General features: G+C 54.5%; 112 protein-coding genes and 1 riboswitch (2 of these 113 cut by a window edge). Of the genes, 44 read left to right on the forward strand and 68 right to left on the reverse strand.

All coding sequences use genetic code 11. The features are described 5' to 3' along the window. The 3 genes in view from hydA to PUR_RS24775 are tightly spaced (at most 27 nt apart) and all read right to left on the reverse strand, a layout consistent with a single transcriptional unit that may run on beyond the window. On the reverse strand, nucleotides 1-345 hold the 5' end (the start) of the coding sequence (gene hydA / locus PUR_RS24765; protein ID WP_179037506.1) for a dihydropyrimidinase. It extends 1083 nt beyond the left edge of the window; only the first 345 of its 1428 coding nucleotides appear in the window; its start codon is at nucleotides 343-345; the stop codon falls past the left edge of the window. A 3-nt stretch (nucleotides 346-348) separates the two neighbouring features. Beyond that, nucleotides 349-1638 (reverse strand): NAD-dependent dihydropyrimidine dehydrogenase subunit PreA, encoded by a 1290-nt coding sequence (gene preA, locus PUR_RS24770; RefSeq protein WP_179037507.1) that lies wholly within the window; start codon nucleotides 1636-1638, stop codon nucleotides 349-351. Between the two features lie 27 nt (nucleotides 1639-1665). Next, nucleotides 1666-3057, reverse strand: a complete 1392-nt coding sequence (locus PUR_RS24775) for an NAD(P)-dependent oxidoreductase (protein ID WP_179037508.1) — start codon at nucleotides 3055-3057, stop codon at nucleotides 1666-1668. A 304-nt stretch (nucleotides 3058-3361) separates the two neighbouring features. Here PUR_RS24775 and PUR_RS24780 point away from each other — a divergent pair, with 304 nt between their 5' ends. Beyond that, nucleotides 3362-5053 (forward strand): PucR family transcriptional regulator, encoded by a 1692-nt coding sequence (locus tag PUR_RS24780; protein WP_179037509.1) that lies wholly within the window; start codon nucleotides 3362-3364, stop codon nucleotides 5051-5053. Here the strand turns inward: PUR_RS24780 and PUR_RS24785 are convergent. From PUR_RS24785 to PUR_RS24810, 6 genes are all read right to left on the reverse strand, one after another. Next, entirely contained in the window at nucleotides 5019-6386 is a 1368-nt protein-coding gene (locus tag PUR_RS24785) for an aspartate aminotransferase family protein (protein ID WP_179037510.1), read from the reverse strand. The genes PUR_RS24780 and PUR_RS24785 overlap by 35 nt on opposite strands. Before the next feature lie 43 nt (nucleotides 6387-6429). Beyond that, complete coding sequence (locus tag PUR_RS24790; protein WP_179037511.1) at nucleotides 6430-7893, reverse strand: CoA-acylating methylmalonate-semialdehyde dehydrogenase; 1464 nt, start codon at nucleotides 7891-7893, stop codon at nucleotides 6430-6432. Between the two features lie 216 nt (nucleotides 7894-8109). Continuing rightward, a complete protein-coding gene (locus PUR_RS24795; protein ID WP_179037512.1) occupies nucleotides 8110-9207 on the reverse strand; it encodes an ABC transporter substrate-binding protein in 1098 nt (365 codons plus the stop codon). Nucleotides 9208-9359: 152 nt separating this feature from the next. After that, nucleotides 9360-10277, reverse strand: a complete 918-nt coding sequence (locus PUR_RS24800; protein ID WP_179037513.1) for an ABC transporter permease — start codon at nucleotides 10275-10277, stop codon at nucleotides 9360-9362. Further along, nucleotides 10277-11089 (reverse strand): ABC transporter permease, encoded by an 813-nt coding sequence (locus PUR_RS24805; RefSeq protein WP_179037514.1) that lies wholly within the window; start codon nucleotides 11087-11089, stop codon nucleotides 10277-10279. Before PUR_RS24805 ends, PUR_RS24800 begins: the two co-directional genes overlap by 1 nt. A gap of 2 nt (nucleotides 11090-11091) precedes the next feature. Further along, the gene (locus PUR_RS24810; RefSeq protein WP_179037515.1) at nucleotides 11092-11874 is read right to left on the reverse strand and encodes an ABC transporter ATP-binding protein; all 783 of its coding nucleotides are present in this window, start codon (nucleotides 11872-11874) and stop codon (nucleotides 11092-11094) included. 262 nt (nucleotides 11875-12136) lie between these two features. Between PUR_RS24810 and PUR_RS24815 the strand changes: the two genes are divergently transcribed. From PUR_RS24815 to PUR_RS24825, 3 genes are all read left to right on the forward strand, one after another. After that, the gene (locus PUR_RS24815; RefSeq protein ID WP_179037516.1) at nucleotides 12137-13759 is read left to right on the forward strand and encodes a histidine kinase N-terminal 7TM domain-containing diguanylate cyclase; all 1623 of its coding nucleotides are present in this window, start codon (nucleotides 12137-12139) and stop codon (nucleotides 13757-13759) included. A 195-nt stretch (nucleotides 13760-13954) separates the two neighbouring features. Further along, the gene (locus PUR_RS24820) at nucleotides 13955-14812 is read left to right on the forward strand and encodes a DUF72 domain-containing protein (RefSeq protein WP_179037517.1); all 858 of its coding nucleotides are present in this window, start codon (nucleotides 13955-13957) and stop codon (nucleotides 14810-14812) included. A 66-nt stretch (nucleotides 14813-14878) separates the two neighbouring features. Beyond that, nucleotides 14879-16417: an alpha-amylase gene (locus tag PUR_RS24825; protein WP_179038066.1), complete on the forward strand. Its 1539-nt coding sequence runs from the start codon at nucleotides 14879-14881 to the stop codon at nucleotides 16415-16417. 145 nt (nucleotides 16418-16562) lie between these two features. Here PUR_RS24825 and PUR_RS24830 read toward each other — a convergent pair whose 3' ends face one another. Then, nucleotides 16563-17174: a biotin transporter BioY gene (locus tag PUR_RS24830; RefSeq protein ID WP_179037518.1), complete on the reverse strand. Its 612-nt coding sequence runs from the start codon at nucleotides 17172-17174 to the stop codon at nucleotides 16563-16565. Nucleotides 17175-17300: 126 nt separating this feature from the next. Between PUR_RS24830 and PUR_RS24835 the strand changes: the two genes are divergently transcribed. From PUR_RS24835 to PUR_RS24845, 3 genes are read left to right on the forward strand one after another with little or no spacing between them, the layout of a single operon-like run. After that, nucleotides 17301-18125: an ATP-binding cassette domain-containing protein gene (locus PUR_RS24835; protein WP_179037519.1), complete on the forward strand. Its 825-nt coding sequence runs from the start codon at nucleotides 17301-17303 to the stop codon at nucleotides 18123-18125. Continuing rightward, entirely contained in the window at nucleotides 18110-18634 is a 525-nt protein-coding gene (locus PUR_RS24840; protein WP_179037520.1) for an energy-coupling factor ABC transporter ATP-binding protein, read from the forward strand. Before PUR_RS24835 ends, PUR_RS24840 begins: the two co-directional genes overlap by 16 nt. Then, the gene (locus PUR_RS24845; RefSeq protein WP_179037521.1) at nucleotides 18562-19818 is read left to right on the forward strand and encodes a CbiQ family ECF transporter T component; all 1257 of its coding nucleotides are present in this window, start codon (nucleotides 18562-18564) and stop codon (nucleotides 19816-19818) included. Before PUR_RS24840 ends, PUR_RS24845 begins: the two co-directional genes overlap by 73 nt. A gap of 167 nt (nucleotides 19819-19985) precedes the next feature. Here PUR_RS24845 and PUR_RS24850 read toward each other — a convergent pair whose 3' ends face one another. From PUR_RS24850 to PUR_RS26345, 4 genes are all read right to left on the reverse strand, one after another. Beyond that, nucleotides 19986-20885 carry an FMN-binding protein gene (locus PUR_RS24850; RefSeq protein ID WP_179037522.1) on the reverse strand — a complete coding sequence of 300 codons (900 nt, stop codon included), beginning with the start codon at nucleotides 20883-20885 and terminating at the stop codon, nucleotides 19986-19988. A 206-nt stretch (nucleotides 20886-21091) separates the two neighbouring features. Beyond that, nucleotides 21092-23737: a bifunctional lysylphosphatidylglycerol flippase/synthetase MprF gene (gene mprF, locus PUR_RS24855; RefSeq protein WP_179037523.1), complete on the reverse strand. Its 2646-nt coding sequence runs from the start codon at nucleotides 23735-23737 to the stop codon at nucleotides 21092-21094. Between the two features lie 214 nt (nucleotides 23738-23951). Then, nucleotides 23952-24500 (reverse strand): DJ-1/PfpI family protein, encoded by a 549-nt coding sequence (locus PUR_RS24860; protein WP_179037524.1) that lies wholly within the window; start codon nucleotides 24498-24500, stop codon nucleotides 23952-23954. Nucleotides 24501-24705: 205 nt separating this feature from the next. Then, nucleotides 24706-24837 (reverse strand): hypothetical protein, encoded by a 132-nt coding sequence (locus tag PUR_RS26345; RefSeq protein ID WP_269474687.1) that lies wholly within the window; start codon nucleotides 24835-24837, stop codon nucleotides 24706-24708. A 140-nt stretch (nucleotides 24838-24977) separates the two neighbouring features. Between PUR_RS26345 and PUR_RS24865 the strand changes: the two genes are divergently transcribed. Next, a complete protein-coding gene (locus PUR_RS24865; RefSeq protein WP_179037525.1) occupies nucleotides 24978-26021 on the forward strand; it encodes a WG repeat-containing protein in 1044 nt (347 codons plus the stop codon). Between the two features lie 97 nt (nucleotides 26022-26118). Here PUR_RS24865 and PUR_RS24870 read toward each other — a convergent pair whose 3' ends face one another. Together PUR_RS24870 and PUR_RS24875 are read right to left on the reverse strand one after the other, a co-directional pair. Then, on the reverse strand, nucleotides 26119-27048 hold the full coding sequence (locus tag PUR_RS24870) for a DMT family transporter (RefSeq protein ID WP_179037526.1): 930 nt from the start codon (nucleotides 27046-27048) through the stop codon (nucleotides 26119-26121). Continuing rightward, a complete protein-coding gene (locus PUR_RS24875; protein ID WP_179037527.1) occupies nucleotides 27045-28283 on the reverse strand; it encodes a multidrug effflux MFS transporter in 1239 nt (412 codons plus the stop codon). The genes PUR_RS24870 and PUR_RS24875 overlap by 4 nt, the downstream gene beginning before the upstream one ends. 203 nt (nucleotides 28284-28486) lie before the next feature. On the opposite strand from PUR_RS24875, the gene PUR_RS24880 reads away from it, so the two are divergent. Further along, the gene (locus tag PUR_RS24880; protein ID WP_179037528.1) at nucleotides 28487-30328 is read left to right on the forward strand and encodes a glycosyltransferase family 39 protein; all 1842 of its coding nucleotides are present in this window, start codon (nucleotides 28487-28489) and stop codon (nucleotides 30326-30328) included. A gap of 139 nt (nucleotides 30329-30467) precedes the next feature. Here the strand turns inward: PUR_RS24880 and PUR_RS24885 are convergent, their stop codons facing one another. From PUR_RS24885 to PUR_RS24915, 7 genes are all read right to left on the reverse strand, one after another. Beyond that, entirely contained in the window at nucleotides 30468-31211 is a 744-nt protein-coding gene (locus PUR_RS24885) for an SDR family oxidoreductase (RefSeq protein WP_179037529.1), read from the reverse strand. A gap of 63 nt (nucleotides 31212-31274) precedes the next feature. Next, nucleotides 31275-32180, reverse strand: coding sequence for an SDR family oxidoreductase (locus PUR_RS24890; RefSeq protein ID WP_179037530.1), 906 nt, complete (start codon nucleotides 32178-32180; stop codon nucleotides 31275-31277). Between the two features lie 337 nt (nucleotides 32181-32517). Next, on the reverse strand, nucleotides 32518-33087 hold the full coding sequence (locus tag PUR_RS24895; RefSeq protein WP_232101637.1) for a TetR/AcrR family transcriptional regulator: 570 nt from the start codon (nucleotides 33085-33087) through the stop codon (nucleotides 32518-32520). A 276-nt stretch (nucleotides 33088-33363) separates the two neighbouring features. Further along, nucleotides 33364-33972, reverse strand: coding sequence for an alpha/beta hydrolase (locus PUR_RS24900; protein WP_179037532.1), 609 nt, complete (start codon nucleotides 33970-33972; stop codon nucleotides 33364-33366). After that, the gene (locus PUR_RS24905) at nucleotides 33969-34919 is read right to left on the reverse strand and encodes a ring-cleaving dioxygenase (RefSeq protein ID WP_179037533.1); all 951 of its coding nucleotides are present in this window, start codon (nucleotides 34917-34919) and stop codon (nucleotides 33969-33971) included. The genes PUR_RS24900 and PUR_RS24905 overlap by 4 nt, the downstream gene beginning before the upstream one ends. Nucleotides 34920-34965: 46 nt before the next feature. Further along, the gene (locus PUR_RS24910) at nucleotides 34966-35361 is read right to left on the reverse strand and encodes a DoxX family protein (protein ID WP_025700743.1); all 396 of its coding nucleotides are present in this window, start codon (nucleotides 35359-35361) and stop codon (nucleotides 34966-34968) included. Nucleotides 35362-35445: 84 nt separating this feature from the next. Beyond that, a complete protein-coding gene (locus tag PUR_RS24915) occupies nucleotides 35446-35922 on the reverse strand; it encodes a MarR family winged helix-turn-helix transcriptional regulator (RefSeq protein ID WP_179037534.1) in 477 nt (158 codons plus the stop codon). Between the two features lie 289 nt (nucleotides 35923-36211). On the opposite strand from PUR_RS24915, the gene PUR_RS24920 reads away from it, so the two are divergent. From PUR_RS24920 to PUR_RS24935, 4 genes are all read left to right on the forward strand, one after another. Further along, nucleotides 36212-36919, forward strand: coding sequence for a futalosine hydrolase (locus PUR_RS24920; RefSeq protein ID WP_179037535.1), 708 nt, complete (start codon nucleotides 36212-36214; stop codon nucleotides 36917-36919). Between the two features lie 8 nt (nucleotides 36920-36927). Beyond that, on the forward strand, nucleotides 36928-37770 hold the full coding sequence (locus PUR_RS24925; RefSeq protein ID WP_179038067.1) for a 1,4-dihydroxy-6-naphtoate synthase: 843 nt from the start codon (nucleotides 36928-36930) through the stop codon (nucleotides 37768-37770). Between the two features lie 274 nt (nucleotides 37771-38044). Then, entirely contained in the window at nucleotides 38045-38866 is an 822-nt protein-coding gene (locus PUR_RS24930) for a class I SAM-dependent methyltransferase (RefSeq protein WP_179037536.1), read from the forward strand. Nucleotides 38867-39074: 208 nt separating this feature from the next. Next, nucleotides 39075-40172, forward strand: coding sequence for an FUSC family protein (locus PUR_RS24935; protein ID WP_179037537.1), 1098 nt, complete (start codon nucleotides 39075-39077; stop codon nucleotides 40170-40172). Between the two features lie 45 nt (nucleotides 40173-40217). On the opposite strand, the gene PUR_RS24940 is transcribed toward PUR_RS24935, so the two are convergent. Then, nucleotides 40218-40820: a flavin reductase family protein gene (locus tag PUR_RS24940; protein WP_179037538.1), complete on the reverse strand. Its 603-nt coding sequence runs from the start codon at nucleotides 40818-40820 to the stop codon at nucleotides 40218-40220. After that, nucleotides 40810-41736, reverse strand: coding sequence for a DMT family transporter (locus PUR_RS24945; protein ID WP_179037539.1), 927 nt, complete (start codon nucleotides 41734-41736; stop codon nucleotides 40810-40812). Before PUR_RS24945 ends, PUR_RS24940 begins: the two co-directional genes overlap by 11 nt. Nucleotides 41737-41833: 97 nt before the next feature. Between PUR_RS24945 and PUR_RS24950 the strand changes: the two genes are divergently transcribed. The 4 genes from PUR_RS24950 (at nucleotide 41834) to PUR_RS24965 (ending at nucleotide 46069) form a co-directional block, all read left to right on the forward strand. Beyond that, complete coding sequence (locus PUR_RS24950; RefSeq protein ID WP_179037540.1) at nucleotides 41834-42742, forward strand: LysR family transcriptional regulator; 909 nt, start codon at nucleotides 41834-41836, stop codon at nucleotides 42740-42742. 85 nt (nucleotides 42743-42827) lie between these two features. After that, nucleotides 42828-43805 carry an aldo/keto reductase gene (locus tag PUR_RS24955; protein ID WP_179037541.1) on the forward strand — a complete coding sequence of 326 codons (978 nt, stop codon included), beginning with the start codon at nucleotides 42828-42830 and terminating at the stop codon, nucleotides 43803-43805. A gap of 186 nt (nucleotides 43806-43991) precedes the next feature. Further along, entirely contained in the window at nucleotides 43992-45458 is a 1467-nt protein-coding gene (locus tag PUR_RS24960; RefSeq protein WP_179037542.1) for a S8 family serine peptidase, read from the forward strand. A gap of 215 nt (nucleotides 45459-45673) precedes the next feature. Further along, nucleotides 45674-46069, forward strand: coding sequence for a GNAT family N-acetyltransferase (locus PUR_RS24965; RefSeq protein ID WP_442953855.1), 396 nt, complete (start codon nucleotides 45674-45676; stop codon nucleotides 46067-46069). A gap of 116 nt (nucleotides 46070-46185) precedes the next feature. On the opposite strand, the gene hcp is transcribed toward PUR_RS24965, so the two are convergent. Further along, entirely contained in the window at nucleotides 46186-47841 is a 1656-nt protein-coding gene (gene hcp, locus PUR_RS24970; protein ID WP_179037543.1) for a hydroxylamine reductase, read from the reverse strand. Nucleotides 47842-47987: 146 nt separating this feature from the next. Between hcp and PUR_RS24975 the strand changes: the two genes are divergently transcribed. Next, nucleotides 47988-48674 carry a Crp/Fnr family transcriptional regulator gene (locus PUR_RS24975; protein ID WP_179037544.1) on the forward strand — a complete coding sequence of 229 codons (687 nt, stop codon included), beginning with the start codon at nucleotides 47988-47990 and terminating at the stop codon, nucleotides 48672-48674. Between the two features lie 58 nt (nucleotides 48675-48732). Here PUR_RS24975 and PUR_RS24980 read toward each other — a convergent pair whose 3' ends face one another. The 3 genes from PUR_RS24980 to PUR_RS24990 all read right to left on the reverse strand — a co-directional run bounded on the left by PUR_RS24980 (nucleotide 48733) and on the right by PUR_RS24990 (nucleotide 53389). Continuing rightward, nucleotides 48733-49665: an HD domain-containing phosphohydrolase gene (locus tag PUR_RS24980; protein ID WP_232101638.1), complete on the reverse strand. Its 933-nt coding sequence runs from the start codon at nucleotides 49663-49665 to the stop codon at nucleotides 48733-48735. A 15-nt stretch (nucleotides 49666-49680) separates the two neighbouring features. After that, nucleotides 49681-50286 (reverse strand): hypothetical protein, encoded by a 606-nt coding sequence (locus tag PUR_RS24985; protein WP_179037546.1) that lies wholly within the window; start codon nucleotides 50284-50286, stop codon nucleotides 49681-49683. Nucleotides 50287-50404: 118 nt separating this feature from the next. After that, nucleotides 50405-53389, reverse strand: a complete 2985-nt coding sequence (locus PUR_RS24990) for an ABC transporter substrate binding protein (RefSeq protein WP_232101639.1) — start codon at nucleotides 53387-53389, stop codon at nucleotides 50405-50407. A 298-nt stretch (nucleotides 53390-53687) separates the two neighbouring features. On the opposite strand from PUR_RS24990, the gene gtfA reads away from it, so the two are divergent. Together gtfA and PUR_RS25000 are read left to right on the forward strand one after the other, a co-directional pair. Further along, nucleotides 53688-55142, forward strand: coding sequence for a sucrose phosphorylase (gtfA, locus tag PUR_RS24995; RefSeq protein ID WP_179037548.1), 1455 nt, complete (start codon nucleotides 53688-53690; stop codon nucleotides 55140-55142). A gap of 99 nt (nucleotides 55143-55241) precedes the next feature. Further along, entirely contained in the window at nucleotides 55242-56219 is a 978-nt protein-coding gene (locus PUR_RS25000; RefSeq protein WP_179037549.1) for a LacI family DNA-binding transcriptional regulator, read from the forward strand. A gap of 888 nt (nucleotides 56220-57107) precedes the next feature. On the opposite strand, the gene PUR_RS25005 is transcribed toward PUR_RS25000, so the two are convergent. After that, a complete protein-coding gene (locus tag PUR_RS25005) occupies nucleotides 57108-58232 on the reverse strand; it encodes a DUF4179 domain-containing protein (protein WP_179037550.1) in 1125 nt (374 codons plus the stop codon). Then, nucleotides 58204-58773, reverse strand: a complete 570-nt coding sequence (locus tag PUR_RS25010; RefSeq protein ID WP_179037551.1) for an RNA polymerase sigma factor — start codon at nucleotides 58771-58773, stop codon at nucleotides 58204-58206. The genes PUR_RS25005 and PUR_RS25010 overlap by 29 nt, the downstream gene beginning before the upstream one ends. A 269-nt stretch (nucleotides 58774-59042) precedes the next feature. Here PUR_RS25010 and PUR_RS25015 point away from each other — a divergent pair, with 269 nt between their 5' ends. From PUR_RS25015 to pepT, 3 genes are all read left to right on the forward strand, one after another. Next, a complete protein-coding gene (locus tag PUR_RS25015; protein ID WP_179037552.1) occupies nucleotides 59043-60077 on the forward strand; it encodes an IS630 family transposase in 1035 nt (344 codons plus the stop codon). A 167-nt stretch (nucleotides 60078-60244) separates the two neighbouring features. After that, nucleotides 60245-61255 (forward strand): LLM class flavin-dependent oxidoreductase, encoded by a 1011-nt coding sequence (locus PUR_RS25020; RefSeq protein WP_179037553.1) that lies wholly within the window; start codon nucleotides 60245-60247, stop codon nucleotides 61253-61255. A gap of 90 nt (nucleotides 61256-61345) precedes the next feature. Further along, the gene (pepT, locus tag PUR_RS25025) at nucleotides 61346-62578 is read left to right on the forward strand and encodes a peptidase T (RefSeq protein ID WP_179037554.1); all 1233 of its coding nucleotides are present in this window, start codon (nucleotides 61346-61348) and stop codon (nucleotides 62576-62578) included. A 111-nt stretch (nucleotides 62579-62689) separates the two neighbouring features. Here pepT and PUR_RS25030 read toward each other — a convergent pair whose 3' ends face one another. The 3 genes from PUR_RS25030 to hxlA all read right to left on the reverse strand — a co-directional run bounded on the left by PUR_RS25030 (nucleotide 62690) and on the right by hxlA (nucleotide 64494). Continuing rightward, nucleotides 62690-63055: a winged helix-turn-helix transcriptional regulator gene (locus tag PUR_RS25030; RefSeq protein WP_179037555.1), complete on the reverse strand. Its 366-nt coding sequence runs from the start codon at nucleotides 63053-63055 to the stop codon at nucleotides 62690-62692. Between the two features lie 241 nt (nucleotides 63056-63296). After that, nucleotides 63297-63854 (reverse strand): 6-phospho-3-hexuloisomerase, encoded by a 558-nt coding sequence (gene hxlB / locus PUR_RS25035; protein ID WP_179037556.1) that lies wholly within the window; start codon nucleotides 63852-63854, stop codon nucleotides 63297-63299. A gap of 7 nt (nucleotides 63855-63861) precedes the next feature. Beyond that, a complete protein-coding gene (hxlA, locus tag PUR_RS25040) occupies nucleotides 63862-64494 on the reverse strand; it encodes a 3-hexulose-6-phosphate synthase (protein WP_179037557.1) in 633 nt (210 codons plus the stop codon). 253 nt (nucleotides 64495-64747) lie between these two features. Between hxlA and PUR_RS25045 the strand changes: the two genes are divergently transcribed. Next, complete coding sequence (locus PUR_RS25045; RefSeq protein ID WP_179037558.1) at nucleotides 64748-66160, forward strand: MATE family efflux transporter; 1413 nt, start codon at nucleotides 64748-64750, stop codon at nucleotides 66158-66160. 193 nt (nucleotides 66161-66353) lie between these two features. Here the strand turns inward: PUR_RS25045 and PUR_RS25050 are convergent, their stop codons facing one another. Further along, nucleotides 66354-66632 (reverse strand): hypothetical protein, encoded by a 279-nt coding sequence (locus tag PUR_RS25050; RefSeq protein WP_179037559.1) that lies wholly within the window; start codon nucleotides 66630-66632, stop codon nucleotides 66354-66356. A gap of 536 nt (nucleotides 66633-67168) precedes the next feature. Here PUR_RS25050 and PUR_RS25055 point away from each other — a divergent pair. Together PUR_RS25055 and PUR_RS25060 are read left to right on the forward strand one after the other, a co-directional pair. Continuing rightward, the gene (locus tag PUR_RS25055) at nucleotides 67169-68125 is read left to right on the forward strand and encodes an ATP-binding protein (protein ID WP_179038069.1); all 957 of its coding nucleotides are present in this window, start codon (nucleotides 67169-67171) and stop codon (nucleotides 68123-68125) included. A 16-nt stretch (nucleotides 68126-68141) separates the two neighbouring features. After that, complete coding sequence (locus tag PUR_RS25060; RefSeq protein WP_179037560.1) at nucleotides 68142-69023, forward strand: tetratricopeptide repeat protein; 882 nt, start codon at nucleotides 68142-68144, stop codon at nucleotides 69021-69023. A 190-nt stretch (nucleotides 69024-69213) separates the two neighbouring features. On the opposite strand, the gene PUR_RS25065 is transcribed toward PUR_RS25060, so the two are convergent. From PUR_RS25065 to PUR_RS25100, 8 genes are all read right to left on the reverse strand, one after another. After that, complete coding sequence (locus tag PUR_RS25065; protein ID WP_179037561.1) at nucleotides 69214-69462, reverse strand: type B 50S ribosomal protein L31; 249 nt, start codon at nucleotides 69460-69462, stop codon at nucleotides 69214-69216. A gap of 119 nt (nucleotides 69463-69581) precedes the next feature. Continuing rightward, nucleotides 69582-69791, reverse strand: a complete 210-nt coding sequence (locus PUR_RS25070; protein ID WP_179037562.1) for a hypothetical protein — start codon at nucleotides 69789-69791, stop codon at nucleotides 69582-69584. Between the two features lie 42 nt (nucleotides 69792-69833). Beyond that, a complete protein-coding gene (locus PUR_RS25075) occupies nucleotides 69834-70865 on the reverse strand; it encodes a potassium channel family protein (RefSeq protein ID WP_332107923.1) in 1032 nt (343 codons plus the stop codon). Between the two features lie 74 nt (nucleotides 70866-70939). Further along, nucleotides 70940-71332, reverse strand: a complete 393-nt coding sequence (locus tag PUR_RS25080; protein ID WP_179037563.1) for a DUF350 domain-containing protein — start codon at nucleotides 71330-71332, stop codon at nucleotides 70940-70942. After that, the gene (locus tag PUR_RS25085; RefSeq protein WP_442953739.1) at nucleotides 71329-72009 is read right to left on the reverse strand and encodes a signal peptide protein; all 681 of its coding nucleotides are present in this window, start codon (nucleotides 72007-72009) and stop codon (nucleotides 71329-71331) included. Before PUR_RS25085 ends, PUR_RS25080 begins: the two co-directional genes overlap by 4 nt. Nucleotide 72010: 1 nt before the next feature. Next, complete coding sequence (locus tag PUR_RS25090; protein WP_179037564.1) at nucleotides 72011-73207, reverse strand: glutathionylspermidine synthase family protein; 1197 nt, start codon at nucleotides 73205-73207, stop codon at nucleotides 72011-72013. After that, nucleotides 73204-73923: a hypothetical protein gene (locus tag PUR_RS25095; RefSeq protein WP_179037565.1), complete on the reverse strand. Its 720-nt coding sequence runs from the start codon at nucleotides 73921-73923 to the stop codon at nucleotides 73204-73206. Before PUR_RS25095 ends, PUR_RS25090 begins: the two co-directional genes overlap by 4 nt. A gap of 31 nt (nucleotides 73924-73954) precedes the next feature. Further along, on the reverse strand, nucleotides 73955-74170 hold the full coding sequence (locus tag PUR_RS25100) for a hypothetical protein (protein WP_179037566.1): 216 nt from the start codon (nucleotides 74168-74170) through the stop codon (nucleotides 73955-73957). A 261-nt stretch (nucleotides 74171-74431) separates the two neighbouring features. Here PUR_RS25100 and PUR_RS25105 point away from each other — a divergent pair, with 261 nt between their 5' ends. The 3 genes from PUR_RS25105 to PUR_RS25115 are packed head-to-tail and all read left to right on the forward strand — an operon-like array spanning nucleotide 74432 to nucleotide 76071. Further along, a complete protein-coding gene (locus PUR_RS25105; RefSeq protein WP_179037567.1) occupies nucleotides 74432-74986 on the forward strand; it encodes a TetR/AcrR family transcriptional regulator in 555 nt (184 codons plus the stop codon). Between the two features lie 4 nt (nucleotides 74987-74990). Then, a complete protein-coding gene (locus PUR_RS25110) occupies nucleotides 74991-75377 on the forward strand; it encodes a DMT family transporter (protein ID WP_179037568.1) in 387 nt (128 codons plus the stop codon). Between the two features lie 52 nt (nucleotides 75378-75429). Then, nucleotides 75430-76071 carry an NAD(P)-dependent oxidoreductase gene (locus tag PUR_RS25115; protein ID WP_332107924.1) on the forward strand — a complete coding sequence of 214 codons (642 nt, stop codon included), beginning with the start codon at nucleotides 75430-75432 and terminating at the stop codon, nucleotides 76069-76071. A gap of 150 nt (nucleotides 76072-76221) precedes the next feature. On the opposite strand, the gene PUR_RS25120 is transcribed toward PUR_RS25115, so the two are convergent. From PUR_RS25120 to PUR_RS25130, 3 genes are all read right to left on the reverse strand, one after another. Continuing rightward, nucleotides 76222-77361 (reverse strand): copper amine oxidase N-terminal domain-containing protein, encoded by a 1140-nt coding sequence (locus tag PUR_RS25120; RefSeq protein ID WP_232101640.1) that lies wholly within the window; start codon nucleotides 77359-77361, stop codon nucleotides 76222-76224. Between the two features lie 199 nt (nucleotides 77362-77560). Next, complete coding sequence (locus PUR_RS25125) at nucleotides 77561-78874, reverse strand: nucleobase:cation symporter-2 family protein (protein ID WP_179037571.1); 1314 nt, start codon at nucleotides 78872-78874, stop codon at nucleotides 77561-77563. Further along, complete coding sequence (locus tag PUR_RS25130) at nucleotides 78868-79473, reverse strand: xanthine phosphoribosyltransferase (RefSeq protein ID WP_179037572.1); 606 nt, start codon at nucleotides 79471-79473, stop codon at nucleotides 78868-78870. The genes PUR_RS25125 and PUR_RS25130 overlap by 7 nt, the downstream gene beginning before the upstream one ends. 311 nt (nucleotides 79474-79784) lie before the next feature. After that, nucleotides 79785-79888: riboswitch (purine riboswitch) on the reverse strand. A 344-nt stretch (nucleotides 79889-80232) separates the two neighbouring features. On the opposite strand from PUR_RS25130, the gene PUR_RS25135 reads away from it, so the two are divergent. Continuing rightward, entirely contained in the window at nucleotides 80233-81219 is a 987-nt protein-coding gene (locus PUR_RS25135) for a Gfo/Idh/MocA family protein (protein ID WP_197970114.1), read from the forward strand. 77 nt (nucleotides 81220-81296) lie between these two features. Here the strand turns inward: PUR_RS25135 and PUR_RS25140 are convergent, their stop codons facing one another. The 13 genes from PUR_RS25140 to PUR_RS25200 all read right to left on the reverse strand — a co-directional run bounded on the left by PUR_RS25140 (nucleotide 81297) and on the right by PUR_RS25200 (nucleotide 93494). Further along, nucleotides 81297-81617, reverse strand: coding sequence for an ArsR/SmtB family transcription factor (locus tag PUR_RS25140; protein ID WP_179037574.1), 321 nt, complete (start codon nucleotides 81615-81617; stop codon nucleotides 81297-81299). Between the two features lies 1 nt (nucleotide 81618). Continuing rightward, complete coding sequence (locus PUR_RS25145) at nucleotides 81619-82053, reverse strand: SRPBCC family protein (RefSeq protein ID WP_179037575.1); 435 nt, start codon at nucleotides 82051-82053, stop codon at nucleotides 81619-81621. Between the two features lie 161 nt (nucleotides 82054-82214). Further along, on the reverse strand, nucleotides 82215-83141 hold the full coding sequence (locus PUR_RS25150) for an AEC family transporter (RefSeq protein WP_179037576.1): 927 nt from the start codon (nucleotides 83139-83141) through the stop codon (nucleotides 82215-82217). Between the two features lie 145 nt (nucleotides 83142-83286). Next, nucleotides 83287-83577 carry a DUF6509 family protein gene (locus tag PUR_RS25155; RefSeq protein ID WP_179037577.1) on the reverse strand — a complete coding sequence of 97 codons (291 nt, stop codon included), beginning with the start codon at nucleotides 83575-83577 and terminating at the stop codon, nucleotides 83287-83289. A 331-nt stretch (nucleotides 83578-83908) separates the two neighbouring features. Further along, complete coding sequence (locus PUR_RS25160; RefSeq protein WP_179037578.1) at nucleotides 83909-85324, reverse strand: hypothetical protein; 1416 nt, start codon at nucleotides 85322-85324, stop codon at nucleotides 83909-83911. Nucleotides 85325-85400: 76 nt separating this feature from the next. Continuing rightward, nucleotides 85401-86258 (reverse strand): EcsC family protein, encoded by an 858-nt coding sequence (locus PUR_RS25165; protein WP_179037579.1) that lies wholly within the window; start codon nucleotides 86256-86258, stop codon nucleotides 85401-85403. Between the two features lie 269 nt (nucleotides 86259-86527). Next, a complete protein-coding gene (locus tag PUR_RS25170; RefSeq protein WP_179033663.1) occupies nucleotides 86528-87979 on the reverse strand; it encodes an IS1182 family transposase in 1452 nt (483 codons plus the stop codon). Nucleotides 87980-88155: 176 nt separating this feature from the next. After that, on the reverse strand, nucleotides 88156-88425 hold the full coding sequence (locus PUR_RS25175; protein ID WP_179037580.1) for a hypothetical protein: 270 nt from the start codon (nucleotides 88423-88425) through the stop codon (nucleotides 88156-88158). Nucleotides 88426-88880: 455 nt separating this feature from the next. Beyond that, nucleotides 88881-89399, reverse strand: coding sequence for a DJ-1/PfpI family protein (locus PUR_RS25180; protein ID WP_124697287.1), 519 nt, complete (start codon nucleotides 89397-89399; stop codon nucleotides 88881-88883). A gap of 144 nt (nucleotides 89400-89543) precedes the next feature. Then, nucleotides 89544-89972, reverse strand: coding sequence for a winged helix-turn-helix transcriptional regulator (locus PUR_RS25185; RefSeq protein ID WP_179037581.1), 429 nt, complete (start codon nucleotides 89970-89972; stop codon nucleotides 89544-89546). 906 nt (nucleotides 89973-90878) lie between these two features. Further along, entirely contained in the window at nucleotides 90879-92306 is a 1428-nt protein-coding gene (locus PUR_RS25190; RefSeq protein WP_179037582.1) for a radical SAM protein, read from the reverse strand. An 85-nt stretch (nucleotides 92307-92391) separates the two neighbouring features. Then, nucleotides 92392-93195, reverse strand: coding sequence for a prolipoprotein diacylglyceryl transferase (locus tag PUR_RS25195; RefSeq protein ID WP_179037583.1), 804 nt, complete (start codon nucleotides 93193-93195; stop codon nucleotides 92392-92394). A 23-nt stretch (nucleotides 93196-93218) separates the two neighbouring features. Further along, nucleotides 93219-93494, reverse strand: a complete 276-nt coding sequence (locus tag PUR_RS25200; protein ID WP_232101641.1) for a hypothetical protein — start codon at nucleotides 93492-93494, stop codon at nucleotides 93219-93221. A 97-nt stretch (nucleotides 93495-93591) separates the two neighbouring features. On the opposite strand from PUR_RS25200, the gene PUR_RS25205 reads away from it, so the two are divergent. Beyond that, complete coding sequence (locus PUR_RS25205; RefSeq protein ID WP_179037584.1) at nucleotides 93592-95646, forward strand: glycoside hydrolase family 97 protein; 2055 nt, start codon at nucleotides 93592-93594, stop codon at nucleotides 95644-95646. A gap of 122 nt (nucleotides 95647-95768) precedes the next feature. Here the strand turns inward: PUR_RS25205 and PUR_RS25210 are convergent, their stop codons facing one another. Then, entirely contained in the window at nucleotides 95769-96353 is a 585-nt protein-coding gene (locus PUR_RS25210) for an NAD(P)H-dependent oxidoreductase (RefSeq protein WP_179037585.1), read from the reverse strand. Nucleotides 96354-96498: 145 nt separating this feature from the next. Here PUR_RS25210 and PUR_RS25215 point away from each other — a divergent pair, with 145 nt between their 5' ends. Together PUR_RS25215 and PUR_RS25220 are read left to right on the forward strand one after the other, a co-directional pair. Continuing rightward, nucleotides 96499-96930 (forward strand): MarR family winged helix-turn-helix transcriptional regulator, encoded by a 432-nt coding sequence (locus PUR_RS25215; protein WP_179037586.1) that lies wholly within the window; start codon nucleotides 96499-96501, stop codon nucleotides 96928-96930. 181 nt (nucleotides 96931-97111) lie between these two features. Beyond that, entirely contained in the window at nucleotides 97112-98185 is a 1074-nt protein-coding gene (locus PUR_RS25220; protein WP_442953740.1) for an SDR family oxidoreductase, read from the forward strand. A gap of 33 nt (nucleotides 98186-98218) precedes the next feature. Here PUR_RS25220 and PUR_RS25225 read toward each other — a convergent pair whose 3' ends face one another. Continuing rightward, nucleotides 98219-98599 carry a winged helix-turn-helix transcriptional regulator gene (locus PUR_RS25225; RefSeq protein WP_179037587.1) on the reverse strand — a complete coding sequence of 127 codons (381 nt, stop codon included), beginning with the start codon at nucleotides 98597-98599 and terminating at the stop codon, nucleotides 98219-98221. A gap of 26 nt (nucleotides 98600-98625) precedes the next feature. Beyond that, nucleotides 98626-99324, reverse strand: a complete 699-nt coding sequence (locus tag PUR_RS25230) for a FadR/GntR family transcriptional regulator (protein ID WP_179037588.1) — start codon at nucleotides 99322-99324, stop codon at nucleotides 98626-98628. 315 nt (nucleotides 99325-99639) lie between these two features. Here PUR_RS25230 and dgoD point away from each other — a divergent pair, with 315 nt between their 5' ends. The 8 genes from dgoD to PUR_RS25275 all read left to right on the forward strand — a co-directional run bounded on the left by dgoD (nucleotide 99640) and on the right by PUR_RS25275 (nucleotide 107370). After that, nucleotides 99640-100788, forward strand: a complete 1149-nt coding sequence (gene dgoD, locus PUR_RS25235; protein ID WP_179038074.1) for a galactonate dehydratase — start codon at nucleotides 99640-99642, stop codon at nucleotides 100786-100788. 34 nt (nucleotides 100789-100822) lie between these two features. Continuing rightward, nucleotides 100823-101413, forward strand: a complete 591-nt coding sequence (locus PUR_RS25240) for a fumarylacetoacetate hydrolase family protein (protein ID WP_179037589.1) — start codon at nucleotides 100823-100825, stop codon at nucleotides 101411-101413. Between the two features lie 35 nt (nucleotides 101414-101448). After that, nucleotides 101449-102453: a 2-hydroxyacid dehydrogenase gene (locus PUR_RS25245; RefSeq protein WP_179037590.1), complete on the forward strand. Its 1005-nt coding sequence runs from the start codon at nucleotides 101449-101451 to the stop codon at nucleotides 102451-102453. A 165-nt stretch (nucleotides 102454-102618) separates the two neighbouring features. Continuing rightward, nucleotides 102619-103629, forward strand: coding sequence for a 2-dehydro-3-deoxygalactonokinase (locus PUR_RS25255; RefSeq protein ID WP_179037592.1), 1011 nt, complete (start codon nucleotides 102619-102621; stop codon nucleotides 103627-103629). Between the two features lie 33 nt (nucleotides 103630-103662). Continuing rightward, complete coding sequence (locus PUR_RS25260; RefSeq protein ID WP_232101642.1) at nucleotides 103663-104964, forward strand: MFS transporter; 1302 nt, start codon at nucleotides 103663-103665, stop codon at nucleotides 104962-104964. A gap of 28 nt (nucleotides 104965-104992) precedes the next feature. Further along, nucleotides 104993-105637 carry a bifunctional 4-hydroxy-2-oxoglutarate aldolase/2-dehydro-3-deoxy-phosphogluconate aldolase gene (locus tag PUR_RS25265; protein ID WP_179037594.1) on the forward strand — a complete coding sequence of 215 codons (645 nt, stop codon included), beginning with the start codon at nucleotides 104993-104995 and terminating at the stop codon, nucleotides 105635-105637. 145 nt (nucleotides 105638-105782) lie between these two features. Continuing rightward, nucleotides 105783-106625, forward strand: a complete 843-nt coding sequence (gene nudC, locus PUR_RS25270; protein ID WP_179037595.1) for an NAD(+) diphosphatase — start codon at nucleotides 105783-105785, stop codon at nucleotides 106623-106625. Nucleotides 106626-106692: 67 nt separating this feature from the next. After that, a complete protein-coding gene (locus PUR_RS25275; protein ID WP_179037596.1) occupies nucleotides 106693-107370 on the forward strand; it encodes a cupin domain-containing protein in 678 nt (225 codons plus the stop codon). Nucleotides 107371-107423: 53 nt separating this feature from the next. On the opposite strand, the gene PUR_RS25280 is transcribed toward PUR_RS25275, so the two are convergent. After that, nucleotides 107424-108425, reverse strand: coding sequence for a DUF1835 domain-containing protein (locus PUR_RS25280; protein ID WP_232101643.1), 1002 nt, complete (start codon nucleotides 108423-108425; stop codon nucleotides 107424-107426). Nucleotides 108426-108665: 240 nt separating this feature from the next. Between PUR_RS25280 and PUR_RS25285 the strand changes: the two genes are divergently transcribed. Both PUR_RS25285 and PUR_RS25290 read left to right on the forward strand, forming a co-directional pair. Next, on the forward strand, nucleotides 108666-109187 hold the full coding sequence (locus PUR_RS25285; RefSeq protein WP_179037597.1) for a TetR/AcrR family transcriptional regulator: 522 nt from the start codon (nucleotides 108666-108668) through the stop codon (nucleotides 109185-109187). A gap of 159 nt (nucleotides 109188-109346) precedes the next feature. Continuing rightward, complete coding sequence (locus PUR_RS25290; protein WP_179037598.1) at nucleotides 109347-110303, forward strand: NAD-dependent epimerase/dehydratase family protein; 957 nt, start codon at nucleotides 109347-109349, stop codon at nucleotides 110301-110303. 212 nt (nucleotides 110304-110515) lie between these two features. Here the strand turns inward: PUR_RS25290 and PUR_RS25295 are convergent, their stop codons facing one another. The 4 genes from PUR_RS25295 to PUR_RS25310 form a co-directional block, all read right to left on the reverse strand. Further along, nucleotides 110516-111025, reverse strand: coding sequence for an SRPBCC domain-containing protein (locus tag PUR_RS25295; protein ID WP_179037599.1), 510 nt, complete (start codon nucleotides 111023-111025; stop codon nucleotides 110516-110518). Nucleotides 111026-111044: 19 nt separating this feature from the next. Beyond that, the gene (locus PUR_RS25300; protein ID WP_179037600.1) at nucleotides 111045-111401 is read right to left on the reverse strand and encodes an ArsR/SmtB family transcription factor; all 357 of its coding nucleotides are present in this window, start codon (nucleotides 111399-111401) and stop codon (nucleotides 111045-111047) included. A 161-nt stretch (nucleotides 111402-111562) separates the two neighbouring features. Beyond that, on the reverse strand, nucleotides 111563-112624 hold the full coding sequence (locus PUR_RS25305; protein WP_179037601.1) for an LLM class flavin-dependent oxidoreductase: 1062 nt from the start codon (nucleotides 112622-112624) through the stop codon (nucleotides 111563-111565). A gap of 51 nt (nucleotides 112625-112675) precedes the next feature. Continuing rightward, the gene (locus tag PUR_RS25310; RefSeq protein WP_179037602.1) at nucleotides 112676-113734 is read right to left on the reverse strand and encodes an AraC family transcriptional regulator; all 1059 of its coding nucleotides are present in this window, start codon (nucleotides 113732-113734) and stop codon (nucleotides 112676-112678) included. A 144-nt stretch (nucleotides 113735-113878) separates the two neighbouring features. Here PUR_RS25310 and PUR_RS25315 point away from each other — a divergent pair, with 144 nt between their 5' ends. Continuing rightward, nucleotides 113879-114661, forward strand: a complete 783-nt coding sequence (locus PUR_RS25315) for an SDR family NAD(P)-dependent oxidoreductase (RefSeq protein ID WP_179037603.1) — start codon at nucleotides 113879-113881, stop codon at nucleotides 114659-114661. 6 nt (nucleotides 114662-114667) lie between these two features. Here the strand turns inward: PUR_RS25315 and PUR_RS25320 are convergent, their stop codons facing one another. After that, nucleotides 114668-114961, reverse strand: the 3' portion of a protein-coding gene (locus PUR_RS25320) for a dihydrofolate reductase family protein (protein WP_179037604.1). It continues 282 nt past the right edge of the window; the window shows 294 of its 576 coding nt (coding positions 283-576); the start codon falls outside the window, past its right edge; the stop codon is at nucleotides 114668-114670.

Genomic DNA, 114961 nt, shown 5'->3' on the forward strand with positions numbered 1-114961 from the left:
TTTGTCCTGCGACTTCTCATGCCAGGTGTTCACCGCCTGCTGGAGAGGCAGCCCCTTGCTCGTCAGGCAGAAGTCGATCACCGTCGTCGTGCCGCCATAGGCAGCGGCGATGGTGCCCGTCTCGAAGTCGTCAGCCGTCACGGTGCCCCCAAACGGCATATCCAGATGCGTATGCGGATCGACCCCGCCCGGGAAGACATAACAGCCGGAAGCGTCAACGATCTCGGCGCCTTCCCCTTGAAGGTTAAGCCCGATTTCCGTAATGATGCCGTTCTCGATGGCGACATCCCCGGCAAACGTGTCCGCCGCCGTCACAATCGTTCCGTTCTTGATGATCTTCTTCATCCCTCAAACCACCTCCGCTTTGGAATACGAACCGCTTAAGCTGCCGACGACGCGCTGACGCTCGTTCCACGTCATCGGCGGCAGGCCGCTGTCCACCTCCACCATGTCGATAGCGCCCTCCGCCGGGCAGACGATGGAGCACAGGTTGCAGCCGACACAATCCTCCTCGCGCACCTTCAGAATCGCCTTGCCTTCCGCATTGGTCAGCATGTCGATGCATTGATGCGAAGTGTCTTCGCAGGCAATATGGCATTTGTTGCAGTTGATGCAGTTGTCCTCGTTGATCCGGGCCACTACTTTATAGTTGAGGTTAAGGTCGCCCCAGTTCGAATATTTGGACACCGACTTACCGGTCAGCTCGGTCACGGATGCGAGGCCCTTCTCATCCAGGTAGTTGTTCAATCCGTCGATCATTTCCTCGACGATGCGGAAGCCGTGATGCATGGCCGCCGTACACACCTGGATCGCGGTGGAACCCATCAGCATGAACTCGACAACGTCCTGCCAGGTGGAAATGCCGCCGATGCCCGAGATCGGAACGGTGACCTCGGGATGCCGGGCGCATTCGGCAACCATGTTCAGCGCGATCGGCTTGACGGCCGGGCCGCAGTAACCGCCATGAGCTCCCTTACCGCCGATATGGGGGATCGTGTTCCACGAATGAATGTCCACTCCCGCGAGACTGTTAATCGTATTGATCAGGCTGATCGCGTCGGCGCCTCCCTTGACGGCATGGCGGGCCGTCACCGTAATATCGGTAATGTTCGGCGTCAGCTTGACGATGACGGGTGTTGTCGCCACTTCTTTTACCCAATACGTCTGCGCCTCCACCAGATCGGGCTGCTGGCCGGAAGCGGCGCCCATGCCGCGCTCGGCCATCCCGTGCGGACAGCCAAAGTTCAGCTCCAGGCCGTCCACGCCGACATCCTCGACTCTTTTGACGATTTCATGCCACTTCTCCTGCGTGGGTTCTACCATCAGGGAGGCGACCACGGCGTGATTCGGGAATCGCTTCTTGGTCTCGTAGATTTCCTTCAGATTGACATCAAGCGGACGGTCCGTAATCAGCTCGATATTGTTGAAGCCCGCCACGCGCTGCCCGTTAAAATTAACGGCGGCAAAGCGCGAGGACGTGTTGATGATCGGATCGCCAAGCGTCTTCCATACGGCTCCTCCCCAGCCCGCTTCGAAAGCGCGCTGCACCTGATAGCCTGTATTGGTAGGCGGGGCCGAGGCCAGCCAGAACGGATTGGGGGACTTGATTCCTGCGAGATCGATGCTCAAATCTGCCATTGATAATTCCCTCCCTGGAAAAATATTTTATACTGCAGAGCCGACAACGCTGTCCTGCTGCGGCGAGAACTGCTTAATGATGGCGTGGGCGGCTGTTTTGCCCTGCTGGGCCGCGGATACCACCATGGCTTCGCCTTTGCCGAAGCCGAAGACGATATCGCCCGCCGCATAAATTTGCGGATCGGAGGTCCGGTGGGTCGCCTCGTCGATTGTGACGACGCCCCACTCGTGCTCAAGACCGAGATGCTCGATCAGGCCGGTATGGCGCATCTGGCCAATCGCCAGCACGACGGCATCCACCGGCATGATGAATTCGGAGCCTTCCACCGGCATCGGTTTCAGCCTGCCGTCGCCGCCGGTCTCGCCGGTCAGCTTCATGCTGACGCATTCCAGGCCAGTCACCTTGCCTAGCCCGTCGCCGATAATGCGCTTCGGCAGCGTCAGCCAGCTGAACTCAACGCCTTCCTGCTTGGCGAATTCGTATTCGAAATCATAGGCGGTCATCTCCTCCCGGGTACGGCGGTAGACCATCTTCACATTGGCGGCTCCGAGCCGCACGGAGCAGGTTGCGGCGTCGATTGCCGTGTTTCCGGCGCCGATTACAGCAACGCGCTGACCGGTCAGCTGCAGGTTGGAGACGCCCGTCTTGGTCGATTCCACCAGCTTGATGGCGTCATATACGCCGTCCAGCTCCTCGCCCGGGATGCCGAGCCCAGGAACGTAGCCCATACCGGCGGCAAGCACGATGGCGTCGTATTCGGCTTTCAGCTCATCCACCGTTACATCCGTCCCTACCTTGACGCCCGTGCGGATCTCCACGCCGAGCTTCTCGACCTGCTCCACTTCCCACAGGGAGACGGACTGCGGCAGACGGAAGGAAACGATGCCGTGCGTGTCGAGGCCTCCGGCCAGTTCTCTCGCTTCATAAATCACGACGGAGAAGCCTTCGCGAGCCAGTTCTCTGGCGGCCGACAGTCCGGCCGGACCGCCGCCGATCACGGCAACCTTCTTCCCGCTCAGAGAACCGGCCTTGAACAGCGTCACATCATTATTCATCGCCCAATCCGTCGCATAACGCTGGAGCAGACCGATCTGAATCGGCTCGGAAGCGTCGTTCAGCACGCAGGCTCCTTCGCACAGCTCTTCGGTAGGGCAGACGCGAGCGCAGCTTGCGCCTACCGGGTTGGACTCCATAATCGTGTGCGCGGCGCCTTTCAGGTTGTCCGTGGCGATGCGTTTAATGAAAGAAGGAATGTTGATTCCCGTCGGGCAGGCCTTGATACAAGGAGCGTCGTAGCAGTAGAGACATCGGTTGGACTCTTCGGCGGCACCTTTGCGGGTAAGCCCCGGCTCGGACTCGGCGAAATTCCGCATGAACATGTCGGGTGAAAAAGCGGTCAACGGAGAAGTGGGTTCCATCGGTTATCCCTCCCAGGTTTATGTTATATAATATAACACAATTACGATTTTTGCCTTAAAATTCTACTTACTTTGGCAGATTTATATAGTAAAATAAGCTGTATCACTAAAAAAACGGGCTTATTTCTGCCTAGTTAGGTTAGTTATCCTAACATTCTATATTCAAACTATAGTCAATTCATTTTTTCGATACATTAGACATAATGTCTAATTTCAAAAGTGTTTTTTTTACGCGTGAGAAACGTCTGAAAATGGCTGCGGGAATACAAGCAATGCGGCATCGTCATAGAGAAGGAGGATGAGTATGGACTGGGAACTAGTATTTACCATTCGGGAAGCGCTGAAAAGACCGCTGTTCGCCGATGCGATCGTCGTCGGAGGAGCCACGGGGCTGGACCGGGCGATCCGCTGGGTGCATGTGCTGGAAAGCTCCAGCTTCGAGAGCCTGATTCACGGCCAGGAAATGATACTTACAACGGGCATCGGGATGAGTGTCGATCTCCCTTCCTCCCTGGAATTTCTGGAATACCTGATCCAAAAGAACGCCGCCTGTCTGTGCATCGAGCTGGGCACGTACTTCAGCTCCGTACCGGAGGAACTGATCGCGCTGGCGGACCAGCATGATTTTCCGCTCATCGTCTTTAAACGCACGGTACGGTTCGTCGATATTACGCTCGACCTGCATTCGCTGATCATCAACCGCCACCACCGCATGCTGGAGGAACTGGAGAGAATCTCCCGCGAATTCCACCGGCTGACGCTGACCTCGCAGGGGACGGTTAAGGTGCTTCAATTGCTGACCAAAAGCACGCGCACGCAAATTCTCTACATGCAGCTGCAAGGCAAGCCGCAATTCTTCCCCGCGCTGTCGCCGGAGGAGCAGGGGCCGCTGCTGCGCTTCTTCTCGGCCTTTTACGAGGAGATGGAGGGAGTGCACCAGCCGGACGCGGCCCCCATCTTCCGTGAACTCAGCGGCAAGACGGTCGTGCTCAAGCCGGTCGGCGCTCTCGACCAGACCTGGGCCTACCTGCTGATGGTCTGCCCCCACAAGCCGCAGGAGTTCGACTGTCTGCTGCTCGACTCCGCCTCGCTGTCCATCGCGCAGGAGCTGCTGCGCACGCGCTACATGGAGGAGCGCAAGCTTTTTTCCGAAAATCTGTGGGTCGACGAATTGATCAACGGGCGCATCGACGACGATAACAGGCTTAAGAGCCTGATCGGACCGGATTTCGGCGTCGTCAACGAGCTGCCTTACCGCGTGTGCCTGATCGAGATCGAGAATCCCCGAAACGTAAAATGGAACAGCTCGGAGAACGAATGGGAATCAATTACGTTTCACCTTTCGCTCGTCCTGCGTTCCATTTTTGAAAAATATTCGTTCCGGCCGCTGATTACGCTGAAAAACAACCGTCTGACCGTCATCGCATTGGACATTCAGTCCAAACTGCCCGGCCGGACCCGGCTGCAGCAGGCGCTGGAAGCCCTGCAGAACATCCGCTCCGACGAGAAGCTGAAGGATCTTAAGTTAATGATCGGCGTCGGCAAATCACACACCCAGCTGAAGAAGGCCCCTACGGGCTACCGCGAAGCAGTGCAGGCGCTCTCCCTCTATCCCTGTCACCAGAAGCCGATTCTGTTCTACGAAGAGCTTGGCGTCTTCCAGCTTCTGCTGAACTTGAACGACGGCACGACGCTGCAGAACTTTATCCGCACCTATCTCGGCCCGCTGATCGACCACGACCAGCAGAAGGGCAGCGAGCTGCTGCTGACGCTCCGGGTCTACCTGGATCATGACGGGTCCAAGCAGATCGCGGCGCGCAAGCTGTTCATCGTCAGACAATCACTGTACTACCGGCTCGACAAAATAACCGAACTGCTCGGCGAGGACTTCATGTCGCCGGAGAACCGCATATCGATTCAGGTCGCGCTGCGGGCCTATCAGTTCCTGTACCCGGAGAAACTTACTCCGCCCAGCTCCCGTTCATTACCTCTTTAAATGTATCCAGGATAAACTGGATATCGTCATCGGTCGAGGCGAGCGGAGGGGCGAAAGTCAGCACGTTATTGAATCCCGCGACCGTATCGCCGTTCTTGCCGATAATCAGGCCTTTGGCCTTGCATTCGGCAATAATGCCCTTCACCGTATCAAGCGGAGCCGGCTCTTTCGTATTCTTATCCGCCACCAGTTCAATGCCGGTGATCAGGCCGAAGCTGCGGACGTCGCCGACCAACTTGTGATCCAGCAGCTCGGACAGCCCGGCGCTCAGCCGCTTGCCGAGAAGATCGCCGCGTTCGACGAGATTTTCCTGCTCCATGATTTCCAGGTTGCGGAGTCCCAGCGCGCAGGCGGCGGGATTGCCGCCGAACGTATTGATATGGCGGAAATAGCCGTAGTCGTCGCTGTTATCCTTGAAGACTTCGTAAATCTCTTTGCGGACGGCGGTCGCCGACAGCGGAAGATAGGCGCTGGTCAGCCCTTTGGCCATCGTCACGATATCCGGCTTCACGCCGAAGTTATGATGCCCGAACCGGCGCCCCGACCGTCCGAAGCCGCAGATGACTTCGTCGATAATGAGCAGCACGCCGTGTTTCTTGCAGATTTCCTGCACACGGTCCATGTAGACCTGATGAGGCACAAGGACGCCGCCGCCGGTAATGACCGGCTCCATGATGACCGCCCCTACCGTCTCAGCGCCTTCCCAGACGATGGTATCCTCGATCTGCTGGGCCATCTGCAGATTGAATTCCTCCACGGACTGCCCTGCGGGACGGCGGTAGCTGTCCGGCGGAGCTACGTGCAGGAAGCCGCCGCTTAGCGGCTCGTATTTGTATTTGCGCTGGGCCTGCCCCGTCGCGGACAGGGCGCCGAATGAATTGCCGTGATACCCCCGGTAGCGGGCAATGAACTTGTGCCGGTAATGCTGGCCGATCTGCTGCTGGTACTGCCGCACCATTTTAAAGGCCGCTTCATTCGCTTCCGAGCCGCTGTTGGAGAAGAAGATGACATATTCGTCTCCCAGCCATTCATTCAGCTTCTCCGCCAGCAGAATAGCCGGCATATGGCTCTGCGTCAGCGGAAAATAAGGCAGGCTGAGGAGCTGGTTATACGCGGCTTCGGCCAACTCCTTGCGGCCGTAGCCTACATTGACGCACCAAAGGCCTGACATGCCGTCCAGATATTTTTTTCCATCAATATCGGTAATCCACGAACCGCTCGCGGAAGCGGCGATCATCGGCGGATTGGCCTCGCTGTAAGGCGAAATGTGATGCCACAGGTATTTCCGGTCTTTGCTGATTGCAAGCTCGCTCTCTATCCCCGTGTTGAGCATTGGCGTTTATCCCCTCTCAAGCCCCGCGGCCGTTTTCTTGCGGTCAGTAGCGGGCTGTGATCATTTTTTTGCGTGTATAAAACTCTACGCCGTCGCGTCCGTTGGCATGCAGGTCCCCGTAGAACGACTTCTTGTAGCCCGAGAATGGGAAGAAAGCCATCGGTGCGGGCACGCCTAGATTGACTCCCAGCATGCCGGCGTCGATCTCTTCCCGGAACTCGCGGATCGCCTTGGCGCTGTCGGTGTAGATGCAGGCGCCGTTGGCGAACGGCGAACGATTGGTGACTCCAATCGCTTCCGCCAGATCCTTGACGCGAATAACGGCCAGCACCGGGGCGAAAATCTCGTCCTGCCAGATCGTCATTCCCGGCTTCACATGATCGAATATCGTCGGGCCGATGAAGTATCCGGCTCCTTCGGCGGCGGCGTCCTTCCTGCCGTCCCGGACAAGCGACGCCTGCTCGCGCACTCCAGCTTCGATATACGAGACTGTCCGTTCCTTATTCGACTGGCGGATGACCGGTCCGAGGAACACCCCGGCTTCCAGGCCGCTGCCGATTTTGAGATTGTCGGCGGCAGCCTGGAGGCGCGCGACCAGATCGTCGGCTATCGCCTCATGAGCAACCACGACCGAGCAGGCCATGCAGCGCTCGCCCGCGGAGCCGAAGGCAGCGGCGATAATGTTCTTGACCGCGTTATCCATATCCGCGTCGGGCAGTACGATGGAATGGTTCTTGGCGCCGGCCAGCGCCTGGACCCGTTTGCCGTGCGCGGTTCCGTTCTTGTAGACGTACTCCGCGACCGGCTGGGAACCGACGAAGGATATGGCCTTGATGTCCTCATGCTCCAGCATTCCGTTCACGACCTCATGCGCACCGTGCACCACATTCAGCACGCCCGGCGGAAAGCCCGCCTCCGCGAACAGTTCGGCCAGCCGGCCGACGAGAAGCGGCGTCCGCTCCGACGGCTTCAGCACAAAGGTGTTGCCGCAGGCAATCGCCAGCGGGAACATCCAGCACGGCACCATCATCGGGAAGTTGAACGGCGCGATCCCGCCGACGACGCCGAGCGGATAGCGGTACATCCCCGATTCGATGCCCGTGGCGATGTCCGGCAGCTGGCTGCCCATCATCAGGGTAGGAGCGCCTGCGGCAAACTCCACGCATTCGACGCCGCGCTGCACCTCGCCGCGCGCTTCTTCCAGGCTTTTACCGTTCTCCAGCGTAATCAGCTCCGCCAGCTCCTCCGCATGCTTCAGCAGCAGCCGCTGATATTCGAAGAAATAGCGGGCGCGGCGGGGGACGGCCACCTTTTTCCAGCTTGCAAAAGACGATTTCGCCGCAGCAACCGCCGCATCTAGTTCTTCACGGCTGGACAGCGGCACGTAAGCGATCACTTCGCCCGTTGCGGGATCGAACACCTCCTCCTCCCGTCCGGAAGTCGACTCTACCCATTGCCCGTTGATAAAATTTCTCACTTTTTCGGTCCGTTTGACCAATAAAGACATGCAAGTCACCTCTTCTCCTGTAAAGTACCCCTCGCAAAGCGGAGTATCTGTCTCTAAGCTGCCTGGAATGAACGAAAACTTATAAATTCTTCCATTCTTTTGAGAAAAAGCCGCCCCCGCAAAATCAGATCCGCACAGGTTAGGGTGGGTTGTCAGGGATTTCGCGGAGGCCGCAGGATTCGCAAATACGTTAATACATTGACCGGATCGGTCGGATTATTTAGAAGCCATGTCCATAATTTCGTTCGTGTACGCCTCGGACAGATTGGCCTCTTTCTTGATTACGCCGAACTTAAAGGCAATGTCTGCGGTTTGCTTGAATGCGGCTTCGTCCGTGTAGCCCAGCTTGGAGATGTCGAAGCCTTCCGGCTGAATCAATTTGGCGACTTCTTCCATCATTTTCAGCTGATGCTCTTTCGTCGTGCTGCCCGCTTCCGCCTGCTCCATCACAATGTCCACTGCCGCCGCCGGATCGGCGATGGCGTCCTTCCAGCCTTTAAGCGAAGCGCGGACGAATTTCGCCGCCGTCTCTTTATTAGCTTCCAGCCATTCCTTGTTGGCGAACAGATTGTCTTCCAGCATAGCGACGCCTTCGTCGTTCATGTCGATGACATTCAGGTCTTCGGCTTTGACGCCCGACTCCAGCACAACTTGGTACTCGTTGTAAGTCATAGCAGATGCCGCATCCAGCTCGCCGCCGAGGAATTGGTCCATCGTAAAGCCTTGTTTCGTAAATTTGACATCTTTATTCGAATCGATCTTGTACTTATCGAACAGCGCCAGCAGCTCGAACTCGTTGCCGCCCATCCAGTTGCCGACACGTTTGCCTTTCAAATCAGCCGGACTGTTGATGTTCGCCGATTTCTTGGAGACCAGCACGAGACCGCTCTTTTGGTAAATTTGGGCGATTTGCACCAGCGGCATTTCCTGCTCTTGGCTCGTCAGCAGACTCGCTACCCAATCGACGCCGATATCGGCCGATCCGCCCGCCACCTGCTGCTCGGGCACGATATCCGGTCCGCCGGGCAGGATTTGAACGTCCAGACCTTCATCCTTGAAGTATCCTTTGCTGAGCGCGACATAGTACCCGGCAAATTGAGCCTGTGGCACCCATTTCAGCTGAAGCTTGACTGGAATCGGATCTGCCGCCGGCGCCATGCTTGCTTCCGGAGCTGCCGAGCTTCCCGTTGAAGCGGCCGGCGCGTTTCCGGAAGAAGCATTATTGTTCCCTCCGCAACCTGCAAGCATCGACAGCACCAACGCCATTACCGCCATTAACAGCACACCGCGAAATTTTCTGTTTTTTACGCTCATCAATCCAATTCCCCCCACCGAAAATTTTTAAAAATCAATAAGAAAACGACTCCTGAAACAGTATGGTTACCGTCATGATGACCTGTATGCAAACGGCCTGGCCTGATTCCTCAGGGGTAGCCTACCGGCCGGTTGTACCGAAACCTTAATTGCTATGAAGCCCGGCGCGAAGGATGCCAGCGGATAAACACCTTCTCCAGCCTTTCCACCACCAGGTAAAAAATCACGCCGGCGATCGCCGCAAGCACGATGCACGACCAGCCCAGAGGCATTTTAGCGACCTTGATGGAATTGGACAGCAGGTAGCCCAGCCCTCTCGACGAGAAGAAAAATTCACCGACGATCGCCCCGATCATGCTTGCCGTCGCGTTGATTTTCAGCGCGGTGAAGACGTAGGGCAGGCTGTTCTTGATCCGCAGATGGCGGAACACCGCCGATTTGGGCGCGGCGTAGGAATGCATAAGGTCCAGCGCCAGCGGATCGATGGCGGCCATCCCTTTATAGGCGTTGATCGCCATCGCCGCCATCGTCGTCGCCGTCACAATGGCGATGCGGGAGCCCAGCCCGTCGCCGAACCACAGGTTCATGATCGGCGCTAGCGCCACGATCGGAACGGCGTTGAGCGCGGCGACCAGCGTCAAGCTTCCGCCGCCCCATCTCGGCCAAGCCGTGGCGGCCAGGGCAATGATAAAGCCGATCAGCGAACCGGCGAGCATGCCCAGCACCGCTTCAGCGAGGGTGTAGCCCGTATAGGACAGCAGCAGGCTCATGTTTTCGCCCATCGCCTTCGCAATGGCCGACGGCAGCGGAAGCTGGTATTTCTTCAGATCGAAAATCTTATGAATCACCTGCAGCTCCCACAGCGCCAGAAACAGAACGCCTGCAAGTACAGGAAGTATGACGCGAAAGATGCCAGTCTTGCGCGAACGCCTCCGCGGCTTGCGCTCTTGCCCAGGAGCTGCGGCAGGCTCAGAAGCCGGCGCGGCTTCCGAAGCGGCTTGCGGACGGCTTCCGCCCTCCTGGCCGTGGGGTGATACGAACGATGCTTCGCGAACCGTATTGCCTTCCATCAGCGGCCACCTCCTTTCGGACGGAATTCAGGCTGCCAGGGAGCCACAAGGCGCTCAATGAGGCTCATAAGCCCATAGCTGGCCATGCCGAGCAACGCGCCGACGATAATGGTCGACCAGAACATATAAGTGTGGGAAGGGCCGTAATACAGGTTGCGCAGCATGATAACGCCGATGCCGTGCTGCGCGCCCATAAGCTCGACCAGAATCGCGCCGGTAACCGCAAGCGGAGCGGCGATCTTCAGGCCGCTGAACAAGCCGGGAAGAGCGGCGGGAAGCCGCAGCTTCCAGTAAACGGCCCAAGGTTTGGCCGCGTAGGAATGCATCAGCTCCAGCGCCGAGAGATCGACGCTCCGCAGCCCCCGCAGCATGTTGAGCGATACGGGAAAGAACGTAATATAACCCGAGATAATAATCCGCGAAATCTGTTCATCGCGGACAATGCCGTAAATGATTGGGGCGAGGCCCAGAATCGGAATCATCTGTGAGGCGACGGCATAAGGGAAGGTTAGCTGCTCGATCGTCTTCGACACGCTCATCAGCACCGCGAGCAGCACGCCCGCAGCGGCGCCGAGCAGAAAGCCGACAGCGGCGTTTCCGAAGGTCGCGGCCCCCTCTTTAAGCAGCGTCCCTCCGTACTTAAAGAGCGTCGAGATCAGTTCATGCACATAGGGCAGCTTCGATTGGGCCAGCGGCGTATGCGCCACATTCAGCAGCACCCACGAAAGAGCCTCCCAGACAATCAGCAGCCCCGCCACCCAGACGAGCAGAGGCAGAAACCGCCCCTTGACCAGCATGCTGTTTCCTTTCATGGTTACACTCCCTCGAAGCTGTCGCGGATGCCTGCGATCAGATCAAAAAATTCCGGGCTGTTGCGCATTTCCGCCGTCCGCGGGCGCGGCAGAGGAATATCGACTACAGCAGACAGACGTCCCGGATGCGGAGACAGCACGAAGACCCGGTCGGACAGGAAGATCGATTCGGGGATGCTGTGGGTAACGAACACGACCGTGTTGCCCACCTTGCTCCATACGGACAGCAGTTCTTCATTCAGACGCTCGCGCGTGAACTCGTCAAGGGCCGAGAACGGCTCATCCATCAGCAGGATTTCCGGTTCCATGGACAGCGCCCGGGCAATGGCCACCCGCTGCTGCATCCCCCCGCTCAACTGCCAAGGATACTTGTCGGCAAAGCCCTGCAGACCTACAAGCTCCAGCAGCTCAAGCGCCTTCTCGTCGCGGCGGGCCTTCTTGACGCCCATCAGCTCGAGCGGCAGCGTGATGTTGTCCTTCACCTTGCGCCAGTCGTACAGCACGGGGCTTTGAAACACGATGCCGTATTTCTGGGCGAGACGCGCCTCCTTGGCGCTTTTGCCCGCTACCGTTACCCGGCCTCTCGTCGGCTCGATCAAATCGGCCATGAGCCGAAGCAGCGTCGTTTTTCCGCACCCGGACGGCCCAAGAAGCGAGACGAACTCCCCCTTGGCAATATCCAGGCTCACTTGATGCAGCGCCAACACATCCGCCGTGTCCGTCTGATAGCGCATCTCCACATTTTCCAATTGAATTTCAGGAACTTTTGTCGCAATAAGTGACATCGATATTCCCCCTATCCCTGAATTATTTATTAAATGTGATGTTTGTTAACACCAATATTAACATTTTAAGCAAAATTGCATGACTGATGTAGCTTTAACTAACATGTTACACCGCTCCCTTCCCATCGACACTAGACAAAAAGTAAAATAGCTTTGGTGAAATTCCGTCATTTTGTCCAGCCTGCCGGTTTGATTGTCAAAAATCCGCCCATTTACCGATATATTCGAATAAGGATTTTATCTTTTGAAAGGAGACGCTTGAGTGGGGTCATTTATCTCGAATTATATAGTCATCGTCGCGTTATCCGGCGTACTGAGCGTACTGCTCGCCCTCTTCGCCTATTTCAAGGATACCAATTTCGCGGGAGTCAACGCGTTTATCGTCAGCTCATGCGCTTCCGCCATATATACCTTCGGATTCGCTCTGGAACTGTCGGGCCATTCGATGCGGGAAATCAATCTGTGGCTCAAAATCGAATACCTGGGCATGCCGTTCATTGCGCCCGCCAGCCTGCTTATGGTCATCCATTTTCTGGGGATGGAACGCCTGATTACGAGAGCCCGGCTGATCGGTTTCGGCTTCATTCCCTGCCTGACAACGGTAATGGTCTGGACCAATGACTATCACCATTTGTTCTACCGCTCGCTGTATTTAAGACCGTTTTCGCCTGCGCCGCTCGTTGATTTCGTCATGGGCCCCGGCTATATCGTTCACGGCAGCTTTACCTTCGGCTGTCTGCTGGCCGCCACTTGCCTCATGCTGTCGCAGTGGAACAAGATGAAGCGGGTATACCGCCGGCAGTTCCTGACCATCCTGCTTGGGCTCGCGCTGCCTACGATAGGCTCCTTTATATACTTGATGGGCAAGACGCCTTACGGCATGGACCCGGTGCCGGTCATTATGAGTCTGACCTCCGCGCTGTACATCTGGGCCATCCTCTCCAGAGGCATGCTGACCGCCGCGCCAATCGCACGAAGCAATCTGTTTGAAAGCATGCGCGACGGCGTGCTCGTGATGGACTTTTCCGACCGGCTCATCGACTTCAACCGGGCCGCGGCGGGAATGATACAGGGGCTGGATGCCGCCTCCATCGGCCATCCATTGGCCCGGATCTTTCTCCCTGGAGGCAAGGAAGCGGTCGCCTATGTTATGGAAGCCGATCCCCTGCATCAGGAAGAGCGGGAATTGCAATGGTCGAACGGGGACGACATTTGCTATTACGAAATCCGCTCTTCGCCCGTTATCAAGCGCGGCGGGCAAGTGGCGGGGCGGATGATCATGCTGATCGATGTGACCGAGCGGAAGCTGCTCCAGGACAAGCTGCGGCAGCTTGCCACCATTGACAGCCTGACGGGAATTTGCAACCGTACCTACTTTATGGAGCAAAGCAGCGAGGTGCTGAAGAACTGCTCGCCGGAGAACGGCAGCATGTCAATCGCGCTGTTTGACGTCGATCACTTCAAGAACATTAACGACCGTTACGGCCATGGGTTCGGCGATTCGGCGCTGTGTCATATTACGGATATTTGCCGCAGCCATCTTCGTCAAGGCGATGTGTTCGGACGCTACGGGGGCGAGGAATTCGTGCTGTGCCTGCCGGACACTTCGCTGGATCAGGCGGCGCGGCTGGCCGACCGTATCCGCAGGGCGATCGAGGCCGAAAGCCTGCAGACGCCTAACGGCCGCATCAGCGTCACCGTCAGCTTCGGCGTGACGGAGGCTGTGCCCGGCTGTACGCTGGAGGAGCTGCTTACGGAAGCCGACCATGCCCTGTACGCCTCCAAACGCGGCGGGCGCAATGCCGTGCATCTGTCGGACGGCTCCGGAATTACCCGCTTTTCGGAGGGTTCGCCTTCTTACATCCGGGCCTCCTGCAATGGATAGGCATCGGCAAAAGGGACCGTCTTCCTGTTATGGGAATCGGTTCCTTTTTCTGTATTTCGCATTAATTATAAGGTCCGGCGGTACTTTAATCTTTCTTTCTTGTTTTTCATCAGTCCTTTTCAGTTTAAATAGAAGATATCCGGTACTGGCCGGACAGATTTATGCTAAGAATGGGAAGAATAGGAGGAGATCCTTGTGATCAAGATCGGTTTGACGGGATTCGGCGACCATGAAGAACTGTACGGCAAAATCAAGCCCGCCGACCGGTTGCCCGCGTACAGCGCGCATTTTTCCATCGTGGAAATCGACAGCTCCTTCTATGCCGTTCAGCCGGTTAAAAATTACGTCAAATGGGTGAGCCAGACGCCGGGCGATTTCGGTTTCATTGTCAAAGCCTATCAGGGAATGACTGGACATCTGCGGGGCAAAAAAAATTATTTCGATACCGCCGAAGAAATGTTTCAGGCGTTTCATACTTCCATAGAGCCCGTCATTGAGGCGGGCAAGCTGACCATGACGCTCTTTCAGTTCCCCCCGTGGTTCGACTGTACGAAGGAGAACGTGGATGTGCTGCGCGAAACCAGGGAGCGGATGAAGGATGTGCCCTGCGCGCTTGAATTCCGCAACTCCACCTGGTACAGCCCTGAATACCGGGAACGGACGCTGGCGTTTATGAAAAAAGAAGGCTGGATTCACACGGTGGTCGATGAGCCGCAGGCCGGAATCGGATCTATTCCGATCGTGTCCGTGGCGACTTCGCCGGAGGCAACTTATGTGCGGATGCATGGACGAAACGCCAAGGGCTGGCATCAGAGCAGTCATCCCGATTGGCGCAAGCTGCGGTATCTGTACCGTTACAGTACGGAAGAGCTGGCGGAATGGCAGCTCCGGCTGAAAGAACTGGAGAAGGACTCACGGAACGCGTATGTGGTCTTTAACAATAATTCGGCGGGTGACGCCACCCCTAATGCCAAGGAGCTGCAGGTTCTTCTCGGCGGAGACGACAGCGGCCTTGCACCGCTGCAATTGGATTTGTTCAACAACCCATCATGATTTACATATAATGGATTTGTTCTGTGCGCCGCTGGATATGAAGCAATAATAGGGAGGCAAATCATGATGAAGCGCAATCATACAATGATGCAGTTCTTCGAGTGGCATGTGGCTGCCGACGGCGAGCATTGGAAGCGACTGGCGAAGCTTGCGCCGGAGCTGAAAGCAGCGGGAATCGACGCCGTCTGGATTCCTCCGGTGACGAAAGGCCAATCCCCCGAAGATACCGGGTACGGCGTATATGATCTGTACGATCTTGGGGAGTTCGATCAAAAGGGCAGCGTCCGGACAAAATACGGGACGAAGCAGGATCTGATCGACGCGATTGCGGAATGTGTAAGGAACGGGATTGCGGTCTATGTCGATCTGGTCATGAACCACAAAGCCGGCGCGGATGAAACGGAGGCGTTCCAGGTCGTCGAAGTCGATCCGGAGAACCGCCTGGAGGTCATATCCGAGCCGTTCGAAATTGAAGGCTGGACGAAATTCACGTTTCCCGGACGCGGCGACCAGTACTCTTCCTTCAAATGGAACTTCCAGCATTTCAACGGCACGGACTATGACGCCAAGGAAGAGCGGACCGGCATCTTTAAGATCATCGGGGAAAACAAGGACTGGAGCCGCAATGTCGACGACGAGTTCGGAAACTACGACTACCTGATGTTCGCCAATATTGATTACGGCAATCCCGTCGTACGCGCCGAAATGCTGGAGTGGGGAAAATGGCTCGTCGATACGCTCCAATGCAGCGGCTACCGGCTGGACGCCATCAAGCATATCAATTATGAATTTATCGGCGAATTCGCGGCGGAAATGACCCGCAAGCGCGGGGAGGATTTCTATATTGTCGGCGAATTCTGGAATCCGGATGTTGAAGCCTGCCGCCAGTTTCTGGACACGGTTGACTATCAGATCGACCTGTTCGATGTGGCGCTCCACTATAAATTCCATGCCGCTTCGCTGAGCGGCCGGGACTTCGATCTGACCACCCTTTTCGATGATACGCTGGTGCAGACGCACCCCACCCATGCTGTCACTTTTATCGACAATCACGATTCTCAGCCCCATGAGTCGCTGGAATCTTGGGTCGGCGACTGGTTCAAGCTGAGCGCGTATGCGCTGATCCTGCTTCGCCAAGATGGGTATCCCGTTGTATTTTACGGCGATTATTACGGCATCGGCGGACCGACGAAGGTTGAAGGCAAGCGCGAAGACATCGACCGTCTGCTGTGCGCCCGCTACCATAAATCCTACGGCGAACAGAATGATTACTTCGATCATCCGAATACGATCGGCTGGGTGCGACGGGGAGTCGAGGAAATTCCAGAGTCGGGCTGCGCGGTCGTGGTATCGAACGGAGACGACGGCGAGAAGAGCATGTTCATCGGTGAGGAGCGCGCCGGGGAGGTCTGGGTCGATCTGACGCTGAGCCGGGAAGATACGGTAGAGATTGGTGAAGACGGATGGGCCGTCTTTCCCGTAAACGGCGGCGACGTGTCCGTGTGGGCGCTGCCGCTCGAGCAGCCGGACGGCGAAGAGGACAGCTCTAAAGCCGCCATTGAAACAGAAGATGCCGCGAAGGAAGGTAAACCGGAGAAGAAATAGACGGAGGGGCAGTGCCGGGTTTCCGGAAACGGAGTCCTTCCCAAGACACGGCAAGCCCCGCTGTCCGCGATAATGCATGCGGACGGCGGGGCTGCTGTTGTTTTGATGCTAAAAAGTTTATATATTAATAGTTTGACGCTTCAGGCTAAGCCTTTTCTTCATATGCGTTCTTACCAAGCCAAACGCCGTTCGTTCCGCCCACAATCCGTTCGATCGGATACACCTTCCATACGGCGGTCACAACCGATGCGCACAGCGCGGCCTTTAGGAAGTCCCCCGGAAGGAACGGCAGCATGCCCGCGGTCAGCGCTTTGGGCAGCGTATCGAGGCTAGGAATCGAGTGAACCAGCCAGGCGACGCCGCTCGGGTAGACCAGCAGGGAGCCGAACAGAAAGTTCACCAGGAGCAGCTTGCCGACGGTGAACTTGCCCTTCGACATCCGCTGGGCGAACCATCCAATCAGGAAGGCTGAAACCGGCCAGGCGAAAATATAACCGGCGGTCGGGCCGACCAGGACGGATATGCCTCCCCTTCCCGCCAATACGGGAAAGCCCGCGGCAGCAAGGCCAATGACGATCAGGACGGCGATTGTTCCATATCTGGCACCCAGCACGGAACCGGCGAGCATAACAGCCAGCGTCTGCAGGGTAATAGGCACCGTTGAAAAAGGAAGCGACACTTTCATTGAGCTTAACGCGATCATCACGCCCGCAAAGAGCGCGCTGAAAATAAGCCCGCGCAAGGACCATCTGTTCATGAGTTAAACATTCCTCCAATTTTTTTAGATCAATATACCATCTTCCCCCGAATACATCAACGCGTTAATTTGATATAATCGTTATCGCAAGCGAGTGTCAGTCTTATAGGAAAGAGAGCGGTCATCATGATTAATGTCAGTCACTTGAACCTGACACTGCTGGACGGCCAGCAGAGCCTGACGGTGCTTCAGGATATTAACATACATATCGAAAAAGGGGAATGGGTCGCACTGACGGGCGCCAACGGCAGCGGCAAATCCAGCCTCGTCCGGACCTTCAACGGGCTGCTTGTTCCTTCCGGCGGCAGTCTTACGGCGGCCGGGCTTGATTTGCGGTCACCCGAAAACCGCAGCGCCGTCAAACGGAGCATCCAGCTCGTCTTTCAGAGCCCGGAAGCTCAGACCATCGGCTCAACACCGGAGGAGGATGTCGCCTTTGGTCTTGAGAACCGGGGAATTTCCCGGGAGGAGATGAAGACGCGGACGCTGAACGCGCTGCGGCGGGCGGGCCTTGGGCACAAAGCCGGTGCGCCCGTATCGGAGCTGTCGGGAGGAGAGCGGCAGCGCCTGGCCATCGCCTGCTGCCTGGCGCTGGAAGCGGAGATGATCATTTTTGACGAAGCAACTTCCATGCTGGACCCGGTCTCCCGCAAAGAGATCTTCGCGTTCAGCCGGGAATTGTGGCGGCGGGGAGTTACCGTGCTGTGGGTGACGCAGCGGATGGAGGAGCTGGCAGCGGCGGAGCGCGTAGCCGTTATGGACTTTGGACGGCTGGTGTACGACGGCGATCCGCGGACGCTCTTTTATGACTCCGGGCTGCCTGCCGCGCTTCGCTGGGAAGATTCCCCCGTCATCGGCATCGGCCGGATGATGCGGGACAGCGGCTGGCCGGCCGAGCTGCTGCCGCTGACGGAACAGCAGTTGGAGGAGACGCTATGCCGATACAGCTGACCGGCGTGTCCTACCGTTACGGCCACTCCCCCGCCCTGCGCGATATCAATCTGCTGATTCCGGAAGGCGGTCTTACGGTCCTGTGCGGCGTAACGGGCAGCGGCAAATCTACGCTGCTTCGGCTGCTTTCCGGGCTTGAGAAGCCTTCCTCGGGCAGCATTGACTATTCGCACGCGGACTCCTCCGCTTCCGTCTCTATCGTCTTCCAGCAGCCGGAGAGCCAGCTCTTCGCCGGAAGCGTCAGGAAGGATGTCGAGTATGGATTGGAGCAGCGGGACGTCCCTGAGCCTCGGCGGAGCGAGGCGGCAGACCGGGCGATGCGGCAGGCGGGACTCGCCCCCGAACAATACGGCCAGCGCTCGCCGTTCCTGCTGAGCGGCGGCGAGAAGCGCCGCGTCTGCATCGCCGGGGCCATCGCCCCCTGCCGCGGCTGCTTTTGCTGGACGAGCCGACAGCCGGGCTCGACCCGCCCGCCGCCCGCGCGCTGCTGGAGACCGCCGCGGAGCTGAAACGCGGCGGCTATACGATCGTGGTCGCCACGCACGATCTGGACTGCTTCTTCCCGCTGGCCGATCAGGTCGCGGTGCTGGCGCAAGGAGCCTTGCGCTATAGCGGGCCGCCGGACGGCCTGTGGAAGGGTGCCCGCGTGCTGGAAGACGCGGGCCTCGAACCTCCGGCCTATATAAGGATCGGCCGGATGCTCATGCGCCAAGGCGGGCTGGACGTGCTGCCCGCCGGCGCAGGGGATTTGCTGGCGAAGCTGGACCCGCTTCGCCTTGCTTACCCCGGAGGCGGAGCCTGTCCGGGGGCGGGCAACGGAGAGCGGCCTGCTGCGGCCTGCCTTTCCTTTACCGCTGGAGGCGCAGCTTCAGACGCAATCACCGCCTCCGATACCGATACGGACTTGGCGGATGGCAGCGGCAGCGCCAAACGACAGGGCGGAACGGTCTTGCGGACGCTCGACCCGCGGGTAAAATGGCTGGCGATGGCGCTGTGGTCGCTCGTGCTTCTGGGAATGAAGAGCATTCTTCCCCTCGCGCTCGCCACTGTGCTAGTTGCCGTGCTCTTGGCCTGCGGGGGCATAACACGGAAACGGGCGGTCTGGTTCTACCGGCCGTTCCTGCCGATGTTTCTGTTTCTATGGCTTCTGTCAGCCTTTTCATGGAGCGGATCCGACGGAGCGGCCTCCTTTGCCTTTTCACCCGAAGGGGCCTTAACCGGCGGCCTCGCCGTCCTCCGGCTGGGGCTGCTCGTTTCGCTCGGGTTCCTGTTCACCGAGACCACCTCGGGAGGGCCGCTGCGCGAGGGGCTGGAGTGGGCGATTGCGCCGCTGGGAAGGCTGGGCGTCAGAACGCGGAATTGGTCGCTCGCCGTATCCGTCACCTTGCAGTTTATCCCCTGGATTCTGGGCAAAATCTCCGCGCTTCAGCTGGCGCTCGCTTCCCGGGGCAGCCGAAAACGGGGGCTGGCGCGCTGGACGCCGCGGCAGATTTCACTGATGGCGGTCCCCCTGCTTCTGCAGGTCATCGGAATGGGAGACGAGCTGTCCACCGCCATCGAAGCCCGCGGCTATGACCCTTCGAAGCCGCGTACGCCCTGGCTTGTTCTGAGCTGGCGGCGGAAGGACACGGCGGCGCTGCTGCTCATCCTGCTCGCGGCGGCGCTGCTGTGGTGGCTCTCCCGCAGCGGATAGCCCCGCCGATCAGCCGCCTCCGGCCAGCTGGAAGGAAGCTGCTGCCTGCGGAGTCTTCATCTTCCCGTTTCGCCAGGAGACCCAGACCGCGATATACCGCATAAATAAGCCTGCCAGAGCCCATGAGGGCCACAGCAGGCTTATTGGCGTTATGCTATAATGACGCCTTATTCTTCAATCTTGATTGCGGCCGGCTTCGTATCGCCGATTTCCGCCAGATCGTCCAGCGCGTATTCCACAAGCGCCTTAAAGTTGTTCGAGGAGGTCGTCGCACCGCTTACCGCGTCCACTGAACCGATAGACTGTTTCTCAACAAGCTGCTTCTCCAGCTCTTCCGTATATTTGGCCGGATAGGTCTTGTTCTTGGCTTCCATCGCCGTCTTGTAATCGGCGTCTTCCGTCTTCAGCTTGCCGGCTTCGTTCACGTAATCGAACTGTACGCTTGCGATCTTGTGGTCCTTAATCTCCAGATCGATCTGTGGCTTCCAGCCGTGGTCGTCGAACGTGTCGGCGGCTACTTTGTACGTACCGTCCTCATACAGCGGAACGATGGCCGTCGCCGTGTCTCCGGCTTCCGCTTTGATCAGAGCAGCGGCGGCAAGCTCATTGAAGTTTCTGGACGAATGCGTTGCTCCGGAAACCGCATCGACCTTGGCTGCGTCCTGTGAGGTTACCAGCTCTTGCCCCAGCTTGTCGAAGGCTTCGCGGGGCGTGAATTTATTGGCTTCCGAGAATCCTTTGATATAGGCTTCGTTCTTGCTTCTGAGCTCGCCTGCTTCATTGATGTAATCATAATAAGCCTTCTCGATCTTGCCTCCGGTTACAGTCACTTCCACATAAGCCTTCCAGTTTCTCACATCGTTGCGGTCATACTCGGCTTTGTAGACTCCATCTTTAAAAACACCCGCAGCCGGCGCTGCGGAAGTTTCCGCCGTACTAGTCGCCGCTGTCGTCGGCTCGCTGCTTGGGCTTGCTGTCGCAGCCGAGTTGTTATTCGAATTTCCGCAAGCCGTCAGAATAAGCGTCAACATCAGAAGAAGCACGGATAAGTTCTTTGTGTTTTTCATTCCATAACCCCCAGTTATGTTATTTTTTTCACATCCTTATTTTAACATTTTAGGTCCGTGTCGTACATTTATTTACATCTTCCAGCGCAAAAAATCAGCCGACACGTTTGGAATGAAGACAAAATTGCAAATTCCTGCACATTCCATGAAACAAAAAAGCTGTCCCCCAGCCGCTCATGGCGGCTTCATCAGAGGACAGCCTTTTGCTATTTCCGCGCTTTCGGATGGCGGGAGACGAGCCTCACCAGATCCAGCGTCAGCACGGGCAGGGACAGGGAGACGGGATAAGCCAGGTAACGGGGCTCCCATTCCGGCGAAAATTTCTCCTTGTAGCGGCGGAGGCCCAAGAATCCGTACCAATGCCCTCCGCGCTTGAAGACCAGATGGGCGATTTTCTCTTCACGGAGCGAGCCCGCGTTCCGGCCTACGCTGGACAGAGGCGCGTTGCCGAGATTGAACCTTGCGTACCCCTCGGCCTTGGCCCATTCCAGCAGAGAGATAAACAGGAAGTCCATCGTTCCGTTCGGACTTTTCAGGCGATGGCGCATCAGGTCGATGGAAACGGCAGCTCCGCCGTCGTAGCCCGGCGCAAGCGAGGCGAAGGCGATAACGGCGTCTTCGGCATCCCGCAGCAGGGCAAGCGGCGCAAGCTGCAGATACGATTCGTCAAACCATCCGAGCGAATAGCCTTTTTCCGCCCGGCCTCTCAGCCATTCCTCCGAAATCTGCCGAAGCTCTTGCAGCAGCTCCGCCCCGTGCGGAGGCTTTGCCAATTCGAACGTGCAGCCTTCGCGTTCAAAGCGGTGGGCTACACTCCGCAAATCGCTGTTTCTTTTGCCGCCGAGGGTGAACCGGTCCAGCGGCACCAGCGCCTCTTCGCCAAGTTTAAAGAAGCGGTAGCCCTGCTCATGATAGATCGGCAGATAGGCGGGCGTCGCCTGGTAGAAGACCACGGTAAGACCGTACCTGTCAGCCTCCGTCCGAAACTCGCTGATCGCGTCGTTCACAAGATTTCGAGGGCCGAGCGGGTCGCCGAGCACGACAAGCTTGTCCCGCACTCTGGCAAAAGGAAACATGACCTTCCCGTCCTGCGCCCAGTAGAAGCTCTTGTCGCCCGTGAAGAGCACATGGGTCAGGGCGTTGCCGGGTTCCGTCTCCAGATACCGCCGCAGCCGGTCCATGTCCGGCGGCGCGGTCAGCGCCTCCGCCCGCCGGTTGGGCCGAAGCGCCACAACCATGGAGAGCAGCAGCCAGGCCGCCGCCAATCCGCCCACAGCCGTATAGGCGAAATGGCCGTGCTGCTGCAGCCATTCGGGCTGCGCTCCGGGCCGCAGGGCTTTGAAGAAGCCGCGGTGCGAGTAGCTTGCCAGCAGATCATAGCTCAAGGCGATGAAGGATGTCAGCAGCAGCCACCCCAGCAGGCTTTGCCGCGAAATCGGCGCGCTGATCCGGTAGAAACGCGCCCTTGAAATCCACAGAAGAAAGGCGACTAGCAGCAGAAAGATCGCCTCTTCGTAATCAAAACCTTTGGTAAAGGCGAACACTGCTCCAAGACCCAGCAGAACGCCCGACCAGATATAGGCTCTGCGGATGTGCAGCGAAATGCCCCTGGATAGCAGCACCAGCATAAAGCCGATTACCACCGATAAATGATGCGAGAGCCGCATGATCGGAAGCGACAGAAGATTCTCCGTGAAGCGCAGCCGGTACAGCAGCTCGGGAGTGGCCGCCGACAGCAGCAGAATCAGGCCGGCCACAAGGACAAGCTTGCCGAGCGCCCATCCGCCAAGATCGCTCAGAAAGGTGTACTGGCCGGGCCACCCCCAAATCTTTTGCCAAGTGTTAAGGGACGTCTCCATGGCCGAACCGCGCAGCAGCCGTATGCCCTGTTGTCCGATTTCGAGCGCCGCCAGCACAAGTCCGATCAGCCATGGAACGACATAATAGAACAGACGGAAAATGACGAGTACCGCCATCGCCCGTTCGCTTGCATATCCCATCTGCTGCATTCCAAGCAGCGCGATCAGATCAAATGCGCCGATGCCTCCAGGGGCCATGCTGAGTATGCCCGCAATCGCCGCAATGACGTACAGACTCATCACCGGCTGGAAATGAACGCCGCCCAAAATGTATCCCGCGATCACCGAAAAGGTAATTCCCGCGCTGAGCCATTCCAGCAATGAGGAGCCCACCGAGGCGTATACCGTCATCCACGGCGTTCTCCCTTCTCCCCGGTTGATCCATTTGGCGAACAGAGAGGAACGCTGGACGATGATAAAAAAGGGCAGATAGAGCGCCATGCCCCAAACGGCGAACACAAGCCACCGATGCTCGCGGAGGAGCTCCTCCCCCGGCAGAATGCCGAAGAGGTTGGCCCAGGACAGCAGCGACAGGCCCGTAATCATGAGCGGCGACAAAAAGACGATCGCCGGCGTCAGGACCGCTGTGGGCACTCCGCTTTTTTTATAGAGCAGCGTACGCAGACCGACTCCCGCCAGACCGGCAAATCCAATCAAATTGTTGAAGGTATTGGCGATCCACGAATAGCGGAAGGTGCTCCATACCCCGATCTTCATCCGGAAGTGGGCGCGGATCAGAAAATCGTAGGCGCTCATGGCCGCAACCGCCGCCAGCGCCGTCGCCATCATCCGCAGAATATCCGGCACCGGAACGTGTCTTAGTTCATGCAGCGTTTGGGCAAGCCTGACCCCCTTCAGTTCATGCTGCCCCTCTAAGTATACAAGCACGATAATAATCAGCGGAAACAACACCCGAACCGCCTTGATGCGATAAATCGACACCAGCAGCCTTACCAGCTTAATTTGTTCCAGCCTTTGTTTGTTTGTATGCATTTCCGTACCTGCCTTTAGTTGCATTAGCGTCTTTCGTCCTGTCCGGGCCGGAATACGCGTTTTGTGATGAATGAGTGCTGTACCGTTAGACGACAGCCACTTCCACATCCCTGAATCCTTTAAAATCCTACCCCTAACAAGCCCCTTATGCAACAAACAGCGAAGAAATCTTGTCAAAACTACGACCCGGCCTTTTTGTACCGTTCAAGTTTTGTTATAAGCCCCGCCCCTTGTACCATTGCCCGTCAAAAGAAAGGTTCAGCGCCTGTCCCAATAAAGTGCCGAATTGTATGAATTCTCTTCCCCTTGCGGTGATCAGATTTCCGTCCTGGACCAAAGGTTCCTCGGAATAATTCTCCGGTTCAAAAACGCCCGTCTTCTGTCGATTTTCCTCCGTCATACCGACCGTATATTTCTTTCCTTGCAGAAGTCCCGCCTTCGCCAGCAGAAACGGTGAACTGGAAATACTCGCAATGAGAGAAGCTTTGCTCCCTGTTCTCCGTATAAACTCAATTAAATCCGCCTCATTCTGCAATGCCAGTATATCCATACATCCCGTTAGCAAAAGGCTGTCTATTTCCGCTTGGTTGAATTGGGCAATTGTCGTATCAGGAATACATATTAGTCCCGCCTCTCCCCTGACCGGCTGATCATTCAAACCTACGGTTACTACGGGCTTCTTCCCTTGCATAAGAATGGACAATGCGACAGTCATTTCGTACTCGCTAAATTGGGGATACAATAATACTGCCGTTTTTTTCATAGACTTCCCCCGCCCGCCTCGATATAAATTTCAGTAATTATATGGTAAATCAGACTTGTTCAAGTGTATCACATGCTGCCTTCGCTAGAAACAGACATCCTCGCCCTCTCACAATCTCTTCAAACGGCATTAAGGCTTTAGACACAAAAATATAAGCCCTTCTCTTCCCGCCTGTTCAGTGGGATGAGGGGCTTAGCGGAACGAATTATATCCGGACGTCGAACCGTCCTTCGCTGTCCGTCGTTGCCATACTGGCCGCGGCGCTGGAAGTTCCGCCGGAACTGGCCGCCGATGTGTACAATTTGCTGGTGGCGCCGGATACGGAAGATATATTCATAGGTACTCCCGACGGTCTGAATGTTTCCTGAAAGCAAGCGGCCCGGCGAAGCGTTTAATCCGGAATGCGCGAAACTTTATCTGCCATTCGACCGTCTTTATCATTGGATTTATTTTCCATAATAAGGAGTGGTAAGCAGGATGAGAAAACGTTGGGCATTAATGGTTCTATGTACTGCAATCCTCATTTCGGGTACAGGGTTTGCAGATTCATCCGTAAAGCGGATGGAGTTGTCAAAAACACCGATAGATTATAGCCCCGTACGGCCCGCAAGTGACGGACAATTCCATGATGGCTTACTTTTCGCCGAACAATCGGATGGCACTCTTGCCTACTACAACACCAAAGGGCAAGAAGCCTTTATTCTGCCTGACAACATTAAACCATTGAGCGATTTCTTCGAGCAGCGGGCACTGGTGATAAACAAGACGACCAAGCGAATAGGATACATCAACACAAAAGGCGCATTAGCGGTTCCTTGCAAGTATGCGGACGGGGGATATTTCTCGGAGGGTGTGGCTCATGTGTCCATTCCCGATTCGGATAAACAGCTTATAATCGACCGGTCGGGAAAAATGGGGCATGTCTTCCTAAAGAAATACGACTCCGACTTTTATTTCACCGGCGAATTGGCCATTCCTTATCAATACACCCGTGGACGCGGGTTTTCCGAAGGATTAGCCCTTGTCCAAAACAGTAAAGGGAAATACGGGTATATTGATGCAGCAGGCAAAACGGTTATTCCTTTTAAGTACGAAGACGGGGGCGATTTCTCCGAAGGGATGGCGGCTGTGAAGAACACCGAGGGGAGATGGGGATATATCCATACAAGCGGGAAGACTGCTATTCCTTTTAAATATAAGAGTGCCGGCAACTTCAGTGAGGGATTAGCCATTACGTATAATCGAAGTGGAAAGGTTGGATTTATCGATAAAAATGGCAAATTAATTATTGCTTATCAGCAATACAATAGAGCATTTGATTTTAAAGAAGGCTTGGCCTTGGTTGGAATTACATCCGATTCCAATTCGGGCGGCAAATTTGGCTTTATGGACCGCCAAGGCAAATTGCTTACCGCGCTTGTATATCAGGTGGAATCTTCTTCTTTTAATGGCGGAGCAGCAGTCGGCTTTAAGGGTTTTGGCAAGGGTGACATCCTAACCAAGCGTTCTACTTCAAAGTAGAAGGTTCACCCGGCAGAAAGGAATAGCTGATTAGTAATCTTTAAAAATAGCCGCGGCATCACGCCGCGGCTTAACGCATTTTTATGAGCTTCAGTTCTTATAACTCCGCATTTTCACTTTCGGCTTTTGCAAGATGACGCGCCGAGGTCCCTTTTTGCTCCACCGCTTTCCTTACCCGCCCGCTAATCAGCGTAATGCTCAGCAGAATGACCGCCAAACCGGCCACCGTATTCAGATAGACCGATTCATGCAGAAAAATCACTCCCCACAGCAATCCGAACACCGGGACGAGAAAGGTTACGCTCACTGTTTTGACCGCGCCGACACTTGCGATCAGCCGAAAATAAAGAAGGTAGGCAAAGGCGGTGCATAACAGCGAAAGGCCGAGCACCGACAGCACCGCCGCCATAGTGGGCCGCTCCGGCGGCGGAAATACTGCGGCGAGCGGCAGCAGCAAGACTGCCGCACCGAGCTGCTGGCCGATAGCGAGCGTCAGCGGCGGCACTCCCTTGCCGACCCGGGCCGCGTACAATCCCCCGAATCCATAGGCCAGTGCGGCGCCAAGCGAGAACAATACGGAGGTCAGCATCGTCTTGTCCATCGGCTCCGGGCTCCAGCCGACCAGAACTCCAACGCCGCCCAGCCCCAAAATAAGTCCCGCCGCCCGGGTCAAGCCGGGCCTCTCCCCGCCGGTGCCCCAAGCCGCCAGGGCGGCAAAGATCGGCGTGGTCGCATTCAGGATGGCGGCCAGGGAAGCGCTCAGATGCAGCTCCGCCGCGCAGATGAGCGAGAACGGCAGCGCGGCGTTCAGCCCGCCCAGCAGGAGAAACGGCTTCCAGTGCCTGAGGAGCCCGATTGTGCTGCGCGTAAGTGCGGCGTACAGCAGCAGGGCGCCGGCCGCGACGGCGACTCTAAGCTCGGTCGTAACGACCGGGCCGAAGATCGGCGAGGCGATGCGCATAAACAGAAAAGAGGCTCCCCAGATGAGGGCCAGAAGCAGCAGCGCGGACAAATCTTTTCTGCTCATTCCATCCGCCCCTCTCTTCTCGCCAGCAGGCTGTACGACAGAACGGAGCAGATGCCTGCGCCCGCGATCACCATTCCCATCGGCAGCGCCGTTTCTCCACCTCCCAAGCCGACAAGCGGGGACACCAGCCCGCCCATCAGCAGCGGAAGCAGTCCAAGCATCGCGGAGGCGCTCCCCGCATTCTCTCCCTGATCCTGCATCGCCAGCGAAAAGGTGGTCGTCCCCACGAGCCCCACGCTGGATACGACAGCGAACAGCGCAATCAGCAGCAGCGCGAGCCCACCTTCGGTCAAGATCGAATACAGCAGGAGCAGGCCGCCCAGTGAGCTTTGAAAGAGCCCCCATACAAGCACGCCTCTCTCCCCCAGCCGGCCCGATAAACGTCCGGCGACTTGCCCGGTAATGATGATGCCGAGGCCGTTGACGGCAAAGATGAGACTGTACATTTGCGGAGATACGCCGAAAATATTTTGCAGTACGAAAGATGATCCCGAAATATAGGCGAACATCGCCCCGAAGACAAAGCTTTGCGACAGGACATAACCCATAAACCCAGGATTGCGCAGCAGCTTCCTAAAGGTCGTCAGTGTTTCCTTAAGTCCTCCCTTGGAACGGCGCTCCGGCGGCAGGGTCTCCGGCAGACGCAGCCAGATGGTCAGGCAAAAAATAACGCCAGCCGCGAACAGCACGAAAAAAACGCCCTGCCAAGTCGTAAACCGCAGCAGCTGGCCGCCGATCACCGGCGCCGCGATCGGCCCGAGGCCGTTGACGATCATTAAAAGGGCAAAAAAACGGGTCAGCTCGGAACCCGAATAGAGATCGCGGACGGCGGCGCGCGATATGACGACTCCCACCGAGCCGGACAGTCCCTGGATCAGGCGCATCACCACCAAAAAACCGATGGATGGGCTGAATGCGCAGAGCAGCGAGGACAGAGCGTATACGGACATGCCGATCATCAGCGGGCGGCGGCGTCCGTAAACATCGCTCAGCGGCCCCGCAAGCAGCTGCCCGAGCGCCAGTCCGATCAGGAAGCAGCTCAGGCTGAGCTGAACGAGCGCGGGCGAAGTGTTAAACGATCTTCCCAGTCCGGGAAGTGCGGGCAGATACATGTCAATCGACAGCGGGCCGATGGTGGCGACTGCGCCCAGAATAGCAGCCAACTGAAGTCTCAGCTTCCGGGAAGACCGGATGTCGGCCGGTTCAAGCCTGCTTACTTTAGAGGTTATATCCATTGTTCTACCTTTCCGTTGCAACCGCATGCTGCTGTTTTTTGTGTCTCTTCATAGTAAACGAAGGAGGCTGAAAAGTTCAATGCCAAGTATCATTCTTAAGCCCGGGCTGCTTCGCATCCGCCGAGATGATCCCCGGCCATTCAGCATATCTTAAGGTCCTGCTTTTATAATGAGGCCAGCATTCGAATGAGAGGAGAGAAGCAATGAACTTGCTCAAAAATCATAAATGGATCGCCGGCCTGACCCTGGCGCTGCTGATATCTCTGGGCGTCTGCATATATTCTCTGGCAAAAGTGAGCGGCAGCGGAGCCTCCGCCGATACCAGTTCCGGCATGCAGTGGCGCGGCGGCGAAGGAGCCCCATTCCGCAGCGGCGAGAGAGGCGCGTTCCCGGGGAGCCGGAACGGGACGCTGCCCCTCGGGCGGCAGAACGCGACGGACGGCGGTTCTGCGGGGGCAGGCGCAGGCGGCGCAACGGACGGCAGCAGCGGGGCCAGTGCAGCCGCAGGTTCCGGGAGCGATGCGGCGGGCGAGGCACAGAGCGCCGCAGACGGCAGTAGCGGGGCCAGTGCGGCCGCAGGCTCCGGGAGCGATGCGGCGGGCGCTGCGCAGAACGCGCCGGGCGGAACCGCGCCCGGCTTCGGCCAAGGCGCAGCTGCCGGTTCCAGATTCGCACGCCCTTCCGGAATGAACGGCGGCGGTGGATTCGGCGGAGGCGGATTCGGAAGCGACGGCCAGTACGGAACGGCGCTGGCCGTATACGCTGCGCTGTTCGCAGGGCTGCTGGCGGCGGCCTTCTATTATGCGAAGGCCGGCAAGCTGCGCATTAACGAGAGCCGCAGAGGGCTCGTCGTCGGCCTGCTACTTGCTGCGGGCCTGTGCCTGAAGCTTGCCGCCGCCCCCTGGATTTCCGGATACCGGGGCGACATCCGCTTTTTTACAACCTGGGCGCAGGCTGCGGCAAAAGGCCTCGGCACTTTTTACGACACCAGCTCCAGCGATTATCCGCCGCTGTACATGTACATCCTGTACGCCACCGGCAAAATCGTGACGCTGCCCCAGATCGAGCCCTATTTCCTGACGCTGATCAAGCTTCCTTCCATTATCGCCGATGCGGTTACCGCAGGTCTGCTGTATAAGGCGGCAAGCCGCTATCTCAGATTCGAGACGGCCTTCTTGATCGCCGGATTTTACATGTTCAACCCGGCAGTGCTCATCAACGCCACGTTCTGGGGGCAGGTCGATTCCTTTTTCACGATGATCGTAGTCGCGTCCGTGTTGGCGATGACCCGTCAGAAGCTCGGCTGGGCGGCCTTTTTCCTGACCCTCTCGATTCTGATGAAGCCGCAGGGCATCATCTATACGCCGGTGCTGCTGATCGCGCTTCTCCGGACGGGCAAGCCGTGGCCTTGGCTGAAAGCGGCGGTGATTGCCGCCGTGACAACCGTTATTGCCGCGCTGCCCTTCTCTTCGGGCAAGAGTCCGCTGTGGCTCTATCAGCTGTACAGCGGCACAGTGAACGAGTACCCTTACGCTTCGGTGAACGCCTTTAACCTGTTCGGGCTGCTCGGGGCCAATTACGAGGATTCTTCGTCTACGCTCCTGCTCTTCAGCTACCATATTTGGGGCCTGATCTTTATATTCGCCGCTACGCTGCTGTCGGGCTGGTATTACTTGCGCAGCCGCAGCGCCCCATTCGCTTCCCTGTCCGCCCTGCTCCTGATATCGGGTGTATTCACCTTCTCATCAAGCATGCATGAGCGATACCTGTTCCCGGCGGCAGCGCTGGCGCTATTGGCCTACGTCTATTTCAAAGACAGACGCCTTCTTTGGATGTCCTTCGGCTACAGCGCCACCATCTTCCTCAATACGTATGCCGTCTACTACGGCTACGCGAGCCGCGACGGCCATGTCGGCTTCCTGCTGTTCTTCTCGGCGCTGCTCAACATTGCCATGTGCATCCTGCTCGTCAAAGTGATGCAGGACCGGTCGCGGCGGCAGACCCAGGCGAATCAAGCGCAGGCCCTCCTTCAGGAGCCGCTGTAACCTCGCCCCCGGCCGGGTCCTGCTAACGCAAAGCAGCGGCGCTCCCCGAGACGAATATTTGACGTCCCGGGACCGCCGCTGCTTTTTTGTGCTGAAATCATTCCGCCGCGCCCGTGCCGTTGTCCCGCTCTCCGTCCGGTTAAATAAATCCGCCGTTCACGCGCACGGTCTGTCCCGTCACCCATTGGGATTCCGGACCGGCCAGGAACATTACAACCTTCGAAATATCCTCCGGCTCAGCCAAGCGTCCGAATGAATTGGCACTGCCCACCGCCTTGATCTGTTCCTCCGTCTTTCCTACAGTAAAGAGCTCCGTGTTCACCGGACCGGGCGCAACCGCATTAATGGTAATCCCTTTCGGTCCGAGCTCTTTAGCGAGCTGACGGGTAAACTGCTCCACGGCTCCCTTCGTTCCGGCATAGGTGCTGTAAGCCGGGAACATCTGGCCCGTCACCGATGTAGAGAAGTTAATAATGCGTCCGTTCTCCTTCATGTGCAGCGCGGCCTGTTGGATAGCAAAAAACGTCCCTTTGACATTAATCGCAAACTGCTTGTCGAAGTCTTCTTCCGTAGTACTCAAGAGAGGTTTGGTGATCATGACGCCCGCGTTGTTAACGAGGATGTCCACCTGCCCGTAGACGTCCAGCGTCTTCTTGAACAAGCTCTCAACCTCGGCAACCTTGCTGATGTCCGCTTGAATCGCCACCGCTTCCCCGCCACTTTGCTTGATTCCGGCTACCACTTCCTCGGCCTTTGCAGGGCTGCTCGCGTAATTGACGACAACCTTTGCCCCGTGCGATGCCAGCTCCTCCGCGATTTTTTGTCCTATTCCGCGCGATGCGCCCGTTACCAAAGCTACTTTGCCTGCAAGATTCTTTTCCATTATATATCCCATCCTTTTTTGTAATGTTTATTAACTTCCTTGCTTCATCCAAAAATCAATCGATTACTGCAAAACGGCCGGTTTCAACAGCTCCTCCAAACCAATGCGATGCACGAATTCAATGCGCAGCTTCTCCGACAGCTCCGTCACTTCGGCCGCGCCGTCATTCACGAAATCGATGACCGAACGTGCAGGGCGGGTTCCAGCCGGCAGGCTGACGATTCGGGCCACTTCGTCCGCGACCGCTTGCGGATCCGCGTCAGGCGGAGTCAAGGCACTCAAGCGATCCCCCACCTCGTCAAGCAGGTAGTTAATGCGGTCATAAGCTGCCGAGGTCTTCTCGTCCTGAGGATGGCCCGCGCTTGGAAAATGGGACGTCCCTTGCGTAAAGGCGCCGGGTACGACAAATGACGTTTCGATGCCGAACTTAGCAACTTCGTAAGCCATGGTCTGGGCCAGGGAGTCCATAGCGGCTTTGGCGGCTACATAAGGTCCGAGGAACGGAGGGAAGCCGCCGCGTACGGTCGTGCTGCTGATCCAGAGCAGCAGGCCGGATTGCTGCGCCCTCATGTACGGCAGCGCCGCCCGGTTAACCCTCTGCGTACCCAGGACATTCGTATCGAACACCTTGACCATTTCCTCCGGCGAGAAAGCTTCGGCAACTCCGACGACCAAGTGGCCGGCATTGTGCATCACAACGTCCAGTTGTCCGTGCTCCTCAATGATTGTCTGCACCGCGCGATCCGCGGATTCCTGCGAAAGCACGTCCAGCTCCACGGCCTTAATCTTGTAGCCGTTCACTGCGGCGTATTCATGAAGGGCTGTCGCTTTCGAAGCATTGCGCCCCTCTACGTCGCGCATGCTGGCGTATACGGTATGACCGGCTACGGCGAGCGTACGAGCGGATAAGTTTCCGATTCCGGTACCTGCGCCCGTTACGAGCACAACGCTCTTTTTGCTTTGATTCATATTTAACATCTCCTTTTGGGGGTTGGCTCGGGTTGTGCCTTATCGTCCAAAATCTCGTTTGCGTGTTCTTGTTGTTCTTGATGACTCGATTATAGAATGACACAAAACAGATGTCAACTAACAAAATTGTATATTTGTCATTTATTTATCCAGATGCCGTCTGAAGCCTCTCACAGCCACAAATCCCGGTATTGGTGTAACCCTTGGAGTGGATCGTCTTTAAGCTGCCCAAAGCTCGGCATCCGTTGCCAAACGCCTTCCTCACCCCAATAACGAAAAAATACGCCTCTTAGAAACTAACATCAGGATAACCTGACCTGTTTCTAAAAGGCGCATTCTACTTAAGCCCGGAAAGAAGCAATTGCCATACCGTATTGAAGTCTTCGTCGATTCTCTCCGATGCCCACTCATGGGCATGGGAAGGATGATGGAATATCAATGTTGCCAGAAATACGGCCCTTGAAACGGAATCGGCCGAACCCGGCTTGAACTCGCCCGTCCGCATGCCGCGTTCGATGATTAATGCAATTTGCTTCATCAGACGATCGATATGCATCGTGATCATGTCGCCTGATGCCAGCGTAACATCTCCATACATGACAAACATTTCGGCATCATCTACCGCAAACATCCGCTTCTTCTTTATGAGCGTCTCCAGCCACAGTCGCAATTGCTCCTCAGCGCTCCCTTCGGATGTGTTTGCAACCTTCTCCAAAGGCTCGGCAATGCTCTTGTCCAGCCATCTCTCCGTAACGCTCTCCCGCAGAGCGGCTTTACTCGCGAAATGCCGATACAGCGTTCCGTGACTGACCTGGAGAAATTTAGCTATATCCGTAACGGAGGTTTTATCCGGTCCATACCGACGCAGCACCTGTTCAGCGGCATCCAAAATCATGTCTTTCGTCAATGGCAAATCATTTGTCATAGTGTGTAAAAAGAGCAATCGTTCTCCGTATTTGTAGGCTCATAGATTGACCGCTCATTATTCCCCCCTTATGTTACCCCATCATAGCATAAGGAATAGATAAAACAAATATCAATACATCGATTTTGTCATTGATATCGCAAAAGAACGCAGGAACGGCATTGCAGCCCGTGATCCTGCGTTCTTTTATATTATTAACGGGACGGAGCGGCGCCGGATTCGTCCCGGAGTTGTCTAAGGCAATTGCCCGGCGCATCCTTAGCAGCTTTGGCGGTCCAGCCAATCCTTCGCCGCCTCCGCTTCGGCGGCGCTCAGCCGGTGTCCCTGGTTGCCCCATTGCACGGTCACGTCCGCACCTGCGCCGGACAGCAGTTCCTCAAGCTCCTCGGTCTCCGCTTTCGAAATGAGCGGATCGTTAACCCCTGCACCGATGAAGACGGATACGCCGCTTAAGGATGGCGGGGTAAGCCCGCGCAGCGGAACCATCGGATGCAGCAGCACCGCGGAAGAAAAAAGGTTTCCGTAATGCAGCAGCAGACTTCCCGCGATATTGGCTCCATTGGAATAGCCGACGGCCGTAAGCCGGGCCGGATCGAAACCGTATTTTGCCGCCGCCTCATCCAGAAAGGCTTTCACCTCATGTGTACGAGCGATCAGATCGGCTTCGTCGAATACCCCTTCCGACAAGCGCCGGAAGAAACGGGGCATCCCGTTCTCCAGCACATTGCCGCGTATTCCGAGCAGGGAAGAGCCCGGTGAGAGCATTTCGGCGAGCGGCAGCAGATCATGCTCGTTGCCGCCCGTCCCGTGAAACAGTACCAGCGTCGGCTTGTTCGGGTCGGAACCTTGCCGGAAAATATGAATCATTTCGTCTTCACCTCAATTTCCCGTACTTGAAATGGAGCCAGATTGCTCTCAATCTCCGCCCGGTGCGGCTCATACCATGCCGGGAGCATCAGCTTTTCGCCCAGGTGATCCTGATCTTCATCGTTCGCAAAGCCTGGAGGATCAGTTGCAATCTCGAACAGGATGCCGCCCTCTTCACGGAAGTAGATGGCGTTGAAGTAATTCCGGTCCTGCACCGGAGTCACATGAAAGCCCCGGCTCTGTACGAATTCTCTCCACTCCAGCTGCTCCGCATCGTCCTTGGCGCGCCATGCGATATGATGCACCGTACCGCTTCCCCCCGCGCCAAAAGGCAGCGGGTCGGTCTTGATATCGATAATGTTGCCGTACGGTCCCTCCGCTCTGAAGCGCACATAACCGTCTCCCTCGGCTACTCTTTCAAAGCCGAGCGTATGGACCAGCGTATCTTCCGTGCTCGCCGGATTTATGCTGTACAGCACTGCTCCGCCAAATCCCTTAATGGCATGCTCTACCGGAATTCCGCCGAACGACCAAGCACTTAAAGGCCCTTCTTCCCGCTCAACCAGTTCGACCCGCAGGCCGTCATAATCAGCCAGGGAAAGATAGGTCTCCCCGATGCGATGAACGGTGGTATAGGAGATGCCGTAGGTGTTCAGCCGTTCTTCCCAGAATCCAAGCGAACCGGCAGGCACTGCATAGGTCGTCACGCCGACCATGCCGCTGCCGATTCTACCTTTCCGCCCTATAGGCGAAGGAAAGAACGTGATGATCGTGCCCGGTGTGCCGCTTTCATTGCCAAAGTACAGGTGATAGACCTCCGGCGCGTCGAAATTGACTGTTTTTTTCACAAGCCGCAAACCAAGAATGCCTGCATAAAAGTCCGCGTTCCGCTGAGCGTCCTGAACGAACGCTGTAATATGGTGAATACCTGCAGTTTGAAGTGTCATAATAATCATTCTCCTCTCGGTATTAGAAATTAGAAGGTCAATCGGATTAGAACAACAGATGATCCAGTGAAATGGAGCCTGGTCCCGCCAGCGCGACACCCGCCGCCACAACAAGCAACGTCAATGGATATTCATAACCGTTTGCAGTTGCCCAGAAACCATTGGACAAATGTACCTTCATCGCTCCGGCCATGGCCAATATCAGCATCACGGCCCCAACCGGTGTGAACAGCCCTGCCGCGAATAACAATCCGCCTCCAAGCTCAAGAATTCCAGCCAGCACCGCCATTGCCACACCCGGCTTAATGCCTACCGACTCCATCCAGCCGCCTGTTCCCTTCGGGCCGTAGCCCCCGAACCATCCGAACAGCTTCTGCGCTCCATGACCGATAAAAGCAACACCGATAAACAAACGAATCAACAACAATCCTACACTAATCATTTTTAAACCTCTCCATTCTCTTGTGTTTAATAATCTTTACTTTAAGATTTTAGGCAAAAAATTGCGGGCCTCCCGGCAATCATGCTAGGAACCGGCCCCTTTTCCCAGCAGCTTCAACCATTCGGTCGCCTGCTCCTTCTCCTCCGTGTTCAGTCCGCCCATCATCCCGTGAAGCATCGATACATGCTTCGGAAAAATTTCGTCGAACAGCTTCCGGCCCTCTTCGGTAATCTCCGCGTACGTCACGCGGCGGTCCTCGCTGCAGGGAACGCGCTTCAGCAGCCCCTTCTTCTCCAGCTTGTCGATGTTATAGGTGATGCTTCCGCTCGTGACCAGAATCTTCTCTCCGATCTGCTGCAGCGGAATGCGGGTTCTGTGATAGAGCACCTCAAGCACCATAAACTCGGCGGAGGACAGCCCGTAGGTCTTCATATCCTTGACCGCCCGGTCCATCAGACTCCGGTAAGCTTTGGACAGGACGACGAACAGCTTCAGCGACGCCGCTTCATCCCTACCGCATACATCTCCGGCTACGATCAGTTCCTCTTTCGGTCCGCTCATTTCCATCACCTCCATCTTAGTTGACGTATCTTTAAGTTGATTATCTTTAAGTTAAGATAAATATACATCTTTAATTTTAGTTTGTCAACACTTCTGCAAAAATAAACCTGCGGCATTTTATCCGCTCGCCCTGTGGAAATTGACCTGATCTGCAAAAGGGCGTATCCTGTTCTTTGCAATATAAGATTGTATACGCCGCAGGACAGGCCCATTAAGCAAGGCATAGCCATTTCTTCTTGCTGAAAAAATCTTTCTAAAAAAAATCTTTCTATATAAGGAGGGCTGCGCTATGACTTCCCGCTTGAACCCCGGCCATGCCGAAGATCAAGTTCATAAGGAGCAGGAACAGGCATCCCTCGGCGTCCTGATCGTCACGGCCGTGGACGCCGAGGCGGAAGCCGTCCGGCGCGGCCTCGGCGGCGCGGCCGGCTTCACCGTCATTGCCGCGGGCGCGGGCCCCGCCGCAAGCGCGGCCGGGACCGCCGCGGCCCTTGCGGCCGGCTCCTACGGCTGCGTCGTCAGCGCCGGGATCGGCGGCGGCTTCCCCGGCAGGGCGGCGCTCGGCTCGCTGGTCGTTGCCAGCGAGCTGATCTTCGCCGACCTCGGGGCCGAGACGCCGGAGGGCTTCCGCAGCGCAGCCGAGCTCGGCTTCGGCCGCGTCGGATACCCGGCTGACTCAGGCCGGGTACAGCGGCTCGCCGCCGGGCTTGCGGCGGCGGGGCTTGCCGTGAGCACGGGACCGGTGCTCACAGTTTCGACGGCGACCGGTTCCGCGGAGACGGCCGCCGCTCTTGCGGCGCGCGTGCCCGGCGCGGCCGCCGAAGCCATGGAAGGCTGCGGGGTCGCCGCAGCCGCCCTGGCGCGGAATCTCCCGGTGCTGGAGATTCGCGCGATCTCGAACCCGGTCGGTCCCCGCGACCGGGCGGCCTGGCGCATCGGCGAGGCGCTGGAAGCGCTCGCCGCCGCCGGGCCCATACTATCGGAGGTGCTGAAATGACCGCAGAACTGAACATTGCTTATTCGCCTTGCCCCAACGATACGTTTGTCTTTCATGCTTGGGCGCATGGCCTTATACCCGGCGCCCCGAAGCTCAATGTCACCTACGCCGACATTGACGTTACGAACGGTCTCGCCGCCGAAGGGACAGGCCCCGAAATCCTCAAAATCTCCTACGCCGCCCTGCCCTGGGTGCTGGACCGGTACGCGCTGCTGCCCTGCGGCGGCGCACTTGGCCGCGGCTGTGGGACCGCTCCTGCTGACCAAGGGGGCCCGCAGGATGCGAAGAGCCCGGCTGCGCTGTCTGGCCGCCGGGTCGCTGTGCCGAGCGAGCGTTCCACCGCCTATCTGCTGTTCCGGTTGTGGGCGGCGAACCATGTCCCCGGAGGCGTCGGCGAAATCGTCGTCATGCCTTTCAACGAAATTATGCCCGCTGTGCAGGCCGGGAAGATTGACGCCGGACTCGTCATCCACGAGGCCCGGTTCACCTATACTTCATATGGGCTGCATATGCTGGTCGACCTCGGGAACTGGTGGGAGAGCGACACGGGACTTCCTATTCCGCTCGGGGCGATTGTCGCCCGCCGTGATCTGCTGGACAAGGACACCATCAGCGGGTGGATTCGCGGCTCGCTCCGGCACGCCTGGGACAACCCTGCGGCTTCGCGGAAATATGTTCTGGGGCACGCCCAAGAGCTGTCGCCGCAGGTGGCCAAATCGCACATCGATCTCTACGTGAACGACTTTACTATGGATCTGGGCGACAGCGGCTATGCCGCCATTTCATCCCTGCTGGGCAGGGCGGCGGCCGAAGGCCTCGTTCCCCCGATAGATCCCGCGCTGCTGCGTTAATTGTTGCTGCAGCCCCAAACCTAAGTTAATCCCCGGGAATGCTTCCTGTCTGAAGCGCTCCCGGGGATTTTTTGCACAAAATTCTGTAAGCTCTTTCTTTTAAAATTGGTTCCTCCGTTCTTGAATGCAGAGCAAATTGGTGTCTTCAAGCAAATGGCTTGGAAAGTTCATCGACTATTTTTCAGCCGTCAAAAACACCGCGTCACTTACTGCGGTTTCCGTCATAAACTGGTATAATATCCATCAAAATACTTGGTAAACGGAGAGTGAACCCATGATTCCCGAAGGAAACCGCCTATCCAATATTGTACGCTTTACGGGCTTTCAGAACGAGTACGACCGTTACCGTCCCGAAGCGCCCAAGCTCGTGACCGAACTGCTTACGGGCTATTTAAAGCGCAGGCCCTCCCTAGTGGTGGATCTCGGCTGCGGCACCGGACTGTCTACCTTTTTATGGCGGACGGCCGCCGATGCCGTCATCGGTATTGAGCCGGGCGATGATATGCGCGGGAAGGCGCTGGAGAAGTGGGAAGCTCTCGGCAGTCCGGACAGCATTTCGTTCATCCCGGGATATTCCAATGCGCTTGGCCTGCCGCCCGGGAGCGCCGAAATCGTGACCTGCTCCCAGTCGTTCCACTGGATGGAGCCTTCAAGCACACTGAAGGAAGCTGCGCGGGTGCTGAGACCGGGCGGGATCTTCGCCGCCTACGACTGCGACTGGCCACCAGTGCTCGAACCGTCGATTGAAACCCTCTACCACGAACTGATCGAACAGTCCGAAGCGATTATCGAGCACCGGATACCGGACGGGGAGCGGGCTGTCAAATGGAACAAGGATGAGCATCTTCGCCGAATTAAGGAAAGCGGGGAGTTTACCTTCGCCCGCGAAATTGTCTTCCATAACATCGAGCGCTGCGACGCAGAGCGGTATGTTGGCCTTACGCTCAGCCAAGGCGGCGTCCAGACCGTGCTCAGGCTCGGCGGAGGCGAGCTCGATGAGAGAATTGCCGTCTACCGGGAAGAGGTAGAGCGTTATTTTAACGGCCGCACATTGGAGACGCTGTTCGGCTACCGCATGAAACTCGGGATCAAGTAAGAACTTAGGCTGTAAACATAAAGCCTCCAAAAACGCGACATCGTGTTCCGGAGGCTTTGCTGCGCACAGACGTCGTTATTTCCAGCTGCGTTCATGTTCGTAATGTTGTAAAAACTGCCTCGCTCCCCTCTGTCTCCAGGGTGTTATAATGAAAATATCTGAAAACCTTATATTTTTTCTAAAATTTTTCGAAAAGAGATGACAAAACATGAACGAGGGGCTGCAGGAGCGCCTTGAAAAATACGGTTTTTCGCTTTATATGATACGGGTTACGCTCGCAGCCTCGCTTTCCTGGATGGCTGTTCACGCCATGTACGGCAACGAGTTTTCGTATTTCGCGCCGCTGGCTGCCATTCTGATTACTCAGGGCAGTGTCAAGGCTTCGCTGGAGAAGGGGCTGTGCCGGCTGCTCGGCATTGTTCTCGGCGGATCGGTCAGTCTGATGATCGGCCACTTTTTCAATGTCGGCCCGCTGTCCATCCTGCTGATTCTGCTGATCGGCCTCGGCGTGGCGACCGCCTGCCGGATCAACTTTCAGGCCATTACACAGGTAGGCGTCACTTCGGTACTGGCGCTGACCTTTATCCAGGATCATTATGTAATGTTTAGAGCCACCGAGACGCTGATTGGCGTGGCCTTCGCTCTGCTCTTCAATATGATTATTGTGCCGCCCAAGGGCTTCGTCAACGTTAAGGGTACAGCCTTCGCCGGCACCCTGCTGCTTGCCGACGGACTGAGCGGGCTCGCGCCGGGACGGGATGAGAAAGGCCAGGCTGAAGCTTTGAAGCGGGCCGGACAGCTGCTTAAGGAGAGCTCGCAGAAGCAAAGCGAGCTGCTCTATACTCTGTCCCATGTTCCCTGCCGGAATGATTTGTCCGTAATGAAGCAGTCGATCGCCCATTTACAAACCATGCATGACTATGTGAAAGAAATTGCAACCGAGCTGCGGCTTCTGCCGCCGCATTACGCCTCCGCCGATTGGATGAAGCAGACGCTGACCGCCACGTCCGACTGCATCGCCATCTTCGGGGCCAAGGCTTTGTCGGATACGGAATGCCACAGCTCGCTTCCTGAAACCCTGCGCCGCGCTCGTGAGCTTCAGCTCGCCAGCTTCGCCGAACTTCAGGGGAGCTGCCCATTGACCGCCATCCGCGATCTCGGCGCCGTCTTCTCGCACCTGAACCGGCTGCTGGATGAAGTGGAGCGAGCCGACCACGCCGTCTGCTCCGCCGCTCCGCAGCGTGCACGGGCTCATGCAAGCCGCGCCGTGCGCTTAGTGAAAAAGGGACTCTCCCACAAGCTTTAAGCTTGGGAGCGTCCCTTTTTCACACCCTGTATACTTCGCCATTCATTACCCCTCGTAAACCGGCCGCTCCAGATCGAAGATCCGTCCAACCGCGCTATACGACGATCCGGCCAGGCGGCTGACCGGCTTCAGCTTGCCGATGTCGATCCGGCCGTTATGAATAAGGTCGTCCCGCACATAGAAGCTCAGCACCTCGCCGATAATAACATCAAATTTCCCCAGCTCCACATACTGCGCAAGGCGGCATTCCATCGCAACCGGACTTTCCTGCACCCGCGGCACCGCCACCGTGCTGCCGGGAACGGCAGTCAGTCCCGCAAGCTCCAGCTCACTGATATGCGCAGGCGCACTGATGGACGTGTGATTGATCGCCTCAATGTTATCCTCGTCCGTGATATGGACGACAAACTCCTGATTCGCCAGAATATTGCGCGCCGTATCCTTCAGCGTGCCGTCCGCATGCCGTCCGCAGGAGAACATGAGCATCGGCGGATCATTGTTCACAATGTTGAAATAGCTGAATGGAGCCGCGTTGACGACCCCCTCCGCACCCACCGAGGTGACAAACGCAATGGGTCTCGGGACCACGCTGCCGATCAGCAGCTTGTAATTGTCATGGGCCGTCTGTTCGTTCATTTTAAAAATCATAGTTCCCCTCCTCCAAGGCTCTGATTTCTGTCACTACAGACGCCGGGCTGCGCCGGAACCGGACATTGACCAGCACGATGCTGATGACGACCAGAATCAGACCTATCACCAGATTAACCGTTATTTCCTCATTTAAAAAGAGGACGCTCGAACCGATGGAGACGAGCGGGATCAGAAAAGTATAGGAACCGACCTTCCCGGCCTCCCCCTCGTTGATCAGCTTAAAATAGACAAGCCAGCCCAGCGCGATTACAAAAACGGCAATGAACAGGGTGGCAGCAATAAAAGCGGCGTTCCAGGTTATCGTCTCCCACGGTTCAGCAGCACAGCCGGCTGCAAGCAGAATGAAACCACCGATCGTAATCTGCATGGCTGTCATCCACAGCGTATCGACCCGATCCGCATTCTTCTTGATGTATACCGTCCCCAGAGCCCAGCACAGCGCGCTGGCCAGCGCCAGAAGGATGCCCCGCACGGAAATGCTGCCCGTTAGCCCGCCGGCGCTTAGGCAAGCGACGCCCAGAAATCCGAGAGCGAGCCCCACTATTTTTTGCCCGTACATCTCTTCCCCAAGCCACATCCACGAAAAAACTCCTAGCAGCACCGGCTGAAGAAATACAATCGCCGAGAACAGCCCCGCCGGAACATACTGCAGGCCAATCGTCTGGGTGCCGTAATACAGCACGATACTTAATATGGCCGAACCCAGATAGACCGGCCACAGTGCTTTGAACCGCAGCTGCCGCACTTTGGGCAGCGCGATCAGAATCAGCAGCACACCGCCGATTACGGTGCGGATACCGGAGAACAGCAGCGGCGGCGCGTAAGCTAGCGCGATTTTGGATAGAGGCCAGTTAATGCCCCAGACGAACACGAGAAAAGCTAATAATAGAACAGCAGATTTTTGCCGTGTCATACGGTACTCCCCTTGTTTTTAATTCTTTCCTAATGATACAATACTTCCATGCATAAATGAAATGAATTTTTCTTATAAGGAGCATACCATATTTGTTATGAATAAAGTACAAATTGAGCTGTTCGTCAAAATTGCCGAAAGCGGCAGCTTCACGCGGGCCGGACAGGAGATGAACATGACCCAGCCCGCGGTCAGCCGGGCGATTTCTACACTTGAAGCCGAGCTGGATGTGCAGCTGCTGGTGCGGGACCGGCGCGGTATTGCGCTGACGGAGGTGGGCAAGCGGATTCTTGTCGCCTTTCGCGACATTCTCAAAGGTTTCGGCAAGGTGGAACAGGAAATCGCAGCGGAAAAAGGGCTCGAAAAGGGCCTGATTTCCATCGGCGCTTTTCCCGCAGCCTCGTCCTATTTCATTCCGAAGATTATCGGCGCCATTAACCGGCAGTATCCCCAGCTTGAATTCCGTCTCCATGAGGGAACGATCGCCGAAGTGAAGGAATGGCTGGAGACAGGAGTGATCGATGTCGGCATTTTGATTCCGCCCGCTGACGAATTCGACTCTTTTCCTCTGTTCCGAGAGAAGCTGTACGCGGTTCTGCACGCCGGGCATCCTCTCGCGGAGAAGCCTGTCGTTAAGGTGCGGGATTTCGAGAGCGAGGCGATGCTGATCTGCAAATCGGGCTACGAGCCTCCCGTCGTCGAGTTGTTCCAGAAAACGGGGGTGAACCTAAACCCGAAATACGTGATCAACAGCTATCACACCGCCCTGAATATGGTGCGGGAGGGACTGGCCTCCGCCGTTATGTCCCGCCTGTCCCTGCTGTCCCCGCCGGACGGCGTAGCCATCCGGGAGCTTGAGCCTGCGGCATACCGGGACATCCACCTTGCGGTGAACTCAGCCGAAAGCTGTTCCATTGCGGTCAGGCTCTTTATCGACACGGCGCTGAAGCTGTTTGCCGGGACGGAAACGGAAGGCTTAAACCGGGACGGGCATAGACCGTATTGATCGAGGTGCTGGCCTATTCAGAGCGAATCATCATTTCGCCGCGCTGCACAGCGCGGCAATATTAATATTTGAGGAGGATTGAAGCATGAAATATGAACGTCTCGGAGCAAGCGGGCTTCAAGTATCGCAGCTGGGGCTCGGCACCAACGCCTTCGGCAAGCGGGCGAATCAGGCCGCTTCCACGGCGGTGCTGCATACGGCCCTGGACAACGGGATTAACTTCATCGACACCGCCAATATATACGCCGGAACGGAGTCGGAGCGGATCATTGGAGAAGCGCTCGCGGGCAGGAGGCATGAAGCCGTACTCGCTACAAAGGCCGGTCTGGTGAGAAGCCCCGGACCCGGGGGCAGCGGTTCGTCCAGATTTCATCTCATACGGGAGCTGGAGGAAAGCCTCCGGCGTCTGAAGACGGATTATGTGGATCTGTACCAGATTCACACCTTCGATCCCCATACGCCGCTGGAGGAAACGCTACGCACGCTGGATGACATGGTATCCTCCGGCAAGGTGCGCTACATCGGCGCCTCGAATTATGCCGCATGGGAGCTGGTAAAGGCGCTCGGCATCAGCGAACGGATGGGCTATGAGCGCTATGTATCGCTCCAGTGCAGCTATTCGCTGGCCGACCGCACGCCGGAACGGGAACTGGTTCCGGCCTGCCTGGACCAGGGCGTCGGCATTATCCCGTACTTCCCGCTGGCCGGCGGCATCCTGACCGGCAAATACGGCGCGGGAAAAGAAGCCCCTACAGGCTCCAGAGCGGACACCGATCCGAACTTCGCCCGGTTCCTGACCGATGAACGGATCACTCTGGGGCGGGAGACGGCCGCGCTCGCGGCGGAGCTGGAGACAACGCCCGCCGCTCTGTCCCTGGCCTGGCTCATAAGCCGTCCGTCTGTGTCCACCGTTATCGTCGGCGCCACCCGGGCGGAGCAGTTGAAAGAGAGCCTGAAGAGCGTTTCCCTTGCTCTGAGCGCCGAGACGCTGGAGAAGCTTGACACCATAAGCCGCCCTTTCATCCACGGCGAGCCTTTTGCCGTGTACCGTCTGCCGGAGTGACGGGCGGGCAGCAGCTTACTGCCAGGTCAATTCCTTTTTTTCACCCTATGTTGCCTATTGGAAAATCAATATAAATCTTCCTTTGGCATCGACAAATTAGGACAAGTTATTTACTCCAAAGCTGATATACTACAAGGCAAAATCGGCATATATCCGGTTTATACCATTTTCAGGGAGGAACAGAATTTGAGAACAAAGGTCGCTGCTGTCGTAGGTTCAATGCTGATTGCCACCAGCCTGTTAGCGGGGTCCGGGTATGCCAAGCAGGCCAACCAGGCCAACCAGGCGCCTCAGAAACAAAAGTATGTGATTGCGTTTCAATTTTCACTTCCGGTAGACTATGAAACAATAGTGACGAAAGCGGGCGGTACAGTGCTTCGGGCCATCCCGGAATTAGGCGGACTCGAAGCTGAATCCGAAAGACCGGACTTTCTTTCAAATCTGAACGGGATTTCCGGCATTCAAGCGGCCAACCCCGAATTGGAGTACAAGCTGGATGAAGATACCGCAGCCGCCGACGGCCAGCCGGTGACCGATATTCCGCAGGACGCCGATACGTATTGGTCCTATCAATGGGACATCCAGCGGATTACGAATAACGGCGCCTCCTACAATCTGGAAACAGGCGGCACGACGAACCCCGACGGAACAGTCACGCACAAGGCGGTTGTAGGCGTCATCGATACGGGAATCGACGCCGACCACCCGGACCTGAAGGCGAATTTCCTCGGTGGCGTGAACTTTGTCCCGGCAGGTGTCGACGCCAGTGAAACAGGCGATCCGAGCGACATCAGGGACCGCGAAGGCCACGGCACGCATGTTGCCGGCTCCATAGCGGCCAGCGGCAAGGTCAAGGGTGTAGGTCCAGGCCTTGGCATCCGGTCGTACCGTGTATTTGCGGCCGAGGGCGGCGCGCCGACCTCATGGATTGCCGCGGCCATCGTCCAGGCAGCCAAGGACAAGGTCGACGTCATCAATATGTCGATCGGAGGCTACGACGGCATTGCCAGATACACCTATAACGGTATCAAGTACAACGACGTGGCGGATTTCCTTCTCTGGAAGCGCGCGCTGCAGTATGCCGTAGGCCGCAACGTTACGGTCGTCGCGGCCGCAGGCAACGAGTCGCTGGATTTGAACGACTCGAAAGCTGTGGTCAACTATATAAACCAGACGTACGGCTACCTCGGCCTGACCTTCAAAAGCGCCGTTAGAGAAGTGCCGGGCACGCTCCCGGGCGTCATCAACGTCTCTTCGTCGAATCAGTGGTCTTCGGACAAGATCGCGTTCTATTCCAACTACGGCAGCGCGATCGACGTCGCCGCTCCCGGCGGGGACAACGGGCCGGTCTATGATGCAAGCCGAAATCTCGACGAGCGGGATTTCCATTACCGCACGCTCAGCACATGGCCGACCTACCTGGAGCCATACTTCACATCGAACTTGAGGGGCTATGCGCTCCTGCACGGCACTTCGATGGCGGCTCCGAAGGTTGCTGGCATTGCGGGCGTCATCAAGGCTGCGCATCCGGAATATACGCCGGCTCAGGTGCAAGCGCTCATCAAGCAGACGGCCAACGATCTGGGTAAGCCGGGGCAAGATCCCCTGTTCGGCTCGGGCGAAGCCAATATCTTCAATGCCTTAAGCCGGTAATCACGCCTCCGGCCTGAATGGCTAAGCACCCTAATGTTCAAGCGGCATCACGGCATCAATCCCCTCTCTTCTTAGAGGCGGGATGTTTTTCTTTTACTCCAAAGAGAGCGGTTATAATGAAAGAACGCCGCCAATTAGGGCTGCGGGGGGCTCCCCGGATTCGGAACAGGAAAACGAAAGCTGATTATGGAGATGATGCCGTTTTGGATATTAGGATGATTCATAAAGACCAGGCATGGCGGCTGCGTCATGAAGTCATGTGGCCGGAAAAGGATCTCGATTATGTAAAGCTTAAAGATGATGATGAGGGGACTCACTTCGGGCTTTTTGAAGGGGAAGCGCTGATTTCAGCCGTCTCTCTTTTTGTACATGGATCGGAAGCGCAGTTCCGCAAGTTTGCGACATTAACCTCGCATCAAAATCAGGGGTACGGGAGCCGATTACTGTTCCATATCCTCGGGGAAGCAGAGCAGGCCGGCGTGAAACGGATTTACTGCAATGCCAGGAGCGGAAAAGTTTCGTTCTATGAAAAGTTTGGATTAACCCCAACAGCAAGCACGTTTACTAAAGGCGGCAAAGATTATATAGTGATGGAACGGTTCTTCGGGTGAGAGAATAAAATCATTGATAAGTCCTAAAACAGGAGCAGGCCAGCCGGTATTTCGGCTGGCCTGCTTTGTTTAGGTTTGGACTTGAGGTCCGCTCTTTTCTAACCTTGACGGTTCGGTTACACCGCGGACAGGAAACGTTCCATGTCTTCATTCACGGTCGTGATTCCGCCGATGCCGAACGTCTCGACCAGAACCTTCGCCACATTCGGGGACAGGAAGGCCGGCAGCGTTGGGCCGAGGTGAATGTTTTTGACGCCCAGGTACAGCAGCGCCAGCAGCACGATTACCGCTTTTTGCTCATACCAGGCAATGTTGTAGGAAATCGGCAGGTCATTGATGTCCTCCAAGCCGAATACTTCCTTAAGCTTCAGCGCGATCACGGCGAGTGAATAAGAGTCGTTGCACTGGCCCGCATCGAGTACGCGCGGAATGCCACCAATGTCGCCAAGGTCAAGCTTGTTGTACTTGTATTTGGCACAGCCAGCAGTCAGGATCACCGTATCGCTAGGCAGCGCCTCGGCAAAATCGGTATAATAGTTCCGGCTCTTCATCCGTCCGTCGCAGCCTGCCATGACGAAGAAGCGCTTGATCGCACCGGTCTTTACCGCGTCGACCACCTTGTCGGCCACTCCCATCACGGCCGCATGGGCAAAGCCGCCGACAATTTCGCCGCTCTCGATTTCGACCGGAGCCGCGCAGGTCTTAGCCTGCTCGATGATGGTGGAGAAGTCTTTCGGAGCGCCGTCTTTACCTTCCCCGATATGCTTGATGCCGGGATAGCCCGTGTTGCCTGTCGTGTACAGACGGTCCTTATAGCTGTCCTTCGGCGGCACCACGCAGTTGGTCGTCATCAGAATCGGACCGTTGAAGCTATCGAATTCCTCATTTTGTTTCCACCATGCGTTGCCATAGTTGCCGACAAAATGGCTGTATTTTTTGAAAGCCGGGTAGTAGTGGGCTGGCAGCATTTCGCTGTGCGTGTACACGTCGATGCCCGTTCCCTCCGTCTGCTTGAGCAGCTCTTCCATGTCCTTCAGGTCGTGGCCGCTGATGAGAATGCCCGGGCGGTCGCCGACGCCGATGTTCACCTTCGTAATTTCCGGGCTGCCGTACGTCTCCGTATTGGCACGGTCCAGCAGCGCCATAACGTCAACACCGTACTTGCCGCATTCCATAACGAGACCGACCAGCTCATCCGCGGTCAGCTCATCGTTCAGCGTGGCGGCAAGTCCGCGCTCAAGGAAAGCCTGCGCGCCGGCTTCATGGTAGCCGAGCACTGCGGCATGCTCCAAATAAGCGGCCATGCCCTTCAGACCGTAGGTGAGCAGCTCGCGCAGGGAGCGGACGTCCTCGTTCTCGGTTGCAAGCACGCCGACAGCCGCCGCTTTGGCTTCCAGTTCTTCGTCTGTGCCTGGCGTCCATTGCGCGGCGTCATGGCCTCCGAGCGACACATCTGCAAGCGAGCCGGCCAGCCGTTTTTTCCAGCCATCACGAATGACGATCCCTTCTCTGACTCTCGCAATAAATCCGTCGCGGTCGAAGTTGGCGTTGGTGATCGTTGCGAACAGGCTCTTGATGATGAAATGCTCTGAAGCAATGTCAGTCACGCCGAGTTCCCGGCCCTTTACCGCATAAATGGAGATGCCCTTCACCGTGTACAGCAGAAGATCCTGCAGATTGGCGACATCGCTCGTCTTGCCGCAGACCCCCTGAATCGTGCACCCCGTTCCTTTAGCCGCCTCTTGGCACTGAAAACAAAACATACTGCTCATTGAATAATCGCTCCTTTTATTCATTTTCATCCGTCTGCCATCTGTGTCTTTACTTGTTACTATTGATTGTAGTAGACTGACGTCGAACAATCGGTAACGGATGTTACCGATTATCTAAAATTATTGTCAAAAATCGGAGGAATCCCATGAAGCCGGAGCCCGGTGTGCTGCAGACCTGTCTGTTTTTCCGCGGGAAGAGTGTAGAGGAGCTTGACGCCATCCTGGAGACGATGCGTTACACCGTCCGGGACTGCCGCAAGTCGGAAATGATTATCAGCGAAGGCGAGACCGCCGATCGGCTGGGGATTGTTCTCTCCGGAGTGGTCGAGGTTCACAAGATTCATCCCGGCGGAGGCGGTGTAACCATCGCCAGGCTGGGAAGGGGGCAGACCTTCGGGGAAGCGGTGCTGTTCCGGAGGGAGAATGTATATCCGGCCACCATTATTTCTAAGGGGCCCAGCACCGTAATGTTCATCGGTAAGCAGGAGCTGCTGCGCCTGTTCGCTGCCGATACCGACATGCTGTCCAGATACATGGAGAACCTGTCCGAGCGGCTCGTTATGGTCAACCGCAAGCTTGAAATCCTGTCGGCCGGTTCGCTGCGCCGCCGGGTGGTGCATGATTTGCTGCATCAAGCGGACAGGCAGGGCACGGATATTATCCGGCTGCCCTTCAGCCGCAAGGAATGGGCCGAGCATCTGAATGCCGCCCGTCCTTCGCTGTCCAGGGAAATGGGCCTGCTGCGCGACAACGGCTGGATTGCGTTCAAAGGAAACACGGTCACGCTGCTGGACCGGAGGAAGCTGGAGGGGATGATGGAGCGGGAGGAATAAGGCTGCAGCCCCAGGAGTTTGCCGAGTATGCACAATAGAGATGAAAAAATGACCTTCCTTATTCAGGAAGGTCATTCTCCTCGGTCTTCAGCAGCCTGTCGGCAATTAACGCTTGTTCAAACAACAGAACCAGTTCGCCGTCATAATGGATGCCCGACAGCCGCTTGAGCTCGTCCATCGCGACTTCGGCTGGAAGCCCCTTCCGGTAAGGCCGGTCAGAGGTCATCGCATCAAAGGTATCGGCAATGCCGATAATTTTGGCCTCGAACAGAATCTCTTCCTCCTTGATCCCGTAAGGGTAGCCGGAACCATCCAACCGCTCATGATGCTGCAGGATAATGATGCAAATATTGTTGTAATATAAATCCTTAACCATAACATAGCCGTCATAAGAATGACGTTTCACAATCTCGAATTCCTCTGCCGTCAATCGCCCCGGATTGTTCAGAATTTCTTCCGGCGTATGGATTTTACCAACATCGTGAAATGCGGCCGCAAAATATAAATCTTCCAGCTTGTCCTTAGGCATTCTTAACATTCTGGCCATCATCAGGCAGTATTTTTGTACTCGGCCGCTGTGCTGGTACGTATAGTTATCTTTCTCTTCTACCTGTTTAAGAACATTCTGCAGCTTTCTGATCCGATGACTTATGAGATGAAACGCCGGCTTGGTGGTGTACCACAGCAGCTTCATCTCTGTCAGACTGCTGAAATACACCGCTTCCTGCAGATAGTGGGTGTAGAAATAATCGCCTTCACCCAGGATGACATTCCCATTATCGCCTTTATAACTGCACTCGCCTTCCAGTATGTAGAAGAACTCCATCGTATCGGCTTCTTCGCCGGGATAAATATAGAATTGCTTATCTTGCTTAATCGTCTGCAAAATTACTTCAGAGCCGTCACCTCTTGCCAGTAGCAGGTGGTCAGTGGATAACTGATGTTCTTGCGCAATGCTGTCTCCTTCCCTTCCCAAGTTCAGGCCCTTCATAATTTCAACCCTTTCTTATAACTCTATAGCGATAGGATCGATCCAAACCTCGCGATCTGCGATCTTCACAAGCTTCCAGAAACGTTCGGCAACCACGCCCAGTTCAGCCGCTTGAGCGATGGCTGTGTCGGCGATTTGCAAGGTTTCGTTATATAGATCCGTAACCAGCTTGTCCAGAGCGCTGGTGTAAATTTTGGTGCGTTCAGCGATCAAAGTGCCTTCCGAAGCTGCTTCCGCATTAAATTCGGCGATTTGGTCCTTCGCAGCCTCCGAATCCGCTCCCCCGGGGGTGAACAACTGATCGACCAGCTCATCGGAAGCCGTCTTCACTTCCGCTACATCCGCCGATACTTGGGCATTGTCCGGATTCAGCTCCGCTGCAGCCTTGAGCTGCTGGATTACTTGAATATCTCTCAAGTAGGCCTCTTGTAGTATATCGGCTTCCGCGACAGCTTTTTCAATCTTTTCGTCAATTTCTTGGTTGGCATTCTCAATAATTTGGAGCGCTTTCTGCTGATCTTGGGTGAGGTTGTCCGCCGCCGGCGATGCAAAGACCGCGCCGCTGACCAGAAACAGCGCCAGCATAAAGATCGAGCCGCTTGCCAATAGCTTCTTTAACATGTCCACTATCCTTCCGCGAATGGGTTGAATTTCAGTTTAATTATAGTATCGAAGGTTGCCGTTTGCCAGTTTTATCCGTCGAAAAATGCGCGGAATCGACGGATTATTAGGAATTTTTCTAACACTTTTCAACATTGATGATCCGGCGGGCATACTGGCGGGTCCAAGCCTGCACCTGACTCTCGGCAATCGGACGGCTGATATAGTAGCCCTGTACCTTGTCGCAGTTCACTCGTCTCAGGAAATCGAGCTGCTCCTCGGTTTCGACTCCCTCCGCGGTAACGTTCAGGCCCATATCATGTCCGATGGCGACGATGGAGCCGGCCAGCGGCATGCTGCTCCCTTCGCCCGGAAGGCCGTCAATAAACGATTTGTCGATCTTCAGCGTCGTGATCGGCAGCTGCTTCAGATAGCTGAGGGAGGAATAGCCTGTCCCGAAATCATCCAATGCGATGCCGATGCCCTGCTGCTTCAAATACTCCAACTTGATGCTGATCTCTTCAAAAGACTCCATAATGATGGACTCCGTAATCTCCAGCTCCAGGTACCGGGGGTTCAGCCCCGTTTCGCGCAAAATAGCCAGCACCGTATCCGCAAAATTGTCCATCAGCAGCTGGATTACCGATATATTGACCGAAATATGATACGGTCCCAGCCCCTGGCGGTGAAGTCCGGCAAGAAAAAGGCAAGCTTTGCGCAGCACCCATTCCCCTATCGGGATAATCAGGCGGCAGTCTTCCGCAATCCCTATGAAGGATAAAGGGGAGACAAAGCCGAGAACCGGGCTGTTCCAGCGAATCAGCGCCTCGAATCCCCACAGTTCTCCGGTGCGAAGAGTCACCTTGGGCTGGTATTGCAAGGACAGCTCGTTGTTATCGATGGCCTCCCGCAAATGCTTCTCGATGATCACCCGCTCGTCAAAATACTGCTGCATATTCTGTCCGTACAGCATGTACGTTCCCTTGCCCGCCTGCTTGGCCCGGTACATGGCTATATCGGCGTTCTTGAGCAGTGCCTCGGCGGTATTGCCGTCCCGCGGATACTGGGCGATCCCGATGCTGATCGAGACATGCACAGTGCTGTCGCCCAGCTGAAACGGCTCGTTGAAGCTCTGGATCAGCGCCTCGGCGTACAAAACCGTCTGCTCCTGCCGCTCCGTGTCCTTTAACAGAATGACGAATTCGTCTCCGCCGAAACGGTAGTGTCTGCTGCTGCCGGTGGTCAGCGCCAGCAGCCGCTCCCCAGCCTGTGTAAGCAGCTGATCGCCGAACGTATGCCCCATCGTGTCGTTAATATATTTGAAATTGTCGAGATCCAGAAAAAACAATGCCGCCTGGCCGCTCTCATTCTCCTCGATGAACGCCTTCAGTTCTTCCGTCAGCGACAACCGGTTCGGCAGTCCGCTGAGTTCGTCATTGAAAGCAAGGACCCGGTATTTCTCCTCACTTGCCTGAAGCAGCGCCTGGTTCTCGACCACCTTGTTGTACTGCTCCAGCAGTTCATCCTGCAGGGCGGTCAGTTCCTCATACGTCGATTCCAGCTCCTGATAGCTCATCTGAAGCTTGCTCTCATAGCCTTTGCGGTCGGTGATATCCGTCATCGAGCCTGCAAACCGGACATAGCCGCCCTCCTCGTTCCGCTGCACCTTGCCTCTGGCCTGAAACCACTTGTATTCCCCGGATTTGGCGCGTATCCGGTATTCGCTGTAATAGTATACCGTTCGTCCTGACAGGTGTTCTTTCCGCTGCCGGTCCTCCTGTTCAAGGTCGTCGGGATGAATAATACTGCTCCAACCGATATAGTGCTCGTCAATCTCCCCGATTTCATAACCCAGAAGCTCGTACCATCTGTCCGAGAAGTAATAAGTCATCGTCGTCATATCGAGGTCCCAGATAACCGCATCGGCGCCGAACGCCGCCAGGCTGAATCTCTCGTTGCTCTCCATCAGCTGTTTGCGGATTCTTCTGACCACCCCGGCATGGAACAGCAGAACGAAAATAAAGATAAGCAGCACGGCAAACGCCCCGATAAGGGTGATCACAAGGCTTCTATACGTTTCATAAAAGGAAAACGGCTTATTGACCAATTCGCTGCCTGAAGGAAGGTCCTTTAGCGCAATCCCAAAATGATTCAGCTGATTAAAGTCGAACACGTCGCGGCTCGTGCCGGCGTAAGAGACGGGAATGCGGTTCGGACTTTCTCCCCGGAGCACGCGCAGCGCCACATTCGCAGCCTTCTCCCCCTGCAGTTTCCCGCTGAGCAGGCTTCCGCCGAACGCACCGTGATTCAGCCCGAAATCATACGTATGATAGACCGGAACGGCGCTGACGGCCGTAAGCTCGCTTGAAAAACGGTCAAATTCGGTAATTCGGCCCGTAGAATCGCTGTAATAGGTCGTCATCAGCAAAATGCTGTCCGGTTTAAGCGATGCCGCCGTCTGTTCCATTTCTTCTTTGGACATCCGGTTCATCGGAAAGACCCGCAGTCCAAGACCAAGCGACTCCAGCTTGTTCATGACCAGTTGGCCGGTGGACAAGCCGCTTTCCGAATTGTCGTAAATGACATAGACGTTGCGGATGGAGGGATTGAGGTAAAGCGCCATTTTCATCGTTTCGGAAGGATCGATGTTCTCGATGATGCCGGTCATGTTCCGCCGGTCCTTGATCCGATTGAAACCGACCTGATTCACGCCACTGAAAATAATGGGGGCGTCGTTTAACAGTTCTTTCCGGTGACGTATGGCAAAATCAAGCGCGATATCGTCCGTCGCCAAGATGGCGTCAAAATGTTTGTCCGCATATTTCCCCTTGATCATCTCGTAGAAACGCTGCAAATTGTCCTCTTCCGGATATCGCTTCCAGTCCAGATACTCCGTATAGATGACGGGCGGCGCCATCGCATTCTTCAGCCGGTCCACAATGCCGTCATTCTGATCATCGGTCCAGGCGAAGCCTTTATGGTAGGAATGGAGAATCAGGACATTTTGCTGGGGAGGTTCCACTGCTCCTTCGGCCAATGGCGGGCAGAGCCCCGTCAAGAACAGAACGAGCAGTAATAACCACCCTATCCGCTGCTTTGTTGTATAAGCCATTCCTGATCCCATATGCTCACCCCACTCCTCAATGCCTGTATCCAGCTACCAAAAGCTGCCGGTAAATTTCGACAATATATTAATTCGAGGCCTAATTCTCCCCTCCTTCTATTGTCGGAAGAAAGTCTGAAATTTTAAATGCAAGTTTTCACATTTGTCGTAAGAAGCCTCGGAAATATTTTTTAAAAAAGGACTGAAAACTCGCGTATGCTAACCGGTTGACATATGCAGTTCCCGACTCTTATACTGAATGTATCTTCCTTGTCTTACCGATCTGCCCACCATTCCAATTGAACAGGAGCCGATTGAATTGACCATCAAAAATGAGATTATGCTGATTACGTATGCCGACAGCCTAGGCAAGAATTTGCAGGAGACCGCCGAACTGCTCTCCCGGCATTTTAACGGTATTGTGGGAGGCGTGCATATTCTGCCCTTTTACCCCTCCTCGGCTGACCGCGGATTCGCTCCGCTCACTTACGAGGAAGTAGACCCTGAGTTCGGCACATGGGATGACGTCGCCAAAATAGAAAGCGGTTTCTACTTAATGTACGACTTCATGATCAACCATATCTCGCGCAGCTCCGCCTACTTCAAAGACTTTCAGCAGAACAAGGATGCCTCTCCCTACCGCGACCTGTTTATCCGCTACAAAGACTTCTGGCCGGGCGGCGAGCCTACGCAGGAAGATGTGGACGCCATTTACAAGCGCAAGCCGCGCGCGCCTTATATCGATGTAACCTTCGCGGACGGAACAACCGAAAAAATCTGGTGCACGTTCGACGAGGAGCAGATCGACCTCAATTTGTATACGGAAACGACCAAACAGTTCGTGAGGGAGCAACTACGGGGATTGGCCGAACGGGGCGCTTCGATTATCCGTCTGGACGCTTTTGCATACGCTACCAAAAAGCCGGGCACCAGCTGCTTCTTTATCGAACCGGACACTTGGGAAATGCTCGATGAAGTTAAAGCCATTCTGGAGCCGTACGGAACCGAGCTTCTCCCGGAAATACACGAGCATTACAGCATTCAGCTGAAGCTTGCGGACAAGGGCTATTGGGTATATGACTTCGCGCTGCCGATGCTTGTGCTGCATGCGCTGTACAGCGGAAAGGCGGAACGGCTGACACACTGGCTGAACATCTGCCCTCGCAAGCAGTTCACCACGCTGGACACGCATGACGGCATTGGCGTTGTCGACGCCGCCGATCTGATGACTCCCGAAGAAATCGAGGAAACGAAAAACAATCTGTTCTCCCAAGGCGCCAATGTGAAACGGGTCTACAATACGATGGCTTACAACAATCTGGACATCTACCAGCTCAACTGCACGTACTATTCGGCCCTGGGCGACGATGACGACGCCTATGTGCTGGCCCGCGCCATCCAGTTCTTCGCGCCGGGCATTCCGCAGGTCTATTACGTCGGGCTGCTGGCCGGCAAGAACGATATCGAGCTGCTGGAGCAAACAAAGGTCGGCCGCAACATCAACCGCCATTATTATACGAAGGAAGAAGTCGAAGAGAATCTGGAGCGTCCCGTGCTGAAACGGCTGTTCGCGCTGATGAAGTTCCGCAACAGCTGCCGCGCTTTTGACGGCGACCTGACCGTAATGGACACAGGCGAGGCGTCTACGTTAGAATTGATTTGGACGAACAGCCCGCTTCGGGCTGCGCTGCGCGCCGACCTTGCGGCACGGACATTCACCGTGCATTACACGGATGAGCATACCGGCGAAGAGACGCTGCTTACCGGCGTATAACATTTTTCCTAATATAAAACCAAGTTCCTACGGGGCGCGTTTCATCTTAAGGGATGAGGCGCGTTCCTTTTCAAGGAGCCTGCAGGCAGGAGCGATTGCATGCCCACCATTAAAGATGTGGCTTTAAAGGCCGGGGTTTCCGTTACCACCGTATCCCGGGTGCTGAATAACAGGGGATATTTGAGCGAAGAGCTGAAGAAAAAAGTTTACGGCGCCATGGAGGAGCTGAACTATCGGCCCAATGAGCTGGCCCGTTCGCTAAGCCGCTCCAAGTCGAATATTATCGGACTGATTATTCCGCATGCGGCGCATCCCTTCTTCGGAGAATTGGTCAGCCACATCGAGGAGCATGCCTACCTGCACGGGTACAGGCTGCTGCTGTGCAACTCCCATCTGGACAGGCAGAAGGAAGCGGAATACATCGATATGCTGCGCTCCAGCCGCGTCGACGGCATTATTCTGGGCAGCCACACGCTGGAGGTCGAAGACTACCGCCAGATTCATCTGCCCGTGGTCACGTTCGACCGGCGGATCAGCACCGACATCCCCTATATTTGCTCTGATAACTACCGGGGCGGGGAACTGGCAACGGCGCTGCTGGCCGACAAGGGCTGCCGCAAAATCGCTCATATCGGCGGTCATCCCCATCCCGATCTGCTGGCGCTGAAGAGACTTGACGCCTTCAAGGAGATTGCTAAGCAGCGCGGCCTGCAGCATGTCGAGGTGCATACCGACTTAGATGGGTTTAACTTCGAGGGCTATGAGCGCCTGGTCAACCGGCTGCTGGAGGAGCATCCCGACGTGGATGGCATTTTTGCCAGCAGCGATGTGATTGCCGCCTATGCGCTTAAAGCTTGCCTGGCCAGGGAACGACGGGTGCCCCAGGATATCAAAATCGTCGGCTACGACGGCATTTCGCTCCGCGGGTTGCTCTCTCCCGTTCTCACAACCGTTGCCCAGCCGATTGCCGGGATGGGCCAAAAGGCGGTCGATCTCATCATGGAGCAGGTGCAGGGCAACACGGTGCCGATGGAAAATATCTTTCCGGTAGAGCTGATTCAGGGAGAAACGACGTAAACGGCAGCTGGACGCCTAGTCGAGAGGACGTGGCGTCTGGTGATTGTATGTAGACGAAGGGCTAACCGGGAATTTCTGGCCAGCCCTTTGTTTGTTGTTTGTAGAAAATAAAGTCTTGTTCTGCCACTGAATGTTTAAACGATCGTGTCCTGTTTGCTTAATCAACTAATTTTTAATCAATATCAGTCCGAAATTTAGCTTTTCCTCACAACGCGCTTCTGTGGCCTGCTTTCGGGCTTTCGGAGCGCTTTTTTATTGAACCCTAAACCTTATTTGGATTCCCCAATTCTCCAATTGGGGGACCAAGCGAACTTACCGGCTTTAAGAGGGTAAGTTCCATTACCTCTAGATCGTCCTACATAGGGCATTATTGCCTCTGCGCTTCTCTCCAATCATGCCCTGTCAAGAAAAAACCGCGTGATTGCCTCCGCTGTGCTTGCGACAATATACGTTGAAAAAGGAGCAACTCCGCCAGGATCATTCTCAATTTGCCACAGCGGAGTCGCACATCCTTGTTCTGTTTAACCAATAAGTTCAATAAATTGACATAAAATTACTTATTGAAGAAAAGGTGACAGTTACTTTCACACCAGCTGAAGGTGGGAAACCAACACCTATCTTTACAACGCAGGATCAAACAATACCCCTTGGTATCGGCAGTACATATTACATGCAAGGTTCAAGCTGGATGATTTTGTACGGATCAAATGTGGTGAGTCTTTCTGGAAATAAGGCTACCATGATTGGATATGGAACCGCCCAAGTTGAAGCGTTCAAATCCAATGGTGCTGCGTTGGGAGTTTATACTTTCGTCGTTCAAAGATAGTTCTCCAAAAATGAAGGAAGAAAACGAGGTTCTCCTTGTTTTCTTCCTTTTTATTCCTAATTCTATTTAACAGGAATAGTAATTTCTAAATCCGAAAGGTACTCAATTTTTGGATTTCCCTTGTCGTCTAGCTGAAACTGACTCGGATCATTAGTTTGATAAAGATATATATATGGTTTGATAGTGATAAATTCAGGGAGAGATTTAAACGGTTCAAATCTTGAATCGGTTACCAATACATCCCCGCCTGTCGCATTCCACCCATTCCCGGTAATGAACTTGAGTTTATTCCCGTCAGCATCCAAAATATCGTATCCGATAGGAGACTGAGTGAAAGTTTTAGCGGATTTTCCAGTAAAATTAATCCTTGTTGTGATGCTTGTTGTAATCGGCGTAAACTCTACCTTTTCCAAACTTAGGCTGATGTCACCATAGGTCCGTTGTACGGAAGGGGTCAGAACTACGTTGTTGGCCGTGTTCTTTTTAACAGGAATATGGATTACAAATGGCTCCTGCACATCTGTTAAGGTTATATCCATCGTTAATTCAAATTCATCGGGAAAAGCTTGCCCCCCCTGATTGCGTAAATCCGAGAACTCCAGAATCGCAGAATTTGCATTTTCGTTTGGAAAAATATAAGGTCCGATAGTGTTGCTGGTATTGGCAGGCGCAAACGAGTTAATGTCTTTCCCGTCTATAGACAAATGTACGTTCTTAATTTGTTCCTGCACGCTGTATGGTAAAGCTTTGTCTCCGAACTCTTTACGTTCAATGCCAACCGAAACACGTGTTCCATCAAACATAATAACCGGAATTTCCAAGGTCACTCCTTCGTGAGTAGTCTCCATATTCAGAGCCGTCAGCATCCCTTTTTCATCTGCTGTTCTTAGTCCCAAATCACCCGCCAAGCGAAATATCGAATCCATCCCTGGAATTTGCTTCAAAGAATCCGCCATTACGGGGGAGACAAATCCAGAGCCAAACACAAGAACAAGGGCCATAGTTGCGGAAGCAATAACCCACACCGATCTGCGTCTTCGCCCACTTTTTTTGTGACTTCCAGACTCTTTTATGGCGTCATAGTTTTGTAGGGTACGTTCCACCAAATCAACGGTAACAGGCGTCTCACGGATTTGCTGCTTTAATCTCATGATTTCCTTATCTTCCGCTATCGGCATATTTCGCATAGATACTCATCCCCTTTTTTTGAATTAATTTCTTACGGAGCCGTTCATACTTTTTCCTGACCGTTGTGGGATTTAAGTCCATAATGTCCGCAATTTCGTCATAACTGTATTCTTCGAGTGCACGTAAGAGTAAGATTTGTTTTTCTTCCAGACTTAGGTGGTCCAATAACTCATTAATATAATCCGAATATTGGTATGTTTTGTCCTGCTTCATATTCATTTTGTACTTCAAGTATGTTTTGTAATTTCTGCTTTTCTTTTTTAATAGGTCGGTGCAGTGATTGTAAGCAATTTTGTAAAGCCAGGCTGAGAAGGAAACCGTTGGGACAAAACCGTGGATATTCTGAAGTCCTTTTATGAAAATATCCTGAGCGGCGTCTTCTGCTTCTTGTTGATTTTTCATCAAATAAAAGCAATAAATAAAAATTGGCTTTTGAAAACGAGACACTATAAATGTATAAGCTTGAATATCTCCTGACTTAACCTTTTCTATTGCATCACCAATCTCAGCGTTCTTTTCTGAAGTGTCGAAACTGCTCATTTGAGCTCCCCCCTTTCAGCCTATATAACTGAAATTGACGGTTGTTTGTGACAACCAACCAAAATAAATTTTTTTGCACTATTGGAATTTTACTCAACATCAACCACGAATACGATTCCAAGACACCAGGGCAACCAGAACTCCGAAGAGCTGCCGCTCGCTCCAGTCTACAACTTTATATTTCTATCTATATAAATTGAACTCGTAATATTAAGGACCGCCAGAATCGGGTAAAAGGTAAGAAAGAACCTGAAAAGGCGGAGATTTAAATGACTACAGAACAAGAGATCGGAAAACTGACAGAAGCCATGAAGGAAACGGAAAGTACCCGGATGTATGAAAGATATTTGGCGATAAGGCTGCATCTAGAGGGCCGGACCCTCACCGAAATTGCCGATATTTTGGGCAGATCCTTTCCGGCCATCAGCGGATACTGGAAGAACTACCGTAAGAACGGACTGCAAGGTCTTGAATTGGGTGAATATCCGGGTGGTTCCAAGCGACTTTCGAATGAGCAAGAGGAACGGCTGAAGCAAGTCATCGCTGAGAAACGCCCTGTCGATGTTGGCTTTGAAGCGAAGTATACCTGGACGTTAAAACTCATTCGTGCCTGGATTCTTCGGGAGTATAGCGAAGACTACACGCTCAAAGGCGTCTCCAAAATGCTGAACCGCCTTGGCTTCAGCTACACGAAGGCCACCTATACTTTGGCAAAGGCCAATCCAGAGGAGCAAGAGCAGTTTCGCCAAGTCACGCTACCTGAGCTCAAAGACCAGTTAGATCAAGGAAAAGTGGATCATCTGCTGTTTGAAGACGAATCGGCTATTCGGGCCTATCTAGCCTTACAGTACAATTGGTTTCCGAGAGGACAACAGCGAAAAATCAAGACGTATGGCCAGCATCAGGGTGCCAAGCTGTTTGCAGCGATCGATTACGAAACCGGCCATGTCCTTCACCGGGAAGAAGAAAAACTGGATGCGAAAGCGTTCCAACGCTTCTTGACCGATATTTTACAGACGTATTCCGGCAAGGTCGTGGTTGTACTGGATAATGCCCACATTCATCATGCCGATGAAATTCAGCCTTTTCTCAAGGAGCACGCCCGATTGCAGTTGGTTTATTTACCCAAGTACAGCCCGGAACTCAATCCCACGGAAGGTTTGTGGAAATGGCTAAAGCACGATGTCGTGAACAATGTGTTTTTCCAAAAGTTCTACGTCATTCGTTCCCATGTGGCCGCTTTTATGAAAAGCATCAACCGAACTCCTCAAGCCGTAATTGACCGCTTACTTCTTCAGGTATAAAGATTTTCAGTTCAACTTATATAATATTATATTTTTTAGTCTAGACTCAAACTTACTTTAAGTATGTAAATGATGTTTCGTTATGGTATAATTCCTGTACTGCGCTGGTTTGCAGCTGTAAATACTGCTTTATGATATATAAACCGTGTTGTATAGGAGGCTCGTACATGAACAAGCTCCAAGATATACCCCTTTCCGTGCTTGATCTGGCTCCGATTGCGGAAGGCCGCACGGCGGCGGACTCATTGCGAAATTCGCTGGATCTGGCGCAGCATGCCGAACGATGGGGATACCGCCGCTATTGGCTGGCAGAGCATCATAATATGCCCGGCATCGCCAGCTCGGCCACCTCGGTCGTGATCGGGCATGTCGCGGCCGGAACAAAGAGCATCCGTGTCGGCTCGGGAGGCATTATGCTGCCCAACCATGCCCCGCTGATGATCGCCGAGCAGTTCGGCACGCTGGAATCCCTGTTCCCGGGCCGGATCGATCTCGGCCTGGGCCGCGCGCCCGGCTCGGACCAGCCGGCTTCCCGGGCGATCCGGCGCGGCCTCGGCAGCGACGGAAGCGACTTCCCGGAGCAGCTGGCCGAGCTGCGCGCCTATTTCGATCCCGAAGCGGCGGACTCGCGCCCTCCGGGCGTATGGGCCACTCCCGGCGAGGGCCTGAACGTGCCGATCTGGCTGCTCGGCTCCAGCGGCTTCAGCGCAAGGCTTGCCGGCCAGCTCGGTCTGCCCTTCGCCTTTGCCAGCCATTTCGCGCCCGACTATCTGTTGCCCGCGCTTCACCTGTACCGCAGCAGCTTCCAGCCCTCCGGTGTGCTGGACAAGCCGTACGCCATGGTCGGCCTCAGCGCCGTAGCTGCGGACTCGTCCGAGGAAGCCCGGCGGCTCGCGACTTCCTCACAGCAGCAGGCGCTGGGCCTTATCCGAGGCCGTCCCGGCAAGCTGAAGCCTCCGGTTGACAGCATGGAAGAGCTGTGGAGTCCGCAGGAGCGGGCCCTTGTCCTCGGCAGACAGCAGTATGCCGTAGTCGGCGACAAAGCTGCCGTACGGGAACGGATGCAGCAGATTCTGGAGGAGACCGAAGCCGACGAATGGATCATCGCCTCTCAAATTTACGATCATGCCGCCCGTCTGCGCTCCTATGAAATTCTCGCCGAGGTCCTTCACAAGTGAAGATCGGACGGAAATCGCCCAAAATAGGGTTTGCCTTCCGAACATGATAAAATAAAAGGCAGCAATGAAGCTGCAGAGGAGATGAAGAGGTTGAAGCAAGAGGTTATAGAGCGTTTTATTTCGTATGCCCGTATGGATACGCAATCCGATGAAGGCAGCGAGACCTGTCCTTCGACGCCTGGACAGCTGGTCCTGGCCCGGAAGCTTGCGGAGGAGCTTGCCGAAATTGGCATGGAGGAAATTACGGTCGATCAGCACGGCTATGTGTTCGCCTCGCTTCCGTCCAACAGCGGCAAAGACGTTCCCGTCATCGGTTTTCTCGCCCATTTGGACACCGCTACCGAGATCACGGGCGCAGGCGTTCAGCCGCAGATTGTGGAAGCCTATGAAGGCGGCGATATCGTGCTGAACAAGGCGCTAAACGTCGTACTTTCGCCGGCCAGCTTTCCGGAGCTTGGCGGATATGTAGGGCAGACGCTGATTACGACCGACGGCACCACTCTGCTCGGCGCGGACGACAAGGCCGGAATCGCCGAAATTATGACGGCCATGCATTACTTAAAGCAGCACCCGGAAATCAAGCACGGCAAAATCCGGGTCGCCTTTACGCCGGACGAGGAAATCGGCCGCGGCGCCCACAAATTCGATGTCGAAGCCTTCGGCGCAAAGTACGCGTACACGATGGACGGGGGACCGCTGGGAGAACTGGAGTACGAAAGCTTCAACGCGGCGGCGGCGAAGATTATTTTCCACGGCGTCAACGTCCATCCCGGAACGGCCAAGGGGAAAATGATCAACTCCGCCAAAATCGCCATGGCTTTCCACGAGCGGCTGCCCGCCGGAGAAGCGCCGGAGTTCACGGAAGACAAGGAAGGCTTCTATCATCTGAATTCGTTCCAGGGGACCGTGGAGATCAGCCGGCTGAATTACATTATCCGCGACTTTGACCGCGAGCGGTTCGAGGAACGAAAGGCATACATCCAGGGCTTGGCCGACGAATTCAGACAGACGTACGGGGAGCACAGCATCGTGCTGGAGCTGAAGGACCAATATTACAACATGCGCGAAAAAATCGAGCCCGTAAGCCATATCGTCGATATCGCCCATACGGCCATGACGAATCTCGGCATTACGCCGATTGTCCGTCCGATTCGCGGAGGCACCGACGGTTCCCAGCTGTCCTATATGGGTCTGCCGACGCCGAATATTTTTGCCGGCGGGGAGAACTTCCACGGCAAGTTCGAATATATCTCGGCCGATTCGATGGTCAAAGCGACCGAAGTGATTATCGAGATTGCGCAGCTGTTCGAGCGCCGGGCCTGATCTCCCGAGCAGCTTATCACTCCTTTATATAAAAGCCTCCGAAGCCTGGCGTGAATTGCCAAGCCCGGAGGCTTCTTTATGCGTAATGGAGGGTTGTTCAGACGGTTTCATTTATAATCGTCCGTCTTTCCAAATGACATTTTCCCCGTAGTTTTTGCCCCAGTCGTACATCATGCGCAGGACGGGCATCAGACTTTGGCCATATTCCGTCAAAGAGTATTCCACTCTCGGAGGGACCTCCGCATACACTTTGCGCAGAACAAGCTGATCCTCCTCCAGCTCCCGGAGCTGGTTTGTCAGCATCTTTTGCGTGATATGGGGAATGAGCTTTTTCAGCTCGCTGAACCGTTTCGTGCCGTCAAGGCCGAGATGCCATAGAATAATTAGCTTCCACTTTCCGCCGATGACGGCCAGAGTCAACTCTTTTTCACAGTTAATTTCCATAAGATTGATCCGGTCCTTGATCTCCGTTGCCATGTTTGCAGCCTCCTCTCGTTGATATCATACTATAAGAAGAAACGCCTGACGGCGTCTTTTTTAAGACGCAGGTACGTTTCTCGTAAAAATATAAGGCCAAAGATAAGCGCGAAGCTTATACTTTCTTATATTTCAAAAAAAGAAACGCATGCCGCCCCGGATAGGGCCGATGCGTTTCCCATAGAAATGGAAGAACAAGGCATTTCTTTTTAATGAAAATCAGGCGGCAGTCCGCGCGCAACTACTCCAGATTGGCATGCTTGCCGAACATTTGAGTTGTCGTTTGCCCCGTTTTATCCATTAGCCGCAATATAACGGCATCATAGAACAGGAGGAGCGTCTGCTCAAACAGCGAGGCCATCGGCTGAATCGTCGAGCCATTTCCTGCCGCCTGATCTTTCGGCGCTCCGGGGAGCTTCACCGTACCATCGGCCAGACGTCCAATCATCGACTCCGGGTTGATTGTAAGCACGGCTACGCCCGCGCCCAATGCCTTGGCTTTTTGCGCCATCGCAATCAAGCTCTGCGTCTCACCCGAGCCGGAGCCGAGGATAAGCAAATCTCCCTCGGCGATACCGGGAGTCACCGTTTCTCCGACCACATAAGCATCCTTACCCGCATGCATCAGCCGCATGGCAAACGCCCGTCCCATTAGACCGGATCTTCCTGCTCCTGCAAGGAATATCCGTTTTGCGCAAAGAACCTGTTCGGCGAGTTCCTCCGCTTCCTGCACGGGAATCCGGGATACGGACCGCTGCAGCTCATTGATAATTTCCTCTGCGTATTGTACGGTGTTCATCGGCCGCTTAAGACTGACTGACAAGACGCTTCATTTCAGCAGCAACTGCCTTTTTGTCAACTTGTCCGGTAATGCCTCCGCCTACGATGACAAGGTCCGGTTTCGCATCGATCACTTCAGGCAGCGTGTCAAGCTTAATGCCTCCCGCGATGGCCGTCTTGGCCTGCTTAACCACACTCTTGATCGCCTGCAGATCCTCAAAGGAGTTCTTGCCTGCGGCTTGATGATCGTAGCCGGAATGAACGCAGATGTAGTCAGCACCGAGAGCGTCCACTTCCGCCGCTCTGCCTTTGATGTCCTTGACGTTAATCAGGTCAACGAGAACTTCCTTCCCGCTTTTCTTGGCTTCTTCAACCGCGCCTCTGATCGTAGAGTCGTCGGAAACACCGAGTACGGTAATAATATCCGCGCCCGCTTCAGAGGCTTTCATCACTTCGTAACCGCCCGCGTCCATAATCTTCAGGTCGGCCAATACCGTGAGCTGCGGAAAAGCGTCCTTGATCGCTTTTACAGCGTGCAGCCCTTCATTAATCACGATCGGAGTTCCAATTTCAACAATATCTATATAGTCGGCAACTTCCGCCACCACTTCTTTCGCTCCGGGGATGTCTACCAAATCAAGCGCCAATTGCAATTTCATAGGTCATAGCTCCTTCGTGGTTATATAATTTATTGCTACGCCTATTGTAGAGAGTACATTTCCTTTTAGGAAGTAGGCACTTTGCCGTGGTGTAGTCACCTGGAGGATACTATTGTTCCGTGCCGGGATTTTTCAGGAAAATCATAATCTTTTGGTTACACGGGAAAAAGGGGTGATTTCATCCAAAAGCTGTGCTATATTGTCCTTTGGAATCAACAGAGAATCCTGACTTTACAAAAAGAAGGTGACCCTCATGGCTGCTGACACCGCTGTGAACAAGACAGAAATTGAAAGCCCCACTCATGAAAAAATCAGTCTCGTCAAACTGACCTGGCCGATCTTCCTTGAACTGTTTTTGTTCATGCTGATGGGCACGGTAGACACGTTCATGATCAGTTCCGTTTCGGACGATGCCGTGTCCGGTGTAGGAGCGGCGAACCAGATTATTCAAACCGGCATTCTCGTGCTCAGCGTGGTCGGAAATGGCGCAGCCGTTGTCGTCTCTCAATATTTGGGCTCCAAAAAGCCGCTCGAAGCGGCAGAGGTTACCGCTAACTCCATTACGCTAAGCACAATTATAGGCGTGATCATGAGCTTGATTCTGCTGGTGTTTGGGGGAAGCCTGCTGTCGCTGCTGAATGTCCAGGGGGACATTTTGGTACACGGCCGGACGTATATGCATATTGTCGGCAGCTTTATTTTTTTTCAGGCGCTGATCAATGCCCTTGCTGCCACAGTCCGAACCTATGGCTTCACCGTACAAACGATGCTGCTGTCGCTGCTGATGAACATCCTGCATGTGGTCGGCAACTATATTTTGATCTTCGGCCATTTCGGCTTTCCGGCGCTCGGCGTGCAAGGCGCGGCCATTTCGACCGTTGTCAGCCGCCTGATCTGCGTGTTCCTGTTCTTCCTGCTGATGTACCGGATTATGGAGATCCGCGTAAAGTGGTCTTATTACATTTCTCTTAGCAAAAACTATGTGCTGAAAATACTGAAAATCGGTATCCCTTCCGCCTTCGAATCGATCATTTATCAGGCCTGCCAACTGGTGTTCACGCTGTATATTACTTATTTGGGCGCGGAGGCAATGGCAACCCGCCAATATGCGCTTAACATTTCGAACTATATTTATCTGTTCAGCATGGCGGTGGCTATGGGCACTTCCATTATCGTCGGCCATCTGGTAGGCGGGCGGAATCCGCAGGAGGCGTACAAGCGGGTGTTCCAGAGCGCCAAATGGGCGCTGCTCGCCACGGTAATTATTGACGCGATCGCCATCGTGTTCCGCGTCCCGCTCTTCGGACTGTTCACGGACAACGAGAACATTATTGTGATGGGCGCCCAGGTCATTCTGCTCAGCTTCTTCCTCGAAACGGGGCGGACCACCAACCTGATCATCATCAATGCCCTGCGGGCCTCGGGGGACGCCAAATTCCCGGTATACATGGGGCTGATCTCTATGGTATGTATGAGCCTGCCATTGGCCTATGTGCTTGTCTTCCAGTTTCATCTCGGGCTTGCCGGGGTCTGGCTGGCGAATGCCGCCGACGAATGGACCCGGGCGGTCATTATGTATTTCCGCTGGCGCAGCCGTGCCTGGGAGAAATACGCCCTGGTCGAGCAGGGCCCTGCCGAGGGCGAAGCAAAGTCCGTGCTGACTTGATAACACCCCGATACCCGGCGGTTCCCCGGCAAGTGCCGCTTCTTCGGTCCTGGCTGAAACAGAAATAAGGCAGACAATCAAACAAGCGGGACCGGGAAAGGATAACTCCTTCCCCGGTCCCGCTCTTTTCATTGCCAAAGCTCATGGGAACGGCGCCCCCCACCAGGACAAGACCTGAAGACTCGCCTCCCGGTTAATCCAGATAACCGGCCAATCCTTTATCCATCAGGTAGTCCATCTCCGCATCCAGGATGCGTTCGACCGTCAGCTCGTCCAGCTTAACGTCGCTGCGGCTGAGCACAAAATCAACCAGATCGTCGCTGTCGATGTCGACCTCTCCCTTGGCGTTGGCCTTGGCGCTGTTAATAAACGCCTGTTCATGCTTCAGAATGAGCGTGATCACTTTAGGGTCGGCTTTCGTTTGGCCTGCGATGAATGCGATCATTTCCTGTTCGTTTATGGCTTGATTCATATATGTTCATCCTTCCCGCTTGGACCTGCAAACCCATTGTAGCATAAGCCCCCGGCTTGCATACAGCGAAGCTTGAAGGAAATCCGGACAGAAGAGGACGAAACGAACATTGTGTTTAAAGGCAGCGGTTCGGTACCGCCGGTTTCTATTTCTGCCGCAGACACAGGATCATCACCGTAAGATACGCGATATTTACCAGCAAAAACAGCATTAGCGTTTGATTAGACATATCCTCTAATAGAATCCACATTTCCTCACCTTTCGTAAATACCATAATTTTCTTTCTTGTGGAAAATTATACCTCGATAATAAGGAGGGAATAAAGCTTTTTTTGAAAAAATACGCTATACGACCAAGTCTTCCCATAAAAAAGTCAAGGTCTCTTTTCCAGGAATGGATGGCTTGGGACGTAAATTGCGTCTCTTTTTTCGATTGCTTATAATACTAGATAAGCTGCGTCTTCTGTACTGTCACTCGTCCTAATGGGAGCTTTTCAGTATCAAGAAGACGCTTTTTGGTGAAAGGGCGTGAATGCCGTGCCTCATGACGAGCAGGATAAGAACCGGATCAGACCGAAGCTCAAGGTCATTTCGTTCAACGGGGACGAGAGCAGCCTTGTCGAAACCGAGCAATCGCAAGTCACCTTTCAGGACGTCGGCGGGATGGAAGAATTGAAGAAAAAAATCCGCCTGAACTTTATTCTGCCGCTTCAGCAGCCGGAAATGTTCCAGGCCTTCGGGAAGTCGGCCGGAGGCAGTCTGCTGCTGTACGGCCCTCCGGGCTGCGGCAAGACGTTTCTCGCCCGGGCGATTGCCGGAGAGATCAACGCCAACTTCCTGCATGTCGAGCTGCAGGCTATTCTCTCCATGTACATCGGGGAAAGCGAGCATAACCTGCATGATTTCTTTGAAAAAGCGCGCCAGGAAAAGCCCTGCGTCATGTTCATCGACGAGCTCGACGCGCTTGGCGGAAGCCGCCACCACATGCATCAGCATCATAACCGCATGCTGGTCAATCAGCTGCTGATCGAACTGGACGGCCTGCAGTCCTTTAACCATGAGGTGCTCGTCGTCGGCGCGACGAATACCCCCTGGTACCTCGATTCGGCGCTGCGGCGGCCGGGACGGTTCAACCATCTGTTCTTTGTCCCGCCGCCCGAACCGGCGGAAAGAGAACTAATCCTCGGCCTGAAGCTTCAAGGCAAGCCGCAGGACGGGCTGCACCTGAAACGCTGGGCCGAGATGACGACGCATTTCTCGGGCGCCGATCTGGAGCAAATCGTAAGGGATGCGGTGGAGCGGGCAATCGAGCGTTCTCTCGAGAGCGGCAGCATCCAGCCGATCACGGACAAAGATATGAAGGCGAGCATCGAGGGACGCAAGCCGACGACGCTGGACTGGTTCTCCACAGCCAAGAACTACGCTACCTTCAGCGATATCAACAAAGATTACGAGCAGGTGCTTGAATACGTGAAGACCCACCGAATCAAATGAACAGGCGGTGATGCCCGTGAGCTTGCATGGCCCTGATGCCTTCCACTATGAGCGGGCGTTTCAGCTGATGAACTGGCGGCGCTTTGCGGAGGCGATTGAGGAAACCGAGAAGTGGATACTGGAAGATCCGGAGAATGCCGATGCGTACGGAATGCTGGCGCAAATTCATATGAAAGCCGGCAGTTATGACCATGCGCTGCATTGGTCGGCCGAGGCGCTAAGATGCGATCCGGAGAACGCGCTGGCCTGGTTCGTGCGGGCCGTGTCGCTGTACTCGCAGGGCAATGAGGCGCTGTTTCTGGAAGCGGCGGCGGAAGGGCAGCGGATTGATCCGCTGGAAAGCTATTATCCTTTTCTCAAATTCAATATTTATCATAAAAAAGGGGATTTCCAAGCGGCGCGGGAGGAAATGGACCGGGCGCTCCGGTTTGCGCCGGACCGCTCCCTGTTCCTCGCGGCGGACAGCTATCTGCGGGCCAACTCGCGGGATTTCGAAGGCTCGCTCTCTTCGGAGAGCATGGCGCTGTTTCACGATCCCGAGGACGACCAGACCTATCTGTACCTTGCCTGGGCGGCGGACAGACGGGGCGATTACGGCAAAGAGATCGAGTTCATGAAGAACGCGATCCGGATCGACCCCACGGACGAGCAAATCCGCAACGAGTATTTAAACAGCCTGCAAAAGAAATACTGGTTCTACCGCGTGCTGCTCCTGCCGTTTATGGTGAAGAAGCGGTTCAGCAAGTGGCAGTTTTTTCTCGTCTGGGTTGTGCTCTGGCTCGTATTCCGCCCCTTCGTGCTGCTGTTTCTGCTCCTGTACGTACTGGCGTACTGGTTGAGCAAGCTGCTCGTCAGAGTTCAGGTGTTCGGCTGGAGGTCGCTGTTCCGCAAAATATAAATAATGATGAACAATACCTAAGAAGAAACGGCTACGCCGTCCTCTGGAAGAGGAAGGCATCCGTTTCTCGTAAAAATATCAGGTTAAGGATAGCGCGAAGCTTATACTTTCTGATATTTCGAAAAAGGACCCATTGCAGAAGGCCGAAGCCCGCTGCGATTGGTCCTTTTTGGCGTTACGATACGTTGCGTTATTTCTTGTAGTTCAGACGCTGATTGAAGCGGTCGATACGGCCGCCCGTGTCGATATTCTTCTGTCTGCCCGTATAGAATGGATGGGAAGCCGAGCTGGAATCGACCCGGATCACCGGATACGTATTGCCGTCCTCCCACTGCATCGTCTCTCCCGAAGACTTGGTGGAAGCGCTCAGGAATTTAAAATCCGCACTCGCATCATAGAAAATGACCGGCTGGTATTTCGGATGAATACCTTCTCTCATCGTTAATCCCTCTTTCTGAATAAAATAGACATCTTGTATTAACTTACCCTACTTTTGGGTAAAGCTTTCAACAAAATGACCACTTCAGTGAAAAATTCCGGTAAAACACTGAGGCGGGCTTATGATGGAACGGTATCCGTCAACGAAAGCTCCATATACAGCAGTTCATGTGTGGGGACAAGACCGGCCCGCTCCAATGAAGCTGTAAAGAAGGCGCCTGTGGCCGGAATATGAACGGCTCTTACTCCTACGCCTTCCGGGACACCGGAGAGCAGCTGGGATAACAGCGTATCTGCGATCGCCTCCGCGTCCAAGACGCCGTCAATCACGCCCCATAATGCTCCTTTCCCAAGCTGGATTTCCTTTTCCGGTTATCCCATTTTGCCCGCGATCTTCCGGTAGGTTGCCTCATCGGAGACGATATACAGCCTCGCTTCCGCAGGGATAGGATCAGTCAGCCTGCGGTTGATGCCCAAATCGTGGCGGTCGGCGATCAGGGTGGCGCCTTGGCGCAGCAGGCCCTGGAAAGCATCCCCGTAGGTCTTCCATGACCGGTCGACCGGCACCTCGTAAATATCGTCGCCATGGGAGCGGCTGATAAGCTGCGTAATGACTTCCGGATTTCCCTCCTGCAGCGCGGCTCTTACCGCCAGCCGAGAAACGGCATCATGCGACAGGACGAAGTCGTTGACCCGGACATGCCGGAAGTTCTGCACGTTCTTCTCTTGCATGATTTCCACTGTTGTATGTACATCCGGCGCGATCCGCTCGATGCTTGAGGCGATCAGCAGCGATTTGCCGTCCACCAGCGCAGCCTCGTCGATCCGGACATCGCCGAAGATAATGGCCGCCCTCGCCTTGGCGAGACCTGCCTTCACCAGAATATCGTCGGAGGAAGGGTCCCCGCTGATGAAATGAACCTGTTTCATCTGCTCCAGCGGATGCTGACCCGATTCGTCGATAATGATGATCTGACAGTCCGGCGTATAGCTGAGAATTTCCCCAACAGCCGCCTGCGCCTTTTTGCTCCAGTTGATGAGAATAACATGATCCTCTCCCAAAAATGGCAACTTTCCCGCCCTCCTCTGCCTTCCGATTTCCGCGATGGCATCAATAATCTTTCCGATTACCAAGCTAAGCAGCCCGATGCCGAAAATGTATAGAAAAATCGTAAATATTTTGCCGATGACGGTCTTCGCAAAAAAGTCGCCGTATCCGACCGTCGCCATGGTCGTCATGACCCAGTAGAACGAGTTGAACCAGCTGCCGAACGTATCCGGCTCAAGGATGTAGGCGACCGTCGCACTGAGCGCGACAAACAGGAGAATACTCAGACCGATCGTTCTTTTCTTGATGTGGTTCATCATGGTCGACAGCTTTAACAAAAAGTGAATGGCAGTCACCCCCCCGGATGTCCTGCAAAGGCCCGCAAAGCCGCCCGCCGCTTCGAGGACAGCCCTGCGGGCCTTCGAGATAGTTAAATGATCAGACTGCTGACCGCAAACGCGGTTCCGACAAAGACCATGCACAGCAGCGTCCCCACCGCGACATTGCCCTGTTTCAGATGATCTGAGATTTTAAAGCCGATCGTGACCAGCTCGAAAATCCAGTAAGACGCCACCAGACAGACATAGCCGACCGCGAACCAGATTGCCATAAACCAGATCGACGAGTTCGTATAGGCCGCCACTCCGAGAATAATCGCCGTCGCCAGGAATTTCCCGCCCAGCGCCAGACCTACGGCGACATTGCCGTTCTTCAGCTCCTCCATATCTTTGAACGGAGTCATCCAGCTGAAGATCAGCATGCCCAGCAATTGAAGCACGATAATGAAAATTACACTAACCAGAATATTGATAACGACCGTCAATTCGCCCACCCCCGAAATTTTGCATAAGCCAAATCGTAATCCGCAAAATCATGAACCTCTTCCAGCACGACCTGCACCGTCTTCTTCTTCTCCATCGCGGTGTAGCGCTTATCGTCGATCGGCTGCTTGATCCGGTTCCCCGAAGGCAGCTCCACTACGGCAAAGTTTCTTGTCTTGTCCTTATACTTCGTCTTGTACACGCCGATCAGATCGACGTCCGTCGTCACCGACACCTTCAGATTCTTCAGGTCCTCTGTGGCCGATTTCAAATCCTTGTAGGATTTGATCGTGGACCATGAAGACAGTCGAACCTGGTTCTTCTGATCGGCATCCGTCGTAATTTCGGCGTCCATGTACTGAAGCGTATAGATTTTATCCCCTGTCGCATAATTGCCGTCATTGGGAAGCATCTCGTTGTTCGGCAGGATGGTCATATCGCTGCCGATCAAGTCACCGACCGTACCCTCGACAACCCGGTAATCCCACGGCACCCGCGCCACATCGCTGGTCGACGTCGCACCGGAATCCGTGGAAAATACGCTGTCCGGATTATCGGAGCAGCCGGCCAGAGCCAGCACCGCCGCGATAATCAGCAGCAGGACGGCCGAGCGAAGCGCCCGCTTTCCCCCAAGCCCGCGGCGGCGCGCTCCCGGCGTCTTATAATAGTTCTCGCGCAATTTATCTCACTCCCATGGCAATAAAATGGCTTGTATTTCCGGTAATGGGGCCTCCGCCCCGCCCCAGCAATCCGCAGGGCCGACCGTTGATCATGAACATGCCCGAAAGCAGGTGAAGCTCGCCCGCAGAGGTTTGAATCTTCGAGAGCTCCGCTCTCTTCTGATATACGGAAGGAAACAGCACGCTGCTGTCGAAGCCGTCCTCATCCTCAATCTCCAGGCTACCGGATTCGTCATAGAGACGCACAGAACCGCCTTCGCGGCCGAACATCGATTTGGACACGAAGTTTCCCGAGAACACAGGCTTGTTGTACGTGGGCAGAACGTATTTGGCGATGGTCTCCCGCTCTTCACCGCTGAACAGAAAGCCCAGCTCATACATGCCCCAGACCGCTGCCATCAGCCCTTTGGACTGGAGCAAAATGCTGTGCGGCGGGTTGAACAGCGTAAGCCGGCCGGTCTCCACCGCATAGGCCAACGCCTCGCCGCCCTCATCCACCGCCATCCACTCTTTCGGGTACAGGGCAAACATTCGGTTCACGACGCGCCCCTGCCCGTCTTTCACCGTTCCTTCGTCAATTGTAAGCTCCAGGCAGTCGACGCACCCAATATCCAGACCGCTGTGCCTAGCCAGCGCTTCGATCGTGCCGGAATCCTCCAGATGGCTTCCGTAGTTCACGCAGGCCGCTGTATCCGGCCGCTCCTCGCCCCAAGCCGCGGCAACAAGCTCCGGCATGCTGCCGTTAACCGTCGGAATGCCGGCTTGCTCGCATACCCATGGCGTCGCAATGGACGCCTCCACGTAACCGGTCGGCGTGTCGGCGTTCAGCTCCAGCAGCTTGATGCTTCCCCTTTCGTCGATGGCGAAGTCAAACCGCGCATACCGGCTGATGAGCCCGGGCGGAGCAAGCGGCGCGGCGTCCAGCATCTCCCACAGGACTTCCGGGATGGCAAGCAGATCGTAGAGGTCATGCCTGCGGTGGATATAGCGCGCCGCCTTGTCGAGAATGGCCCATAGCCGGGAAGAAGCCTCCTCAAGCTCCCGGTATGTCTCCTCTCTCATAACGGCGACTCCGTCCAGCCAATATTCTTCGTCTTCAAGGTCAGCCCAGGCAAAGCCCAGGCGCCCCAGTTCCTCCACCCTGGAGACCCGGTCTTCGCCTGAATGCTCCAGCCACTGAAATACGGGCTCCGTCATCCGCCGAACCCGCTGCTCTTGCTTGAACTGGACCGCGAGCTTGAGCCGAGGCTCGATTTGGAACTGGATTTCGAGCTGGACGACGAACTGGACGAGCTCAGGCCGCTCGACTTTCCGCCGATCCCGCCAGCCGTGGAAGACGTCGACCGTCTCGTAATGGTGCCCGTCGTGGAGGTCGAGGTCTTCGGCTTCACCACGGAGCCGGTCACCGGCTTGTTCTGAAACTTCGTGTTGTCATAAGTACGCGGTTTATAGACCGTCCGTGTGCCTCCATAATAGGTTGGACGGTGGTCATACCATCTGCTCGGCGAATAGCTGGAGCCGCCGCCAAACAGCATGTGGTACAGCAGCAGATCATCCCAGCCAAAACCGGAGTTATACCCGCCGTAATTGTTAATGATCGTTGTCCCGTTCGATGTAGCGACGCCCGGAGCCTGGGTCGGCTGGGCCGTTTCTTTCCCCGTCTCCTCCGGATACGGGATGTTCCAGTCCACATTTTTGTCGAAATAGGCTTTAACCTCTTCCGTGGACCAGGACACCAGCGTCGGCTCATCCGCAGATGAGCTGCCGCTTGCGACCGAGGCGCCCGGAACAAACAGCGCATTGGCCAGCAGGGCGATACCCAGCGAGGTCGACAGCACTCTAACCGGTTTGCCGCTTAAGTCAAACCCTTTTTCCCCTAGCGATTCATTTCCTGTTTCTTTTTCTCTACCCAAAGCGGGTGCCTCCTTAATAATAATCTTCTGCCTATTCGGTGCGCATCGGAACGAGCAGCAGTTCAAGCTTGCCCTCATCCACATTCAGCCTGCCCTCCACCGTTTCGAACTCGCGGCCGCCGACTACCAAATAGTTGACATGCTCCAGCGCGGCGACCATATTGGCGCTCCATACGCGCTCTTCGATCTTGTTCAGTTCGCCATCCGGCATTTTTTCATATAAAATAACGCTCATCCCATTGTCCAAGAGAATTTCCTTCCCTTCCTGATTCAATTGTACCTTTAATACGGGAAATGCCGGTCTAATGTTTCATTTGGAAACTGCGGGGGAATGTCAAACCTTCCCATAACAGAATAAAGCGTCCTGCCCTTCAGAGGCAATCTTTTTTCTTTGGCAGAAACGGCAGAATCTGCGCTTCATTTTTTTGACAAAAGCACCGCCACCGGAATAAAATATTGAAAACAAAATATTTTCCGCATTTTCCGGCAAGGGAAGGGAGGCCTATTTTTGAAGCAAAGAATACTCGCGGAGGCCCGGCAGGAGATTTACAAGTCCGGTTTCCGTTTTACAATGGCGGATATGGCAAGACGCTGCGGGCTTAGTACGAAAACGATTTACGAGTGTTATTCTTCCAAAGAAGATTTAATTCTGGATATGGTTCAGCAGGCTATTGATGAACTCACGGAGCGGGAACAGTCGATCGTGAATGACCCAAAGCTTGGAACGATGGACAAACTGAGAGCTCTGCTCGTGCTTCTTCCACGGGATTTCCAGTTTTTTGATATCAAGCGTCTGCACGAACTGCAACGTTATTACACGAATGTGTGGAACATTATGGATTCCTTTTTGACGGAACAGTGGGACGGTGTGACCCAAATGCTTGCGGCGGCTCAGGCGGAAGGACTGCTGGAGAAGTTCAATACGGCGCTGTTCATTCAGCTGTATATCGGGGGACTGTACCGGTTAATGGAGCAAGCCTCCACGGGTGCGGCCCAGATGACTCTCCGGCAAGCACTGGACGAAATGGTTGACATTATGTTAAACGGGATCAGAAAGAGGTGATACCATGCATTGGTTGCTGCTGCTCGCCGCAATAGCCGCAGAGGTGGCTGGGACAACATTCATGAAGCTGTCTATGGGTTTTACGAAACTTGGTCCTTCCATTCTGCTCGCAGTCTGTTATCTGCTTAGCCTGACCATGCTGAATCTGGCGCTGAAAAGCGTCTCCATGAGTGTGGCCTACGCCGTTTGGTCCGGTGCGGGAACCGCCTTAGTGGCGGGTATCGGCTGGGTGCTGTTCGGTGAACGGATGTCCTTATTGAAGATCGTCTGCATTCTGCTCATCATAGCGGGTGTAGCGGGGCTGAACCTGGTGGAGGAAAGCCATGGAGAGCCGAAGAATTCAGGCAGTCCGCAGCTTTCAACTCGCTCATCCGAGGGGACGGAGGTTTGAGTCATTAATGGGGGAGCTTTGACGATGACGATTTTATTTTTGTAGGAGGGACATGCTTTTGGAAACATTGAATCGGATAGCCATCATAGGTGGAACAGGCAGAGCGGGCCGTTACCTTGCGCAAAAAGCGTTGGAAAGCGGCTATCACGTTCGTATGCTTGCCAGAAATCCGGACAAAGCATTCATTAAAGATGACAGATTACAGGTGATTGCCGGAGATGCCCGAAACATACAAGACCTTCGTTCTCTGCTGGAAGGCTGCCATGCCGTTATTAATACCTTCGGGCAACCCGCAAAAGATACACCGCTGTACAGCAGCGTAACCCATACTGTTCTCACGGTCATGCAGGAGTATGGAATCACAAGGTATATTGGCGTTGCAGGCGGGTCGCTGAATGTTCAGGGCGACAGGAAGTCATTTCTAAACCGAATAGCGTCCACCCTGTTCTACATTCTGTTCGGCAAGATGATCGCAGACAGAAAAAAAGAACTGGATCTGCTTATGAAAAGCGATATCCAATGGACCCTCGTGCGTCTGCCATTTGTAGTTGAGGGTTTGGAAACGGGCCATATCAAGGAAAATTTAAGGGATATCCCGGGAAGAAACATTACGAATTCCGACATAGCCAAATTCCTCGTCAGTCAGGTTAATGAAATGAAATATGTAAAAAGAACGCCTTGTATCTCAAATTGACGCAAAAGGAACCCAGCCTTGAATAGACGAGGTTCCCTGATTGGCTATTACGTTTCAACCGACGCCGACGACCCGGTCAAAGAACCGGTGCTCGGGTGGGCGGGGCAAACATTTTGGTTATTTGAGCAATGCGGAACATCCATATCCGGTTTATTTGGGCGACAAGCTGTACGTCACCGTTCTGCCTTTGTCGTCCGCAAGCGAACGGTACGTCAGCGTCAGCCGGTTCCCGTCGCGCTTGGTCAGAATAAGCATTCTTGCCAGCACGTAGGGATCCTGGCCGTCGGACTTCTCCCAGTCCTTCCAATCCTCCGGCGTTGCCACTTCCTTGTTCAGATTAACGGTGGCATCCGTGCCGGTATGGATTAAATACAAGTGGGACGTATCGACGAAGCGGATGATCAGCACGTCGGGAGCGGCATATTTAACGGTGAACGCGCCGCTCTGTCCGGTAAGCGCCTCTATGTCGTACAGCTTGCCGAGACTGCCGTCGCCGTTAATATACTGCACGCTGTCGTCGCCACTCATATACAGCTGCGTGGACGCGACCTTCGGATTTTCCGAATAAGCCGGAACCATGAGATGAAAGTCCATCTGCTTGACGATTTTGCCGTCCCGGATCAGCGCCTGGTATACATTGCTGAAATTAGTGAACATGGCATAGTGGTTGTCGCTTAATACAAGCAGATGCGTGCCCCCAGCCACTGTCTTAATCTCCAAGTTATGCATATACGGCGATACAATCAGAGGCAGCTTGCCCAGAAGCGCCGGCTTTCCCGAGGCGGAGCGGGAGGCGTAGACTTCGCCTGTATGCTGTGATACCCAATACGTCATGTCCGGAACGGCTGCCGTGGTAAACCGGGTCTCATCGCTGATGCTCAGACTGCCGCTGCCCGGTTCACGCGCAATTTTGCCCCCAAGCACGCCTGTTCCGCTTACAAGCGGGATTTGGACAGTGCCTGCCGCAATGCGGACCGGCTTCGCGAGCTGAAATACGGTTCCGTTCACCGTAGCGGCTTTGGAGCCGGCCGTTACCGCAATCTGCCGTCCGGGACGCGTCAGAACGGCCGTTTTGGATGCCTGATTCCATACGACCGAATATCCCATATTGATCGCCAAGGTTTTGAGGGGCACCCATGTTGTTCCCGCCGAAACGATTGCCTTGCTTGCAAGATCCAAATTCTTATAATTCAGCAAAATCGGGGAAACCTCTGCTCCAAACGCCGTACTTGCGCCCCAGCCGAGCACCGCCGCCAGAACAACGGCTGCCAGTTTGCCAGTTCTCATCATTACAAGCCTCCTCTTCGTGTCTTTTCCTTAATAGTTGGACGAAATTACCTGGAAAAAGTTTCATAATCCGGGGAATCAGCAGCAAATGGATGTTTATACGATTTGTATAGTACGACAAAAAAACGGATACCGTCCTTAAGGGGACGATATCCGTTGATTTTAATCGGGCCGCTCAGCTTCTCCATGTCTTTGCGGATAATCAGGCCTGCTGCTGCGCTTCCTGCGCGGCGGCAGGAGCCGGCATTTCCCGGGCATCCTTTGTCTTCGACAGGAAGATATTCGGGACAATCGCGGTCAGCGAGCCGGACACGATGCCGTTCTGCAGCAGCATTCTGGCGAACTCCGGAAGCTGGTCGAACATTTGCGGAATCGTGGCCGAACCGAGACCGACGGCGATGCTGCAAGCGGCGATCAGCAGATTGCCATCCTTGCGCAGGTCGACCTCGGAGAGAATCGATATGCCGGAAGCCGCCACCGAACCGAACATCACAATCATGGCTCCGCCGAGCACGGCGTTCGGAACGACCGTCGTCAGCGCGGCCAATTTGGGCAACAGGCCGAGAACGACCATAATGCCGCCGGCCGCGAAGATCACATTGCGCGTCTTCACGCGGGTAAGCGAAATCAGGCCGACATTTTGCGAGAAGGCGGTATATGGAAAAGCGTTAAACAGGCCGCCGAGCATAATCGCCAGACCTTCGGATCGGAGGCCGTTAACGACCTGCTTCGGCTCCACCTTCTGCTCCGTCACCCGGCCAACGGCAAAGTATACGCCCGTCGATTCCACCATGCTGACGATATTGACGATAATCATCGTAAAGATCGCGGTAAGACTGAATTCCGGACGGCCGAAGTAGAACGGCTGGGCGACGCTGACCCAGGAGGCACTGCCGACGGAAGTAAAATGGACCATGCCAAGAAAATAAGCAACCGCCGTTCCGGCCACAAGGCCCACCAGCACGGAAACGGAACGCAGAAATCCGGTGGCGAAGCGGTTCACAAGCAGTATGACCACAAGCGTAATCAGCGCCAGCAGCAGATTGCGAGGCTGTCCGAAATCGGCGCTGCCTTCGCCGCCTGCGGCGTTCTTCATCGCTACCGGAATCAGCGACAGACCGATAATCGTGACGACCGAGCCGGTTACGATGGTGGGAAAGAACTTAAGCAGCCGGCCGTACAGCGGCGCGGCCAGCACGACGAACAGGCCGGAGAGAATAATCGCCCCATAGGCCGTTGCCAGATTGGAGCTGGAGGCGACGGCGATAATCGGACCGACCGCCGTAAACGTGCAGCCGAGGATGACCGGCAGTCGGCTGCCGAAATATTTGGTGCCCATAACCTGGAGCAGCGTCGCCAGCCCGCAGGTGAACAGGTCGGCGGCAATCAGATAGGCCATCTGCTCGCCGGTAAGTTTCAGCGCGCCGCCGACAATCAGCGGAACGACGACCGCGCCCGCATACATTGCCAGCACATGCTGGAGTCCGAGTGTAAATACTTTGCGCTTGCTTAACATGATGCACTCTCCTTGATGCTTTCTTCACTGTCTATAAAATGTACTTCTCCCGGCGCCATCGCCGAAATCCGGGCCAGCGAATGAACCTCCACGCCCATGTCCTCCAGCAGCCCGCGGCCTTCCTGAAAGCTCTTCTCAATGACGCAGCCGACGCCCAGCAGCTCCGCTCCCGCTTCGCGCACGATATCGACCAGGCCCACCAGGGCCGCGCCCGTGGCGAGAAAATCGTCGACGATAAGCACCTTGTCGCCGGGGCCGAGGTATTTTTGCGAAATGCTGATTTGATACGATTCCTGACGCGTAAACGAATGGACCGGAGCCGAATACACCTGCTCGGAGAGGGTTATGACCTTCTTCTTCTTGGCATATACAAACGGAACGCCCAGTGCGATTGACGCCGCCATAGCAAACTGGATGCCGCTCGCCTCGATCGTCAGCACCTTCGTAATCGGTCTGCCGCCGAATATCCGGCCGAATTCCTTCCCGATTTCGAGCGCCAGGCCGGTATCGACCTGATGATTCAGAAACGAGTCCACCTTCAGCACCGTATCGGACAAGATCTGTCCTTCCCGTCTAATGCGTTCTTCCAACACTTTCATCTTACTTCCACCGCTCCTTCTTCCTTCCGGAAACATAAAATAGCCCCGCAAAGCGCAGCTTGGGCTCGAAGCCGCTCAGAACATTTGCAAGGACCCTAAAAACCATCAAGAAGAAACGCCTGACGGCGTCTTTCAAGACGCAAGTGCGTTTCTCGTAGAAATACAAGGTCTTTTATAAGCGTGAAACTTATAAATTCTTGTATTTTAAAAAAGGACAGATTCCTTGAGCGTTTCTCTCAAGTGAATCTGTCACTCCAGGTTATTATCCCTTATGGTGCAACACGTCAGGCGTGTCCGCGCCGCCTCTAACCCCGGACGCGCTGTTCACTCATAGTCGGACAATTGCGATGGTCATCCGGTAGAAACTTATGGGCCGTATCCCCATGATTATATGAGTTAAATCATTCTTTTTTTGTAATATTAAGAAGAAACGGCTTCGCCGTCCTCTGGAAGAGGAAGGCATCCGTTTCTCGTAAAAATATCAGGTTAAGGATAAGCGCGAAGCTTATACTTTCTGATATTTAAAAAAGGCACGCCCTCTATATTACACGGTATGTCTTATTCTTGACAAGGGCTTTTTTCGGCTGAAAAACACCCGGTTGACCGGCCATCCTTTAATCTTCACCCCACCCCTAAAGGCTCCCGCCGGAATTGACAGATTACCCGACCGGTTATATACTCTAGGGAAATGTCAAGCACTTTTTCTGTGAATTCTGCACATATGTGCATTAGGTGAGGGAGTCAAACCCAGGTTCAAACATGCGAAACGGAGGGATTGATTTGAGCACACTCAAATGGGGCATTATCGGACCGGGAGGAATCGCCCGGGAATTCGCCGAGGCCATACAGAAATACGGCGGCACGCTGTATGCTGTGGGATCGCGCAATCTGGATAAAGCGCAGCACTTCGCCGAACAATACGGGGTCACCAAAGCTTACGGCGATTATGATGAAATGCTGCAGGACCCCGAAATTGACGCCGTCTACGTCTCCACCCCGCACAGCAATCACTACGAATATATAATAGAAAGCCTGAAACAAGGCAAGCACGTGCTTGCGGAGAAGGCGATCACCGTCAATATCGGCCAGTTGCGGGAAATTGCGTCATTGGCCGAAGAGAAAGGGCTGGTCGTGGCGGAAGCGATGACGATCTACCACATGCCTTTGTACGCCAAGCTGCGGGAAATTCTGGACAGCGGCAAAATCGGCCCGCTTAAAATGGTCCAAGTGTCCTTCGGAAGCCATAAGGAATACGATGTGAACAACCGTTTCTTCAATAAAGACCTGGCCGGGGGAGCGCTGCTCGATATCGGCACCTATGCCCTGTCGTTCGCCCGTTATTTCCTGTCTGCACAGCCGCATGAAGTTCTAACCACTGTCAAGCCGTTCGAGACCGGCGTCGACGAGCAGTCGGGCATTATTCTGAAGAACAAGGCCGACGAGATGGCAGTCGTCTCATTGACGATGCGCGCCAAAATGCCGAAAAGAGGCGTCGTCGCCGGTGAGAACGGGTTTATTACCGTAGATAACTTCCCCCGCGCCTCCAAAGCCGTCATTCAATACCTGGACGGAACGACGGAAACAGTCGAAGCCGGAGAGACGGATGCGGCCCTCCAGTATGAAATCAAGGACATGGAGCAGGCGATCCAGTCGGCCAGAAGCGCCACGCTTCAGCTGTCTCTGGACGTGATGGAAATCATGAGCAATGTCAGAGGTCAGTGGGGCATAACCTATCCTTTTGAATAAAGGCATTTTCACATTGAGCTGTTCCGCAAAAAAATAACCGGTCCATGCACGAAAGCATCGTGGTGGACCGGTTTTGTTTATTTTTCATTTTCGACGATATGCTTCAGGATGGACAGCTTATTGCTCCAGAACCGTTCATAATACGACAGCCACTCCCGAAGCTCCTTCAGAGGTTCCGGCTGAAGCCGGTACAGCTTCTCCCTGCCGACTTTGCGGCCGCTCACCAGTTCCGCCTCCGACAGAATATGCAGATGCTTGGCAATGGCCGTGCGGCTTACCGGAAAATGGGCGGCAATTTCGGAGATCGGCCTCTCCTTCTCGGAAAGCAGCCTCAGCACCTGCCTGCGGGTCGGATCGGCAATCGCCTGAAACACATCATGCTTCTCCGCCGCCGCCATATTAAGCCTCGGCCGCCTTTTTCAGCCGCTCCTGCACAATGGATACCCAGCCGCCCGACATCCGGCCATGAATAACCGAGCTTTTCTCGTTCGCTTTCCCGATGAGCTCGTCCGGCTGCTTCCAGCCGCCGTGAAGCAGCGTAAACTCCGTCTTATCATCCAGTTCCTTCAAGAAGAAAGAAACCGTCCAGCCTTCGGTATCCCAAGTGAAAGTCAGGCTGTTCGGCGGATCAAGCTCCGTTACCTTGCACGGCGTCGGGCCGAAAGGCGACTGCAGATGAAATTCATGACCGAGCTCCGCCTGAAAGTCGCTGGGCATAAACCACTGTGCGATCCCTTCCGATGTCGATACTTTATCCCATACTTTCCCGATCGGCGCATCAATAATGACCGTCTGCACCACGTCCGGCAGATTGTTCCCGCGGTTGTCTTCCATTGTTTTATCCCTCTTTCACCCTTTTATAAAGTAACACCTTTTGGTTTCCCTTTTTGATTATATAAAACCTTTTGGTTTCATGTCAAAAAGAAACGGCCTTCCTTCTTCCAGGATGCGCCGTTTCATCGAAAAACAGGAGCCGGGAGGCCCCATCGGGAGGTTTATCCCGAAACCGCCGCAATAAGCATGGGCAGCACAAGGAAAGAGGACAGCGTCGTCCAAAGGATGCAGCGGGAAACCACCGAAGGGGACGCGCCATAGCGTTCCGCCAGAACAACCCCGTTAACGGCTACCGGCATGGAGGCAAGAATGAAGAGCACGGAATGGAGCGTCCCCGTAATGCCGAGCAATGCCAGTATGCCCAGCGCGAGCAGCGGTCCCGCCAGCAACCGGATCACGATTCCCATCCAGAACACCGAACGTTCTCCTTTTATGCCGGGCATCATGCCGACCTTCATCATCTGCGCACCCAGAATGGCCAGCACAACAGGGGAGTACGCTCCCGCTGCCATCGTCACTCCCTTCTCCACTTCGGCGGGCAGGTGCAACTGGAATGCTCGGAGCAGCAGGGCCAGAATGGCGGCATAGATCGCGGGGAGGGAAAACACCGATTTGAACGCATTTTTCACGGAAAAATGGGACCGGGCCGCAAAATAAATACCCACCGTGTTGACGATAATCACCTGACCTATGACATAAACGGATGCTTTATCAAGCCCCGCTTGTCCAAAGGCGAGCAGAACGAGCGGAAGTCCGTAATTCACGCTGTTGGTAAAGGTGGAAACCAGCGTCAATCCGGCCCGCTCCGGCGAAGAGAATTTCATCGCTTTTCCAGTAATGACCGCTACTCCCCACAGCACCAGCAGATTCAATAAGGAGAACGCCAGCGTCAAATAGATGTCATCGAATGAAATTTCCGCGTGGAGCAGCGTATCCAAAATAATGGCGGGGCTTAAAAAGTACAGATACAGAGTCATGAGCGGCTTCGTGTCCAGGCGCTGAAAACGTTCCAGCAGCGCGCCGGAAATAACCGGAATCGACAGGGGGACGATGACTTCGAACAGGGTGGACAGCACGGTTTGGATCACGGACGGGCACCTCGTTATGTAGAATATTACCTTCTACTATACCGCCGGGGTTGTTTGCCGTCCAAGACTTGTAAGCAATATTCCCGATAGATACCGCCTATACACACAGCGCTTTATTGCGGAGGTATCCGGTGCAATCAGGAAGTTACCGCTCCGGCATATGCTCCTTGCAAAAAGCGGCCAGCTCTTCCTCCTCATCGTCCTCCAGATCGAATTCAAGGAGCTTCTGCGTCGTCGTTTCGATCAGATCGTAGGTTACGACGCTCACTTCTCCATCATTCTCCTTTACAATGACCCGCACGCTGACCCCGTTCTCCGAATAAAGCTCGTCCTCCTCCGGGATCACTAGGTTAATCATAAATTCATAACGGTTTCCCGCAATAATGCCGAACGGGTCACGGATCTGCTCCGCTGTGTAATTCGATATTTCAAGCATTTTATATCGCTCCTTTTCATCGTTCAGGAGATCATCATAGCACAGGCCCGGCGGCCTTCGCCAGATGAGCCGGGCGTTTCCGGCACAGCGATTCGGACCTCTTCATTCGTAGCCTTTCCGCATGCCGCCGCTTGCAAACCAGTAGACGAAAAAAAGACCAAACCAAGCGGACAGGCGCTTCATCTGGTCATGCTCATTTTATCTTCAGCTGGTATTCTTGGAGTATTGGATTATTAGTAGTTCTGTACAGAACCATCATTTGTAGAAATCCGTCGCCATGCGTCGCTTTGAGGAGAACGCCGCTGTCGTTTGAAGGCGGAAAATGATGGAGTTACACAAGAAACATAGCGACAACGGTGGTGACCGCAAGGCCGATCAGCACGGGCTTGAGATTGCGGCGCGCCAGCTCGAACGGACTGACGCCGCAGATGGCCGCCGCCGGAATCAGCGCCCAGGGGATAAGCGTGCCGCCGCCGACCCAAATGGCGGCGACCTGGCCAAGCGCCGTCAGCGTATCGGCGCCTGAGCCGATGGCGGCGGCGAACAGGTGCGCTATGGAGCCGGCAAGTGAAATGCCGGAGAAGCCGGAGCCGTCAAGACCGGTGATGGCGCCGGTGAGGGTCAGCGTGACCGCGCCGACGATGCCGTTCAGCGGCACGGAGTTCGCAAGCGCAACGCCCAGGTCATTGACGATGCCGTGCGAGGCTTCGGGAAGGACTGTCCCGAACAGCTCGGTGAAAGCCGAGTCGCCGAGGTAGAAGAAGGCGGCGATCGGGATGACGGGGCCGAATACTTTGAAGCCGAAGACGAAGCCGTCGATGAGGTAGGAGGTGATCTGCTCAAGCCCTTGATTGCGGTGGGCAAGCAGAGTGACGAAGATCAAGATAAGGACTGCGGTGCCGCCGATGAGGGCGGTAGCATCGCCGCCTTGAAGATGCAGCAGGAACATCGCCGCCACATCGGCAAGAAACAGCGCCGGAATGAGGATGGCCAGGGCTTTCTTCATCCGTGGATGAAGGGCGACCAGTTGAAGAGAAGGGGGAGAAGGCTCCCCGAACACGCCGGATGTCCGTCCAGCCGATACAAGGCCGTCTCTCCAGGTCCCATTCTTCTGATCCCTGCGCATCATCCAGAAGGCGGCGGCGGTCGTCACAATCCCCATGACGACGACCAGCGGAACGCTCGCCTCCATAACGCTGGCGACCGGCAGGCCCGCGGCGTCCGCCGTCAGTTTCGGCGCCCCCTGAATAATGTAATCGCCGGATAGAGCGATGCCGTGGCCGAACAGATTCATCGCCATCGCGGCTCCGAGGGCGGGCAAGCCGACCCGGAGCGCAACTGGCAGCAGGACGGCGCCCACCAGAGCCACCGCCGGCGAAGGCCAGAAAAAGAGGGAGGTAAGCAGCATAATAATGCCGATTCCCCAATACGCCATGGCCGGGGTGCGGAGAAACCGGGTCAGCGGAGACACCATCGTCTCGTTGATGCCCGTAATCATCAGCACCCGGCTCATGGCGACAATAATTGAAATGATCATGATCGTTCCCATCAGTTCCTTGGTCGCGTAGACAAAGGAGTTAAACACTCCGGATATCGAACCGCCGAGCGTCTCCGTCGCCAGGATTCCCAGGACAAAGATACCGGCCACGCAAATCATCGTCGTATCGCGCCGCTTGATGAGCAGCGCCATGATGAATACGATAAACGCCAGATAGACGTAATGGATTGCCGTTAACTGGATTCCCATGGAAGAAATCGCTCCCTTAACTTATAGCATTGATTCTATAAGTTATGCAGGAGCCCAAAAGGCGGTTCTTGCGCCTCTAAGTAGAGAGGGTGTTCGTTTGACCGTTGTCCGCCAGTCTGGCCAAAATTCTCCGTTTGCGGTACAGCATCATGGCCGCTTCCGCCACCGCCTTCAGCATCTCCCGGTTCGTGTAGGCGCCGAAGAACATTCCGGCGACAGGAATTGTCTGCAGCAGCTTCTTCGAGCTCCAGTTATCCCGGTAGGCGGCAATCACTTCCCGCCATCCCTGAATTTTGGACACCGCCGCGCCCTCGCCGCCCCCAATCCGGCCATCGCTGCCGAGTTCCAGGTCCAGCTCCTCCAGAATCGCCCGTTTGCCGACCATGTCGGCGGAAGCCAGCTGCATGACTTTTACAGCGAAGATGCGCTCCTCCTTCTCCAGCGGGTTGTACCCATAGCAAAGGCCGATCTCCTGAATCACCTTCAGCGACAGTCCGAGGATGGCGGGAATATCCGCCGCCAGCGTAAACACGCCGCCGAAGCCTGTGGTCGCCCCTTGAGCCGTGGCGAAATTGCTCCGGCTCTTGGACAGGCGGCGCGCCGCTTCGTCCATCACCACCAGCGGGTAGGGCCCTTCCCGCTTCCCTGCGGTCTCGGTGCTCACCTCGCCCACAAGCTCGCCCACCTTGCGTCCAGCCACAAGGTAGTTGCCGCCATTTTGGATGTAGCTGCCAAGCTCATCCAGCAGCAGTCCTATTTTTTCATGAACAATTTTAGGGGTAAGCTTGTCCAGCAGCTTAAAGGGCAGCCGGGTCAGCCGCTCCCAGATCATAAGCTGTCTCTGATCCTTCTCCCATCTCCGTACCTCTTCAAGTGCCGCGCGCAGCTCTTCTTGCGTTTCCAGCCTTCCTGAACCAAGCGTGATTTCCGTCATGATCATACCTCCTTTAACCGAATATACGCGTTAATGATTTGCCCGTTTCCTAATATATACCCCGAATCCGATTGCCCTGCTTGAAAATAACGATTCAGGGGCATCTTAATATCACTTAAAAAGACCTCCGCCGATGGCGAGGCCACTGAAAAACTTACGTATTTTTCTTTGACGGCTTATGTCTCAAACAAAAAGACATCCATTTCCCACCTTTTAGGAACGGATGTCTTCTTTTTTAGGTCAAGTACGGCTCCATCATTCGGTAATTCTTAGTCTGTTAACTTTAAGATTCGTTTTAAATTCACAGCGAAAATTGTCATCGCCCCTTGCATTTCCATGCCAAGCAGACCCGAGGATGTCGCGACATCATACCCGTGTCCATGTTTGAGTTCACTGTTCTTCGCTTCAATTTTGTAGCGTTCCTTGGATTTTTCCTTGAAATACTCTGAATCTTGGAACGTCATTTGCTCGGTGTGCTCATCGGATTTAATACTTACCGAATAGCTTTTGCTTTTAGCGCCTTCTTTGTAGCACCCTTCCTTGAACGGACAATGCTTGCATAGTTTCACATCAAAATAATAGGTGTCTGTTTGATTTTTGCCGACCCCTTTTTTACCCTGCCGAGCCTTTCGAATGGCCATATGTCCAGCTGGACATACGTACATGCCTGCATCTTTGTTGAATAAAAATTCGTCTTCTTTCTTACGCGCACCTTGCGTGACGAGGGGATTTAGTTTGGCCACAAGTTCAATTTCATTTGTTTTCGTGTACGCAATATTATCTTTTTCGGAATATGCAGTATCCCCAATCACCGTTTTGACCTGCATGCCAGCTGCCTTGCTTTTTTCGATAAGGGTCTGCAATTGCTTGCCGTCATTCTTTTCACCGGTTGTAATGACAGCCGCCGTAATAAGGCGTTCCTCAGTCATCGCTAGATGAGTTTTGTATCCAAAAAATGCGGAATCTGCGCTCTTGTGGCCAACGCGCGCATCCGGATCCGCCGCCAGGCGAAGTTGCTCGACGTCATCCGCAACCGTTTCTTTCAGCAGGTTAAGCGGCTCCAGAATTTTTGGCACTTGTGCAATGCCACTCTCATTTTCGATGAAGTTGACGAGTTTTTGGCAGTACGCAATTTCATCTTCGAGTTCGCTCGTTGTATTCTTTGCCGGCATTTTGACCTTGACTGACTCATCCATGGTGTACACGGCTTTTCGCAATTTCCGTGCACGGTCTTGTAGAATTTCTTGAGGCGTTTTCTGGTTGTAACGTGCTTTCGTATGCGTGGCGTCGACGATGATGGAATTGCTCTTTAGGATATTTTGCTCGATGGCAAGTTCTACGGTCTTGCCGATGAGCATGTCCAAAAGGTTGATATCTTTCAAACGTAGTTTACGGAACTTCGTTAAGGAACTCGGATCGATGACCGGGTCTTCCGGCGCCATGCCGAGGAAGTACTTGAACGACAGGTCGTACTTTGAACGCTCCACGATGTCGACGTCAGAGAGTTCAAAAATGGCTTTCAGCAGTAAATATTTAAACATGCGCACCGGATCAATGGCGTTGCGTCCATTATCCAAGCAATACTTTGTTTCCAGTTCTTCGTATATGAAAGTGAAATCCACCAATTCATTGATTTGACGGAGTATATTGTCCTTCGGGACAACGATGTCATACAATGCCGCATAAGGACTCAAAACTAAGGTTTGTTGTTGCCGAATCATCCACTCACACCCGCTTTTTTGTTAGATGACTTCAGTATAAAACAAAAAAGGTACAGCCTCTTCAATTTTCTTGAAGATCTGTACCTTTTCCTATGAGACGGACTTTTTCAGTGGCCTCCCGATGGCAGAAGTCTTTTTATAACCGTATTCGGTTGGGATTGCATCAATCCGCCGGATCAACTCTTCTGCTTCTGCACCAAGGCAAGTCGTTCCTTCTCCGTTGCCAGCATTTCTTCCGCTAGATCGACGCCATGCCCCTGCACCGATCCTTCCGGTGCGTGGCTGACCGCCTGTTCCGCATGCTTCAGGCTGTTCTCGGCCTGCTCAATTACTTTTTCCGTAGGATGGCTCATCGCTTGGGTAACGGCGTTATGCAGTTTAGCCGCAGCATCCTCCGCCTGATCGACAGTGCTGTTCGTACGCATACTGGACTCATAATGTCTCATAAATGAGGACCACTCCTTATTAACGGACTGTTCTTTCCCGTTTAGGATGGCCTGAAGGCGATCGTTTATGTAGTCAGCCCGGAGGGAAAGTGTGGGGATGAACTCCTCCGTTTGAGATGTGGTTCAGAGGATACATGATAAAAGAATTCCCGGATACCGTCCGCAGCCGAAAGCGGAATCTTTGGCAAAGGAGCATGATCGAAATGAACGTCCTGCCCTACCTTCATCGAAACCGCCTTTGCAGTCGGCTGCGCCGTCTATACGGCCGTATGGCTGCTTGCTGAATAAGCCCATTCCCGGCTTCTTGTTCACTGCCGCCCGCCCAGAGCCAAAAAAGCAGCAGATAACCAAGTATCCGCTGCTTTATGATGCGGCCCGGCGGCCGCTTTTTCCCGTGTGGACTCGGTCAGCCGGTCAAACCCGTCGAACCGAGTCCGGCACGCCCGCGCCTGTACTCAGGCCAGCGCCGAAACGAGGCTCTTGCCGAACTCCCGCGCGCCGTCCGGCCCGTCGCTTGTAATCACATCGTCATGCGCCACCACATGCTGCACCACATATTCGGCGCTGTTGGCTTTCAGCTCATCAATCATAACTTCGACCGGATAGCAGGTCGCTTGGCGCCCGGCGAGCAGGCCCGTCTTCGCAACCACGACGGAGCCAGCGCAAATGCCGGCGACCAGAATTTTCTGCTCATACGCCTGCTTCAAATATTCGCCCAGCTTCGCGTCGCCCCACAGATAGTCGATCGTGCCAGAGCCGCCAATTACAGCTACCACATCATAATCCGAAGCGGAAACGTCGGAGAATACCACCTCCGCATTTGCTTTTCCCTGATTGTCGCCTGTAATCTCCCCCGCCTTCGTACTGGCGACCGTTACAGTGATGCCCGCATTCTCCAGTTCGGCTTTCGGATGAAACAACTCGTCTTCGTTGAAGCGGTCCGGCGGTATAATCAGCAGTGCTTTTTTGCTCATTGGTATTTCCCTCCCAAGGTTATCTTCACGCAACAATCATTGTAGCGCTGCCGACATTCCTTGTGAAGAATGCACTTTTTAGTACAGAGGTTACCAAAAGGTTACCTGCTCCCGCCTTTCTCCGGTCTCTGTTTCGTGGCTTGTTCAGGCTTTTTTGCAGGCTCCCTCGCAGCTGTCCGCTGTTATTTCCGGCTCGCTTCCGGGCTTCAGTTCCCGTCTGATCCGTTCGATCCGCATTTTCCCCCACTCGTACATCATTTCGACAATCGGCAGAAGCGTCATCCCAAGCTCGGTCATCGAATATTCCACCTTCGGAGGAATGTCGGGATATACCTCCCGGTGAACAATGCCGTCCTCCATCAATTCTCTGAGCTGCTGAGTCAGTATTTTATGCGAAATTTTCGGAAAAAGCTTCTGCAAATCGCTGAACCTATGCGCGCCATCCACGCCAAGATGCCAAAGAATGACGACCTTCCATTTCCCGCTGATGATGGACAATGTAAGTTCCTTTTCGCAGTGAAAATCACCGTTCACGATTTTTTGTTTGATTTCCTCTCTTAACGGATCGGACATACGGCCGTTCCTCCTTATTCTATTGGTACGCCATGCTCTTGCGCCGGTCTGCAGCTTCCCAGGCGTCTTCCGTTATTATACACCATAACCGCCGTCGCCTTTGGCGGGCGGCCCATCGCTACATACATTCACAAAAGGGCACCCCGAGGGATGCCCTTTCTGTACCGGGATTCGACAGCCCGGCAGCTATAGTGTCTGTAACACTTTTCCGCAGCTGCTTCAAAGCGCCGATTCCCTAATAAGAAATTGAGGCTGCTGAAGAGGCTTGCGGCGGATGCCAATTAAACAAACGGGATAACAGTTCACGTTTAAAGTCACGGCAAGGCGTCCGACAGCAGGATAGTTAGTAGGCGGGTGGGAGTGGGTCGATGGGTAGGTGGACCGGGGGCGGTGGATGGTGGCTCGGTCAGTGGTTCAGAGGCTCGGTGGGTTGGTGAACCGGGGGGCGGTGGCTTGGTGGGTCGGTGGGTCGGTGGGTTGGTGGGTCGGTGGGTTGATGGGGCGGTGGTTAGTTGGTCAGCGGCCCGGGTTGGTCGATGGGTAGGTGGCTTAGTTGGCGGGTTGTCGGGATTCCTGCGTTGATACATCTTTTTTCCGTGGAAATCCTCCTCCCTGACCCAATTCCTACAAAAGTACAGGTATTTCTCCTCCCCTCTCCACGCTTGGCGATATATAAGCTTAAAAACCTGCACAATTGCAGCCATTACTTTTCCTCCCCGAAATTCACCTGTCAAACCTGCAGGTTTGCAGGAAAATGCCAGCCACCAGCCACCATACACAGACACAGGCACAAACTGAACCGAACTAGTTAGTCAAACCGCTTCTTCAGCACGTCCCCTTCTTCAGTGCGTCCCTTCTTCAGCCCCCTTTTTGGCGCATTTCCCTTCTACCGCAGGCTACTCCAGGCTACTCCCGAGCGATTTTCCCATCCCATGCGGTCGCGATCTCGCCCCTTATCCCTTCCAGCAGCTGCTCCTTGTCGTCCCGGTAGAACAAATTATAGGTGTCAAAAGGGATGATCCGTCCATCGGGGTGGGCAATATGCACACAGGACTTCTTCACCGACCGCACGTCGAAATTATGCGCATCGAGAAATTGCATCACGATGACCCGGAACACATTGTCGTAGCTAATCTGCTCCGGCACGGCGGCAAACGGCAGACAGCAGAGCAGACTTTTCAGCGACAAGGCGGAGGAGACCGGCGAGTGGCCGGTGGAGAGCAGTTCGAACATTTTGCCCCGGATTGCCGGGTCCTGCTCGAACACAATCGTATTGCTGCCTCCTTCAAGCAGAATATCCGGGTCGATCAATCCGGTCAGCGGCAGCACCTCGCTGCCAAGCTTCAGCGCGTAACCCATCGCAAGGCAGTCCGGATGACAGGGCACCGGCAAAATATCCGCCTCACCGAACACGCCCGACTGGTCAATAATGCTGCGGCGGACCTCGCTTACCGTTAAACGGTCGGACGCTGGATCATAGCCCTCCAGCCTTCCCGCCGCCTGGATCGGCTGAATCGTCACACCGCGCACGGCTTTTTGCTTCAGTCCGTACTGAATTATCGAGCCGATTTCTCCGTCATTCAGACCTTTTTTCAGCGTGACGACGAGCGTTGTCGAAATATTGAATTCGTTTAGGTGGCGGATCGCGTCTTCCCTGATGTGCCGCAAATCCGCGCCCCGGAGCTCCTTCAGCACGGACGCCTCCAGGCTGTCGAACTGCAGGTAAATCTCGAAACCCGGCATGTACGAAGCGAGCCGCTTTGCGAACTCCCGGTCCCGGGCGATGCGGACGCCGTTCGTGTTCACCATGATATGCTTGATCGGACGGCTCTTGGCCATGTCCAGAATCTCAAAAAACTGCGGATGCGTCGTCGGCTCGCCGCCGCTGATCTGCACGATGTCCGGTTCACCCTCGTTCTCAACGATCCGGTCCAGCATAAACTCAATCTGCTCCAGCGACCGGTAGGATGTGCGGTGCGGCGAAGACTCGGCGAAGCAGATCGGGCAGCTTAGGTTGCAGTGATCCGTAATCTCTAGCAGCGTCAGACAGCTGTGCTGCTCATGGTCCGGGCAGAGGCCGCAGTCATACGGGCAGCCGTATTTAATCGGTGTATTCCACTGAAGGGGCATTTCCGAAGGCTTGATAAACTCCCGCGTCTTTTTGTAATAGGGAACGTCCGTGGAGATGAGCACCTTTTCCGGGCCGTGCAGCAGGCATCTTTTGACCATGTACATGCGCCCGTCTTCCTCGATGATCTTGGCCTCGACTTTGCGGTAACACACGGAGCAGATGCTGGTGGTCAGCTCATGATAGAGATACGGTCGGTTCGGCATGAAAAGACTCCTTTATGTTGGAATGGTGAATCGATCTGAGCAGCTTCCGGAATTGCCGGAACCGCCGGGCGCCTGCCGCTTTTATTTATTTATAGCTTCGAGCCTCCGCAGCCGCGGACGAGCGGCGGACACGCCCTCTGACCCACAGCAGCCAGGCGTAATAGACAAGGCCGGCCAGACAGGCAAGCTGAATATTGTTCAGTCCGAAGTAAGGATGGGGCGTCGGCTTAATGAAATCAACGGCAAACCGGAAAGCCAAGTAGCCAAACATGAACCATTGGAACATCCGGCCCGGAAGGTAAATGGAACCGGGGCGGCCGCCCACAGGCGCGCGGCTTCTCCGATATAGGGGGATGAGCAGCAGCGCTAGCACTAGCAGAAAGAAAATCTCATACAGCTGGGTCGGATGCCGCCGGATTCCGTCGCCAAAGTCGATGCCGGTGAACCAGGTCGTCGGCATGCCGTACGTATGGTCGTCAAGGCCGGTCAGAAAGCAGCCGATTCGCCCGATGCAGAGGCCCAGAATGAGCGGATAGGCAAAATCGTCGCCGGTTGACCTTGTCCAGCCCACCCATTTCTTGGTCAGCTCGACGCCGATCAATCCTCCAAGCAGACCGCCGACGATCGTTTTGCCGCCCCAGAGGAAGTGAAGCTGCCGAAGCTGCTCCCACGCAGCGGCCGGGTCCTCCAGCCAGAACAACAGCTTGGCGCCGAGCGCCGCGCCCAGAATCGTTCCGGCCAGAATTTGCAGGCTCATAAGCCGGGACATTTCGCTCGGACGCCGGGTCCACAGATACACGCGGAAGCCGATAAAGTAGGAGAGCGACTCAAACAACACATGCGGATGAATCCGCCAGGGACCGAGAACGATATACACGGGAAATTCCATCGGCGCGCTCCTTTGACCTGAGTTTACTGAGTGAAGATAAGGGCTCCGCAGATGGTGAGCAGCAGTACCACGAGCGCTCCGATAATCGCCAGTATGGCTACGATGACCCGGAAGACCGCGCTTGGCCCTTTAGGCTCAGGCTTAACAAGCGAATCCGCACAGTTCTCCCGGCATCTTCCGAAGTCGGGATTATAGCATTCCTCACATAATGGCTTGCCGCATCTGGCGCATTGATGAGCCGCTTCGCGTTCGGGGTGGTTCATGCAACGAAAGGCTGCCATATCTTCACCTCGGTTCATGATTTACCCCTATTGTAAACGCTTTTCAAGGGATATGCCAAGCTCAGGACCTCATAAGATGGTGTAATGAGATTCGCGCGAGGAGGCGGAGCCCAAAATGACAAGCAGGTGGGTTGTTTTTTCACCCGATGGGGATATTCAGACGGAATTCATGCTTAGTAGCGGTATTCCTTATTATTGTGTGTGCTATTGTAACCGGCCCTTGATCAGACCTTCGAAACTGGGCTTCACCCTGGAACATGCCGAGCCGCTTAACCGGAACTTCAGGGTCTCCGCCGCCAGGTATGACAGCTTTGATGAGACGTGGACACAGCCCTGGGGAGAAGTTAAGGAAATACGCAATCATTACAATGAACTTCGCGTGGAGCTCGAAGAGACAACCCCGTGTGCGCGCCGAATATCCGTCATTTTTCGCGTATATAACGACGGCCTGGGCTTTCGCTACGAGCTGCCCGAACAGGAACATCTCTCCCATTTGGAAATCCGAAGCGAAGAAACCGAATTTGCCCTGACCGATGTGGACGAGGCCTGGTGGATTCCCGCTTATCAGAAGCTGTATACCGAGGGCCTCTACAACGTTACCCCCATTCACTCCATTCCTTACCGCTCCGTCCATACCCCTCTAACGATGAAAATGGCTGATGGATTATACCTGAGCATCCACGAAGCCGAATTATCCCGCTATTCCACCATGACCCTGATGCCCCTGGAAAATAATACGCTTGCAGCCGACCTCATCCCCTGGTCCGACGGCGTTAAAGTCAAAGGCTCCACTCCGCTAAAAACGCCCTGGCGAACGATCCAGATCGCGGAAAAACCGGGGGATTTGATTACCTCCTACTTGATTCTTAATCTCAATGAACCGAACAGGCTGGGAGATGTTTCGTGGGTGACGCCGGGCAAGTACATCGGCATATGGTGGGGCATGCATCTCGGGATTTACACCTGGAGCTACGGCCCGAAGCATGGCGCAACGACCGAGAATGCCAAGCGGTACATTGATTTTGCTGCCAAATACGGCATTCCGATGGTTATGATCGAGGGGTGGAATATCGGGTGGGAGAACGATTGGACCAAGCATGGCGAAAACTTCAGTTTTACAATCCCCTATCCGGATTATGACCTTGTGGAAGTCACTTCGTATGCCGCCAGCAAGGGCGTGAAAATTATAGGACACATGGAGACGGCTGGAGCTATTCAGAATCTGGAGCGTCAAATGGAAGAGGCTTTTACTTTATATAAAAAACTCGGGATAGACGTTGTGAAAACAGGCTATGTCTCCCCTGACCCTGCGCTTAAGCGCTTTGATGACCAGGGGAATCTTATAAGTATGGAGTGGCTTGGCGGTCAATATAACGTTGATCATCATCTCAAAGTAATCGAGACCGCGGCCAGGTATCAGATTAGTCTGATCGCCCATGAGCCGGTAAAAGATACGGGAGAACGTCGGACCTACCCGAATATGATGACCCGGGAAGGCGCGCGGGGACAGGAGTTCGACGCCTCCGCCGAGTATGTCGGGAACCCTCCGGACCATACCACCATCCTGCCTTTCACCCGCATGCTTGCCGGGCCCATCGACTATACGCCGGGGATTGTAAGGCTGATTTATAAGGAATTCAGACCGGGCAACCGGGTGCGGGGGACGTTAGCCAAACAGCTCGCGCTGTATGTCGTTCTGTACAGTCCTCTGCAAATGGCAGCCGACTTGCCGGAAAATTATGAACAGCAGCGTGCGGCTTTTCAATTTATTCTCGATGTTCCTACCGATTGGCAGGACACCAAGGTATTGAATGGAGAGATCGGAGATTATGTTACGATTGTCCGCAAAGACAGAAACAGCGAAGAATGGTATCTGGGCAGCATTACCAATGAGAATAGACGCACGCTTGCTGCGCCGCTCGCTTTTCTAGATCCGGGCAAACCCTATGTGGCTGAAATCTATGCCGATGGCCCATATGCCGACTGGAGGACCAATCCCTATCCTCTGATCATTTCAAGGGTATTGGTTGACCGCAGCGTAACCCTGCCGCTGAAGCTTGCCCCGGGAGGCGGGCAGGCCGTTCGGATACGTCCGGCTGCCGCGGACGACATCAGGTCGCTTCCCAAAATCAGGTCCCTCCCTGGGATGAGGTCTGACCGCCACCGCTGAAACAGCGCATGACCATTTTACAACCGGTGTACTTCGCTCGTTGTTAACCGCAAGGGAACAATAACGCATCTGCATTGGTGGACGCCCAAGAGGATTGCCAGCTGCTGTTGCCAGCATTGCGGTCACACCTTGGCAAAATACCGCTCCACCTTGCTCAGCTTCTTCGCATGGTTCCCCTTCCGGCTTTCCATGGACCCTAATTCGAAGAATTTGACCTTGCGGATGCCGACGTAATGGAATACCCCTCTCTTCATCAGCACTTTATGCGCATTGTTCAGCGTCAGCAGAGGATAATGGGCCGGACCTTTCATCGTGGAGATGCAGACGACGCTTTTTCCCTTCAGCAGCCCCTCGGGATAAATGCGGTTCGGCCGGTCCCTGTAAGCAAAGTTCGAGGCAAACAGCCGGTCGAAATAGCCCAGCAGCATCGCCGGCGGCCTTCCCCAAAAAATCGGATAGATGAACACGATCTGGTCGGCCCGGCGGATTTGCGCTCTGTATTTTTCCAGCTCCGGGTCCTTGTGCATATCTCTTCTTCTGCGGTCTTTGTTGTACACCAGCGCCGGATTGAACTGCTCTTCATACAAGTCCAGCACCTCTACTTCCCCGGAAGCCGCATTTTGCCTAATCCCCTGCTGAACGGCGTTCAGGAAGGCCCCATTCAGACTTTCACGGTTCGGGTGGGCATAGACGATCAAAGTGTTCATCACTCATCGCTCCTAATTAGTTATCAAATGATAATTTTCATTTCATAACTATATTAAGTCATCACATTTTAGTTGTCAAATGATAAATAGATTGCGCGCAAAAAAAATATTTGTCATAATAATCCCACATAGCGAGGTGATCACCATGCCATTGCCCGAATTCGCTTTCAAACTAAAGACGTTCGGCACCGGATTCTCCAAAATGACCCATCGGCTGCTTGCGGAGATTAAACCGGAAGACGTAACCCTGCTTCAGTTCGAAATCTTGCACCTTCTGTACACCGAAGACTCCACGACCTTTGGCCGGATCGGCGCCTGCGTCGGCATGTCCCTGCCCAATACGAGCCGCGAAGTCAAGAAGCTGATGGAGAAGAAGCTGGTAACTAAACGGGCCGATCTCAAGGATAAAAGAGTTCATTTTGTCGAGCTTTCTCCAGCCGGAATGGAGCTTATGGACGAGTGCTCGGCCAGACTGGAAAAGCTGATCGCCGAACGGTTCGCTCATTTGAATCCGAAGGAGACCGCCGAAGTGATGCAGGCCCTGGACCTGCTGTCTGAGAAGCTGCTGGGGGAATGAGACAAACGAACGATGGCGCAAAAAGGCCGGGATTTCTTTCGAGAAATCCCGGCCTTTTCTATTGTGTTCCTCCATTCGTAACTCTCAAGTTACTATATGACTTCAAAGTGCGTACTTTTCAGCCGTCGCCCGGCTCCCGCACAATGGTGGTGTAAGCATTATAGGGAAGGAGAGGATTTTAATGATAAACACTAAAGATTCAGCGCCGCGCAAAACGGCTCTTGTTATTGGAGCTAACGGGGTGATCGGACGCAATTTGATTGATTATCTTATTACGCTTTCTGATTGGGATATCATCGGCGTATCGCGCCGCGGCGGAGAATCATCCGGCCGGGTCCGCTATATCGCCGCGGATTTACTGAATCCCTTGGATAGCCGCGAGAAATTAAGCGGCCTGACGGAAGTGACCCATATTTTCTATGCTGCCTACCAGGACCGCCCGACATGGGCGGAGCTCGTCCCCCCTAACCTCGCTATGCTCGTTAACACCGTTGAGGCTGTCGAGCCGGTTGCCACTAAGCTCCGGCATATCAGTCTCATGCAGGGCTATAAAGTGTACGGAGCGCATCTCGGACCTTTCAAGACGCCGGCCCGCGAGAGTGACGCCGATCATATGCCGCCGGAATTCAATATCGACCAACAGAAGTTTCTGGAGAATCGTCAGCAGGGAAAAAGCTGGACTTGGTCGGCACTCCGCCCTTCCGTCGTGTGCGGCTTCGCTCTCGGTAATCCAATGAATCTGGCTATGGTCATAGCCGTCTACGCCTCGATGTCAAAAGAGCTGGGAATCCCCCTACGCTTTCCCGGCAAACCAGGTGCTTACCACAGCTTATTGGAAATGACCGACGCCGGGCTGCTTGCGAAAGCCACGGTATGGGCGGCGACCGACGAGCGCTGCGCCAATCAGGCCTTCAATATTACGAACGGGGATTTGTTCCGCTGGAGCGAGCTTTGGCCCAAAATCGCCGCGTACTTCGAACTTGAGGCGGCGCCTCCGCTGCCGATGTCGCTGGACGTTGTTATGCAGGACAAAGAAGCGCTGTGGGACGCCATGGTAGAGAAATACGGCTTGGAAAACAACAGTTATAGCAGCGTTTCCTCATGGCGGTTCGGCGACTTTGTGTTTTCTTGGGATTACGACTTTTTCGCTGACGGCACCAAGGCGCGCAGGGCCGGCTTTCATGAGTTTGTGGATACGGAGTCCATGTTCCTGAGCATTTTTGAAGACTTCCGCCGCCGCAAGGTCATTCCATAACCTTACACACAAGAGAAACCGGTCTTTCGCACTTCATAGACCGGTTTCTCTCTCTGTTTGGACTTCCGACAAGATAACGGCTTGATCCCCGTACTTCCGTTCAACATGGGTATCCCCCCAACGGCACATGAGATGAAGAATTTCCTTGAGACTCCAGCCGTAGTCGGTCAGCTCATATTCGACTTTTGGCGGAACCGAATTGTACGTTGTCCGCTTGACGACTTCATCCCTCTCCAGTTCTCTTAATTGCTGCGTCAGCACTTTCTGCGTGACAGCAGGCATCAGGCTCACGAACTCGCCGTTGCGTTTCTTACCAAACGTGAGATGGAATAAGATCAGCGGTTTCCACTTGCCTCCGATTACTTCAAGCGTTGCTTCCACCGCCGTATTGTAAGTTTTGACCGGCTCCATCATAAGCTCGAACACCTCCGCCCTTAACCTTAATTACCCTCTATCTCTCCTTGGGCCTCTTTGGCTTTCTTTAACGGTTCGAGCATTTGCTCAATATGGTTCTGCATCAGCAGATAGGCCTGCTCGCTGTTGCGCTCCTCAATGGCAATGGCAATCAGCACATGATAATTGGAAGACTTCGTTCTCATATTGGGCAGCGTATTTGTCTGCCTCCGCCCCTCCTGAAGAAGAGGAAGAATGGCCTCATTCATTCGCGACAGAACAGGCTCCCGGGCACCGGCCACGATCGTCTGATGAAACTCCAGATCGGTCTCCAGAAAGGAACCTCCCTTTTCCATCTGCACGATCATAAGATCAGCCTGCTGCCGCAGCTTTTTCACCTCGAAGTCGGTTGCTCTTTCCGCGCACAAAGCCGCAAGTCTCGGTTCGATCAGCAGCCTCGCTTCCAGCAGCGAGATTAAGGATATATCCCCAAGCTCTTTCAATTCAGCGGTCGGGTCTTTCAGAAGCAAAGGATCGTTCCTCACATACATGCCCCGGCCGTGCTCGATGCTGATAATGCCCTCATTCTCCAGGATCCGCAGCGCTTCGCGAACCGTGGTAATGCTTACGGACAGCTCTTTGGAGAGCTGTTGAAGTGTCGGAATCCTTTCGCCCGCGGCCCAAGTTCCTTCAATGATCATTTGTTTAAATTTGTCTATCGTACTCTGGAAGGCGGTCTTTTTCATTGAGTCAGGCCTTTCTTGTAGACATTAATAGTCAATACCAGCTTAATTCTATCACAATTGGAACAACCGATCATTCCTGAAAAAAAAGATCTCCCGAGTAAAAAAAGTGAAACAAAAATAGATCATATGATACTAGCAAAAGAACAGATGTATTTCCTGGAATTTTAGCTAATTTGTAAAGATGGGAGCAACTTTCGCTGAAATTCGCTTTATTTTGACGATTGAAAGCGATTGATTTAACAGTTCATCCTATTTTTTAAATTGGATCCGGATAAAAGATACGATCTGTTCAATACAAAGGAAGGGACCTACGCTATGAAGATTACCAAGTTCGAGACGTTTGTCGTACCGCCACGCTGGCTGTTTCTGAAGATTGAAACCGATGAGGGCATTGTCGGCTGGGGAGAGCCTGTGATTGAAGGGAAAGCGCTCACAGTTCAAGCAGCCGTGGACGAATTAATGGATTACTTGATCGGCCAGGACCCGCTGCGGATTGAAGACCACTGGCAGGTGATGTACCGCGCAGGCTTTTACCGCGGGGGCCCGATCCTGATGAGCGCGATCGCAGGAATCGATCAGGCGCTCTGGGACATCAAGGGCAAATTTTACAACGCTCCGGTCTATCAGCTTCTTGGAGGCGCTTGCCGGGATTCCATCCGGGTATATTCCTGGGTCGGAGGCGACCGGCCGAGCGATGTGGGGCAAGCAGCACTGGAGAAGAAGAACGCCGGCTTTACCGCCATCAAGATGAACGCTACGGAAGAGCTGCAATTTATCGATACCTACGCCAAGGTCGATGAAGTGGTCGCGCGCGTTGCAGCCATCAGGGAAGCAGCGGGACCGTACTTTGGCATTGGCGTGGACTTCCACGGCCGGGTACATAAACCGATGGCCAAAATTTTGGTCAAGGAGCTTGAGCCTTACCGGCTGATGTTCATCGAGGAGCCTGTGCTGGCCGAGAACAATGAGGCGCTCCGCGATATTGCGGGCAGCACCTCTACTCCAATCGCAACCGGAGAGCGGATGTTCTCGCGGTGGGACTTCAAATCGCTGCTGGAGTCGGGCTATGTGGATATCATCCAGCCTGACCTTTCTCATGCGGGCGGCATCACGGAATGCAAGAAGATCACCGCCATGGCCGAAGCGTATGATGTTGCCGTAGCGCCGCACTGTCCGCTTGGACCGATTGCGCTGGCTGCCTGCCTGCAAGTGGATGCAACGGCTTACAATGCGGTAATTCAGGAGCAAAGCCTCGGCATTCATTACAATCAGGGCAATGATCTGCTCGACTACATTACGGATTCGTCGGTGTTCGCCTACGAGGACGGCCATGTCCGTATTCCGGATGGCCCGGGGCTTGGCATTACGATCAACGAGGAGTATGTCCGCAGCATGGCGCAGGCGGGACACCGCTGGAGAAATCCCGTATGGCGGCATAAGGACGGAACCGTAGCCGAGTGGTAGGCGGCAGATAATCAATGATAAAGAGGGATTCAATATGCCAAAAATTATAGGAATCGGGCCGCATTATCCCGCTTTTCTGCAGAGTAAGGGACTGCCCGCCGATTTTGTTCCGCACTTGTTCCTTAAACCGCTCTCGGGCGTGATCGGAGACGGCCAGGCCATCCATATTCCTGAACATGCCGAGAAGGTTATGGCCGAGGTAGAAATCGCGGTGCTCATCAACCGGACCCTGCGGAACGCAAGGGAAGAGGAGCTGGCCGATTTAAGCGCAATCGGCGGTTATGCCATCGCCAACGATTTGACGGCTGTCGGTCCGCGTGTCATGGGCGAAGGCAAAATATACGATACCTTCACCCCGCTGGGTCCATTCCAAAAAGTGGAGGACCCGGGTTCCATCCGCATCGAAAGCTATCTGAACGGTGAACGGAAACAGTCAGCGGGCATAGAAGATATGGGCTACACCTTTGCCCGCATCCTCGCTTATTTCTCCACGATTCTTACGCTGGAAGAGGGAGACATCGTGCTAACGGGAACCCCCGCAGGTCCGTTCGAGATTACTCCGGGGGACCGCGTAGAAATCCGCAGTGAACAGCTTGGAACGGTCAGCAATACAGTGGAAGCGTAATCATTACAATTTTATTTGAAAGGATGAATGAACAGATGGCTAAACCCGTTGTGTTTATACCGAGCAAAATTCCCGAGGAAGAGAAGGTCCTTCGCTTTTTGGAGGATTTCGCCGAGGTGGACTACAGAGACGAAGAAGAAATGCTTGATGAGGAAGTCTTCTATGAAGGATTGCGGCGCGCATCTGGCCTGATGATCTATTCCCGCAATAAAATCCGCAGCCATGTGCTGGATCGCGCTCCTCTGCTAAAGGCGGTATGCAATATTGCGGTCGGCTACGACAATCTCGACCTGAACGAACTGACCCGCCGGGGGATTGCAGCCACTAACACGCCGGATGTCCTGACCGAGACAACGGCCGATCTGGCTTTCAGTCTGGTGCTGGCTTCCGGAAGACGGCTGGCCGAAGCGGATCACTTCGTCAAAAGCGGCGGCTGGAACGGCTGGCTGCCCAGCCTGATGCTGGGCAAGGACGTGCATGACGCTACACTCGGCATCATCGGCTACGGACGGATCGGCAGCGCCATTGCCCGGCGCGCCAAAGGCTTCAATATGAACATTCTGTACAACAATCTGGTCCGCGAGGAGAAGGACGAACAGGAGCTTGGCATTCAGTTCGTTCCGGTTGAGGAGCTGCTCCAGAACTCCGACTACGTTCTCGTACAGGTGCCTCTCACTCCGCAAACGGAAAAGATGATCGGCGAGAAGCAGTTCGGGCTGATGAAAAAGGATGCCTATTTCATCAACGCCTCCCGCGGCGGAGTTGTCGATGAGACGGCGCTGATCCGGGCGCTGCAAGAGAAGCAGATTGCCGGAGCGGGTCTTGATGTATTCGAGCATGAGCCCATCGACAAAACCCATCCGTTCCTGTCGATGCCGAATGTGGTTACGCTTCCTCATATCGGAAGCGCTACCTGGCAGACGAGAGCCAAGATGGCCATGAAAGCAGCCGAGAATATGGCGGCCATCCTGCAGGGCCGGCGCCCGGTCAACCTGGTCAACCCGGAGGTCTGGACCGTTAAGGACGGAAGCGTTCAGTAGACCGTCAAATTCTGTAGGTGCTCTGTTATGAAACGCGGCATGAGCCGGAAGACGGGCTCGAGGTACAGCCTCTACGGTACAACACCAGCCCGTCGGCTCATCTTGCGGCAAGTTCGCCGGCCGCCTTGGCAGGCGGCGGCCTGATCATGAAGGAGGAGCAGTAAAATGTATGCGATTACAATTGATACGGGAACCACGAATACGCGGGTAAACGTATGGCGCGGCAACGAGGTCGTTGCGGAAGCTTTCCAACCTGTCGGCGTCAGAGACACGGCGATCACCGGCAGCAGACAAAAGCTCACCCAGGGAGTAAAGACGGCGATTGAGGAGGCTATGCGGACAGCGAATGTGAAGACCGGGGACTCCGTTGTCATTCTGGCTTCCGGAATGATAACTTCGAATGTCGGACTGTATGAGATTCCGCATTTGCCGGCGCCCGCCGGGTTAAAGGAACTGGCCGCGGCAATGGTTAAGGCCGAACTGCCGGAGATCATCGACCAGCCCATCTGGTTTGTGCCGGGCATTAAGAATAATGTGCCTGATCTTAACCTGGAAACATGCGAAATGATGGATGTCATGCGCGGAGAAGAGGTCGAGGTTGTAGGAATTACGCAAAAGCTGCAGCTTGAGGGCCCTGCCGTGCTGATCCTTCCGGGCTCGCATTCCAAAGTCGTCCGGATCGACGGCGACAATCGGATTACCGGATGTATGACCACGATAGCAGGCGAGCTGCTGGATGTGATTACGAAGCAGACCATTCTGGCAAACGCGCTGCAAAGCTCTTTTGCCGGCGAATTGGAGGAAGCCGTACTGCTTAAGGGGGCAGCCTATGCCGAGAAAGTCGGACTTGGAAGAACCTGCTTTACCGTGCGGATTCTGGATATGTTCAGTGATTTATCCATAAATGAGAAAGCGAACTTCCTGCTCGGCGCTGTGCTTCAGGCGGATATTCTGGCCGTGAAAAACAGCGGAGCCCTGAATGTAACTCCCCTGCTGCCGGTAGTCGTATTCGGCAAGGAGCTGCTTCGGGAGGCCCTCATCGCATTAATCAAGCACGATCCTTTCTTCACCGGTCCGGTTCATTCGGTCGGAAACGAGCATAAGGCGCTGGCCGGCTTCGGAGCACTGGCTATTGCCCGCGAACGGGGAATTTTGCACAACACTCAAATGGCTTAAATCTAAAAATCAGAATGGTTGGAGGTAATGATTTTGGAAACGAAGGTGAGCAGCGCTGTTCCCGCCGTGAAGACCAAGACGGCGACAAGAGTGCGCTGGACGGTTGTCATTTGGCTTTTGGTGGGCGGCATCATCAATTTTTTGGACCGGACCAATCTGTCGATTGCGGCGCCGGATATGATGAAAGATCTGAATTTGTCGAATACGGATATTGGCCTCATGGGCTCAGTCTTCGCGTGGAGTTACGCGTTCATGCAGCTGCCCGCGGGATGGCTTCTTGACCGCCTGGGGGCCAAGAAAGTATATGCCTGGGCCGTAGCCCTTTGGAGCGGAGCAACGGCTTTTACTGGAGTCTGCACCGGCCTGACCAGTCTACTCTTCGGACGCGCACTTCTAGGGGTGACTGAATCACCTTGCTGGCCCGGCGGAGCCAAAATTACGGCTTCCTGGTTCCCGAAGCAGGAACGTGCTCTAGCTACCGGCTTCTGGGACGCGGCTTCCAAATGGGGGCCGACGATTGCTCCACCCATTCTTGTGGCGTTAATCGTGCCGTTCGGCTGGAGAGCGCTGTTCTTCATTACGGGAGCCATCGGCCTGATCTTTGTCGTAATCTTTGCACTTTTTTACCGCCAGCCGGAGAAGCATCCGAGAATCAGCCAAGAGGAGCTTGATTATATCAAGGCCGGCGGCGGAGGCACTGCGCAGGAGATCGGCGCTTCCAAGGTATCCTGGGGCGAACTGTTCAAGCATAAGAGCGTGTGGGGCATGATTCTCGGCTTCTTCTGCTATATCTGGATATTCAATATTTTTGTGACCTTCCTGCCGCTCTACTTGATGAAGACCCAGAACGTTTCGATGAAGTCGCTGGGTATTTATGCGAGCATTCCTTGGTTCGGAGGCGTCATCGGCGCGATTCTCGGCGGTTATGTCAGCAAGCTTCTGGTCGATAAAGGCGTGGCCAAACCGCTTGTCGCCAAACGGGCCGTCATCGGTGTATGCGCAATTCTGGCCGGGATTACCGTCATCATAATACCGCATGCGGGCAGCTTGCCGGCGACGCTGGCTTTCATGACGGTCGCGCTTGCCCTGATGTCCGCCTTGTCCAGCTGCGCGTGGGCACTGCCTGGAGATGTGGCCCCGCCTTCAATGGTCGCTTCCGTAGGCAGCATCCAGAACTTCGGCGGTTACTTCGGCGGAGCGCTGTCTCCGGTCGTGGTCGGCATGATCGCCGACAAGACCGGTTCTTATACGATGGCCTTCACGAGCGGCGGCATTATCGCCGCCTGTGCGGCCTTGTGTTACTGGCTTCTCGTTAGAAAGCCGATTGCAGAATAGACAAATAAGGATTCGGGAGGAATCATACATGGAAAAGTGGAAGGTTATCCGCACAATCGAAGAGACGGGGATTATTGCCATTGTCCGGGGCACCAAGCCGCAGGAAATGATGCGCATCGCCTCCGCTCTCTATAATGGCGGAGTAAAGGTCATTGAGGTCACATGCAATACGCCGGGCTATCTCGGCATGATCGAGCAATTGGCCGGCGAAATGGGCGAGAAAATGATCATTGGGGCTGGAACGGTGCTGAATGCGCCGACGGCACAGTCGGTCATCGACGCGGGAGCGACGTTCGCTCTTGCGCCCGATCTCAATCCCGAAGTCATTAAAGCGCTGCATGAGAAGAATCGACTGATTATTCCCGGCGTAGCCACTCCTACGGAGATGGTTCAGGCGCAGCGGCTTGGTGTCGATCTGATGAAGCTGTTCCCTGCAGGCGCGCTGGGCGCCCGCTTCCTCAAGGAGGTGCGCGGACCGCTGGCCGATATCCGCTTTATTCCGGTAGGGGGCATCAACCTCACCAATATCGGGGAGTTTGCCGAAGCGGGTGCGGTTGCATTCGGCATCGGCGGCGAATTGGTGAACAAGTCCGTGATTGATTCGGGCAGTTATGATCAATTGACCAAGCGGGCTGAGGATTTCATCGAAGCCGTTCGCCGGCATAGACACTGATAGGCCACAGGCAATAGGCAATTTAATAGAAAATAGGAACTTATCAACTGCCGATTCGGTCCGAGTCGGCAGTTGTCGCGTTTGTCACATTTTCTCTTTTTTGCTATTCTTAATAGAAAATTCAAGAATGAAAGGTTCCCGCGCCATGCCTAAACCAAGAGAAAGCATTTATAAACGGTATATTCCGGCGGTTGCCGCCAAGCCCGATTTCGGCGGACCTGCCTATTGGTTCATCTTTAGCTCCGGCCGGCTGCTCGTTTCGGAATCTTCCGGCATGATCGGCATTCCGCTTGCGCAATCGGTCGAGCAGCTCCATATTGCTCCGGTACGCACCTTGTATCTCGGGACTTTCGAAGAAATCCCATGCTTCGCCGTAGAAGCCCCTTCGGATGCGGCCGAGCCGGAAGAACTGGTGTTCCGCCCGCTCCGGCCTCTGTACGACGTAATGGACGAAGACCTGTTCCATCTGGCGGGCAAGGCGATCCAGATGATCGCCTGGGACGACACGCATCAGTTCTGCAGCCGGTGCGGCACGCCGACGGTCCTGTCGCAAATCGAGAGATCGCGGGAATGTCCGGAATGCGGACTGGTCAGCTATCCGCGCCTCGCGCCTGCCGTAATTACCGCCATTCTGAAGGACAAGCAGATCCTGCTCGCCCATGCCCGAAATTTTCAAAATAATATGTACGGGCTGATTGCCGGCTTCGTCGAACCCGGTGAGACGCTGGAGGACTGCGTTAAGCGGGAAATTATGGAGGAGGTCGGAATTAAGGTCCATAATATCCGCTATTTTTCCAGCCAGCAGTGGCCGTTTCCCCATTCCTTGATGGTCGGTTTCGTTGCTGACTATGAGAGCGGAGAAATTACAGTGGACGGAGAGGAAATTGTCCATGCCGCCTGGTTTGATCCTGATAGCCTGCCCAACATTCCGCCGAAGGTCAGTATTGCCCGCAAGATCATCGACTGGTACGTAGAGAACTATTCCTGACGGTAACCCCCTCCCTCCGCCATGCATATGCTGGATAGACAAATGCCCAGGATGGAGGAACACCTTCATGAACTCTCTGTTCAGCTCTCCGGCGCTGACGCTTGCAGCAGATTCCAACAAGCATATCAATTATCGGCGGGATGCGGATAACTGCCTCACCCAAGTGTTTGGAGCCCAGCTTCCGGCTATAGAGACAGGTTTTTTCAACGCGCACATGACCAAAGAATGCGTTGTTCAGCCGCATTGGCATACGAACGCGTCGGAGCTTGTCTTTGTCATCAGCGGGGAGATCGTTACGTCCGTATTTAATCCTTTTACGCAGCAGCTCATGACCTACAGGCTGACTCCGGGCCAGGTTTCCTCATTTCCAAAAGGATGGTTCCACTGGATCACCGTCTTGTCCGAGCATACGCACTTTTTGACCATTTTCGATGTCCCTACCCCGGATGTCGTCTACGGCTCCGATTTTCTGAAGGCCATCCCGCCGGAAGTCCTGAACCGGGCCTACTGTGTAGACGAGCAGAATTACAAGCAAGCGGTCGCTCCGCTTCAAGAATCGGTCATTTTGGGACCGCCCCCGGGCTGCGTCTGCGGGAATAACCCGCCGCCGGTTCAGGGAATGCAGAAGCATCCGCACCACAGCGGCCACCAAGCCGCAGCTTCTCACCCGTGTCCTTCCCACGGTCAAGTATATGTGCACGGTTATGCCGGGCAGCTTCATAACCGTTATCCTTATTCGAACTAAACGAAGCCCCGGTTTAGCGTTCGCCTCTGAGGGGTGGATTTTTCCTGAAAATATCAAAAAATGACTCTGGACAACTCATTTCTGCACGTATCCCAGCGCCACGGAATGGACCGGCCCTCCAGGTGCAGCCCGCCATACCACTCGTCTATGCCTTTTAGTGAAAGATAGTCCTCTTCTCCGGCCAGAACCTTCCGGCCCAGCGCGGTTAGAGTAATTCTGCAATGGGCAAAAGCCGGTACCGCGCTGCTAAAGTCGGGAAAAGCTTCCAAACCCTGAATAAGCAGCAGCGGGTAAGGCTCCTTCGACATGTTCTTCAGGTGCTGCCAAAATTCCAGATCGCCCATGCCCAGCATATGCAGCTTGTCACCCACCTGCCCGAATAAAGCGTGCGGCCCATATTCCCCGTCCCGGACGGTCTCCAGCGTTGTCTGCTCAATGATCCCAAGTCCGTTATGCACAGAGGGGATACGGGATAAATGGGCCTCAAACGCCTTTTTCACAAAAGGCAGCGCAGAGGTATCCTCCTGCAGGAACCGGATATGCTGCTCGGGCAGGGGTGATGTATAGGCCTTCCACATTCGGCTTGCTAACTCCAGCTCCCGCGCTCCGACAGACTGCCAGGTACCGGATAATGCCATTAGCTGCTCGGCCGTTAACTGCCCCAGCCCGTAAAAAGGTTCAACCCCCGGGTAATCTCCGATACACAGCAAGCTCACCTTCGTATCTCCAAGCGCCAGCTTAGCAAGGCAGTGAAGCAAATAACACAGCATCGTCTGGTCGAACAGATCGTATTCGAACCATAAGACGATTTCGTTGTATTTTTTCAAGTCACGCAGGATTTGCTCCTGCTCTTCAATCTTCAAATAATCTGCCTGCGGAATGCCGAGCCTCCGTTCCAGATACCGCGCCCGCGTCTCCCGGTTACCCCTCTCAGCCATATTGCGGAACACGGGCCCTACCGTATAGATTTCCCTCCAGGCCATAATCTCGCCTTGCACGACGCCCTGCCTGAGCTTGTTCGCGACCGAATCGCCGTTGGTAATGTGCAGCATCATTTGAAAATGCCTCCTCCCAAATATTCGAAATATATCAACACCCGAACAGCTGAATCGAAATCTGTAATTGCAAGTAAGTATATTGAAAGTGTGCTGAAAATGAAAGCGCCATTCGTTCAACTCGGCGTAAAGCGAGCCGGTTCACGGCTGGCTTCATTGCATAGCCCTTTCTTTTCATTTATACTGAGCAGGAATTGATTAATCACTAAATACTTACCCTAATCGAAAGGCGGAAATCTCATGGCTAAAGACACGACGACATCCGTTAACCGCAGATCGGACATTATATCGGCTGCAATCGAAGTGTTTGCGGAAATCGGCTACTACAGAGCAACTACGGCTCAGGTCGCTGAACGGGCGAAAATATCGCAGCCTTACATTTTTCGCTTTTTCCATACTAAAGAAGTGTTACTGTTAACGGCTTTGGAGGTTTCTTGGGCCAGAATCATCGAGTCCTTCCATCAAGTCGTGCAATCCGCATCTCCCCAGCAGCTCGAAACCGACCTGATCATCGCATACGAACAAATTCTGGGAGAACATCGGAATGAGGTGCTGCTTCAAATGCAGGCTCAGACCATTCAAGAACATTCGATCCGGGAAGCCATGCGGGGTGGCTTCAGGGAAGTCCGCCAAATCGTGCTGGACGCTTTCCGTCAGGCTGATATCGCAGATCCCGAAGAACGGACGATGTTGTTCCTGGCAAGGGGAATGTTATGTAATATTTCCGTAGCCATCAACCTGCCTGAATTAATGGAAACGTGAGAAGGCGAAATCCTTCTCCTATTTGTGGGAATTCCCTATGCGTTTTTTCTCATACGTTTTTTCTCATTTAGTTATTGACTGATCACTAACCTAATGCTACGATCAAGTTAAGTTAGTGATTGATCAATTACTATATTATTGAAAAGAGGCTGATGAAATTTGATAAAAGCAATTGTCATTGGAGCAACAGGCGGAAGCGGCGCCGCCATTACGGAAGAGCTTGTTAAGCGGGGGATTCGCACTATCGCCTTTGGACGTTCGCGTCAGAAGCTGGAGCAGTTCGCTTCCAGTCTCGGCAACCCGGTGAATTTGTCACTTGCCATAGGAGATGCCTTCCAGCCGGATGACATTGTATCGCAAGCGGACGGGGCAGACGTCTTGTTCCATTGCGCGAATGTCCCGTACCATGAGATGGTGGATAAGCTGATTCCGCTAGGGGAATCGGTCATGGAGGCAGCCAATCGGATTGGCATTAAGGTGGTCGCGATAGATGGGATCTATCCATACGGAAGAAAGCAGATGGACCCTGTGACCGAAGATCATCCGAAACAGCCTCATACGAAAAAGGGGAAGATCAGGCTTGCATATGAGCAAATGCTGTTCAGCCCTCGGTGGGATTGTGCCAAGGTGATGATTGTCCGCTTGCCGGATTATTACGGCCCTACGGCTAATGAAGCCTCGTATCTGGGCTCAACCCTCCAAGCGATCGCAGATGGAAAAATGGCTTTTTTCATCGGCAATATGCATGTTCCGCGTGAATACGTCTATTTGCCTGATGCAGCTGCCATGATTGCCGAACTAGCCGGCAGGGACTTTGCTTACGGACAGAATTGGCATATCCCGGGCTCCGGACTTATTGCAGGCAAAGAAATCGTACGAATCGCCCAAGCCGCGAGCGGCAGCACCAAACCGGTCATTCCACTCAAAAAAACGGGTTTGTCTCTGCTGGGCATGGCAGTACCGGTCATGAAGGAGGTTGTCGAAATGCTGTATTTAACCGATGAACCCCTCACCTTAAGCGGGGAGAAATACGAACGATTGATCGGACCGGTTCCGGCTACACCGTTTGAAGAGGGGATATCCTTTACCATCCGCACGTTACAGCAGCGGAAGTAATTCTTTTGCCGAAGTAGTAATTGATTGATCACTCAACAGAAGGGACCGCCATCTAAAACTTAAGCTCCCACAAGAAGAAACGGCTTCGCCGTCCTTTTAGGGACGGTACCGTTTCTCGTAGAATTATAAGACCAAATGATAAGCGCACAGCTTATACAGTCTTATATTTTAAAAAAGACCATCCCTTAAGCAGGATGGCCTTCTCTTTGCGGTTATTTGATTGACGGCAGGTATTCTTCCAGACGGTCCCACGTTTCGGTGATGCCCTGCTCCATTCCCATATCCATGACGGTCTTGAGCGCTTCGGCGGATTCAAAGCGTCCGCGGCTGATGACCTTCGTCTTTCCCTCATGCTCTACAAAAGTCATCGTAATGTGAGAGGAGGGCATCCCTTCCGTTACATTGCCTTCCGCATCCGAGAAGTAATCGGTATAGACGATGGTTTCGGGCTCCGAGATTTCCTGGTACACCGCTTTGCCCCAAGATTCCATTCCGTAGAAATCACCCTGCTTCTCATCGACACATTTCATACAGTAATGCCATACGCCTCCCGGACGAAAATCGATGTTGCAAACCGGCAGTGTCCAGCCCCGGGGTCCCCACCAATGCTTCAAATGCTCGGCTTCCGAAAACGCCTTGAATACCAGCTCGCGCGGTGCATCGAACACACGCTCCAGAACAAGTTTCTGACCTTCTACCCGGGTAACCATTTTGTTCGTCATTGAAAACTCCTCCTTAAGATTAGGTTTCCTTTGGTTGACTTTCCCCAGCTTGCAGCTTGTTCTCTTCGGCTTGGAGCTTCTGCAGATACATGTCCAGATTGTCGAAACGTTCATTCCAGATCCTGCGGTAAGCATCAAGCCAGGAATCCAGCGCCCGAAACGGCTCGGCACGGAGCCTGTAGTTCCGGCGATTGGCCACGGCCTCTACTTCCACCAATCCGGCCTCCAGCAGAACCCGCAGATGCTTCGAGGCCTGGGGCTGGCGGAGCCCCAAATGATCGGCGATTTCCCCTACAGTCAGGGGACCGCCGCGCAAAAGCTCAACCATGCCTAACCGGTTAGGTTCGGCTAATGCGCTGAATGTCGTAATATTCATGGGATACGGCGCGGCCTATGCTTCCAGTACGGGTCATTTCAGGCCACCTCATTTCATTTATTAAGTATCGGCTGCTTGATACACAAAGCATACCCCATATTGAATATTCCTGTAAAGGAATATTTTAAAATTTGATATATCTTTCTCGGGCAGCGCCCGCTCTATTCAATCGGTTCGCCCGCCGCTTCCCATCGGGAGATTTCCTCCCGCACCCGCGGCGCGACCTCCGTCCCCAGCAGCTCAATGGCGCGCATCACGTCCTCATGCGGCATCGTGCCAAGCGGGGTATGCAGGAAAAAGCGGGTGATGCCTACGTTTTTGCGCAGGTGGATAATTTTGTTCGCCACCGTTTCGGGGTCGCCGACATACAGCGCTCCTTCAAAGCTACGGGCGGCATCGAAGGTGGAACGGTCATAATGTCCCCAGCCCCGCTCCCTTCCAATGACATTCATGCTTGCCTGGGTTGACGGAAAAAACTTATCGGCCGCCGTTTCGGTGTCCTCCGCAATAAAGCCATGCGAGTGCGATGCCACAGGCAGATGCGAGACGTCATGTCCCGCCTTCGCCGCCGCTCTTTTATAAAGCTTCACAAGCGGCGCGAACTGCAGCGGACGGCCACCGATAATCGCCAGCACCAGCGGCAGGCCGAGCAGGCCGGCGCGGATTACGGATTCCTGATTGCCCCCGCTGCCAATCCACACCGGCAAAGGATTCTGTACCGGACGCGGATACACGCCCAAATCCGGAATGGCCGGGCGATGCCCGCCTTCCCATGTGACATGTTCCGACTCCCGGATCTTGAGTAAGAGCTCCAGCTTTTCATCGAACAGCTCATCATAGTCGTCCAGGTCATATCCAAACAGCGGAAACGATTCGATAAAAGAACCCCGGCCCGCCATGATCTCCGCGCGCCCGCCTGAAATGCCGTCCAGCGTAGCAAAATCCTGAAACACCCTCACCGGATCATCGGACGACAGCACCGTAACCGCGCTGGTCAATCGGATTTGCTTCGTCTGCGCCGCCGCCGCGGCCAGCACAACCGCAGGCGAGGATGCCGCATAATCCTTGCGGTGATGCTCGCCCACGCCGTACACATCCAGCCCCACCCGGTCGGCCAGCACAATCTCCTCCACCACCTCGCGCAGCCGCTGCGCGTGACTCATCACTTCTCCGGTATGCACATCCGGCGATGTCTCCACAAATGTGCTGATGCCTATCTCCATTGGCAGCGCCCCCATCTTGTATCAAAATTGAGTATCTTTATTTTGAACGTTTCAGAAAGTGATATCAAGCGCTTGTTCAGCAAGGATCTCTGTGCTTCTCCTCCGCCTACGGAACTCCGTCGGTGTAACACCGGTCCAATTCCGGAATGCCCGATAAAAGGCGCTGGCCTCGGAAAAACCGAGCAAGTAGGCAATTTCATCTATGGATATACCGGTTCCGTGCAGGTAATCCTCAGCCATTCTTTGGCGAGCCGCTCGCAATAACTCCAGGTAGGAGGTCCCTTCCTTCCGCAAATAATTCTGCAAGCTTCGTACGCTGACCGCGAGCTGTTCCGCGATTGCCTCGATGGAAGGAGAACCTCCCCGCATATGGTCCAGAAGGAGACGGAGCACTTGAGCGGTATAAGGAGAATGATCCTGCAATCTTAATCCACTTCTCGCATCTCTTGCAATCTTCTCGAAGGGCTCCAGCAGAGCGGGATTCGGCCCTATTAGCGGTATGCTCAGATCTTCCCGTCTCAACACAAGCGCATCATTGTCGGATTGAAACCGTACCGGACATTGAAAAACACGCTCATATTCGGCTGCGCTTCGCGGCATATCGCATGTAAAACGGACCTCGCATAGCGGAATCCGCCTGCCGGTAAGCATATTGATGTAGGTATAGGTTCCAGCCAGCTTAAGATCAATATAAATCCGGTTATTCCTCAGAGCCGCATCAAGCACCGTGGAACGGAGCTCCACTTGCTCCCCTTCCTCATGCAGCTTCATTCTGCCGGTTCCATCAACTACCGTCTCGTACTCGCAATATTTAACCGCGGCCGTCCCCAGATTGGCGCAATTCATCAGGATATAACCGACGATGCTCGAGAATCCCCGGCTAAGTCTTTCGCCCAGAAGCAGACCGATCTCTTCAATGCCCGTGATTCTTCCCAGACCCTCCATAATCGTGTTTACTTGACCGGCTGTTAACCGGTGATCCGGAGAAGATACAGAGCTCAGGTCAATTGCCTCGGTCTGGAACAATTCCTCACTCGTTAATCCAAAGAACTCCAGACCTTGCATTAAAGCAGATATTTTGGATACTGACATCGTAAATTGTCCGCCCATCCCCACATCTCCTATCCGATTGTGTTCACATAAACGTCTCCCCCGTTTGTTGCGCGTCAAGTCATTCTTTTTTCGTCAAGGAGCATTGGATTTCAGTCTCATATTTCTTACACTAATAATCAGTACGAAACAGGAGGAATGTTGATGAAACCGACCGTTCTAATAACAGGAGCTTCCAGCGGAATCGGCCTGGCCTTTGCTACCTTGTTCGCCAGTCGCCATTATGATATCGTCCTTGTAGCCAGGAGAGCGGATCGCCTGAACGAGCTTGCGGAACAATTAAGCCGCGAGTATGGAAGCCTGGTAACCGTGATTCCCAGCGATCTGTCCCTTCCGGATGCTCCGCGGGACATATTCGAACAGCTGCGAAGCCGGAAGATTGATATCGATATCCTCGTTAACAACGCCGGAACCCAGGTCTATGGCGAATTTCAGCATGCAGACCTTGAAGCAACCCTTCGGCTGATCCAGATCAATATCATGGCGCTGACCGAGCTGACCAAATTGGCCACCGACGACATGGTCCGTAAAGGACGCAAAGGTAAAATACTGAATGTCGGTTCAACCGGATCGTTCGCGCCATCGCCCCTGAATGCCGTATACTGCGCAACCAAGGCTTACGTGCTTAGCTTCTCCGAAGGTATTTCGAAAGATTTGGAGGGAACGGGGATTACCGTAACGACCCTCTGCCCCGGCGCCACAAGAAGCGAATTTGCCGAAAAGGCCAATCTGCTTGACTCCAGGTTATTCAATTTTGCCGTAATGGAACCGGAGAAGGTGGCCTCGATCGGGTATAAAGCCTTGATGAACAATAAAAGAGTAGCGGTTCCCGGCTTGCTCAACCGGTTGATGGTAGGCTCCATCCCGTTTACTCCACGGGGGCTTTTGCTGCGGTTAAGCCATTATTTAATGCGTCCCGCTCGTTAAACGAAATTATGACGATTTCTGTTTACCCGTTCTATAATGAAGCAGAACGATCCCCGAGCTAAAGCTTCTCGTTTCCAGCAGTTCCAGCTTCATTTGCGTGGCATCTTGAAACAGCGGTTTGCCGTTTCCGATAACTACCGGTGTCAGCACTAGCAGGTACTCATCGATCAATCCTTCATTTGCAAGCTGCTGCACAATCGTTCCGCTGCCAAATATCGTGATATCGGGGCCTTCGCCTTCTTTTAACCTTCTTACTTCCTCTGCAAGATTGCCGCTGAGCAGCCTGGAATTCTCCCAGTT

This window comes from Paenibacillus sp. URB8-2 (assembly GCF_013393385.1).
GTDB lineage: Bacteria > Bacillota > Bacilli > Paenibacillales > Paenibacillaceae > Paenibacillus_AQ.

Excerpts from the sequence above, each read along its gene's own strand:
- PUR_RS24780 (WP_179037509.1), top strand. The coding sequence starts at position 3,362 with ATGGACTGGGAACTAGTATTTACCATTCGGGAAGCGCTGAAAAGACCG.
- PUR_RS25285 (WP_179037597.1), top strand. The coding sequence starts at position 108,666 with ATGGCTAAAGACACGACGACATCCGTTAACCGCAGATCGGACATTATA.
- PUR_RS25125 (WP_179037571.1), bottom strand. The coding sequence starts at position 78,874 with ATGTTAAGCAAGCGCAAAGTATTTACACTCGGACTCCAGCATGTGCTG.
- PUR_RS24990 (WP_232101639.1), bottom strand. The coding sequence starts at position 53,389 with ATGGGATCAGGAATGGCTTATACAACAAAGCAGCGGATAGGGTGGTTA.
- PUR_RS24975 (WP_179037544.1), top strand. The coding sequence starts at position 47,988 with ATGAAGCCGGAGCCCGGTGTGCTGCAGACCTGTCTGTTTTTCCGCGGG.
- PUR_RS25170 (WP_179033663.1), bottom strand. The coding sequence starts at position 87,979 with ATGATTCGGCAACAACAAACCTTAGTTTTGAGTCCTTATGCGGCATTG.
- PUR_RS25275 (WP_179037596.1), top strand. The coding sequence starts at position 106,693 with ATGAACTCTCTGTTCAGCTCTCCGGCGCTGACGCTTGCAGCAGATTCC.
- PUR_RS25015 (WP_179037552.1), top strand. The coding sequence starts at position 59,043 with ATGACTACAGAACAAGAGATCGGAAAACTGACAGAAGCCATGAAGGAA.
- PUR_RS25005 (WP_179037550.1), bottom strand. The coding sequence starts at position 58,232 with ATGCGAAATATGCCGATAGCGGAAGATAAGGAAATCATGAGATTAAAG.
- dgoD (WP_179038074.1), top strand. The coding sequence starts at position 99,640 with ATGAAGATTACCAAGTTCGAGACGTTTGTCGTACCGCCACGCTGGCTG.
- PUR_RS25010 (WP_179037551.1), bottom strand. The coding sequence starts at position 58,773 with ATGAGCAGTTTCGACACTTCAGAAAAGAACGCTGAGATTGGTGATGCA.
- PUR_RS24980 (WP_232101638.1), bottom strand. The coding sequence starts at position 49,665 with ATGAAGGGCCTGAACTTGGGAAGGGAAGGAGACAGCATTGCGCAAGAA.
- preA (WP_179037507.1), bottom strand. The coding sequence starts at position 1,638 with ATGGCAGATTTGAGCATCGATCTCGCAGGAATCAAGTCCCCCAATCCG.
- PUR_RS24880 (WP_179037528.1), top strand. The coding sequence starts at position 28,487 with ATGAACTTGCTCAAAAATCATAAATGGATCGCCGGCCTGACCCTGGCG.
- PUR_RS24950 (WP_179037540.1), top strand. The coding sequence starts at position 41,834 with ATGAATAAAGTACAAATTGAGCTGTTCGTCAAAATTGCCGAAAGCGGC.
- PUR_RS25205 (WP_179037584.1), top strand. The coding sequence starts at position 93,592 with ATGACAAGCAGGTGGGTTGTTTTTTCACCCGATGGGGATATTCAGACG.
- PUR_RS24985 (WP_179037546.1), bottom strand. The coding sequence starts at position 50,286 with ATGTTAAAGAAGCTATTGGCAAGCGGCTCGATCTTTATGCTGGCGCTG.
- PUR_RS24840 (WP_179037520.1), top strand. The coding sequence starts at position 18,110 with ATGCCGATACAGCTGACCGGCGTGTCCTACCGTTACGGCCACTCCCCC.
- PUR_RS24865 (WP_179037525.1), top strand. The coding sequence starts at position 24,978 with ATGAGAAAACGTTGGGCATTAATGGTTCTATGTACTGCAATCCTCATT.
- nudC (WP_179037595.1), top strand. The coding sequence starts at position 105,783 with ATGCCTAAACCAAGAGAAAGCATTTATAAACGGTATATTCCGGCGGTT.
- PUR_RS25200 (WP_232101641.1), bottom strand. The coding sequence starts at position 93,494 with ATGAACCGAGGTGAAGATATGGCAGCCTTTCGTTGCATGAACCACCCC.
- PUR_RS25315 (WP_179037603.1), top strand. The coding sequence starts at position 113,879 with ATGAAACCGACCGTTCTAATAACAGGAGCTTCCAGCGGAATCGGCCTG.
- PUR_RS24835 (WP_179037519.1), top strand. The coding sequence starts at position 17,301 with ATGATTAATGTCAGTCACTTGAACCTGACACTGCTGGACGGCCAGCAG.
- PUR_RS25225 (WP_179037587.1), bottom strand. The coding sequence starts at position 98,599 with ATGATGGAGCCGGTCAAAACTTACAATACGGCGGTGGAAGCAACGCTT.
- PUR_RS24915 (WP_179037534.1), bottom strand. The coding sequence starts at position 35,922 with ATGAGCGGACCGAAAGAGGAACTGATCGTAGCCGGAGATGTATGCGGT.
- PUR_RS25195 (WP_179037583.1), bottom strand. The coding sequence starts at position 93,195 with ATGGAATTTCCCGTGTATATCGTTCTCGGTCCCTGGCGGATTCATCCG.
- mprF (WP_179037523.1), bottom strand. The coding sequence starts at position 23,737 with ATGCATACAAACAAACAAAGGCTGGAACAAATTAAGCTGGTAAGGCTG.
- PUR_RS24905 (WP_179037533.1), bottom strand. The coding sequence starts at position 34,919 with ATGACACTTCAAACTGCAGGTATTCACCATATTACAGCGTTCGTTCAG.
- PUR_RS25305 (WP_179037601.1), bottom strand. The coding sequence starts at position 112,624 with ATGGAGATAGGCATCAGCACATTTGTGGAGACATCGCCGGATGTGCAT.
- PUR_RS25240 (WP_179037589.1), top strand. The coding sequence starts at position 100,823 with ATGCCAAAAATTATAGGAATCGGGCCGCATTATCCCGCTTTTCTGCAG.
- PUR_RS25160 (WP_179037578.1), bottom strand. The coding sequence starts at position 85,324 with ATGGGAATCCAGTTAACGGCAATCCATTACGTCTATCTGGCGTTTATC.
- hxlB (WP_179037556.1), bottom strand. The coding sequence starts at position 63,854 with ATGAACACCGTACAATACGCAGAGGAAATTATCAATGAGCTGCAGCGG.
- PUR_RS25215 (WP_179037586.1), top strand. The coding sequence starts at position 96,499 with ATGCCATTGCCCGAATTCGCTTTCAAACTAAAGACGTTCGGCACCGGA.
- PUR_RS24965 (WP_442953855.1), top strand. The coding sequence starts at position 45,674 with ATGATTCATAAAGACCAGGCATGGCGGCTGCGTCATGAAGTCATGTGG.
- PUR_RS24860 (WP_179037524.1), bottom strand. The coding sequence starts at position 24,500 with ATGAAAAAAACGGCAGTATTATTGTATCCCCAATTTAGCGAGTACGAA.
- PUR_RS24945 (WP_179037539.1), bottom strand. The coding sequence starts at position 41,736 with ATGACACGGCAAAAATCTGCTGTTCTATTATTAGCTTTTCTCGTGTTC.
- PUR_RS25090 (WP_179037564.1), bottom strand. The coding sequence starts at position 73,207 with ATGACGGAGCCCGTATTTCAGTGGCTGGAGCATTCAGGCGAAGACCGG.
- PUR_RS24930 (WP_179037536.1), top strand. The coding sequence starts at position 38,045 with ATGATTCCCGAAGGAAACCGCCTATCCAATATTGTACGCTTTACGGGC.
- PUR_RS25265 (WP_179037594.1), top strand. The coding sequence starts at position 104,993 with ATGGAAAAGTGGAAGGTTATCCGCACAATCGAAGAGACGGGGATTATT.
- PUR_RS25000 (WP_179037549.1), top strand. The coding sequence starts at position 55,242 with ATGCCCACCATTAAAGATGTGGCTTTAAAGGCCGGGGTTTCCGTTACC.
- PUR_RS25295 (WP_179037599.1), bottom strand. The coding sequence starts at position 111,025 with ATGACGAACAAAATGGTTACCCGGGTAGAAGGTCAGAAACTTGTTCTG.
- PUR_RS24810 (WP_179037515.1), bottom strand. The coding sequence starts at position 11,874 with ATGTCACTTATTGCGACAAAAGTTCCTGAAATTCAATTGGAAAATGTG.
- hcp (WP_179037543.1), bottom strand. The coding sequence starts at position 47,841 with ATGAGCAGTATGTTTTGTTTTCAGTGCCAAGAGGCGGCTAAAGGAACG.
- PUR_RS25220 (WP_442953740.1), top strand. The coding sequence starts at position 97,112 with ATGATAAACACTAAAGATTCAGCGCCGCGCAAAACGGCTCTTGTTATT.
- PUR_RS25045 (WP_179037558.1), top strand. The coding sequence starts at position 64,748 with ATGGCTGCTGACACCGCTGTGAACAAGACAGAAATTGAAAGCCCCACT.
- PUR_RS25165 (WP_179037579.1), bottom strand. The coding sequence starts at position 86,258 with ATGACGGAAATCACGCTTGGTTCAGGAAGGCTGGAAACGCAAGAAGAG.
- PUR_RS25140 (WP_179037574.1), bottom strand. The coding sequence starts at position 81,617 with ATGGCGGCGGCGGAGAAGCATGATGTGTTTCAGGCGATTGCCGATCCG.
- PUR_RS25110 (WP_179037568.1), top strand. The coding sequence starts at position 74,991 with ATGCATTGGTTGCTGCTGCTCGCCGCAATAGCCGCAGAGGTGGCTGGG.
- PUR_RS25280 (WP_232101643.1), bottom strand. The coding sequence starts at position 108,425 with ATGATGCTGCACATTACCAACGGCGATTCGGTCGCGAACAAGCTCAGG.
- PUR_RS24875 (WP_179037527.1), bottom strand. The coding sequence starts at position 28,283 with ATGGATATAACCTCTAAAGTAAGCAGGCTTGAACCGGCCGACATCCGG.
- PUR_RS25135 (WP_197970114.1), top strand. The coding sequence starts at position 80,233 with ATGCGAAACGGAGGGATTGATTTGAGCACACTCAAATGGGGCATTATC.
- PUR_RS24890 (WP_179037530.1), bottom strand. The coding sequence starts at position 32,180 with ATGAATCAAAGCAAAAAGAGCGTTGTGCTCGTAACGGGCGCAGGTACC.
- PUR_RS24940 (WP_179037538.1), bottom strand. The coding sequence starts at position 40,820 with ATGATTTTTAAAATGAACGAACAGACGGCCCATGACAATTACAAGCTG.
- PUR_RS24795 (WP_179037512.1), bottom strand. The coding sequence starts at position 9,207 with ATGAGCGTAAAAAACAGAAAATTTCGCGGTGTGCTGTTAATGGCGGTA.
- PUR_RS25310 (WP_179037602.1), bottom strand. The coding sequence starts at position 113,734 with ATGGGCGGACAATTTACGATGTCAGTATCCAAAATATCTGCTTTAATG.
- PUR_RS25020 (WP_179037553.1), top strand. The coding sequence starts at position 60,245 with ATGAACAAGCTCCAAGATATACCCCTTTCCGTGCTTGATCTGGCTCCG.
- PUR_RS24775 (WP_179037508.1), bottom strand. The coding sequence starts at position 3,057 with ATGGAACCCACTTCTCCGTTGACCGCTTTTTCACCCGACATGTTCATG.
- PUR_RS25130 (WP_179037572.1), bottom strand. The coding sequence starts at position 79,473 with ATGAAAGTGTTGGAAGAACGCATTAGACGGGAAGGACAGATCTTGTCC.
- PUR_RS25185 (WP_179037581.1), bottom strand. The coding sequence starts at position 89,972 with ATGTCCGATCCGTTAAGAGAGGAAATCAAACAAAAAATCGTGAACGGT.
- PUR_RS24935 (WP_179037537.1), top strand. The coding sequence starts at position 39,075 with ATGAACGAGGGGCTGCAGGAGCGCCTTGAAAAATACGGTTTTTCGCTT.
- PUR_RS24870 (WP_179037526.1), bottom strand. The coding sequence starts at position 27,048 with ATGAGCAGAAAAGATTTGTCCGCGCTGCTGCTTCTGGCCCTCATCTGG.
- PUR_RS24920 (WP_179037535.1), top strand. The coding sequence starts at position 36,212 with ATGACTTCCCGCTTGAACCCCGGCCATGCCGAAGATCAAGTTCATAAG.
- PUR_RS24790 (WP_179037511.1), bottom strand. The coding sequence starts at position 7,893 with ATGTCTTTATTGGTCAAACGGACCGAAAAAGTGAGAAATTTTATCAAC.
- PUR_RS25115 (WP_332107924.1), top strand. The coding sequence starts at position 75,430 with ATGCTTTTGGAAACATTGAATCGGATAGCCATCATAGGTGGAACAGGC.
- PUR_RS24825 (WP_179038066.1), top strand. The coding sequence starts at position 14,879 with ATGAAGCGCAATCATACAATGATGCAGTTCTTCGAGTGGCATGTGGCT.
- PUR_RS25230 (WP_179037588.1), bottom strand. The coding sequence starts at position 99,324 with ATGAAAAAGACCGCCTTCCAGAGTACGATAGACAAATTTAAACAAATG.
- PUR_RS25120 (WP_232101640.1), bottom strand. The coding sequence starts at position 77,361 with ATGATGAGAACTGGCAAACTGGCAGCCGTTGTTCTGGCGGCGGTGCTC.
- PUR_RS26345 (WP_269474687.1), bottom strand. The coding sequence starts at position 24,837 with ATGAATATATCTTCCGTATCCGGCGCCACCAGCAAATTGTACACATCG.
- PUR_RS25175 (WP_179037580.1), bottom strand. The coding sequence starts at position 88,425 with ATGAGACATTATGAGTCCAGTATGCGTACGAACAGCACTGTCGATCAG.
- PUR_RS25190 (WP_179037582.1), bottom strand. The coding sequence starts at position 92,306 with ATGCCGAACCGACCGTATCTCTATCATGAGCTGACCACCAGCATCTGC.
- PUR_RS24910 (WP_025700743.1), bottom strand. The coding sequence starts at position 35,361 with ATGATTAGTGTAGGATTGTTGTTGATTCGTTTGTTTATCGGTGTTGCT.
- PUR_RS24900 (WP_179037532.1), bottom strand. The coding sequence starts at position 33,972 with ATGATTCATATTTTCCGGCAAGGTTCCGACCCGAACAAGCCGACGCTG.
- hxlA (WP_179037557.1), bottom strand. The coding sequence starts at position 64,494 with ATGAAATTGCAATTGGCGCTTGATTTGGTAGACATCCCCGGAGCGAAA.
- PUR_RS24830 (WP_179037518.1), bottom strand. The coding sequence starts at position 17,174 with ATGAACAGATGGTCCTTGCGCGGGCTTATTTTCAGCGCGCTCTTTGCG.
- PUR_RS24805 (WP_179037514.1), bottom strand. The coding sequence starts at position 11,089 with ATGAAAGGAAACAGCATGCTGGTCAAGGGGCGGTTTCTGCCTCTGCTC.
- PUR_RS25030 (WP_179037555.1), bottom strand. The coding sequence starts at position 63,055 with ATGGCAACGGAGATCAAGGACCGGATCAATCTTATGGAAATTAACTGT.
- PUR_RS24885 (WP_179037529.1), bottom strand. The coding sequence starts at position 31,211 with ATGGAAAAGAATCTTGCAGGCAAAGTAGCTTTGGTAACGGGCGCATCG.
- PUR_RS24955 (WP_179037541.1), top strand. The coding sequence starts at position 42,828 with ATGAAATATGAACGTCTCGGAGCAAGCGGGCTTCAAGTATCGCAGCTG.
- PUR_RS24800 (WP_179037513.1), bottom strand. The coding sequence starts at position 10,277 with ATGGAAGGCAATACGGTTCGCGAAGCATCGTTCGTATCACCCCACGGC.
- PUR_RS24785 (WP_179037510.1), bottom strand. The coding sequence starts at position 6,386 with ATGCTCAACACGGGGATAGAGAGCGAGCTTGCAATCAGCAAAGACCGG.
- PUR_RS25050 (WP_179037559.1), bottom strand. The coding sequence starts at position 66,632 with ATGAATCAAGCCATAAACGAACAGGAAATGATCGCATTCATCGCAGGC.
- PUR_RS25180 (WP_124697287.1), bottom strand. The coding sequence starts at position 89,399 with ATGAGCAAAAAAGCACTGCTGATTATACCGCCGGACCGCTTCAACGAA.
- PUR_RS25210 (WP_179037585.1), bottom strand. The coding sequence starts at position 96,353 with ATGAACACTTTGATCGTCTATGCCCACCCGAACCGTGAAAGTCTGAAT.
- PUR_RS25065 (WP_179037561.1), bottom strand. The coding sequence starts at position 69,462 with ATGAGAGAAGGTATTCATCCGAAATACCAGCCGGTCATTTTCTATGAT.
- PUR_RS24850 (WP_179037522.1), bottom strand. The coding sequence starts at position 20,885 with ATGAAAAACACAAAGAACTTATCCGTGCTTCTTCTGATGTTGACGCTT.
- PUR_RS25255 (WP_179037592.1), top strand. The coding sequence starts at position 102,619 with ATGTATGCGATTACAATTGATACGGGAACCACGAATACGCGGGTAAAC.
- PUR_RS25245 (WP_179037590.1), top strand. The coding sequence starts at position 101,449 with ATGGCTAAACCCGTTGTGTTTATACCGAGCAAAATTCCCGAGGAAGAG.
- PUR_RS25155 (WP_179037577.1), bottom strand. The coding sequence starts at position 83,577 with ATGCTTGAAATATCGAATTACACAGCGGAGCAGATCCGTGACCCGTTC.
- PUR_RS25145 (WP_179037575.1), bottom strand. The coding sequence starts at position 82,053 with ATGGAAGACAACCGCGGGAACAATCTGCCGGACGTGGTGCAGACGGTC.
- PUR_RS25300 (WP_179037600.1), bottom strand. The coding sequence starts at position 111,401 with ATGAATATTACGACATTCAGCGCATTAGCCGAACCTAACCGGTTAGGC.